At 41.9% G+C, this 115,343-nt stretch carries 92 protein-coding genes, 1 tRNA gene and 1 pseudogene (2 of these 94 only partly in view); 46 read left to right on the forward strand and 48 right to left on the reverse strand.

The annotated features are described in order from the left end of the window. From E0E36_RS07220 to E0E36_RS07280, 13 genes are all read right to left on the reverse strand, one after another. On the reverse strand, positions 1 to 104 hold the start of the coding sequence (locus E0E36_RS07220) for a RagB/SusD family nutrient uptake outer membrane protein (RefSeq protein WP_130855366.1). 1,492 nt of this gene lie to the left of the window's left edge; only the first 104 of its 1,596 coding nucleotides appear in the window; it begins with the start codon at positions 102 to 104; its stop codon lies beyond the left edge, outside the window. A gap of 34 nt (positions 105 to 138) precedes the next feature. Continuing rightward, complete coding sequence (locus tag E0E36_RS07225) at positions 139 to 3,216, reverse strand: SusC/RagA family TonB-linked outer membrane protein (RefSeq protein ID WP_130855367.1); 3,078 nt, start codon at positions 3,214 to 3,216, stop codon at positions 139 to 141. Positions 3,217 to 3,527: 311 nt separating this feature from the next. Continuing rightward, positions 3,528 to 3,752 (reverse strand): hypothetical protein, encoded by a 225-nt coding sequence (locus E0E36_RS07230; RefSeq protein ID WP_130855368.1) that lies wholly within the window; start codon positions 3,750 to 3,752, stop codon positions 3,528 to 3,530. Between the two features lie 430 nt (positions 3,753 to 4,182). Then, positions 4,183 to 4,256 (reverse strand) — tRNA-Pro (locus E0E36_RS07235). 133 nt (positions 4,257 to 4,389) lie between these two features. Next, positions 4,390 to 5,112, reverse strand: coding sequence for an SDR family NAD(P)-dependent oxidoreductase (locus E0E36_RS07240; RefSeq protein WP_013667496.1), 723 nt, complete (start codon positions 5,110 to 5,112; stop codon positions 4,390 to 4,392). Between the two features lie 57 nt (positions 5,113 to 5,169). Then, positions 5,170 to 6,897 carry a sensor histidine kinase gene (locus E0E36_RS07245; RefSeq protein WP_130855369.1) on the reverse strand — a complete coding sequence of 576 codons (1,728 nt, stop codon included), beginning with the start codon at positions 6,895 to 6,897 and terminating at the stop codon, positions 5,170 to 5,172. Between the two features lie 68 nt (positions 6,898 to 6,965). Further along, positions 6,966 to 8,090, reverse strand: a complete 1,125-nt coding sequence (locus E0E36_RS07250) for a sensor protein KdpD (protein WP_013667494.1) — start codon at positions 8,088 to 8,090, stop codon at positions 6,966 to 6,968. A 128-nt stretch (positions 8,091 to 8,218) separates the two neighbouring features. Beyond that, positions 8,219 to 9,298, reverse strand: a complete 1,080-nt coding sequence (locus tag E0E36_RS07255) for a porin (protein ID WP_130855370.1) — start codon at positions 9,296 to 9,298, stop codon at positions 8,219 to 8,221. Positions 9,299 to 9,314: 16 nt separating this feature from the next. Beyond that, the gene (locus E0E36_RS07260) at positions 9,315 to 9,875 is read right to left on the reverse strand and encodes a K(+)-transporting ATPase subunit C (protein WP_130855371.1); all 561 of its coding nucleotides are present in this window, start codon (positions 9,873 to 9,875) and stop codon (positions 9,315 to 9,317) included. 18 nt (positions 9,876 to 9,893) lie between these two features. Then, positions 9,894 to 11,975, reverse strand: a complete 2,082-nt coding sequence (gene kdpB, locus E0E36_RS07265; RefSeq protein WP_130855372.1) for a potassium-transporting ATPase subunit KdpB — start codon at positions 11,973 to 11,975, stop codon at positions 9,894 to 9,896. A 52-nt stretch (positions 11,976 to 12,027) separates the two neighbouring features. After that, positions 12,028 to 13,716 carry a potassium-transporting ATPase subunit KdpA gene (kdpA, locus tag E0E36_RS07270; protein ID WP_130855373.1) on the reverse strand — a complete coding sequence of 563 codons (1,689 nt, stop codon included), beginning with the start codon at positions 13,714 to 13,716 and terminating at the stop codon, positions 12,028 to 12,030. A gap of 47 nt (positions 13,717 to 13,763) precedes the next feature. Next, entirely contained in the window at positions 13,764 to 13,841 is a 78-nt protein-coding gene (locus E0E36_RS28330) for a potassium-transporting ATPase subunit F (RefSeq protein WP_354004802.1), read from the reverse strand. 241 nt (positions 13,842 to 14,082) lie between these two features. After that, positions 14,083 to 14,436 (reverse strand): DUF7674 family protein, encoded by a 354-nt coding sequence (locus E0E36_RS07280; RefSeq protein ID WP_130855374.1) that lies wholly within the window; start codon positions 14,434 to 14,436, stop codon positions 14,083 to 14,085. Between the two features lie 401 nt (positions 14,437 to 14,837). On the opposite strand from E0E36_RS07280, the gene E0E36_RS07285 reads away from it, so the two are divergent. The 8 genes from E0E36_RS07285 (at position 14,838) to E0E36_RS07320 (ending at position 31,789) form a co-directional block, all read left to right on the forward strand. Beyond that, on the forward strand, positions 14,838 to 15,446 hold the full coding sequence (locus E0E36_RS07285; RefSeq protein WP_130855375.1) for an RNA polymerase sigma factor: 609 nt from the start codon (positions 14,838 to 14,840) through the stop codon (positions 15,444 to 15,446). Between the two features lie 149 nt (positions 15,447 to 15,595). Continuing rightward, complete coding sequence (locus E0E36_RS07290) at positions 15,596 to 18,004, forward strand: heavy metal translocating P-type ATPase (protein ID WP_130855376.1); 2,409 nt, start codon at positions 15,596 to 15,598, stop codon at positions 18,002 to 18,004. Positions 18,005 to 18,328: 324 nt separating this feature from the next. Further along, positions 18,329 to 19,444, forward strand: a complete 1,116-nt coding sequence (locus tag E0E36_RS07295; protein ID WP_130855377.1) for a FecR family protein — start codon at positions 18,329 to 18,331, stop codon at positions 19,442 to 19,444. Between the two features lie 112 nt (positions 19,445 to 19,556). Next, positions 19,557 to 23,063 (forward strand): TonB-dependent receptor, encoded by a 3,507-nt coding sequence (locus tag E0E36_RS07300; protein WP_130855378.1) that lies wholly within the window; start codon positions 19,557 to 19,559, stop codon positions 23,061 to 23,063. Positions 23,064 to 23,079: 16 nt separating this feature from the next. After that, positions 23,080 to 24,855, forward strand: a complete 1,776-nt coding sequence (locus tag E0E36_RS07305) for a RagB/SusD family nutrient uptake outer membrane protein (RefSeq protein WP_130855379.1) — start codon at positions 23,080 to 23,082, stop codon at positions 24,853 to 24,855. A gap of 120 nt (positions 24,856 to 24,975) precedes the next feature. After that, positions 24,976 to 26,649, forward strand: a complete 1,674-nt coding sequence (locus E0E36_RS07310) for a DUF4091 domain-containing protein (RefSeq protein ID WP_130855380.1) — start codon at positions 24,976 to 24,978, stop codon at positions 26,647 to 26,649. A gap of 421 nt (positions 26,650 to 27,070) precedes the next feature. After that, positions 27,071 to 30,106: a SusC/RagA family TonB-linked outer membrane protein gene (locus E0E36_RS07315; protein ID WP_130855381.1), complete on the forward strand. Its 3,036-nt coding sequence runs from the start codon at positions 27,071 to 27,073 to the stop codon at positions 30,104 to 30,106. A 24-nt stretch (positions 30,107 to 30,130) separates the two neighbouring features. Then, entirely contained in the window at positions 30,131 to 31,789 is a 1,659-nt protein-coding gene (locus E0E36_RS07320; RefSeq protein WP_130855382.1) for a RagB/SusD family nutrient uptake outer membrane protein, read from the forward strand. Positions 31,790 to 31,895: 106 nt separating this feature from the next. Here the strand turns inward: E0E36_RS07320 and E0E36_RS07325 are convergent, their stop codons facing one another. After that, positions 31,896 to 34,235, reverse strand: a complete 2,340-nt coding sequence (locus E0E36_RS07325) for a GH92 family glycosyl hydrolase (protein ID WP_130855383.1) — start codon at positions 34,233 to 34,235, stop codon at positions 31,896 to 31,898. Between the two features lie 285 nt (positions 34,236 to 34,520). Continuing rightward, positions 34,521 to 35,252 carry a GntR family transcriptional regulator gene (locus E0E36_RS07330; RefSeq protein WP_130855384.1) on the reverse strand — a complete coding sequence of 244 codons (732 nt, stop codon included), beginning with the start codon at positions 35,250 to 35,252 and terminating at the stop codon, positions 34,521 to 34,523. Between the two features lie 110 nt (positions 35,253 to 35,362). On the opposite strand from E0E36_RS07330, the gene E0E36_RS07335 reads away from it, so the two are divergent. From E0E36_RS07335 to E0E36_RS07360, 6 genes are all read left to right on the forward strand, one after another. Next, positions 35,363 to 36,718: a sugar porter family MFS transporter gene (locus tag E0E36_RS07335; RefSeq protein WP_041387662.1), complete on the forward strand. Its 1,356-nt coding sequence runs from the start codon at positions 35,363 to 35,365 to the stop codon at positions 36,716 to 36,718. 43 nt (positions 36,719 to 36,761) lie between these two features. Further along, positions 36,762 to 39,833 (forward strand): SusC/RagA family TonB-linked outer membrane protein, encoded by a 3,072-nt coding sequence (locus tag E0E36_RS07340; protein WP_130855385.1) that lies wholly within the window; start codon positions 36,762 to 36,764, stop codon positions 39,831 to 39,833. A 43-nt stretch (positions 39,834 to 39,876) separates the two neighbouring features. Then, the gene (locus tag E0E36_RS07345) at positions 39,877 to 41,469 is read left to right on the forward strand and encodes a RagB/SusD family nutrient uptake outer membrane protein (protein ID WP_130855386.1); all 1,593 of its coding nucleotides are present in this window, start codon (positions 39,877 to 39,879) and stop codon (positions 41,467 to 41,469) included. Positions 41,470 to 41,548: 79 nt separating this feature from the next. Next, on the forward strand, positions 41,549 to 43,318 hold the full coding sequence (locus E0E36_RS07350) for a class I mannose-6-phosphate isomerase (RefSeq protein ID WP_130855387.1): 1,770 nt from the start codon (positions 41,549 to 41,551) through the stop codon (positions 43,316 to 43,318). 5 nt (positions 43,319 to 43,323) lie between these two features. Further along, positions 43,324 to 46,479: a GH92 family glycosyl hydrolase gene (locus tag E0E36_RS07355; RefSeq protein ID WP_242627158.1), complete on the forward strand. Its 3,156-nt coding sequence runs from the start codon at positions 43,324 to 43,326 to the stop codon at positions 46,477 to 46,479. 21 nt (positions 46,480 to 46,500) lie between these two features. After that, a complete protein-coding gene (locus E0E36_RS07360; RefSeq protein ID WP_130855388.1) occupies positions 46,501 to 47,808 on the forward strand; it encodes a glucosidase family protein in 1,308 nt (435 codons plus the stop codon). 89 nt (positions 47,809 to 47,897) lie between these two features. Here the strand turns inward: E0E36_RS07360 and E0E36_RS07365 are convergent, their stop codons facing one another. Further along, positions 47,898 to 48,590: a phosphonatase-like hydrolase gene (locus E0E36_RS07365; protein WP_207303733.1), complete on the reverse strand. Its 693-nt coding sequence runs from the start codon at positions 48,588 to 48,590 to the stop codon at positions 47,898 to 47,900. Positions 48,591 to 49,030: 440 nt separating this feature from the next. Here E0E36_RS07365 and E0E36_RS07370 point away from each other — a divergent pair, with 440 nt between their 5' ends. Continuing rightward, on the forward strand, positions 49,031 to 50,569 hold the full coding sequence (locus E0E36_RS07370; protein ID WP_130855389.1) for a sulfatase family protein: 1,539 nt from the start codon (positions 49,031 to 49,033) through the stop codon (positions 50,567 to 50,569). A 163-nt stretch (positions 50,570 to 50,732) separates the two neighbouring features. Beyond that, positions 50,733 to 50,987 (forward strand): hypothetical protein, encoded by a 255-nt coding sequence (locus E0E36_RS07375; RefSeq protein WP_130855390.1) that lies wholly within the window; start codon positions 50,733 to 50,735, stop codon positions 50,985 to 50,987. A gap of 72 nt (positions 50,988 to 51,059) precedes the next feature. Here the strand turns inward: E0E36_RS07375 and E0E36_RS07380 are convergent, their stop codons facing one another. After that, positions 51,060 to 52,595 carry a sulfatase gene (locus E0E36_RS07380; RefSeq protein WP_130855391.1) on the reverse strand — a complete coding sequence of 512 codons (1,536 nt, stop codon included), beginning with the start codon at positions 52,593 to 52,595 and terminating at the stop codon, positions 51,060 to 51,062. 567 nt (positions 52,596 to 53,162) lie between these two features. On the opposite strand from E0E36_RS07380, the gene E0E36_RS07385 reads away from it, so the two are divergent. After that, complete coding sequence (locus tag E0E36_RS07385) at positions 53,163 to 53,729, forward strand: hypothetical protein (RefSeq protein WP_130855392.1); 567 nt, start codon at positions 53,163 to 53,165, stop codon at positions 53,727 to 53,729. A gap of 445 nt (positions 53,730 to 54,174) precedes the next feature. After that, a complete protein-coding gene (locus E0E36_RS07390) occupies positions 54,175 to 55,470 on the forward strand; it encodes a paraquat-inducible protein A (RefSeq protein ID WP_130855393.1) in 1,296 nt (431 codons plus the stop codon). Between the two features lie 34 nt (positions 55,471 to 55,504). On the opposite strand, the gene E0E36_RS07395 is transcribed toward E0E36_RS07390, so the two are convergent. The 5 genes from E0E36_RS07395 to E0E36_RS07415 form a co-directional block, all read right to left on the reverse strand. Then, the gene (locus E0E36_RS07395) at positions 55,505 to 56,398 is read right to left on the reverse strand and encodes an EamA family transporter (RefSeq protein WP_013667474.1); all 894 of its coding nucleotides are present in this window, start codon (positions 56,396 to 56,398) and stop codon (positions 55,505 to 55,507) included. A gap of 285 nt (positions 56,399 to 56,683) precedes the next feature. Continuing rightward, the gene (locus tag E0E36_RS07400) at positions 56,684 to 58,573 is read right to left on the reverse strand and encodes a RagB/SusD family nutrient uptake outer membrane protein (protein WP_130855394.1); all 1,890 of its coding nucleotides are present in this window, start codon (positions 58,571 to 58,573) and stop codon (positions 56,684 to 56,686) included. Positions 58,574 to 58,599: 26 nt separating this feature from the next. Next, positions 58,600 to 62,055: a TonB-dependent receptor gene (locus E0E36_RS07405; RefSeq protein ID WP_242627159.1), complete on the reverse strand. Its 3,456-nt coding sequence runs from the start codon at positions 62,053 to 62,055 to the stop codon at positions 58,600 to 58,602. A gap of 187 nt (positions 62,056 to 62,242) precedes the next feature. Next, positions 62,243 to 63,436, reverse strand: coding sequence for a FecR family protein (locus tag E0E36_RS07410; protein WP_130855396.1), 1,194 nt, complete (start codon positions 63,434 to 63,436; stop codon positions 62,243 to 62,245). A gap of 87 nt (positions 63,437 to 63,523) precedes the next feature. Beyond that, positions 63,524 to 64,102, reverse strand: a complete 579-nt coding sequence (locus tag E0E36_RS07415; RefSeq protein WP_013667470.1) for an RNA polymerase sigma factor — start codon at positions 64,100 to 64,102, stop codon at positions 63,524 to 63,526. A gap of 288 nt (positions 64,103 to 64,390) precedes the next feature. On the opposite strand from E0E36_RS07415, the gene E0E36_RS07420 reads away from it, so the two are divergent. After that, positions 64,391 to 64,948: a Crp/Fnr family transcriptional regulator gene (locus tag E0E36_RS07420; RefSeq protein WP_013667469.1), complete on the forward strand. Its 558-nt coding sequence runs from the start codon at positions 64,391 to 64,393 to the stop codon at positions 64,946 to 64,948. A gap of 76 nt (positions 64,949 to 65,024) precedes the next feature. Continuing rightward, positions 65,025 to 65,615: an NAD(P)H-dependent oxidoreductase gene (locus E0E36_RS07425; RefSeq protein WP_013667468.1), complete on the forward strand. Its 591-nt coding sequence runs from the start codon at positions 65,025 to 65,027 to the stop codon at positions 65,613 to 65,615. A gap of 102 nt (positions 65,616 to 65,717) precedes the next feature. Here E0E36_RS07425 and E0E36_RS07430 read toward each other — a convergent pair whose 3' ends face one another. Both E0E36_RS07430 and E0E36_RS07435 read right to left on the reverse strand, forming a co-directional pair. Beyond that, positions 65,718 to 66,110, reverse strand: coding sequence for a RidA family protein (locus E0E36_RS07430; RefSeq protein WP_130855397.1), 393 nt, complete (start codon positions 66,108 to 66,110; stop codon positions 65,718 to 65,720). Between the two features lie 90 nt (positions 66,111 to 66,200). Then, the gene (locus E0E36_RS07435) at positions 66,201 to 66,770 is read right to left on the reverse strand and encodes a Crp/Fnr family transcriptional regulator (RefSeq protein WP_130855398.1); all 570 of its coding nucleotides are present in this window, start codon (positions 66,768 to 66,770) and stop codon (positions 66,201 to 66,203) included. Positions 66,771 to 66,902: 132 nt separating this feature from the next. Between E0E36_RS07435 and E0E36_RS07440 the strand changes: the two genes are divergently transcribed. Further along, positions 66,903 to 67,379, forward strand: coding sequence for a DUF4405 domain-containing protein (locus E0E36_RS07440; protein WP_130855399.1), 477 nt, complete (start codon positions 66,903 to 66,905; stop codon positions 67,377 to 67,379). A 224-nt stretch (positions 67,380 to 67,603) separates the two neighbouring features. Here the strand turns inward: E0E36_RS07440 and E0E36_RS07445 are convergent, their stop codons facing one another. Next, a complete protein-coding gene (locus E0E36_RS07445; protein ID WP_130855400.1) occupies positions 67,604 to 68,383 on the reverse strand; it encodes a CPBP family intramembrane glutamic endopeptidase in 780 nt (259 codons plus the stop codon). Between the two features lie 215 nt (positions 68,384 to 68,598). Between E0E36_RS07445 and E0E36_RS07450 the strand changes: the two genes are divergently transcribed. Both E0E36_RS07450 and E0E36_RS07455 read left to right on the forward strand, forming a co-directional pair. Next, positions 68,599 to 69,720 (forward strand): sensor histidine kinase, encoded by a 1,122-nt coding sequence (locus E0E36_RS07450; protein WP_130855401.1) that lies wholly within the window; start codon positions 68,599 to 68,601, stop codon positions 69,718 to 69,720. After that, positions 69,717 to 70,424 carry a LytR/AlgR family response regulator transcription factor gene (locus E0E36_RS07455; RefSeq protein ID WP_013667462.1) on the forward strand — a complete coding sequence of 236 codons (708 nt, stop codon included), beginning with the start codon at positions 69,717 to 69,719 and terminating at the stop codon, positions 70,422 to 70,424. Before E0E36_RS07450 ends, E0E36_RS07455 begins: the two co-directional genes overlap by 4 nt. Positions 70,425 to 70,691: 267 nt before the next feature. Here the strand turns inward: E0E36_RS07455 and arr are convergent. The 5 genes and pseudogenes from arr to E0E36_RS07480 all read right to left on the reverse strand — a co-directional run. Then, positions 70,692 to 71,072, reverse strand: a pseudogene (arr, locus tag E0E36_RS28335) (NAD(+)--rifampin ADP-ribosyltransferase); the annotation flags it as partial. Between the two features lie 691 nt (positions 71,073 to 71,763). Then, positions 71,764 to 72,183 carry a hypothetical protein gene (locus E0E36_RS07465; protein ID WP_130855403.1) on the reverse strand — a complete coding sequence of 140 codons (420 nt, stop codon included), beginning with the start codon at positions 72,181 to 72,183 and terminating at the stop codon, positions 71,764 to 71,766. After that, positions 72,180 to 72,554, reverse strand: a complete 375-nt coding sequence (locus tag E0E36_RS07470; RefSeq protein ID WP_130855404.1) for a PadR family transcriptional regulator — start codon at positions 72,552 to 72,554, stop codon at positions 72,180 to 72,182. The genes E0E36_RS07465 and E0E36_RS07470 overlap by 4 nt, the downstream gene beginning before the upstream one ends. 140 nt (positions 72,555 to 72,694) lie before the next feature. After that, positions 72,695 to 74,998: a monovalent cation:proton antiporter family protein gene (locus tag E0E36_RS07475; RefSeq protein ID WP_130855405.1), complete on the reverse strand. Its 2,304-nt coding sequence runs from the start codon at positions 74,996 to 74,998 to the stop codon at positions 72,695 to 72,697. 113 nt (positions 74,999 to 75,111) lie between these two features. Continuing rightward, complete coding sequence (locus E0E36_RS07480) at positions 75,112 to 76,143, reverse strand: LLM class flavin-dependent oxidoreductase (RefSeq protein WP_130855406.1); 1,032 nt, start codon at positions 76,141 to 76,143, stop codon at positions 75,112 to 75,114. A gap of 693 nt (positions 76,144 to 76,836) precedes the next feature. Between E0E36_RS07480 and E0E36_RS07485 the strand changes: the two genes are divergently transcribed. Then, positions 76,837 to 77,421 carry a Crp/Fnr family transcriptional regulator gene (locus E0E36_RS07485; protein ID WP_130855407.1) on the forward strand — a complete coding sequence of 195 codons (585 nt, stop codon included), beginning with the start codon at positions 76,837 to 76,839 and terminating at the stop codon, positions 77,419 to 77,421. A gap of 167 nt (positions 77,422 to 77,588) precedes the next feature. Here E0E36_RS07485 and E0E36_RS07490 read toward each other — a convergent pair whose 3' ends face one another. Both E0E36_RS07490 and E0E36_RS07495 read right to left on the reverse strand, forming a co-directional pair. Further along, the gene (locus E0E36_RS07490) at positions 77,589 to 77,888 is read right to left on the reverse strand and encodes a GNAT family N-acetyltransferase (protein ID WP_130855408.1); all 300 of its coding nucleotides are present in this window, start codon (positions 77,886 to 77,888) and stop codon (positions 77,589 to 77,591) included. After that, positions 77,888 to 78,121: a (4Fe-4S)-binding protein gene (locus tag E0E36_RS07495; protein ID WP_130855409.1), complete on the reverse strand. Its 234-nt coding sequence runs from the start codon at positions 78,119 to 78,121 to the stop codon at positions 77,888 to 77,890. Before E0E36_RS07495 ends, E0E36_RS07490 begins: the two co-directional genes overlap by 1 nt. A gap of 299 nt (positions 78,122 to 78,420) precedes the next feature. Between E0E36_RS07495 and E0E36_RS07500 the strand changes: the two genes are divergently transcribed. The 5 genes from E0E36_RS07500 to E0E36_RS07520 all read left to right on the forward strand — a co-directional run bounded on the left by E0E36_RS07500 (position 78,421) and on the right by E0E36_RS07520 (position 84,085). Next, complete coding sequence (locus E0E36_RS07500) at positions 78,421 to 78,921, forward strand: VOC family protein (protein ID WP_130855410.1); 501 nt, start codon at positions 78,421 to 78,423, stop codon at positions 78,919 to 78,921. A 224-nt stretch (positions 78,922 to 79,145) separates the two neighbouring features. After that, positions 79,146 to 80,657 carry a sulfatase gene (locus tag E0E36_RS07505; protein ID WP_130855411.1) on the forward strand — a complete coding sequence of 504 codons (1,512 nt, stop codon included), beginning with the start codon at positions 79,146 to 79,148 and terminating at the stop codon, positions 80,655 to 80,657. A 105-nt stretch (positions 80,658 to 80,762) separates the two neighbouring features. Next, a complete protein-coding gene (locus E0E36_RS07510; RefSeq protein ID WP_013667456.1) occupies positions 80,763 to 81,296 on the forward strand; it encodes a dihydrofolate reductase family protein in 534 nt (177 codons plus the stop codon). A 295-nt stretch (positions 81,297 to 81,591) separates the two neighbouring features. After that, complete coding sequence (locus E0E36_RS07515) at positions 81,592 to 83,397, forward strand: amidohydrolase (RefSeq protein WP_130855412.1); 1,806 nt, start codon at positions 81,592 to 81,594, stop codon at positions 83,395 to 83,397. Positions 83,398 to 83,515: 118 nt separating this feature from the next. Then, a complete protein-coding gene (locus E0E36_RS07520) occupies positions 83,516 to 84,085 on the forward strand; it encodes a YceI family protein (RefSeq protein WP_130855413.1) in 570 nt (189 codons plus the stop codon). A 108-nt stretch (positions 84,086 to 84,193) separates the two neighbouring features. On the opposite strand, the gene E0E36_RS07525 is transcribed toward E0E36_RS07520, so the two are convergent. The 3 genes from E0E36_RS07525 to E0E36_RS07535 form a co-directional block, all read right to left on the reverse strand. Then, positions 84,194 to 84,685 carry a GNAT family N-acetyltransferase gene (locus E0E36_RS07525; RefSeq protein ID WP_130855414.1) on the reverse strand — a complete coding sequence of 164 codons (492 nt, stop codon included), beginning with the start codon at positions 84,683 to 84,685 and terminating at the stop codon, positions 84,194 to 84,196. A 226-nt stretch (positions 84,686 to 84,911) separates the two neighbouring features. Further along, complete coding sequence (locus tag E0E36_RS07530) at positions 84,912 to 86,000, reverse strand: SGNH/GDSL hydrolase family protein (protein ID WP_130855415.1); 1,089 nt, start codon at positions 85,998 to 86,000, stop codon at positions 84,912 to 84,914. Positions 86,001 to 86,225: 225 nt separating this feature from the next. Further along, entirely contained in the window at positions 86,226 to 86,819 is a 594-nt protein-coding gene (locus E0E36_RS07535; RefSeq protein WP_130855416.1) for an outer membrane beta-barrel protein, read from the reverse strand. Positions 86,820 to 87,032: 213 nt separating this feature from the next. Between E0E36_RS07535 and E0E36_RS07540 the strand changes: the two genes are divergently transcribed. Next, positions 87,033 to 87,365 (forward strand): Rossmann-fold NAD(P)-binding domain-containing protein, encoded by a 333-nt coding sequence (locus E0E36_RS07540; protein WP_207303734.1) that lies wholly within the window; start codon positions 87,033 to 87,035, stop codon positions 87,363 to 87,365. Between the two features lie 468 nt (positions 87,366 to 87,833). Here the strand turns inward: E0E36_RS07540 and E0E36_RS07545 are convergent, their stop codons facing one another. Beyond that, complete coding sequence (locus E0E36_RS07545) at positions 87,834 to 88,583, reverse strand: SDR family NAD(P)-dependent oxidoreductase (protein WP_130855417.1); 750 nt, start codon at positions 88,581 to 88,583, stop codon at positions 87,834 to 87,836. A gap of 152 nt (positions 88,584 to 88,735) precedes the next feature. Next, positions 88,736 to 89,695, reverse strand: coding sequence for an NADP-dependent oxidoreductase (locus tag E0E36_RS07550; RefSeq protein WP_130855418.1), 960 nt, complete (start codon positions 89,693 to 89,695; stop codon positions 88,736 to 88,738). 162 nt (positions 89,696 to 89,857) lie between these two features. Between E0E36_RS07550 and E0E36_RS07555 the strand changes: the two genes are divergently transcribed. Together E0E36_RS07555 and E0E36_RS07560 are read left to right on the forward strand one after the other, a co-directional pair. Further along, entirely contained in the window at positions 89,858 to 90,205 is a 348-nt protein-coding gene (locus tag E0E36_RS07555; protein WP_130855419.1) for a winged helix-turn-helix transcriptional regulator, read from the forward strand. A gap of 336 nt (positions 90,206 to 90,541) precedes the next feature. Further along, entirely contained in the window at positions 90,542 to 91,336 is a 795-nt protein-coding gene (locus E0E36_RS07560) for an NIPSNAP family protein (RefSeq protein ID WP_130855420.1), read from the forward strand. A 259-nt stretch (positions 91,337 to 91,595) separates the two neighbouring features. On the opposite strand, the gene E0E36_RS07565 is transcribed toward E0E36_RS07560, so the two are convergent. After that, positions 91,596 to 91,910 (reverse strand): winged helix-turn-helix transcriptional regulator, encoded by a 315-nt coding sequence (locus E0E36_RS07565; RefSeq protein WP_130855421.1) that lies wholly within the window; start codon positions 91,908 to 91,910, stop codon positions 91,596 to 91,598. 108 nt (positions 91,911 to 92,018) lie between these two features. Here E0E36_RS07565 and E0E36_RS07570 point away from each other — a divergent pair, with 108 nt between their 5' ends. Next, positions 92,019 to 92,888: an SDR family oxidoreductase gene (locus E0E36_RS07570; protein WP_130855422.1), complete on the forward strand. Its 870-nt coding sequence runs from the start codon at positions 92,019 to 92,021 to the stop codon at positions 92,886 to 92,888. 193 nt (positions 92,889 to 93,081) lie between these two features. On the opposite strand, the gene E0E36_RS07575 is transcribed toward E0E36_RS07570, so the two are convergent. After that, a complete protein-coding gene (locus E0E36_RS07575; protein WP_130855423.1) occupies positions 93,082 to 93,525 on the reverse strand; it encodes a winged helix-turn-helix transcriptional regulator in 444 nt (147 codons plus the stop codon). 93 nt (positions 93,526 to 93,618) lie between these two features. Here E0E36_RS07575 and E0E36_RS07580 point away from each other — a divergent pair, with 93 nt between their 5' ends. The 6 genes from E0E36_RS07580 to E0E36_RS07605 all read left to right on the forward strand — a co-directional run bounded on the left by E0E36_RS07580 (position 93,619) and on the right by E0E36_RS07605 (position 100,490). Further along, entirely contained in the window at positions 93,619 to 94,362 is a 744-nt protein-coding gene (locus E0E36_RS07580; protein WP_130855424.1) for an SDR family oxidoreductase, read from the forward strand. A 654-nt stretch (positions 94,363 to 95,016) separates the two neighbouring features. Next, a complete protein-coding gene (locus E0E36_RS07585) occupies positions 95,017 to 95,292 on the forward strand; it encodes an ArsR/SmtB family transcription factor (protein ID WP_341273582.1) in 276 nt (91 codons plus the stop codon). 149 nt (positions 95,293 to 95,441) lie between these two features. Then, positions 95,442 to 95,948, forward strand: coding sequence for an SRPBCC family protein (locus tag E0E36_RS07590; RefSeq protein ID WP_130855425.1), 507 nt, complete (start codon positions 95,442 to 95,444; stop codon positions 95,946 to 95,948). A gap of 405 nt (positions 95,949 to 96,353) precedes the next feature. After that, positions 96,354 to 98,738, forward strand: coding sequence for an ABC transporter permease (locus E0E36_RS07595; RefSeq protein ID WP_130855426.1), 2,385 nt, complete (start codon positions 96,354 to 96,356; stop codon positions 98,736 to 98,738). A gap of 365 nt (positions 98,739 to 99,103) precedes the next feature. Next, a complete protein-coding gene (locus E0E36_RS07600; protein ID WP_130855427.1) occupies positions 99,104 to 99,466 on the forward strand; it encodes an MmcQ/YjbR family DNA-binding protein in 363 nt (120 codons plus the stop codon). Positions 99,467 to 99,536: 70 nt separating this feature from the next. Continuing rightward, positions 99,537 to 100,490, forward strand: coding sequence for a homocysteine S-methyltransferase family protein (locus E0E36_RS07605; RefSeq protein ID WP_130855428.1), 954 nt, complete (start codon positions 99,537 to 99,539; stop codon positions 100,488 to 100,490). Positions 100,491 to 100,533: 43 nt separating this feature from the next. On the opposite strand, the gene E0E36_RS07610 is transcribed toward E0E36_RS07605, so the two are convergent. Continuing rightward, entirely contained in the window at positions 100,534 to 101,460 is a 927-nt protein-coding gene (locus tag E0E36_RS07610) for a helix-turn-helix domain-containing protein (RefSeq protein ID WP_130855429.1), read from the reverse strand. 106 nt (positions 101,461 to 101,566) lie between these two features. Here E0E36_RS07610 and E0E36_RS07615 point away from each other — a divergent pair, with 106 nt between their 5' ends. From E0E36_RS07615 to E0E36_RS07625, 3 genes are all read left to right on the forward strand, one after another. Then, positions 101,567 to 102,772, forward strand: coding sequence for an alpha/beta hydrolase family protein (locus tag E0E36_RS07615; protein WP_130855430.1), 1,206 nt, complete (start codon positions 101,567 to 101,569; stop codon positions 102,770 to 102,772). Between the two features lie 313 nt (positions 102,773 to 103,085). Continuing rightward, positions 103,086 to 103,856, forward strand: a complete 771-nt coding sequence (locus tag E0E36_RS07620; protein ID WP_130855431.1) for an RpnC/YadD family protein — start codon at positions 103,086 to 103,088, stop codon at positions 103,854 to 103,856. A gap of 12 nt (positions 103,857 to 103,868) precedes the next feature. Then, the gene (locus tag E0E36_RS07625) at positions 103,869 to 104,090 is read left to right on the forward strand and encodes a hypothetical protein (protein ID WP_130855432.1); all 222 of its coding nucleotides are present in this window, start codon (positions 103,869 to 103,871) and stop codon (positions 104,088 to 104,090) included. A gap of 413 nt (positions 104,091 to 104,503) precedes the next feature. On the opposite strand, the gene E0E36_RS07630 is transcribed toward E0E36_RS07625, so the two are convergent. Beyond that, complete coding sequence (locus tag E0E36_RS07630) at positions 104,504 to 104,872, reverse strand: hypothetical protein (RefSeq protein ID WP_130855433.1); 369 nt, start codon at positions 104,870 to 104,872, stop codon at positions 104,504 to 104,506. A 283-nt stretch (positions 104,873 to 105,155) separates the two neighbouring features. On the opposite strand from E0E36_RS07630, the gene E0E36_RS07635 reads away from it, so the two are divergent. Further along, positions 105,156 to 105,695: a hypothetical protein gene (locus E0E36_RS07635; protein ID WP_130855434.1), complete on the forward strand. Its 540-nt coding sequence runs from the start codon at positions 105,156 to 105,158 to the stop codon at positions 105,693 to 105,695. Between the two features lie 54 nt (positions 105,696 to 105,749). Here the strand turns inward: E0E36_RS07635 and E0E36_RS07640 are convergent, their stop codons facing one another. Next, positions 105,750 to 106,346, reverse strand: a complete 597-nt coding sequence (locus E0E36_RS07640) for an alpha-ketoglutarate-dependent dioxygenase AlkB family protein (protein WP_130855435.1) — start codon at positions 106,344 to 106,346, stop codon at positions 105,750 to 105,752. A 153-nt stretch (positions 106,347 to 106,499) separates the two neighbouring features. Here E0E36_RS07640 and E0E36_RS07645 point away from each other — a divergent pair, with 153 nt between their 5' ends. Both E0E36_RS07645 and E0E36_RS07650 read left to right on the forward strand, forming a co-directional pair. Beyond that, the gene (locus tag E0E36_RS07645) at positions 106,500 to 107,333 is read left to right on the forward strand and encodes an RpnC/YadD family protein (protein ID WP_130855436.1); all 834 of its coding nucleotides are present in this window, start codon (positions 106,500 to 106,502) and stop codon (positions 107,331 to 107,333) included. Between the two features lie 230 nt (positions 107,334 to 107,563). Beyond that, on the forward strand, positions 107,564 to 107,818 hold the full coding sequence (locus E0E36_RS07650; RefSeq protein ID WP_341273583.1) for an ABC transporter permease: 255 nt from the start codon (positions 107,564 to 107,566) through the stop codon (positions 107,816 to 107,818). Here the strand turns inward: E0E36_RS07650 and E0E36_RS07655 are convergent. Further along, entirely contained in the window at positions 107,804 to 108,406 is a 603-nt protein-coding gene (locus E0E36_RS07655) for a Crp/Fnr family transcriptional regulator (protein ID WP_130855438.1), read from the reverse strand. The genes E0E36_RS07650 and E0E36_RS07655 overlap by 15 nt on opposite strands. 177 nt (positions 108,407 to 108,583) lie before the next feature. Between E0E36_RS07655 and E0E36_RS07660 the strand changes: the two genes are divergently transcribed. Continuing rightward, a complete protein-coding gene (locus E0E36_RS07660) occupies positions 108,584 to 109,567 on the forward strand; it encodes a quinone oxidoreductase family protein (RefSeq protein WP_130855439.1) in 984 nt (327 codons plus the stop codon). Between the two features lie 181 nt (positions 109,568 to 109,748). Here E0E36_RS07660 and E0E36_RS07665 read toward each other — a convergent pair whose 3' ends face one another. The 5 genes from E0E36_RS07665 to E0E36_RS07685 form a co-directional block, all read right to left on the reverse strand. Further along, positions 109,749 to 110,612, reverse strand: coding sequence for a pirin family protein (locus E0E36_RS07665; RefSeq protein WP_130855440.1), 864 nt, complete (start codon positions 110,610 to 110,612; stop codon positions 109,749 to 109,751). A gap of 111 nt (positions 110,613 to 110,723) precedes the next feature. Further along, on the reverse strand, positions 110,724 to 111,803 hold the full coding sequence (locus tag E0E36_RS07670) for an MBL fold metallo-hydrolase (RefSeq protein WP_130855441.1): 1,080 nt from the start codon (positions 111,801 to 111,803) through the stop codon (positions 110,724 to 110,726). A gap of 43 nt (positions 111,804 to 111,846) precedes the next feature. Beyond that, positions 111,847 to 112,416, reverse strand: coding sequence for a putative antibiotic biosynthesis monooxygenase (locus E0E36_RS07675; RefSeq protein WP_130855442.1), 570 nt, complete (start codon positions 112,414 to 112,416; stop codon positions 111,847 to 111,849). Next, on the reverse strand, positions 112,400 to 113,881 hold the full coding sequence (locus tag E0E36_RS07680; RefSeq protein ID WP_207303735.1) for an aldehyde dehydrogenase family protein: 1,482 nt from the start codon (positions 113,879 to 113,881) through the stop codon (positions 112,400 to 112,402). Before E0E36_RS07680 ends, E0E36_RS07675 begins: the two co-directional genes overlap by 17 nt. A 5-nt stretch (positions 113,882 to 113,886) precedes the next feature. After that, positions 113,887 to 115,343, reverse strand: the 3' portion of a protein-coding gene (locus E0E36_RS07685) for a GMC family oxidoreductase (RefSeq protein ID WP_130855443.1). It continues 139 nt past the right edge of the window; the window shows 1,457 of its 1,596 coding nt (coding positions 140-1,596); its start codon lies beyond the right edge, outside the window; it ends in the stop codon at positions 113,887 to 113,889.

The raw sequence follows: 115,343 nt of genomic DNA on the forward strand, positions 1-115,343 counted from the left end.
TGAATTTTGGATTCAGGTTTTACATCCAAAAATTTGTTGCAAGAGCTAAGAGGCAAAGACAGCGTTGCCAGTAATATACCGGTATATAATAAGTGCTTTTTCATAATGAGTTGTATTTAGATTTAAGTGGTCTAAGCATTAGAATGATAGATTAACGCCCAAAGTAAAACTGCGTGTTAATGGATAGCCTTCACCTGCTTCGGGATCGTACCCCTTGTATGGGGTGATGAGCAGGAGGTTGTTTCCAGAGGCATAAATACTCAGATTGCTTAGAGGACCTATTGATTTACCGGGAAAATTATATGTTAGGTTCAATGCCGCTAAACGTATAAAAGAGGCATCTAACATCGCCCAATCGGTAGAGCCGTATCCAAATCGATTAAATTTGTTTCCGCGATAGGCTCTAGGGACATCCGTATCCGTATTTTCAGGGGTCCAACGATTAAGTTGATCGATACTTGCAGGGGTAAAGCTGGCAGAACCGTCCATTAACGCATCCCATTGCCCATTAAACTTTTTTGCCCCGTAAGAATAGGTGAATACCGCGTTGAGGGACAGGTTTTTATAAGCAATGTTGGTGTTGAAGCCACCATAAAATTTAGGATCTGCTTTGCCGACGATTGCCATATCATTTTCGGCTGTGATTTTTCCGTCGCCGTCTAGGTCAGCTGGCAGAATATCTCCCGGCCGTACAATGTAACCGTTATAAAAGGTCATACCGTTAATGCGGTCCATATCCATTTGTTGAGCGATTTTTTCGGCCTTAAATGTATAGAAGGTGTTAAGCGACTGCCCAACAAATAAATTACCGTCTCGTGCCATAATGTTACCGCCGTTCCATAATACGTTGACACCATTGACCAACTTTTTAACGGTATTTTTATCGTGTGCAATATTACCTGAGATACGCCACTGAAAATCTTTGGAGTTGATAACTAAGGCATTAAAACTGAATTCCAAACCTTTGTTAGCTAGCTCTCCTACATTAGCAATTTGATAATCGTAACCGAACGACGGCCAAAGGGCCATACGCATTAGCAGATCCGTATTCCGCATATAAAACACATCACCGGTGAAGGATAGCCTATTGTTTAAAATGCTCAGGTCGAAACCTGCATTGTATTGTTTTTGTTTTTCCCATCTTAAGGCTGGATTACCGAATCGGTTATCTTCCGGAGCGAATCCGACAACGCCGTTCGAATAAGCAGGTTGGTAGATGGTCATATAAGTGTAGTTTGGTATATTTTGGTTTCCCAGCAAGCCAAAACCCGCTCGCAATTTCAATTGATCCAACCAGCTTGCATTTTTTAGAAAGCTTTCTTCTCGCATATTCCAACCGAGCGATAGGGAAGGAAAGGTGCCCCATTTGTTTCCATCTCCAAATCGCGAACTTCCATCGCGGCGCACTGTTGCAGTTAACAAGTATTTGCCATCATATGAGTAATTGATCCGAGCGATAATGGAAGCCAGGGTGTTGGTTACATAATCGGAGTTGATAGTATTACGTTCGCGGTCGCTGGCCAATCCCATACCTTTATAACCCAATATGTCAGTAGGGTAGTTATAACCGGTCATATCAATGGCATTGGTTCGCGTTTTTGACATACTTGTGCTAATTAATCCAAAAAGACGGTTCTTGCCAAAGGACTTATCGTAGCTGATCGAATTATCCCATTGCCAGTACTCCGTAACTCCACGCCATTGCCAACCCCTTCCATTGTAATTGTCGCGCATGGATTGACCGATATTGCTCGGAATATAACTGTTATCTTGTTTATTATAAATATCTGCGGATAAGGATGTGCGTACATTGAGCCCTTCCACGGGCTTGGCCTCTAAAAAATTGGTTGTTAAAATCCGGCTATGTATTTCCTCACTAAGCAAATCTTTCGTTAATATAGGATTGTAATTTCCCATCTGTGATACGCCTTGGAAAGCCATATACAACCGATCGGTATCAATCGTTTGCATAGGATTGGCCATTAAGGCGGTGGAATAAGCGTTTGCATCCAAGCGATTTTTATCTCCGCGCGAAATACTCGTATTGGTACCCACCTTTAACCACGACTTGATTTGTCGCTCATAATTGAAACGGCCACTAATCCGTTTGTAACGAGATACATCAAGCACACCCTTATTATCCGAATATGAAAATCCCAAAAAGTAGTTCGATTTATTATCGCCACCGGAAAAATTTAATGAGTGGTTCTGTTCCAGGCCGGTTCGTGTAATAGCATCGAGCCAATCACTGGTAATGTTGTTCTGGCCATTGTATAATTCTTCCGGAGAAAAGATTGCGCCTGCTATATCTGTTTTTGTTAAGAAATTATCAATATAAGCTTGGCGATCAGCATTCGGATTTTCATCCATATAGGCATTTGCGTAAGCGTCTATACGTAGATCATACATTTGACGGGCATCCAATAATTTGATGCGATTCTGATAGTTGCTTATGGTAGCAAAACCGCTGTAACTAACTTTTCCTTCCCCTTGCTGCCCCCTTTTTGTAGTTATGACAATGACACCATTTGATGCCTTTGATCCGTATAAAGCGGTAGACGAGGCATCTTTTAAAACTTCTATGGACGCAATGTCATCCGGATTGATCATTCGAATACCTTCTTCCGCTACAATACCATCAATTACATAAACGGGATTGGTACCGTAAGAGATTGAGTTGGTACCGCGCACTTTGATCGTTACATCTTCTCCCGGTGTGGCATTGGAACGGGCAATATATAAACCGGGCACTTTTCCTTGCATGGCAGTTGTAAGATCGGTTGTTGGAATTTCCTTTAGTTGTTTTTCACTGATCGATCCAATGGCTCCGGTAAGATCGCTCTTCTTTATTCGGGTTCCGACAACAACGACATCTTCCAGCTCAAACCCTTGCGGTTGAAGTAAGATGTCGGAAACCGCATTTGAAACACGTAATTCCTTAGGTTGATAACCAATATACGTAATTACGAGAATAGCATCTGGAGCTACAGTGATGGAATACTGCCCGTTCGCGTTTGATGCTGTGCCATTTGTACTGCCTTTTACCTTAATGGAAACACCCGGTAGGCTTTCGCGGGTTAGACTGTCCAAGATGCTTCCGGTCATTGTCATTTGTTGTGCCGAAGTTGCAGTTCCAAATAAAAGCAGCAAACTGAAAGCGAACGCTGCTTTTGTGCTTGCTATAGCACAATACCATCTTTTTAAAGTTAGAATCATGATTTTTAACAGGTTTTATAATTTGTAAATAGGGGTCCTTTACGCCCACTGCGACATTAGGTTCATTGTAGGTACATTACATCAGTATTATACTTTTATCATTGTATAGGTTAGCGTGTTCTATTCTGTACTAGTCTATACTAGTTATGCAAAAGTAAAAATAAAATGGAAAAAAAGAAATTATTTTAAAAGTTCGTGGTGTGTTTGTAGAGACATGGTCTTTTGAAAGAGGACTTCGCTCCGCTCGGTGATCCTGAAAAGGGGAGGATGACAGCTAAAAAGCTTCGCACTCCGTGCTTGGGCATTGTGGTTTATAGCTCACTCAAGCAGGCTTGGTTCGCTGCAGGATTACCTCGCTCCGCTCGGTGATCCTGAATTGGGGAGATGACAGCCAAAAAGCTTCGCACTCCGTGCTTGGGCTTTCGTTGTTTTACAGTGTGTTCGAGCAAGCCCGATTTAGGATTACCTCGCTCCGCTCGGTGATCCTGAGTTGGGGGGATGACAGCCAAAAAGCTTCGCACTCCGTGCTTTGGCATTGTGGTTTATAGCTCACTCAAGCAGGCTTGGTTCGCTGCAGGATTACCTCGCTCCGCTCGGTGATCCTGAGTTGGGGAGATGACAGCCAAAAAGCTTCGCACTCCGTGCTTGGGCATTGTGGTTTATAGCTCACTCAAGCAGGCTTGGTTCGCTGCAGGATTACCTCGCTCCGCTCGGTGATCCTGAATTGGGGAGATGACAGCCAAAAAGCTTCGCACTCCGTGCTTGGGCTTTCGTTGTTTTACAGTGTGTTCGAGCAAGCCCGATTTAGGATTACCTCGCTCCGCTCGGTGATCCTGAGTTGGGGGGATGACAGCCAAAAAGCTTCGCACTCCGTGCTTTGGCTTTCGTTGTTTATTTACTCACCCGAGTAAACTCGGTTCGTTATAAACAACGAAAGCCCTTGCTTTCGCAAGAGCTTTTTAGCTGTCGGGGTGGCAGGATTCGAACCTACGACCTCCACATCCCAAATGTGGCGCGATACCGGGCTACGCTACACCCCGATGTTGGTATCAACTTGAATGCGCTGCAAATATAGTCCTAAGTTTCAATTTGTCAAATGATATTTGCTGCGCAACCACTAAGTGACTGAAACCAAATACAATAATTTTAATTGGGTCTACTTAATATAGAAAATTACAAACGCTTATGTATAAAGTCGGGTAAATAACGGTATATCCATGCAATAATTTGCCATCGACGGGTTATGTACGCCGTGTTCTTCCTTCTGTCAATCGCTTGGACGATCTGCTTCGCTGCTTTTTCGACAGGGGCTACCCAAAATTTAACGGGCGATTTGGCCATAGGCGTGTCTACAAAGCCCGGGCAAATATCAGTAACAATAATCTCTTTTTGCAAATGAAAAGCTTTTTGGCGAAGACTTTCTAAGTACCGAATTTGGTAAGCTTTAGTAGCACTATAAGCGGGGGCCTGTCTGCTACCTCGTAAGCCTGCAAGGGAGGTGATGGCGACCAGATGCCCGTAACCTTGTTGAAGGAAATAATTGAAAGCCCAATCGGCCACACAGGTGAAGCCACACACATTAAGTGCTATCATTTCATTTTCCACAGAAAAATCAAGCGCCTCATTCACTTCTCCGTTTCCTGCACTTATAATTAACAGATCCAGGCCGCCCATCTGCTGCACTAATTCTTCGAGATACCCAGGGCAGGTGTGGGTTTCTTGAATGTCAAATGAAGAGACATAAATATTGCCCGGATACTTGTTTTTTAATTCATACAACAATGCACCACGTCTTCCGGTAATACCGAGAGCATTGCCCTTGGCCGCTAAAAGCGTTGCTAAAACGCTGCCAATGCCGGAACTTGCACCCACGATAACGATTCTCTTTCCTGTCATTGCATAGTAGTATTAAATGAACAGATTAGATAGGCCAATATAACGAATGTTACGCCACTAAACCGGAAAACTGAAATAAAAAGTGCTGCCAATACCAAGCGCACTTTCAACACCGATTTCACCTCCCTGTGCTTCTATAAACTCTTTGCTAATTGCTAAGCCTAAACCCGAGCCCGAGCGATTACTACCGGGAATTTGAAAATAGCGCTCAAAAATGCGTTGCGTATACCGCTCGTCAATGCCTCTGCCATTATCCTTTACACTGAAGCGTAACACCTTAGCCTCCAAACGGATTGAAATAATAATGGTGCCCTGTTCGGGCGAGTAACGAATGGCATTGCTTAAAAAATTTGTCAGGACCCACGCTGTTTTTTCGGGATCTACTTTCACGTTCGGTAATGGATCTTCTACTTGCAGATCGAAGTGGATCATTTTATGATCGGCGGCAGTTTGTACTGCTGACAATGCATAATGAAGAATCTCTTCAGGTTTGCTTTGCCGAAGGTTCAATTGTATATTTCCCGTTTCCACTTGCGACATATTTAAGAGCTCACCGGTTATCAGTAATAACCGATTACTATCTTCCGCAATTCCGGCTACCAACTGCTGTTGTTCGTTATTTAATGACCCGGTAAGTTTGTTGTTCAGCAGTTCTAAACTCATCTTGATTGATGAAATGGGCGTCTTCAATTCATGGGAAACTGTTGCAATAAAATTAGTTTTAGCCAAATCAAGTTCTCTAAACGGAGTGATATTCTTAAGCATAATCACATGGCCGATAAACTGCGGTCTAGTTTCGCCCGTAGGGACGATATTTATTGGGATATGTTCCTTTTCGAAGAAGCTCTCCTTGCCATCTGCAAAAATCTTGATGGGTTCTTTTTTGGTTGGCTTCGTCTCTTGAAGGTTTAAATCTTTTGCGAGTAGACGTAAGAGGTCGTTATACAACGCAAGCTCGATTATTTTTTTTCCTATAACTTCTTCTTTCTTAAAACCTACTATTTGTAAGGCCTCATTGTTTGTAAAGATCACTACCTGATTTTCATCCAAACCGATAACCGGATCGTGCATATTGTTAATCAACGTTTCTATCCGCTTCTTTTCCATTAGAAGTCGCGACAGGTTGCTCCCGGCGTATTCTTCTAACTTTTCTGCCATGATATTGAAGGAATGAGCCAGCTCCCCAAATTCGTTATTGCTTTCAAAATGCACCCGCTGATGGTAGTTATGGGCAGTAATTTCTCTAATGCTATTGGTGAGCTCCCGAATTGGATTGGCAATGTTGCCAGGTAAATTTATTAACAAGGTAAAAGCAATAATAAAACAAAGGGCGCCGGTAGTACCTATCCATATGTTGGCATTTTCAGCGGTTAGAGAAGCAGCATCGCTTTTGCGAGCGATGGCATTCATGTTGAGTCGCATGATCTCACCTATATCTTGTCTTATTAATTTATAATAGGCGTCGTTTTTTCCTGAGTCGCGAATAAGCTCGTTAAAATGCGCTTTTAGTTTGTTCGTCGCTTCTCTTTCTCCCGGTTCAGTGAGATTAGCCAGTTGTTTTTCAAGATTTGATCGAAAGGTATCCAATGAACCTGCACGTTCGGGAATATCGTCGAGTGCGATCAACATTTGTCTCGAATACGCCAAGGTTTTATAATTGGCAACTAAGATATTCTCTGTGTCCTTCTTTAATGCATTGACGTACCAAATGCTAATGACAGAAAGCAGTACGATCAACAAAAAGAGAAGTCCTACTCCCAAGGTAAGTTTAGTCTTCGTTTTCATTCGGTTTTTTTTAACATTCCTATATGCGACGTTCGTTAGACAAGTATACACGTTACAATTTAGTAGGATCAAGATAAAATAATAAGATCGATATCATTGTCAGATAATTTTCTTAATAATTGATTGAAGATACCCGTTGCTAAAATAATGCGAAACAGATTGAGACGCGGTTTGCCGATACAGACTGTGGTTACTTTGTACTTGATCGCTAATTCAGAGATAGCAAGCGGTACATTCTTATGTTGTATCTGCAATACCGTTCCGCCCAATTCTGTTGCGAGTTTCAAATTGTTAATGAGATAACGTTGTTTATCCAAAGGTATTTTTACGGTAGCCTCTTTGGGCGTTTGCACATAGAGCACATACCATTGTCCATTGTAATAGCTGGCTAACCTAGCCGTTTTACGGATGACCGTTTTCGCTTTTTGTTCATTGCTACTAATACAGGCCAGGAAGCGCTCGGATCGCAACGCCTCTAATGGTGGCACTACGGCATCAACTTTTCGTTCGACATGGCCCGCCACTTCCTTTAATGCGAGCTCCCGTAATTGAAGGATATGGTCATTCCTAAAAAAATTCTGTAAAGCGGTTTCTATCTTGTCTGCCGTATAAATCTTTCCTTCTTTTAAGCGATCGATTAGTTCGTCCGCTGTCAAATCAATGTTGACAACCTCATCGGCTAATGTGATAATTTTGTCAGGAATACGCTCTTTAACTTCAATTCCTGTAATTTTTCGTATGTCATCATTTAAGCTTTCAATATGCTGAATATTGACAGCGCTGATGACGTTGATGCCGGATTCAATAATTTCCAAAACATCTTGCCATCGTTTTTCATTCTTGCTTCCTTCTATATTGGTATGTGCCAATTCATCAATGATGACGACTTCCGGCCTTAAATTTAGTACGCCCTGAACATCTAATTCTTCTAGTTCCTTGCCTCGGTAAAATAGTTTGCGTCGTTGGATAATCGGTAAACCTGCCAACAAGGCTTGCGTTTCCGTACGGTTATGGGTTTCTACATAAGCGATCTTTACATCTATGCCGTTTCTAAGTAGCATATGTGCTTCCTGCAGCATTCTATAGGTTTTGCCTACGCCTGCGCTCATTCCTATATACACTTTGAACTTTCCCTGCCGTGATTTCTTTATCAGGTCGAGAAAATGTGCAGCTTGTTGGTTCTCTTCTTCCATTTGCTTGCTTTTGAAGAAATGATATGTCTACTTATAGAAGATAACGTATTCCTTTCACCAAAAATAGATGTAATTGACGTTATCTTCATGTGTTGATGCATTATATTATCGGAAGTGGCCAATAAGTATTAAAAGCTCAATGCAAGTGCTGTTGCAAGCGTCGTACTGTTAGAAGTGGCCGATTGGTTCCGTTTAATGAAAATCTCATCTTTACTTGCCAGCCGTCTGATTTCCGTTCTCCAGACTACATTTGGAAACAATTGATAATCGACATTCATGGAATAACCCCAAGTACTAAATCCTGCCGGGTTTTCGGTTGAAATTATTACACCCTCTTTATCTTGATAATATTCTCCACGAGCAGTAATAGAGAGATTTTGTGTAAGGCCATAGCGGGCGATGATGATGGGTGTATACCATGTATGATATTTGCTGCTGCCTTTTTCATCCTGTTCAACTCCGAAATCGAAGCCCGCAATAATACCGAGACGTTCATTCAGCTGGAATTGCGCATAAAAGTTATGAAAGTAACGCATCTGTCGTACGCTGTCTGCTTTGTCACTTCCTATAAAAGAACTACTATTTAAGGTAATGGCATCGTTGGCTTTGAAGGTAAGCTGATGACCAAATGCAGGCGTTGTGTTACCGTCTACCCGTTGGATACGCTGCCAACCATTAAGATAAAGTGCTGCTAGGTACCACTTGCCATCTGCACTGGTATAATTCAATTTTGTGCCTGTCTCAAAATAGGGCGAGTTATCTGCTAGTAGGCTTCTTGTTAAGGTCCAATTATCTTTTCCAATAGCACTTTCAAATCCAATATGAGAAGGCATAATCCCTGCATCAAGCCAAAGCTCATGACGCTTTGAAAGTTTTATACCTACATTGGCCTCATAGATGTTTTTAAGTACACCCGTTTCAGCAGCATAGTTGGCATTCATATAAGTGCCCGCTGCGAGCGCCACATTTGCGCGAAGCCTGTCGTTTGTATAATTCGCCTTTACAAAAGCTAGATTTACGTTAACCTCATCCGTACGATTGTGGCTGTACACAAAGCCTGGGCGTGTGTTGCTCAACGGACGATTGAAATCATGCAAGTAATAAATTTCAGCGTAGCCACTTATTGTCAACGGCGATTGATGATCGTTTTGCGCGAATATATGGAGTGTACTTAGTAAAAATGCCAGGGCACTAATAATTTGTTTCATCTTGATAATTAAATCGTTATTGTATATGATCTAAAGCTAAATTAAGTTTAAGGACATTGATTTTTTCGGGTCCTAACATGCCCAATACGGGTTTTTCCGTGTGATTCGCGATTAACGAAGCAATCTTTTCTGGAGCGATGCCACGGATACGGGCAATTCGTTGTATCTGCACCTGTGCAGCTTTAACGCTGATATTGGGATCCAAACCGCTACCGCTTGCAGTTACCAAATCAACCGGGATATCTGCTTTCCGAATTCCCGGATTATGCTTTAATAGTGTATCGATGCGCGCTTGAACAGTTGCTAAGTATTCCGGATTTGATGGCCCCTTATTACTGCCGGCAGAGCCAGCCGCATTATAGTCAACCGCTGATGGCCGAGAATAAAAGTACTTGTCTACCGTAAACGACTGGCCAATGTTCGTGTAGTATTTTTTTCCGTCTATTAAAACGATCTCGCCTTCTCCGCGATTCGGTGAAATTTGTGCAATGGCCCATACCACACTTGTATACACTCCGGAAAAGAGTATGATGGTTAAGACGGTTAATGTAATTGCTGAAAAAAGATTCTTCTTCATGATGATTTGTTCTAACTTCTATATAAACAGTGCTACCATAACATCGATCAACTTTATGCCGATAAAAGGTATGATGATGCCTCCCAATCCATAGATGAAAAGATTTCTCCTTAAAAGGGCACTGGCGCCGATCGGTTTATAGGCGACGCCTTTTAACGCTAATGGAATGAGGAAGGGGATAATAATTGCGTTGAAAATAACAGCAGAAAGTATAGCACTTTCCGGGCTGTGCAAGTCCATAATATTAAGTCCCTGCAAGGCGGGAATCGCGCTGATGAACAACGCAGGAATGATCGCAAAATATTTTGCCACGTCGTTAGCTATCGAAAACGTGGTTAGCGTACCTCGAGTCATAAGTAACTGTTTTCCAATCTCTACAATTTCAATCAGCTTGGTAGGGTCGTTATCCAAATCCACCATATTGCCAGCTTCTTTCGCCGCCTGCGTACCACTGTTCATGGCAACTCCTACGTCTGCTTGTGCAAGAGCGGGCGCATCATTTGTTCCGTCACCCATCATAGCTACCAGCCTACCGGAAGCTTGTTCCTTTCGGATATAGTTCATCTTATCTTCTGGTTTCGCTTCTGCAATAAAGTCATCCACTCCAGCCTTATTTGCGATAAATTTGGCAGTTAATGGATTGTCCCCGGTCACCATGACCGTTTTGATACCCATTTTTCGAAGCCGGGAGAAACGCTCCTGAATGCCTGGTTTAATAATATCTTGAAGTTCTATGACGCCTAGAACCTGTACATTTCCCGTGGCGTCCTCTTCAGAAACGACCAAGGGTGTTCCTCCGTTTGAAGAAATTTCCTCAACACGGCCGATTATTTCTTTCGGAAAGTTGTTTCCACTTTTTTCGACTAAGTTTCGTATTGCATCGGTCGCCCCTTTCCGTATTTTGGTCGCATCTTCGAGATCAACCCCTGAACATCTCGTTTCGGCAGTAAAGCCAATAAATTGCAGTTTGCTTCGATTTTTTGAAGCTTCACTCAATAGGGTAGTACCCATGGCAGCAAATTTGTGTTCAGGATTTATGGACAATTCAATGATCGATTTGCCCTCGGGAGTCTCATCCGCTAATGAACTCAGAACCGCAGCCCATATAAATCGTTTGTCATCCACGCCTTGGGCGGGGTAAAAGTGCGTTGCCTTTCGGTTGCCAATCGTTATGGTACCTGTTTTATCCAACAATAATACATCAATGTCGCCCGCGGTTTCTACGGCTTTACCGCTCTTCGTGATGACGTTGGCTCGCAAAGCACGGTCCATGCCCGCAATTCCGATGGCGCTTAGCAGTCCACCGATGGTCGTAGGTATTAAACATACGAACAAGGAGATAAACGCAGCAATGGTGATCGGTGTATTTGCATAGTCAGCAAATGGTTTTAGCGTAACACAAACAATAATAAATACCAAAGTGAAACCCGCAAGCAAAATAGTCAATGCAATTTCATTAGGCGTTTTTTGCCTACTAGCCCCTTCTACCAATGCAATCATCTTATCGAGGAAACTCTCTCCGGGTTCTGTTGTTACGCGTACGCGGATGCGATCAGACAAGACCTTCGTTCCGCCGGTTACACTGCTTTTATCGCCTCCTGCTTCGCGGATAACCGGAGCCGATTCACCGGTGATGGCACTTTCGTCAATTGTTGCTAAGCCTTCAATAATTTCGCCGTCGGTAGGTATGATATCCCCCGCCTCGCAAAAGAAAACATCTCCTTTTCGAAGGGAGGAAGACGCGATTTGCGTAACGCTGCCATCGGGTGCCAAACGTTTGGCTGGAGTCTCCTCCCGGGTCCTTCTCAATGAGTCGGCCTGGGCTTTACCTCGTGCTTCTGCTATAGCCTCTGCAAAATTGGCAAAAAGGAGGGTTATAAAAAGCACAAAGAAAATAGATAGGTTGTAGGCAATGCTCCCTTGCGATTTCTCGCCCATGAGTGTCCAAATGCATACACCGAACATGACAAAGGTCCCTATCTCCACCGTAAACATAACGGGATTGCGGAACATGATCCGGGGACTGAGTTTTATGAACGACTGTTTAAAAGCTTCACTAACGAGCTCTTGTTGAAACAGTGATTTTTTTTCTGATTTCATTTGTAAATAATTTTTTGTTCTGATTGCCTTCCACCAAGTAATAGACTGTCATTTATCTCATGGTAAAATATTCTGCAATAGGCCCTAATGCTAATGCGGGAAAGAAAGTAAGCGCGGCAATGATCACAATGACAGCAAATACCATCAAGCCAAAAGTTGCTGTATCCGTCTTTAATGTTCCCGCGCTTTCGGGTGTATACTTTTTGTTGGCAAGTAAGCCGGCGATAGCAACCGGACCAATAATGGGAATAAATCGTGAAAGAATTAATACAATACCTGTACTGATATTCCACCAGGGTGTGTTATCCCCAAGTCCTTCAAATCCACTGCCATTATTTGCGGATGAAGAAGTAAATTCGTAAAGCATTTCGCTGAAGCCATGAAAACCGGGATTATTTAACGTGCTTAGTGTAAGTTGAGGTAAGGCAACCGATAAGGCCGTACCGGCTAGTATTAGAAAGGGATGTACAAGCGCAATAATAATGGCTATTTTTACCTCTCGGGCTTCTACCTTTTTTCCCAAAAACTCGGGTGTGCGACCTACCATTAATCCACTAATAAAAACAGCGAGAATAATGAAGATATAAAAATTCAGTATGCCTGCACCCACACCTCCATAAAAGCTATTGGTAATCATCGCTAACAATTCGTTCATGCCGGATAACGGCATGGTACTGTCATGCATAGCATTCACGGAGCCGGTGGAAATGACAGTGGTGGCGATGCTCCAAAATCCCGAGGCCGCGGCTCCAAACCTAATTTCTTTACCCTCCATAGCGCCTAAGGCATTGTCAATTCCCATGCTTCCAATCGCAGGATTACCTCGCATCTCCATGAGTACGTTTGGAATAGCTAGAGCTAAGAACCCAGCCGTCATGGTGGCAAAAATCATATAGGAAAGCTTCTTCCGGTTTAAATAATAGCCCAATGCAAAAATCATGGCTAATGGGATAATCATTTGCGCGACCATTTCTACCATATTGGTCAGATAATTAGGGTTTTCAAAGGGATGTGCTGAATTTGCACCAAAGAAGCCTCCACCATTGGTTCCAACATGCTTAATAGCAATAAAACTGGCAGCGGGTCCTCTAGCAACCTGAACCGTATCTCCCTGCAACGAAATCATTGTATCTTTCCCTTCGAAAGTCATAGGTGTACCATTAAATACAAGTAGGATAGCCACGAGAAGTGAAATGGGAAGTAAAATACGTGTACAAGATTTCAGGAAATACACGTAAAAGTTTCCGAGCTTGTCTGTAGTTCGTTCCTTAAGTGCATTAAATAATACGGCTGCTGCAGCCATTCCGGTTCCCGCGCTTACAAATTGCAAAAACATCAGCCAAAGTTGTCCTAAATAACTCAGACCACTTTCTCCCGAATAGTGTTGTAAGTTGCAATTGACCACAAAGGAGATAACCGTGTTAAATGCTAAATGAGCAGACATGGCCGGATTAGTGTCCGGATTTAAGGGAAGCCAGTCTTGATTCATCAAAATAAACATACCGACAAGGAACCATATGGAATTTATAGTCAATAAAGCAACTAAATGTTGTTTCCAGCTCATTTCATGTTTTGAATCGATTTTGCCAAGTCGATAGATAGTGTTTTCTATATTGCCAAAAAGGAAGTCGAGCCAAGTGCGTTCGCCACTATATACCTTAGCTATATATTTTCCTAACGGAATCGCTAAGACGCAAGTCAGAAGGAACATGAAAACGACTCCAAATATTTCTGTGTTCATTTTTTTTTAACTAAATGTGGATGTACCTAAGTACTGAATATTGATTTTTAGAATTTTTCAGGTTTTAGCAAGACGTACAGAATGTATGCAAAAACACCAATTGAGATGATAAATAGCGCTGTCATGATTTTATATTTTTTCGAAATAATCCACCAGTTTGAAGAAAAGGGCAAAACAGAGAATGCCGATAAGTATTAGAAGAAGGGTGAGCATGATTTTTGTTTTCTTTTAATTGATCACACGGATAATGATACCGACGATAATGAAAATAATAAAGAGAGAAATAAGGATAGCAAATGGCCTATTCCATTGTGGTTTTATGACTTTTTTTCTCAATTTGCTTCGTAACTTTCTCATAGCGTTCAGTTAATACTGCTGCTTGGTATATACTGTTAATAGTTTTATGGGAATACGTTTCTCAATTAAGCCCCACTCATATTGACTGCATAATTTCCGCATGCCGTTGAACGAGCGTACAAATAGATTTTCTATCAGATATTTAACTCGTTCGTTCCCGCAATTGTATATCCAGCCTACAAGGGAGATGGAATAGATGACCTTCGCAATTTCATGTACGGTTATCCGGTCGCGAATATAGCTTACGACCACTTGAAGCGCCCCTGCGAGGTTTTCCCTTGATAATTCGCTTATTTCGCGTTTTATTTCCGGGATCTCGGCGGAGATAATATCCGGAATTTCGTCTTGATTGATTTTGTTCATTTTTAATATTGTTTTGACCGCAGGGTGCCAAAAGCATTCCAATCGTGTCTTGTTTTATTTAATTGCTTGTATTTTAGTTGTTTAATTCTTTTTGCCTTCTTAGGTCTTGCAAAAAAAACTATCATCTTGATAGGTCCTTTATCAAAATGATAGGATGATTGGCCGTTTATATTAGCGATTAATTCGGATGTTTTTCCAAGCGATGAATCGGAGCGTCAAAAAAATAATCCGCTATTTTACGCAAACGGTTGCGTTTGTAACTGGTTTGTTATACTCTTTTTTTTTCTCTAGCATTGTGAAAAGCTAACTGATCATACCTGTCTTAAAGACATTTTGGGAAAAGCAATGCGCTCGTATAAGCGATACTTTTATTTACACGGTTGGGTACAAATTTTTGAAAGATGAAGGCCTATTTTAATCCCGATGAATCTATCTTAATCAAGAAATTGGCGAATGGTAGCGAAAAAGCATTTTACACACTATATGGTAAATACTTTAAACGGGTTTATTCATTTGTTTTAGCTTATGTTAAATCATCGGATTTAACCGAAGATGTCTGTCAGGAGATATTTATTAAAATATGGCATAATCGAGCGAGTTTAGTGGAAATAAAATCTTTCAAGGCCTACCTTTTCACGATCACTCGAAATCACACCCTGAATATTTTAAGAAAGGCAAGCAATTCCCGTATTAAGATGGTAGAAGTACTGAGCTATTATCCAACCAATGAAAAAACGACAGAAAACGAAGTTCAATTGAAAGAATATCAACGTTATTTGCATGAAACGTTGGATGGTTTATCACCTACCGCTCGACGTATATTCAAGCTTTGCCGCGAAGAGCAAAAAACCTATGATCAAGTAGCTCGTGAGTTGGGTATAAGTCGAAATGCAATAAAAAAACATATGGTTCAAACGATGAAAACGCTCAAAGCCCTTATCGAGGGGCCATTAGAGGTACGTTGGTGCATTTTCTTTTGGATGAACATTGCCATCTCAGCTTTCATTTAATTTTTAGCATATCGATAACAATTTCAAATTAATGGTCAAAGCTGTTGGACAAGATATAAGTAAATCTTACAAATCAATCCTATAATTTCATAATAAAACATGGTGATATTGTTGCCAATTTTGTATTGCAAAAACAAAGCAATCAGCATATGGCGACTAAAGAAACAGTTTATATTCCATTAACCGATGTAGAAAGTGAACACTGCGCATTAATAGTCGAGAAAGGACTTGCACAGATAAGTGGAGTAGAAAGCCACCAAGTAGAACTGAATAACCACAGGGCAGCTATTAGGGTAACGGATAACGCCGTAATTGGGGAAGCTGTGAAGGTCATTAAAGATTTAGGTTACGGAGTTCCCACAGTCAAAAATTCATTTCCGGTATTAGGCATGACATGTGCTTCTTGTGCCGCGAGCGCTGAAAGCATTGTCAAGTACCAAGACGGGGTTGTCAGCGCCGCTGTAAACTTTGCAACCGGCAATCTTACGGTTGAGTACCTGCCAAATATGACCAATGCTGCCAAACTGCAAGAGGCTGTTCGAGGAGTAGGTTACGATTTACTGATTGAAGATGAAACCAAACAGCAGGAAACATTAGAAGCTATCCATGCAGATAAATTTAAGAAGCTAAAAAATAAAACGATATGGGCCGTATTACTATCGCTTCCTGTAGTGATTATTGGGATGTTCTTAATGGATATGCCTTTCGCCAATGAAATAATGTGGTTTTTCTCAACCCCTGTTGTTTTATGGTTAGGTAAAGACTTCTTTGTCAACGCGTGGAAACAGACGAAGCACCGTTCTGCCAATATGGATACATTGGTAGCACTAAGTACAGGTATAGCCTATCTGTTCAGCGTGTTTAATATGCTTTTCTTGGATTTCTGGCATCAAAGAGGATTACACGCACACGTTTACTTTGAGGCAGCGGCTGTCATTGTTGCATTCATACTGTTAGGCAAGTTATTAGAAGAGAAAGCAAAAGGTAATACCTCTTCCGCGATCAAAAAACTAATGGGCTTGCAGCCAAAAACAGTTATTGTAATTGAAACTAATGGTAATGAAAGACAAAAAGCGATTGAAGATGTGAATGAGGGTGATATAATTCTCGTAAAACCAGGAGAAAAAATCGCAGTGGACGGTTTGGTTATATCGGGAACATCTTATGTAGATGAAAGTATGTTGAGTGGTGAGCCTGTACCGGTATTAAAGAAGGAAGACGAAAAAGTATTTGCCGGTACCATTAACCAGAAAGGTAGCTTCCGGTTCAAAGCGGTAAAAGTGGGCAAGGAAACCATGCTTGCACAAATCATTAAAATGGTGCAGGACGCGCAGGGAAGCAAAGCACCTGTACAAAAGCTGGTAGATAAGATTGCTGGTATTTTTGTTCCTGTCGTGATTGCTATTGCTATTTTTACATTCCTTTTATGGTTTATTCTCGGAGGAGATAATGGAGTTGTACAAGGTTTATTGGCAGCCGTTACGGTATTGGTAATTGCCTGTCCCTGTGCTCTGGGCTTGGCGACACCGACGGCCATTATGGTAGGTGTGGGAAGAGGTGCTGAAAAAGGTATTTTGATTAAGGATGCAGAAAGTCTTGAATTAGCGAAAAAAGTAAATGCAATCGTATTAGATAAAACCGGAACAGTTACGGAAGGCAGACCGCAGGTAACCGGTATGCTGTGGTTGAATAATGATGATGCAGCCAAAGATATTCTACTGAGTATCGAAAAGCAGTCAGAGCATCCATTGGCAGAAGCCGTGGTAAAACATTTAGGAGGAATAGAAACCACCGCTTTATCACGGTTTGACAGCATCACAGGTAAAGGCGTAAAAGCCGACTATCATAACGAAACCTATTACGTCGGTAATAAAAAGCTGTTGGTGGAAAATAACATTACTATTGCAGAGCAGCTTTTACAGCAAGCTAGCCAATGGGGTGAGCAGTCTAAAACCGTTATTTGGTTTTCCAATAGCACACAAGCACTTTCTGTCATTGCGATTGCTGACCAAATTAAAGCTACTTCGATACAGGCCATCAAGGAAATACAAGATATGGGTATTGACCTATATATGCTTACCGGTGATAACAAAGCAACCGCTAAAGCGATTGCACAACAAACAGGCATTAAGCACTACAAGGCCGAGGTTTTGCCGCAGGACAAAGCCGATTTTATAAAAGAATTGCAAAGGCAAGGCAAATTAGTGGCGATGGTTGGTGATGGTATCAACGATAGCACCGCTCTTGCAACTGCCGATGTAAGTATAGCAATGGGAAAAGGAAGTGATATTGCAATGGATGTTGCGAAAATGACTATCATTTCCTCAGATTTGACTAAAATAGCGCAGGCTATCCGCTTGTCAAAGCAGACGGTGACTACCATTAAACAAAATTTGTTTTGGGCATTTATCTATAATGTTATCGGTATTCCGGTTGCCGCAGGTATACTCTACCCAATAAATGGTTTCTTGCTGAATCCCATGATTGCAGGTGCAGCGATGGCATTAAGTAGTGTAAGTGTAGTAAGCAATAGTTTGAGGTTGAAGTGGAAGAAGTAAGCAAGCATTTGTCCTGATTTTGATTTCCATTGATGCCTGCGGGAACTGTGCGGCGGAACGATAATCCAAACCAAGTTACGATACGCTAAAAAATTCGTCGAATAAGGTACGAACGGGAAAAAACAAGATGATTCAGTATTAATCATCTTGTTTTTTTAATTTTTTTTTAATGATTGCAGATAAATCAGTGAAAGCAAATCTACGCAACCCATGAAAAGCTAATTTACAATTCTCAGATTTTTAAAAAAGTTTTATTTCTTAGGTACCCTAAATGAGCGTTCGGGTGTCTTAAATTATGTAGTTCCGATAAACTGCATAAACGAGATGAACAAAGACGCTTTTTATAAAGAATTAATCCACAGATACCGCGCCGGCTCCGCTACAGAAGAGGAGTTGGAAGCGTTCTATCATCTTGTCCAATCGGGCGAAATAGATCATTATCTAAGCGAAATAATGGAGGACCATTTCTGTGGGGGGCGTCCGAAGAGCAGACTTTCGTTAAATTTCGGTTATGCAGCCGCTATCGTTATATGTTTCGTTTCCGGACTTGTTTTCTTTTACTATCAAAATCACCATCATAACCGTGCGATAATTCAACCACCCGAAGAGATAACAGCAGCTAAAGATCAGGCAATTCTAACGCTGGCAGATGGCACTAAAATCAAGCTGGATTCAACCCGAAGCGAAAGCGAAAATACAGATGGGTTTCAAGTGTTAAGTAAACTAAAAGCAGTTATAGGTTACAATAAGGATGCAACAAAGGAAGGCGAAGCTTTGGTATATCATGAGATTGCGATACCAAATGGTGGAAAGTACAAAGTGATATTGAGTGATGGAACCAAAGTATGGCTCAATGCCGGCAGCAAACTCAAATTTCCTGTTCGATTTAGTAAGGCCCGGCGGGAGGTTGAACTTGATGGTGAAGCCTATTTTGAAGTCGAGTCGAAGATTTCCAAACGAGAAAACCAACCATTTACGGTCCATACGCGATATCAAGATATTCAGGTGCTCGGTACAAGCTTTAATATAAAGGCTTATCAGGACGAGCCCAGCGAAACCTCGACACTTGTCACAGGTCGTGTAAACGTAATAAACAAGCGCACCCGGCAAATTTTACAGTTAAATCCCGGAAAAGAGTTGACCTTAAGTAAAGCAGCAGCTGTGACTTCGGTAAGTGATGCAGACATAGAAGAAGTTTTGGCTTGGAAGCATGGGGACTTTGTTTTCAATGAAACACCCATATACGAAATCATGAAGCAATTGGCTAGATGGTATGACGTGGAAGTGGATTTTGGAAGTGTTGCGAACAATATCTATAGTGGATATATACCCCGAGATGCCAATTTGAAACAAGTCTTAGACATGATGGAAAGAACCGGGGAATTAAAATTTGACATGAATAACAGAAAGATTTACGTAAAAACTAAGATGCCTATGTAAAAATCGTATATGAAAAAACCGGTAGCGATGCCGCGCTGCCGGTTTAAATTGGCGCAAGTCAATTTGCCTAAAAAGTTAAATAAACTAATCGACTAACTTAATTTACAAATGTATGAATTTAACTATTCAATACAAAGCACCCTATTGGCCTAAAAGTCACCGATCTTCTTGGACTTTTTTTGGTTTAAATGTATTAAAAATCAGTAAGTTAACAATTTTTATATTACTGCTTTCATTACTGCAGGTGTCGGGTAAAGTGTTCTCGCAGGAAATTAATCTCTCGGTAAAAAACGCACCCTTAGCCTCCATCTTGAAATCAATCAGCAAGCAAAGCGGCTACCGTCTTTTCTATAATAGTAAGCTGTTACAGCAGGCAAAGCCTGTTACGATTAACTTACAACATGCTTCTTTGGAAGAAAGTCTTGAAAAAGCCTTAGCCGGTCAGACACTGGCCTATAGTATAGAGGACAAATCGATTGTCATTCGTAACCAAGTCGAGCAGTCAACGCCCCCTATACAAAGTGTGGTACAACAGCTTAGAGTTGGTGGTTTAGTGAAAGACGAAGCCGGCTTGCCCTTAGCTGGCGTAAGCGTTCAAGAAAAGGGGGTGAAGAATGGTACCTTAACCGATTCACAAGGAAGGTTCAGTCTCAATCTAAGTAAAAATAATGCCATGTTGGTTTTCACGTACCTGGGTTATACCCCAAGAGAAATTGCTGTTACAGAAAACCTAATTGAAGTGATTTTGGAACAAGATCTAGCCAACTTAGATGAAGTGGTGGTAGTAGGTTATGGAACGCAGAACAAAGCGCTTGTAACCGGCGCGGTTTCGCAGATTAGCGGTGAAGTGTTACAAAATCGGCCCATATCGCGTGTGAGCCAGGCTTTGCAAGGGCAGATGCCAGGTCTCAATATTATCACCGGTAGCAGTGGCGGAGCACCTAATGCTACACAGAATATCAATGTCCGCGGATTTACGGGACTGGGAACGACTGGCGGACCACTGGTCGTTATCGATGGTGTACAAGGAGGAGATATCAATGCATTAAATCCGGATGATATCGAGAATATTTCTGTGCTGAAGGATGCAGCATCCGCGGCTATTTATGGATCAAGCGCTCCTTACGGTGTTATCTTAATTACAACAAAACAAGGTAAAAAAGGAAGTAAACCAGCTATTACTTACAATAATACCTTGGGATGGGCCGCGCCGATCAATTTGCCAACCATGCTGAATTCACTGGATTTTGCCAACTTGTATAATGAGGCAGCGACGAATGGAGGGCGAAGTGAAATATTTAGTCAGGAAACGATCGATCGTATCATTGCTTATCAAAACGGATCCTTTAAGGACGAAACGATCGCCAATCCGCAACCCGGTGCAAATGATTATTATACCTGGGGGAATGGAAACGCTAACAATGATTGGTTTAAAGTATACTTTAAAGATCTCGCATTCAGCCAACAACATAATGTAGGTGTTTCCGGTGGTTCCGAAAATACCACTTATTACGTCGGCTTGGGGTATAACGATAGGGCCGGTATGTACAATTATGGTGATGATTCGTATAAGCGCTTTAACGTTCGTACCAACATCACCACATCGGTAGCGAAGTGGTTAGACTTTAGCTACCGTGGAAGCTTTTCAAAAGAACTTAGCAACTCACCTAATACCTATTCAGGAAAAACAGGAGGGAACTATATGCATCAGATCGCTCGAAAGTGGCCAAGTGTTCCCCTTTTTAATCCTGATGGCAATTATTCAGATGCCAGCGATGTATTGCTTCACCAACAAGGTGGACGATCCAAATCAACGCTTGACAAAGCTTTATTGACCGGCGAGTTTATCTTCAAATTGGCGACCGGCTGGACGGCGACGGTTAATTATACATTTGATGGGACATTCCAAGATCAAAACGCTCACACCAAGACGCTCTATTCAGTACGTCCAGATGGTTCGCAATACCAGATAGGTGGTACTTATCCGAACGGATTTAGCCGATCGAACTACCGTATTCAGCATCACATCGTCAACGCATTTACCAAATATGAAAAGCAACTGGACGATCATTTCTTTAGTATAATGGGTGGTTTTGTTCGTGATTACACGGACTATCAGCGTTATGCGGCCAGCAATAGCCAACTCTATTCCGATAATATCCCCTCTTTATCCGGAACTTATGGACCGGCACCGTCTATCAGTGATTTTACTCGAAAACTGGCTTCCGATGGTTTTTTCGGACGTTTTAATTACAACTATAAGCAAAAATATTTATTCGAATTCAATGGGCGTTATGATGGTACATCACGCTTTCTCGGTCCGGTTCGTTGGAAGTTCTATCCGGGCGTTTCCGTAGGATGGAATGTCGATAAAGAAATCTTTTTTGAATCGATTAAAACAACAGTCAATAGCTTTAAATTGAGGGGCTCTTATGGATCACTGGGCGATCAGGCTTTTATTGATCCGGACCCGAGCAACCCGAATTGGTACCCATTCTATCCAAGTTTGGGTACTTCAAGTCCACCGAGTACTAATTGGCTTTTTGGGGGTAACCAACAAGCAGCTGTGTCACCACCGGGCTTGATCAATCCGGATTTAACCTGGGTGACGACCACCTCGTTGAACATCGGAACCGAAATCGGCTTATTGCAGGATCGTTTGAATGCCTCCTTCGATTGGTATATCCGTAAAGCGGACGATTTTGCCGGGCCCGCCCAGGCTTTACCTAGTGTCTTAGGTAATACGCCTCCTAGTGCAAATAACGCAGCCATGGAAACGCGGGGCTTCGAATTGAGTTTACAATGGCGCGATCGAATCGGAGAGGTTAACTACGGTCTACGCGCAGTATTGAGTGATTATCGAGGAAAGGTAACCCGTTATCCGAATCCAACAGGTTTAAATAGTACTTGGTATGCAGGCCAGCAAATGGGCGATATCTGGGGCTATACTACTTATGGCCTTTTCCAAAATCAGGCAGAAATTGATGCGGCTCCCTCGCAACAGCGTATATCTGGCCAGACATGGAAACCGGGAGATGTACGATATGTGGATCTGAACAACAACGGCATTATTGATTTTGGCGACAACACGATTTCCAATCCGGGAGACAGAAGTGTTATCGGTAATAATACGCCCCGTTTCGCTTACGGTTTCACGGGGGATCTCAGCTGGAAAAATATCGATTTTATGTTTTTTATCCAGGGAATCGCAAAGCGTGATGCATGGGTTGGGTCCAATTATTTTTGGGGTATTGTGGGCGACGAATGGCAAAGCTCACCTTTCAACGTGCACCAAGATCGTTGGAGTCCGGATAACCCCAATGGCTATTTTCCGAAGTTTTACTTAACTGGCGAGAATGGAAAGAATACGCAGACACAAACGCGTTATTTGCAGAACGCAGCTTATTTGAGATTGAAAAATATTCAGCTGGGCTATTCACTGCCCAAGTCTTGGTTGGAAAAAATAGGTTTCAGTAAAGTGCGATTCTATGTCAGTGTAGAAAATGTTTTCACGATTACGGATTTGATCAAAACAATGGATCCCGAGCTGTCGATTAGCGATGCCAAGATCTATCCCTTACAGCGGACCTATGCAGCGGGTGTGAATTTGTCTTTTTAAAGTTTATTCAAACGATATGAAATTACTACAAACAATAGCTTTGCTTATGCTTTGCTGCTTTTTCTCCAGCAGCTGCCAGAAGGATTTGTTAGAGCAAACTCCTGAAACCAATATCAGCGACGCAGATTATTGGAAAACGGCTAACGACTTGAAGCTTTACGCCAATAATTTTTATAATACGATGTTACCCAATTATAATGGTTGGGGATCGATCGGTATTTATGGCTTGGATGCGAATGGCAGCGATAATATGATCGCTACCAGCTATAATTCAGCCTTAAATGGCGAAAGAGTTGTTCCTGGAACTGACGGCGGCTACGGTGCTTATGGCGACTGGGCGGCGCTTCGGAATGTGAATTATTTTTTGGCTAATTATAACAAAGTAAACGAGTCCTTCGATGTAATCAAAGCATATGTGGGAGAGGCACTCTTTTTCAGGGCATATTTCTACTTTGATAAATTGAAAAGTTTTGGCGATCTACCTTGGATCAATGTTCCACTAAACACTTCGTCGGAAGAAGTTTATAATGAACGTTTGCCTAGAAATATTGTAGTCGACTCCCTGATGAATGATTTGGACAAAGCCATCGCATATTTGCCTACAAAAGGTTCGGCGGAAGCTTCGCGTATCAACAAGGAAATTGCCATGCTCTTTCAAGCCAGAATAGCACTTTTTGAGGGCACTTGGGAAAAATACCATGCCGGTACACCTTTTGGCGTTTCTGGATCGGATGGAAGCAAATTCTTAGAAAAGGCTGCCTCCGTGAGCTCCGCACTGTTGGACAATAGTGGAGGGTACGGTCTAGCGTCGTTTTCGACCGATGATGATTATTGGCGTCTCTTTAACCAGGTAACTTATAGCTCCAACAATGAGGTTATGCTCTGGCGCGCGTATAATTTGAGCCTAAACTTAGGGCATCGCTGGCACCGCTATACCCCAAGTGGTGGAGGGAGAGGTGTAACCAAAGATTTAGTAGATGCCTATTTGTGCATAGATGGAAAGCCTATCGGGTCAAGTGATCTCTACCAAGGTGATGCAACCTTGCACGATGTCGTTGCCAATAGAGACCCCCGTTTAAAACAAACAATCTATGTGCCGGATGGCAGCCATATCATCACAGATAACCGCCCAGGTGGACAACCCGTTGTTATCTTCGAATACCCCACGTTTGATGTTGCTAACGAAAACAAATCGTTAACCGGTTATCAAGTGTACAAAGGCCATAATCCAGATTATAATCAACAACAGGATTTGGGTACTACCGGACAAATCATTTTTCGTTTTGCTGAGGCCGTTCTTATCTATGCTGAAGCTAAGGCCGAACTCCGGCAATTTACACAGGCAGATGCTGATCGAAGTATTAATTTGCTGAGACGGCGTGTTGGTATGGTCGATTTATCCGTTGCCAACATTGAACGCGATCCTAATTGGGAATTCGATGACATCAGTCCGTTGCTCAACGAAATTCGCCGGGAAAGACGTGTAGAACTTGCCTGCGAAGGGTATCGCTCGGATGATTTATTCAGGTGGGCCGCTATTGACGAGAAAATCAGTGGCTGGAAGCCCAAAGGAGCCAAAAGAGCACAATGGGAAGTAGCAGGGGTGCCTGAAAATATCGCTACGGCTGTAAGGAGCTTTCCTGTAGACGCGGATGGATATATCGAATATTATCAGCAAGTAGGTGCCTTAAATGCGGGGTATCAGTTTAAGCTTGATAGAGATTATTTATCACCCATTCCGCTTGATCAGATCAGTTTAAATCCAAAAATTAAGCAGAATCCCGGGTGGTAATTTTGATTGGTTGGTGGCAAGCTGTTCGAGAGAACGGCTTGCTTTTTTCTTTACATTCCATATTTATCAGGTAGTGTTAGGTCAAGCTACCATCAATTGTCAAATACTAAAACAAAAAACATGCAACTAAGAGAATTGATTAAAAATGGCTTAGCAAGCGTTTTGTTAAGTTTTGGAATCGTTGTTTCCATGAAAAGTGCTAATGCTCAGCTTTCTGCGTCTATGGTAGATCCTTTGGAGAAAATATTTCCCGAGACGGTCCTCCCTTATGATAGCTTCCATGAGATTGATGTAGCTAAAGGCGAAGTGGCGAGTGCTCAGTTAGTCCTTCGCAGTGGCGAAAACTTGGATCAAGTGGAGCTATCTGTGGACGCACCTGGTTTACCGAATGAAGGAATATCCTGCGGTGCGATTGGCTTTGTACGAGCGGGGCGCCAATACACCGATCCGGCGGTGGACAGACTCGTTTCGAATACAGGTTTTTATCCCGATCCCATATTGGATGATAAACCATTGAGTCTTCAGGCAGGATTAGCCCAGGCTTTTTATATAAGCATACCGATTTCTGCGGAAACGAAAGCAGGGACATATCCGGTAAAAGTGGACATTAGAACAAAGGATATGCAAATACGAAAAGAGTTTGCTATTCATGTGCACAATGTTCGTTTGGCGAAACAAGAGTTATGGGTAACCAACTGGTATAGTTTAGCGCCCGAACGCTTGGCTCTATTGAATAAAGGGGAACAAGTAAAATCCTTTGGCCCGGTATACTGGCGTTTAATAGAAACTTTGGCAAATAAAATGGCTGCTTATGGACAAAATACAGCGCTTATTTCACCGCTGGATTTAGCTATTTACAAAATGGAAGGGGAACATTTAAGCATTGATTTTTCAAGATTTGACCAAACGGTAGATATTTTTCGCAAAGCGGGTGTCTTAGGGAGAATTGAGGGTGGCCATATTGGTCAACGGGCGGGCAATTGGAGTAGTCCCTTTATTGTAAGGGTTCCTGAGCCTCTGGCCGATTCTACTCGCTTCAGGCAGTTGCCAATCGAAGACCCAAGAGCGAAGAACTTCTATGCCCGGTTCTTTAAAGCACTTATCGCCCACTTAGAAGAAAAGGGATGGTTAAGCGATTATTATCAACACATTGCCGACGAACCTACCGGTGACAACAAGGAATCCTATATTGCCATAGCAAGCTATGTTAAATCCATCGCACCGCAAATCAAAATTATGGAGGCCTGTCATAGCAAAGATCTAGCAGAAACAATTGATTTATGGGTTCCTCAACTTGATTTTTTAAATAAAGATTTCACGTTCTATCAAGACCGTAAAAAGGCAGGCGATGAAGTGTGGTTCTATACCTGCCTGTCTCCTAGAGGCAATTATGCCAATCGGTTTATCGATCTTCCACTTATAAAAACCCGATTGATCCACTGGATAAATTATAAATATCAGATTGATGGTTATCTACATTGGGGTTTTAATTACTGGAACCAAGATCCTTATGAGGAAACAACCGGCATCAATAGCGAAGGAGGGAATATTTTGCCAACCGGAGATTCCTGGATCGTTTATCCGGGTTATCAAAAATTGTATAGTTCAATACGTTTAGAAGCCATGCGAGATGGTATTAACGATTACACACTCTTGCAAATGCTGACAAAGAAGAACCCTGATTTAGCGAAGAAGATCATTGATAATATGGTGTTTAGATTCGATTGGTATGATACGAGTATCAAAAATTTTAGAGCGAGCAGGAAGGCCATGTTAAAAGCCTTATCAGAATAAATTATGGCAATATAATAAGGGCTTGGCTACTTTCTATACTGCCAAGCTTTTATTTAAAGAAAAAAACTTACGAATTATCGCGAATCTCGTTTACCTAAAGCCTAAACAAAGACCTAGTGGAACAGTAGGCATCTCGTTCAGAATGCGATAGAATTGAAAGTAATAAGGTTCATTTGCTTTTTCCTAACTGCTTTAGTTAATTATTCTGTGTCCTTCAACACCTAAGTCGACTTCCAAGCTACAGTGGATTTTAGAATGCGAGCAAAGACGATTTATATGACATCTTTGTTATGTTAAAATGATACAATAAAATGCCAATTTTATATAGGTTAAATATTTGTTTAACACCTAACTTGCCCGCATTAAAGCTAACCGCAAGCAGGCAGTAAATGGCTTGCTTCTCTTATAAGATTAATAATTTATGATAAATTATCTTAGGATAGGAGTTATGTCCTCCTTTTTATGTGTATCCCGAAGTATGCTGGTTTGTTTGATACTGCTGCTGCTCATTTTTCAAGCAAGTGCGTTCGAGGTTAAAGGGAATCTTTTGCTGCAGCAGGCAAAGTTTACAGGTACGGTAAAAGATGCAAAAGGCACACCGATTGTTGGTGCAAGTGTGTCCGTTAAAGGTACAAAAGTTGGAACATCTACCGATACAGATGGTCGATTTGCTATCAGCCTGCCAGCTGGAGGTGACCTCATTCTGGTTATTAATCACCTGGGACATGTAACAAGAGAAATACCACTTAGCGCCGGTCAGTCTAGTATCCAAGTCACCTTGCAAGATAGTGAGAAAGCGTTGGACGAGGTGGTTGTAATAGGTTATGGCGAAGTTAAAAAGCGTGATTTAACCGGATCGGTGGTTTCCGTAAAGGGGGAAGACTTGACCAAGGTGCCTGTAACGAGCCCCGCGGAAGCCTTGCAAGGCCGCGTACCTGGGGCGGACATTACGCGCAACAACGGCTATGCCGGCCAAGGGGCATCGATTCAGTTGCGTGGTAACCGATCGATCGCAAACCCTGAAAGCTCTAACAATGTACTTTACATTGTTGATGGTATACAAGGTGTCGCAGCACAGGATGTTGATCCTAATGATATCCAGTCAATAGAAGTACTAAAAGATGCATCTTCAACGGCGATTTATGGGTCGAGGGGGGCAAATGGCGTAATCTTGATTACGACAAAGAGAGGAGCCAACGAAAAACCGAGACTAAATTACAATGCCTATGCCGGTGTCTCGAAAGTAGCGGGTTACGGTGAGTTTATGACCGGGCAGGAATATGTTGATTTCCGGCGTGAAGCTTACCGTGCTGTTGGAACGTGGAATTCGCCCGCGGATGACAATAAAATTTTGAATCCACTTCAATTGCAAGCTTTTCAAAACGGACAATTCACCAATTGGAGTGACCTTTTACTGCACAATGGTTTCCAACAAAATCATCAACTCAGTGTGAGTGGTGGAGGGAAAAATACCAAAGTGTATTTTTCCGGTGCTTATTTTCAGGAAAAGGGTTTGCTAAAAATGGACGAATATAAACGTTATTCCGGGAGATTGAATATCGATCAAACGATTAACAGCTGGATGAACGTCGGCTTGCAATCGCAATTTGCTTACATTGACAATGATATCCGTCGTGATCCGCTTAACCAGGCGTCCAAAATAGCACCGTTGGGACTTCCTTACGATGAAAATGGTGAATTCAACTTGTTCCCCTTGCAGGGAACGTTAATCAATCCTTTAGCAGATGAACAGCCTGACGCCTATAAACGGAACACCAAATCCAATCGAGCTACTGTTTCCGGTTACATTGAGTTGAAGCCGATTAAAGATTTGTCGATTAAGTCAACTTTTGGTGCGATCTTTTCCACCTCGGAAGCAGGTAATTTCTACTCAAAAAATACCATCGATGGAAAAGGTTCCCGTTCGCAAGCCTCCATTACCAATAACCAAGATCGAAACATTAGCTGGGAAAACGTTATTACCTACAATAAGCGATTCGCAGACCACTCTTTGCAATTAACAGGCGTAACAAGTTACCTTTCGTGGACTAATACCAATAGTTATGCAGGTGGTAATAACCAACTATTTCCTTCCCAATACTATTATAATATAGGTGGAGCAAACCAAAACCCTTTCTATGGAAGTGGTTATGTGGAAAGCAAACTATTATCATTTAGCGGTCGGATTAACTATAGTTATAAAGGAAAATATCTGTTAACGCTAACCGGGCGAAATGATGGATCATCCAAATTAGCAGCCGGTCACAAATGGGCTTTCTTTCCGTCGGCCGCTGCAGCATGGCGTATCGTGGATGAAGATTTTATGAAAAATCAGCAGGTATTCAGCGATTTGAAGCTTCGAGTTAGTTATGGTGTGTCAGGTAATGATGTAATCAGTCCTTATGCTACGCAGAATTCCGTGGTAGTGCAGAACTTTTCTTTTAACGATGCCAATGCTGCCAATGCCTATGTCATTAATGGACTTATCGGTAACAATACCTTAAAATGGGAACTAACAAAAACGATGAATATCGGGGTAGATTTTGGTCTTTTTAACAATATAGTGACAGGTAGTGTTGACTACTACCACGCGAAAACCGACGATTTGATCTTCCCTTACACCTTACCGCTTTCTACCGGCGTCACCACCGTGAATAGGAATATAGGAAAAACACAAAATAAAGGGATTGAATTAAGTCTCACTTCCCATAACATCCAAAAGAACTCATTCTCCTGGAATACTAACTTAACCTTTGCACGTAATAATGAAAAAATTGTTGCTTTACCGAACGGCAATGTGATTGCAGATGACTATCGCGAATCGCTGATCGTAGGTCAACCGGCTCAGATTTATTATGACTATAAAAAAATAGGCATTTGGCAATTAGGAGAAGAAGAACAGGCCGCCCAATATGGTGCCGAACCGGGTGATATCAAAATCGCGGACCTGAATAACGATGGGAAAATCGATGCCTTTGATCGTACGATTATAGGCCAGCGCGTTCCAAAATGGACAGCCGGCTTAAGTAATGATTTGCGATTTAAGGGATTTGATTTGAATATTCTGTTGGTAGCACGGGTTGGCCAATGGATCAGTTCCGATTACTATGCCAAGTATAAAAGAAATGGCTTAGAAAACGGCGCACGCATCGACTACTGGACACCTGAAAATCCAACGAATGAGTATCCAAGGCCGAATGCCAATAAAAACTCCAATTACGTAACTACGCTTACCGAGCGACAAGCATCTTATGTAAAAATCAGAAATATCACATTGGGTTATAATTTTCCCTCAGCCCTTATAAGCAAATGGAAGTTACAAAGCCTTCGGATATATGCTTCGGGTAAAAATTTGCACACTTTCAGTAGCTTGAAGGATTTTGACCCTGAAGGCGAGGGGGTTATAGATCAACCCTTAAATCGTCTGTTCGTTTTCGGTCTTAATGTTGGATTTTAATGAGCGCATTGCGCAACAAAAATTATGAAGAATTATCTTGAAATTGCAATCGGAAAACCTAAAGGCCTATGTGCCCTTTTTCTTTCCTTCTTATTGGGATCTTGCTCTCTGGATGAATATAATCCGGGCGGAGCTACCGTCGAAAGTTTATTCAATACACCGGAAGGGATTGAAGCAGCGGCCAATGGCACCTATACTTACAACCAAAAAATATATGGAAAAGAACAAGGTTATGCCTTGCTCGAAATGGGGACGGATATTTGGACAGGAGGGGCTAATAGTGGCAATTCCGGAACAAATGGTGTTTATCCCCAGCCTCCTTTAATGAACTATCAAGGCTTGATTTCCGACAATGTATGGGTGAAGTCCAACCTTTGGCAACCTTGTTATGCCGGTATCAATTTAGCCAATACCGCATTGAAATATCTTCCGGAAGCGGGGGTGGAAGCTGTTAAGGCTCCGGTCTTAGAAGCAGAGTTGCGTTTTATGCGCGCTTGGTATTATTGGCATTTGGTAGAATCATTTGGCGACATTCCCTTCACGTTGGAACCGACTGAAAGTATTGTTACGGTCGCCAATCGCACGCCGGTCGATCAGGTTTATGAGCAGATTTTTATAGATCTACAATTCGCGGTGGAGCATGCACCGCTAAGCAATACCGATTATGGGAAAATTACCAAGCCTATTGCTGAAGCGTTTATTGCGCGTGTTTATTTGACTAGAGGTCGTTATCAAGAAGCCTTAGATCATGCCCAACATGTGATTAACGACTATGGCTTTAGTCTGATGCCGAATTATGCTGACCTTTGGAAAATGGATAATGAGAAAAATCAGGAAGTTATCTGGGGGTTGAACTATTCAACCAATTTGGAGTTCAATGAAGGAAGTAATGTGGGACATTCGATGTATTTGATGGAATATGATACACAGCCGGGAATGCTACGAGATGTCAACAATGGTTATCCAAATGTGCGCTATATGCCCACCAAATTTTTGTTGAATTTATTTGATGAGCGTATAGATGCCCGTTACGAGGCGTCCTTTAAAACTACTTGGTTTTGCAATGAAACGGATGCCGGAAAGAGACCGCAAGGTATGAACCTCGGTGATACGGCTATTTTTTGCAGTAAATATGTGATTTCATCAGATGCTCCTGCAGGCAAAGCTTATAAAATTTATGATATCAACGATGTTTATCGGGAGAACGGTATACCGGCAGATCGCTTTCATTATATTTCCTTGAAAAAGTTTGAAGATCCTACCAGGGCGTCTGCGAACGAAACAGAAAGTGCCAGAGACGTTTTCATCATTAGACTGGCAGAAATGTATATGATTGCTGCCGAGGCCGAATTACAGTTGGGTAATCAGGCGGAGGCAGCGAACTATATAAATATTGTCAGACAACGTGCAGCGTTGAATAAACAAAACTCCCAAGAAATGATGGTAGTCGCGTCAGCAGTGACGCTCGACTTTATTTTAGATGAACGAGCGAGGGAGTTCGCGGGTGAACAGCTGCGTTGGTTTGATTTAAAACGAACTAATAAATTGGTCGAGCGGGTACAAGCCCACAATCCCGATGCGGCGCCCCATATTAGAGAGTTTCATAAAATACGGCCGATTCCACAAAGTGAGCTGGATGCAGTCACTAATAAAGATCAATTCAAGCAAAATCCCGGCTACTAAAGGAGCTTAGGCCTTGTACGAATAGAAAATAGGTTCATATAGAAACAGCTCTCCATTGGAGAGCTGTTTCTATCTAAATATAACGACAATGCATCGTTGTTAAATTTCACGATCGAGGTACCATATTCAATTCTAACGTGCCACCCTTAATAAGTGCTTCAAAAGGAAGTTGAAGGGCCTCCAAGACCTTTCCATTCAGCTTAGCAGACTTCGTATAGCAGGGTCCATTTTTACTTCGTTTAGTCTTTATCGTAAATTTCCTTGATCGTTCAGCAAGTGGCAGATTGATGACTACCTCATCAAATAAGGGCGTACCGATCTGTAAAGAGGGGTTGGGAGCTGTTAATCCGGCGACATCGAATAATCCCATACCGGCCAAAACATACCAAGCACCCAACTGCCCTTGATCTTCGTCTTGGCCATAACCATAACCATGTATACCGTCAGTACCATAAAATTCATCACAAATAGCATGCACCCACTTTTGCGTTAGGTCGGGCCGACCGGAAGCGTGAAAAAGCCAAGCGACATGAAGGTTAGGTTGGTTTCCATGGTTGTACAAACCCTGTATACCCGCAAAAGCATCGATTTCTTTACCGCCGCCAAAGACATTTTTTTGCGATTCACGGAAAATACTGTCTAAACGATCATTAAAGGTTTTTTCACCGATAAGATCCACCAGCCCTTTAGGGTTGTGAGGTACGTAAAAGGTGTACTGCCAGGCATTTCCCTCCTGAAAGCCCCGCCACGGAGCAAATGGGTCAAAATCCTGTAAGAAATTGCCCTCCTCATCCTTCGGTCTGATAAATTTTGTGCTTGGATCATACAGCGTTTCCCAGGCCTTAGCCAAATGCGAGAACCTTTTGAAATCCGCCTTTTTACCTAAAGATTTAGCGAATTGAGCTGCAGCAAAACTTGAAAAAGCATACTCAAGCGTATGAGAAGCACCAAAAGGTGAACCATGTAGATTCAATTCAGGCTTCCCGGTGTCATCCGCGATATAAGGAGAGAAGCCCTTTTCTACAAAGACGCCGACATCCAGCTTTCCGGCACCTGGGATCCGCTTTTCACTTTCCAACTCATTTTTCCGCACGGCCTCATAAGCAAGCGCTACATCGTAGTTCCGCAAACCAACGTTATAGGCAGCGGCAATAGCCAATCCGGTGAAATTAGTCCCTACACCTGAAACAAACTTGCTGGTGGCAATCCCGTCGCCCAGCCAACCGGCATCTTTATATACGAGCAACTGACTTTGAATCCAATCTTCGTAGTACTCGGGATAGGCAATTGACCATAGCTGTGTCAGATTCCAAAAAGCCCCCCATATCGCGTCGGTGTTATAATGTGCATGTATCGGCTTTCCTACCTCATCTAGCGGAATCCGGCCAACATTGCCGTCATTTTTAGGATAAGCCCCATTAACATCGCTTGCTAACCCCCTGCCCAAAAGCGCATGATACAGGCCGGTATAGAATTTTACCTTATCCGCCTCTTTGCCTCCATTTACGTGAATTCTGCCAAGGTACTGATTCCAACGTTGATATGCACGTTGTTTGGCATCCTCAAACGAAAGATTGGAAGCCTCAGCGATTAAATTCTCCCGGGCATTTTCCACGGAGGTGTAGGAAAGTCCTACTTTAATGTTGACTTGCTCGCCTTCCCGTGTGCCAAAGCGTAGGTAGGCACCCACGCCTTTACCCTCTGCTTTCTGCTGTCCTTGATAGCATAGGCTGTCGGTGAAAGTGCCGAAGGAAGTGGGCCTTTTATCCAGTTCAGCGTAGAAATAGAGGGTTACATTCGCGTTCGGCTGATACTTCTGCACGTAAGCCGGCTTCGTAACCACGTAACCTTTAACCACTTGACCTTCATAATGAACAGAGGCATCCACTACGGGCCCGCTTTCACCCATTTGATGACCAATATCGAAAATTATGTTCGCCGAATCTGTTGCGGGAAAGGTATAACGATGAAAACCAACCCGCTCGGTTGCCGTTAATTCTGCCGTAACTTTATAATCTTTTAAATAGACACGATAGTATCCCGCCGTAGCATATTCGTCTTTTTTGTCGAAACGCGATCGATAGCCGCTTTCAACCTCTTCTAATTTACCGGGGCGCGTTTGTAAAGTGCCTACTGTAGGTGCAAAAACAACACCGCCGATTTGAAACTCGTGAAAATTAGGAAAGCCCTCGATCGATTGATGCCGCTCGTCGTAACCAACTGCTTCCCAGCCCGATGGATTGCCATAACTTCCATTGGTGCTAGGAGCTAACTTGGCCATACCAAAAGGTACCGCGGCAGGTGTATAAAAGAAATAACGGCTGTGAGCAGTACCAATATTGGGATTAACGTATCGGGTAAGATCTTCTACCTCTTGGGCCTTTAAAATTGTAATCCAATTAAGGGAGATAATGAATAGATAGCATAGATTTTTTATATTCTTCATAATTAAGCTTAAATAGATCTAAGCGATTTTTTACGATCAACTTATTATTGTATAAATTATGTATGTGTGTACATACTATGCAAATATAGTAATATCTTCTTATGTATCAAGTGGCATGCAAATGAAGGGAGGCCTCAGCTTACCCTTTGTTTCCTTTAAAATCTAGCTTGTATGAGCAAACTTTTTTAAATCGAAGTCTTCATTAGTAAATCATGAGTGAGCGATGTACCTATGACAGAAGAATACTGTTTTTTAATTTAAAATAAAGGAAGACAGGGTTTTATATCAATCACGTCGACTTTCTACCGTGAAGGTAAAACTGTCGGCGCGGTAATAACCTAAATTGTATTCGATTGGGCGGCCCGCTCGGTCGAATACAAATCGTTTTCGGAATAAGATAGGATCGCCCTGATTAATCTCTAATTTGTCCGCAACAAATTTATTGGCCGCTTTTGCATTGATTTCTTCTTGCGATAGGTCCGCTACGATATGATAATCCTGCTCAAGTATTTCGTAGAGGGGGCGTTTAAAGTCCTCATCGCCCGTGAGTCCTACGCGCGGATGGAAATAAGAAATAAAGTAGACAAAAGGATCATCTTTTTTTCCCCGTAAACGCTCCAGTTTCAATACTTTTCGATCTTCTTTTAATTCAAAGAAATCGGCAACATGCGGTTCGGGTAATACCCAGCTCACGTGCAATTCAAAGTTCTTGACTTCAATGCCTCGGTTCTTCATCTCCTGGGAGAAGCTCAGCCAGTTTTTCGATTTTGAGCTGAATTTGGTAGAAGCCACTTTCGTACCGACACCCTTCTTGCGGATCAATAACTCTTCGTAGACTAGCTTATTAATGGCCAAACGTAAAGTTGTACGCGAAATGGCCAATCGTTTGGCCAATTCTACTTCGTTGGGCAGCAATTTGCCCTGCTGGTATTCCGGTGATTTAATCAGTTCTCGCAAGAGCATTTCGGCCTGTATATGCAAAGGAACCGCACTTTTATGATCTATCTGAAGTTTCATTTTCTCCATTTGGTAGGCTAAAATAAGATTATTTGCAGAATTAAAAAAATAGGCATATGTTTGTATGTGTGTACATATTAGATGTATGTACTCTCAAACCAAAAAGAATTATGAGGATATACCTGCTTTTTATTATTGTAGTTGTTTCACTTGGAGGCTTCCTGTTTGGTTTCGATATGGCCGTGGTTTCGGGCATTATCCCGCTGATTAAGACAGATTTTGCACTCAGCGCTTCTCAGGAGGGATTGTTTGTGTCATCTGCGCTAATCGGTTGTATTGTAGGTGTCGCCTTTGCCGGTAAATTGAGCGACCGTTACGGTAGGAAGTCGCTTTTGATCGCGGCGGCAGCACTTTTTTTTCTGTCGGCAATAGGGTGTAGTTTGAGCCCTGATTTCTTTACCTTGTTAGTAGCGCGGTGCTTGAGCGGTGTTGGCGTGGGAGTTGCTTCCATTGTGGTACCACTGTATATCGCTGAGGTGTCACCTGCTTCTTTGCGCGGTCGTATGGTTACTTGCTATCAGTTGGCGGTTACTATTGGCATTTTAATAGCTTATCTCAGTAATGCGGCAGTGCTCCAGTACAATTGGCAGTGGACTGATGGCTCGCACTGGCGCATGATGTTTCTTATGGGGGCTATACCGGCCCTGCTGTTCTGGTTTGGACTTTATCGTATTCCTGAAAGTCCGAGATGGTTGATGCAAAAGGGGAGGGACGACCGAGCGGCGGAGGTGATGCGACGTCTACAGTTAACTGAAGTGATCAGTACTGCATCATCGCCCGAGCGGATGATTAAGGTGTCTCTTTGGAAGCCTGTGTACCGTCAGGCCCTTCTGCTCGGCTTGTTATTACCCCTATTTTCACAATTGAGCGGTATTAATGCCATCATCTATTTCGGCCCGACGATCTTAGTGCAATCCGGGCTTTCCTTAAGCGGATCCTTGCAAACGCAAATCTATTTTGGTTTAGCTAATGTCATTTTTACAGGAATCGCTATTTGGAAAGTAGATAGCTGGGGGAGACGTCCACTTTATCTCGTCGGTTCTGCCGGTGCTACAATTTGCTTGCTATTAACAGCTTGGTTCTTAAATGTTAACATGGAAAACTATGGATGGTTGCTGGCACTTCCCATTCTTGGCTTTCTACTCTTTTTTGCGTTTTCCATCGGGCCACTCAAGTTCGTCGTAGCCTCCGAAATATTTCCAAGTGCTATCCGTGCAAAGGCGATGGCCTTAAGCGTGTTGGTGATGTGGATCGCAGACGCCATCGTTGGTCAATTAACACCCATTATGCTCGACAGTTGGGGAGCTGCTTGGACCTTCCGCTTTTTTGCGGTCTGCTGCGCAATCGCCTTTTTCGCGGTGTACTATCTTTTACCGGAAACCAAAGGAAAAACGCTGGAAACCATCGAAACCTATTGGCAGGAGAAATTCAATCAAAACAGACGCGGGGAAAATAACAATAAATAATAACGTCTACTTATAAACTAACCTTTATTAAAACTTAAATGAGATGAAAGAAACAAAAATGTACAAACGCTGGAAGTTTTACTTCCTGGGATTATTAATCCTGTTAGCAACTCAATCGAATGCCATTGCAAAGCAAGGCATTCCAATTTCCGGGCGCGTGTTCGAGGGCACGGGGACCGATATGGCTTTGGCCGGCGCCAGTGTCAGTGAAAAAGGAACGGCAAATGGTACCATTACTGATGCTCAAGGACGATTTCAACTAACGGTAGCAAGCGAACGAGCTGTGCTGGTATTCAGTTACATCGGTATGCAACCGCAAGAAATTACGGTGGGTAAGCAACGTACCTTTAACATGAATCTTCAATCGGATGATGAAGCCTTAGAGGAGGTCGTCGTTACGGGTTACGGTACCCAGCGTAAATCTGACCTCACGGGTTCTGTTGCTGTTGTCTCCTCAAAAGAATTACTAAATGTTCCTGCCAACAATATGCTACAAGGCTTAAAAGGTAAAGTATCAGGTGTAAATGTATTTCTAAACTCAGGTTCGCCGACGGGCAGTCCTCGGGTACTGATCAGAGGCTTAGGTACGATTAATTCTTCGTCGAACCCACTTTATGTGGTAGACGGCGTGGTAATGGAGAACATTCAATTCCTTAATCCAAATGACATTGAGCGCATGGAAGTCTTGAAAGATGCTTCATCAACTGCGATCTATGGTGCCCGGGGTGCTAATGGGGTCATTCTTGTGACCACCAAGCGTGGTGCACCAACCGAAGGTCTTGTCATTGGTTACGATGGCTTTGTAAGTATGGGGGTATTGCCTAAAAAATTGGAGGTGCTGAATTCGGCGGAATTTTTGGAGGTAATTGAGCGAGGTTTTCAAAATTATAGCAAATATAATCCGAGCGGTACACCACCTGTCTTTACTAAATCAGATCCACGGCTCTTCGATGCACAGGGAAATCCCCTGTATGATACCGATTGGCAAGAAGAGGCTACGCGAACTGCCGTATCGCATAACCATCAATTATCGGTACTGGGAAAATCAGAAAAATCTTCCTTCGGTGCTTTTATGAATTACAATAAAACGGAGGGCATTATGCTCAATAACTGGTTGGAACGTATTAACGGTAAACTTGCTTATGATGCCAATCCAAAGAAATGGTTGTCGTTGGGAACCAATATACTCGTGAATTATAACCGCGGGAATGAATTTGAAGAGGAGGGAGGCCACCAAATGCCCAGAAGGTCGATGTTGGAAATGCCTCCGATTTTTCCGGTGAAATTTCCTGACGGTACTTGGGCGCACAGTGGAATGATCAGTGATGCGTATTCGCTTGAAGCCATCCCTAATCCGGTACATGTGCTAACAACCCAAGATCGTTTTCGGAAGCGGACACAGATATTCGGAAACACCTACGCAACCTTTCACATCCTGCCTGGACTTGACTTACGCACACAATTTGGTTTCGATAAGCAAGATAACCTCATCCAGAATTACGATCCGACAGATTTAATCAACATTTCTGCACCGCTTGGTTATGCCTATATTGAGAATCAACATTCGTTCTACTGGCAGGAAGAAACCTATTTAAATTACAATAAAGAGCTTGGCGATCATCGTATCAACGGTGTCCTGGGACTGAGTTGGCAAGAACGAACTGCCGAAACCGATGCGATCTCAGCAAGAGGCTTTTCTGATAATTTCTTCCGTTTCAATAGCATCCAGGCCGCTAGTCAGCCCGGCGCACCAACCTCATCCTATGATCGTTGGTCAATGAATTCCTATTTTTTGCGCGGAAGCTACAGCTATAAAAGTAAATACCTGCTGACCTTTACAGGACGGGTCGACGGTTCCTCACGCTTCGGCGCCAACAATAAATACGGTATTTTCCCATCCGTGGGTTTGGGTTGGGTGTTATCTCAAGAACGTTTTTTAGCGGATTTGGAGGCTATCGATGAACTAAAATTGCGTTCGAGTTATGGTATAACAGGCAATACAGAGATTCCAACTTACCAATCCTTAGGTACCATATCTTCAGAAACAACATTGATCAATGGGACACGCGTTTCCCAGAGTTATATCAACCGTTTGCCGAATCCGAATTTGGAATGGGAGAAAACAAAACAGTTTGATATTGGGATGGATTTATCGCTATTTAATCGTCGCTTAAGTTTCGGTTTCGATTATTACCATAAGCTCACAACCGATCTATTGCTGGATCGCCCCGTTCCAACTTCTACCGGCTTTGCTGCCGTTCGGGATAATATTGGCTCTGTATCGAATAGAGGTGTTGAAGTGTTGATCAGCGGTAGCCCGGTGAAATCCACTGATTTCAGTTGGGAAACAACGCTTAACTTCAATTATAATAAAAATAAGATCGAAGCCTTAGGAGCGAATGATGAAGATATCTTCCCCGGGCCAAACTGGGTGTCGGGCAGCCAAACCATTCTCCGGGTTGGTGAAAGTCTGAGCTCTTTTTGGGGTTACCGACGACTGGGAACTTGGAGTACGGATGAAGCTGCTGAAGCCGCTAAAGTGGGCGCCATTCCCGGTGAAGCGAAGCGCAGCAGCGAGCGTACCATTATTGGTAAAGGATTACCTGATTGGACCGGTAGTTTTATCAACAACTTTCGCTATAAAAACTTTGATTTAAATGTTGATTTACAATTTGTAATGGGCGTAGATATCCTCCAACAGTTCTTCCACTCGATGGAAGATCGTACCGGTTATTCCAATGGCTTTAGATGGACATTGACGGAAAGCTGGACAGAGGAGAATCAAAATACCATGATTCAACAAATTCGTAACGGCCCATATTCCGGACAGAATAGTGAAGTTGACGATCATTGGGTGGCCAATGGCTCTTACCTTCGGGTTAACGCCATCAGTTTGGGTTACAATTTTGGCAACACACAATTGAGCAAAATTGGCCTGAAGAACTGGCGGATTTATGCAAGCGTCCAAAATGCCTTCTTAATCAAATCCGACAGCTTTAAAGGTTACGATCCGGAAGCTACTTCCTGGGGAACGAATCAATGGGGACAGAATATATACTTTCACCAGTATCCGCGCCCTCGGACGTTCACTTTAGGCACTAGTTTTCAATTTTAAGTAAGGCGATATGAATCCATTGAAAATCTTAAAAGTTGATCAAATGAAACCAATTATCATTATATATTTAATTGCAGTAGCTGTCATTTTCAGCTCATGTGAAAAGTTTCTGGAAGAGGAACCTAAAGATGAAATAGCCGGCAGTCAATATTTCACACAGCCGGAGCATGCCATCAATGCCGTTAACGGATTGTACAGAACGGGTGCGCCACAGCTTTACGATGGGTCGGGTACGCATTATTCCGGTGCGAAAATGTTCTTCGGCCCGTATTTAACCGGGTATATCGACAATGAATTCAAGGGGCAGGAGGTGCATGTACAGCATGCCCAAAACATGACCTTCAATGCAACCAATTTGTCTACCTATTTTCAGGATATTTGGAGCATCTTGTATAGGGGTATTGCCCGTGCCAATAATGCGATTAAATACATTCCTGCAACACCCGGTTTGTCAGATACGCAGCGTAATCAGCTGTTGGCAGAAGCGCGTTATTTTCGGGCGATGGGTTATTTTCAACTCGCTCGACTTTTTGGCGAAGTGCCGTTGATTACCGAACCTTATGAAAGCTTAGAGAATTTAAATGTTCCCAAGAGCCCTCTGGAAGAAGTGTACGCCTTGATTACCGCTGACTTGGAGTTTGCCGTGAATGAAGGAGAACTTGCGGAGACGATCATGCCAGACAACGGTGGAAGGATAACCAGGGGTACGGCTGCCACGCTTCTAGCAGATGTCTACCTTACGATGGGAGGTTACCCCCTACAAAAAGCGGAGTATGCGAAAAGTGCATCGGTTGCTAAGTCCGTTATCAGTAGTGGGGTTTACCAGCTAACTACGCACGATCGTAGCGCGGATGGTGCGGTTAATCTGAATAGTACGGCCTATAATAAACTGCGTTTGGTGGATAATAATAGTGCGGAATACATTTACTATTATGAGTTCGCGGTAGGTATTTCTACTTCCACTCACGTACACTGGGCTTTCCCGGCTACAGCGGCATCCTCTACGGTCTTTGCCATTACCAATAACGCTTATGGGCCTTCAACCAGATTTTTACAAGGTTATAACCGTACGGATGACCTCCGTATTCAGGAAAAACAATACTTCCATTCGTCATTAACCCGATCTAATGGTACAACCCTGAATTTTGTTACGGCTCCTTATATGTGGATGGATGATGTAGCGACCTTTGAAACAGCTAGTTCGGGAAAGGACTTGCCGATTTATACCTATTCGGATGTGCTATTGGTTGCTGCCGAGGCTATCGCCCTTTCGGAAGGTGTAACGGGTGAAGCTGTTGATTACCTCTTGCAGGTTAGGGCAAGAGCGCTGTGGAAATCTGATATCAATCAATTGAGACAAAGTTTAGCTGGCCTTTCGGTTGAGCAATTTGTTCAAGAGGTTTGGAAAGAGCGCTACCGCGAATTGGTATTTGAAGGCCGGCAATGGTTTGACATCCAACGCACGCGGATGTTTCCGGTACCAGTCGTAGATGGCGGCGGAGATATCCGTTTTGAACCGGTTATTGGCCATGCAAATGATAAAGGCGCAATTATACAAGAAAAGAATTTGTTATTACCAATCCCAACGGATGAACTGCAAAGGAATCCTAGTTTAACGCAAAACCCTGGCTACTAACATGAATAGGAAATAATGTGCTGATTACTTAAAATTCGACTAAGGATAAAAGAAGATACGAAAAAGAAAGATTAATATTATGGAACAACAACAAAAGGAAATGGAATTAGCCAATGGAAAAGTAAACCTGAATTATGAAATATGCCCGACTTATCCGGCGCAAGGCGAAATTTTTAAAGGCTTTGATGCGTTGGTTACCAATATTTTAGGCGATTTACCTCTTTGTTTACTTGATGGTTATATTGGTGTCGATTGGCATACCGTGGTGAGCAATTTGGAAGCATCGTTTAAAAGCCTTGGTAAAGAAGTACGATTCGTGTCGGTTGATCAAGCTTTATTGCCAACATCGAGCATTGAAACCATGGTACAGCCTTTTCTTGGAGGTGACGATCCGATCTTTGGAACGAAAACGTCTTTATCCTTAGTCGATTTTTTTGATGGAGGCCGACTTAAAAGTTTGATTTACAATGGCAGCGCACAGCAAATAGTAGTATATGGCTGCGGCGCTGCCCTTTGTAGTTCAACGGCACCGATAGTCTATATCGATCTTCCTAAAAACATCATCCAAAAGCGTATGCGCGCCGGTTTGGTACGCAATCTGGGTGCGCAACGACTGCAAGATAACAAACAAACCTACAAACGTTTTTATTTTGTTGATTGGGTTGTCCTGAATAAACATAAAAAGGCGCTACTGCCTCACATCAGTATCATGGCAGATCAGCAAGAATCGGATACAATCTCTTGGATGTATGGCGACGCCCTTCGGAAGACCCTTAAGCAGATGTCACAATCTTTTTTTAGGGTCAGACCTTGGTTCGAACCCGGTGTGTGGGGAGGACAATGGTTAAAAAATCATTTACCTGGTCTAGACCAGGAAGTTCCTAATTATGCTTGGTCTTTTGAGATGATTGTCCCTGAAAACGGCCTGGTGCTAACAGACGGAGGAAACCAGCTAGAGATTTCCTTCGATCAACTGATGTATCAGGAAAGCGAAAATGTATTAGGAAGAGCACATCGACGTTTTGGTGACGAGTTTCCTATTCGCTTCGACTTTCTGGATACCTATGAGGGGGGAAATCTATCCATTCAGTGCCATCCAAGAACCGCTTACATTCGAGAAAATTTTGGCGAAAGTTTTACACAAGATGAAACTTATTATATTGTTGATTGTGAGGTAGATGCGAAGGTTTATCTTGGCTTTCAGGACAACATCGAACCCAAACGTTTCAAACAGGCACTGGAGCAAAGTTTCGAGAAAAATGAAGCCTTGAATATTGAAGATTACGTGCAGAAATTTCCTGCTGAAAAGCATGGATTATACCTGATTCCGAACGGGACAGTCCATGCTTCCGGTAAGAATAACCTGGTGCTGGAAATCAGTGCGACACCTTATATTTTTACTTTCAAGATGTACGATTGGGTTCGTCCGGATTTAGAAGGAAATCCACGACCTTTAAATATTGATCGGGCTTTTGATAACTTAGATTTCTCACGAAAGGGGCAGGCTGTTATAGATACACTGATCTCAAAACCGGTACAACAGGTGCTCGATGAACAGAGCAGCGTGATTCACTTGCCAACACATCCTGAACATTTCTACACGGTTGACCGTTACGAATTTGACGATCGTGTTAATATCTTAACGCACGGGCAATGTCATGTATTGATGTTGGTAGAAGGAGAGTCGATTGAGTTGACAACTGCTAATGGATCGAAGCATGTGTTTAACTTCGTAGAAACGTTTGCAATCCCGGCAGCAGCTCATGGTTATAGCCTTCGAAACTTGGGACAAAAGAAAGCAAAAGTGGTGGTGGCCTTCGTGAAAGATGAAGCTTGTTTAAATCAATAAAAAGAATGATGCGAATAAAAAAATACACATGGGCCTTGCTTACCGTATTGGTTTCCCTGACCGCGCGTGCTAACGAGGATTTAAAAATCTTATGGGAAATTGGTAAGTCCGATCATAGCCCACAGGGGATGGCCTTGGCACCCAATGCATATCAGCAATTTATTGCACATGATTTCGGTTTTGAAGATCGTTTTTTTCTGATCGGTTATTCAGATCCTACTAAGGAGTGGCCTTATGTACTACCGGGGCCGGCAACGAAATGGGGAGGTACCGGACCAACTGCGGGTATACGTTCGCATGTCCTAAATATTGACTTTGAGTTAGCGCATCTGCATAAAGCTGACAAGTTTTATTTCGAAGCTAATATATTGCAGACTGATCCACTCCATGCGCCGGTATTGAAAGTTACCATCAACGGACAGGCTCATCATTTTCAACTAAAAAGCAGTAAAGGAAAGGCCGAACCCGTCGGTCCTTTTTCGAATACAGATGCACAACGGATTGAAATATCAATACCACCTAATTTGTTAAGAAATGGTTTCAATGAGATTCAATTGACAAGCCTTCAAGGTGGTTGGCTTGTTTTCGATAACCTCTTATTGAAAGGACCCTCCACAGTTTCCTTAAAATCGACAAATGATGCCTTAATCCGAAGTGTAGAAACCGCTGACTATGAAATAGAACAAGCAAGTAAGCGTTATCAACCCTTGTTGATCGATATTTCTTCCCTAAAAGGAAGCCCCGTTCTTGAAGTCAAATTGGAGGGACAATCTATTTTTAAGCGGCAGCTTGATTCAGGACGCTACATTTTCGAAGCGCCGATGCCGGCTGTTAAGCAATCCAAAAAAAGCAAATACGCGCTGTTTGTTAATGGACAGCTGAAGGAGAGCGGTGAGGTGCTCCGGTCGGCGCAAAGCGAAGCTAGCCCCGCGACTTATGTCAATACCATGATGGGGGCCGCCCATTCACGATGGATGATCGCTCCGGGTCCTTGGATGCCGTTTAGCATGGTGAAGTTGAGTCCGGATAATCAGAATAGCGGCTGGCAAGCTGGATATGACCCTACCATTGAGTCGATCGGGACTTTTAGCCATATCCATGAATGGACCATGACCGGTTTGGGGACTTTTCCGACGACAGGTCCTTTGCAGATTCGTATCGGTGACGAGCACCAGCCTGATAGTGGTTACCGATCCAGAATTGATAAGTCGACCGAAAAAGCCCCTTTAGGCTATTATCGGGTAGATTTGTCCGATTATGATATTACGGCAGAATTAACCGCGGGTACGCGTAGCAGCTTGCAACGTTATACGTACCATCGTGGAGACACTGGCCGCGTCATGGTCGATCTACAAATCCCAAGTGAATATCCTTATGAAATTGAAGAAGCAAGTTTGAAGCAAATTGCACCTAACCGCATTGTTGGATATAGTAAACAACTATCGAAAAGTGTCTGGTCAGGCGGTGTTGATCAGGCTTATACCGTATACTTTGTGATGGAGTTCGACCAGCCTATTCAACAACTGGGTTTTTGGAAGGACGATCAGGTGTTAAAACAGCCGGAACTATCCACTGGTCATGCAAAAAACGCCGGTATGTTTGTAGAGTTCGACCTAAGAAAGAAGCATACTGTACAAGTCAGAACCGGTATTTCCTTTGTCGGTTTAACGCAGGCGGAGCAGAATTTGATGGAGGAAATCAGTAAACCCTTTGGTTGGTCGTTCGATAAAGCAGTAGCCAATCAGCGAGAAGTTTGGAACGAATTATTAAATCGTGTGCATATAGAATCAGACGACTTTTTTCAAAAACAACGCTTCTATACCAATATGTATCGTTCCCTAGCGAGTAGGAATACCTTTAGTGACGTAGATGGAAGCTGGGTGTCTGCAGATGAAAAGGTACGCCGTTTTAGTGATACAAGCGATCGGGCCCTAGGGTGTGACGCTTTTTGGAATACCTTCTGGAACCTTAATCAGTTCTGGAACTTGATTACGCCCGAGTGGTCAAATAAATGGGTTCGATCACAATTGGCAATGTACGATGCCAATGGCTGGTTGGCCAAAGGACCGGCGGGTATGGAATATATTCCGGTGATGGTTGCTGAACATGAGATACCACTTATTGTAGGGGCTTATCAAATGGGAATCCGTAATTATGATGTAGAAAAGGCCTTTAAAGCAGCGTATAAAATGCAGACAACCTTATCCGGACCGGTAGAAGGAGGTTATGCCGGCAATCGCGATTTGGCGACTTATCTTAAGCATCATTATGTTCCTTTCGATGAAGGCCGCTTTTCCAATTCGCTGGAATATAGCTATGACGACTGGACTGTCGGTCAATTTGCCAAAGCCCTTGGTAAAGAAAAGGAATACCAAATTTTTGCCAACCGAGGGTCCTGGTGGAAAAATGCGATTGATACTACAACGGGTTATGCAAGGATGCGGGATAAGAATGGAAACTGGTTACCTGATTTTGATCCTTTCAAATCAGGAGCTAATAAACATTACGTAGAGGGAAATGCATGGCAATTGACCTATTTTGTGCCGCAGGACGTAACAGGTTTAGCACAAAAAATTGGTGAAGAAACTTTTGTCAAACGATTGGAATGGGGCTTTGGTGAAAGCTACCGCTGGCGTTTCAATGGTCCGAATGATCAATACTGGGATTATCCGGTGGTGCAGGGAAACCAACAATCCATGCACTTTGCCTTTCTATTCAACTGGGTTAAGCGGCCGTGGCTAACACAAAAATGGAGTCGTGCCATTATGGAGCGTTACTATGGGCATGGCGAAGCAAATGCATATTTGGGTGATGAAGATCAAGGGCAAATGAGCGCTTGGTTTGTCATGAATGCGTTAGGACTCTTCCAAACTGATGGAGGAACCCGCGTCAATCCAATTTATGAGATCGGCAGCCCCATTTTTAAGAAAGTGACAGTTAATCTCGGTGGGCGTTTTGGAAGAGGTCAAAGCTTTACCATTGAAGCAAAAAACACAAGTAAACGAAATATTTACATACAAAAAGCTTATCTGAACGGAAAAGTATGGAACGATTGCTGGTTACCGGCTGCAGAGGTGTTAAAAGGCGGTACACTAGTTCTGGAAATGGGATCCGAACCTAATCAAGCATGGGGTATCAGCGGTATTCCCCCGGCAGACTAACAAATGATAAATAGATAAAAAATGAAAAGAACTACAATAATCTCATTCCTTGTTTGCCTAGGCATTTACGCATGTAATAACCAAACGAGCAGGAATAAGGAACAGACATTAGCACAGATAATTGCAGCTGACAGTAATCTAAATATAGTGAAAGAGCGAGCCTTAAAGGTGGTAAGCACGGGCTTTAATGCAGGAGATGGATACCGTGAAGTTTGGATTCGCGATTATAACACTTTTATTAACCTTGCTGCAAAAGCTCACCCAAAAGACACCTTAAGGGATAACTTGGTTATCTTTTTCCAATTGCAAGGAACAGATGGTAATATTGTTGACGGTTTTGTTCCAAAATCTACTGTAAAACCGAGCAAAGGGGGTTATGACTATATCTATAACGATCTGGCACCCCATTACGCAGGACATAAAAACACCGTGGAAACTGATCAGGAGACCTCATTAATACAGGCCGTGCATAAATACCTGCAAGCAACGCAGGACACCACGTTTTTAAACCTTAAAGTAGGTGCAATCCCTGTACGCGATCGGATGGAGCAAGCCTTATCCTTTCTAATGAATAAGCGATATAACGAAAAATATGGACTGCTATGGGGGGCAACAACAGCTGATTGGGGCGATGTGCAACCCGAGCATGATTGGGGTGTTTATCTAACCGACGATTCCCACCTGGCGATCGATATTTATGATAACGCCATGTTTTTGATCGCCTTAGATAATTTTATGGAGATGGTACCTGAAAAAGCAGCAAAATGGAAGCCCATCCGCGAGCATATTGCGAAGAACACGATGGCACATCTCTGGGATGCTAAGCGCCAAAAATTTATCCCCCATCTTTACCTGAACGGCTCACCATTCGATAGCACTTTTGACGAAAATGCAATCTACTATCATGGGGGTACAGCAATAGCTATTGAGGCTGGCTTGTTAAATAAAGACGAGATTAAAGCTTCTTTGGACAAGATGATTGCCAACGTCAAGGAATCAGGAGCCGCAACCATTGGTTTAACACTTTACCCCACTTATCCCGAAGGTGCGTTCAAGAACAAAGGTATGTACCCTTACGGCTATCAAAATGGAGGAGATTGGACCTGGTTTGGCGGACGAATGATTCAGCAGTTAGTCAAGTATGGCTTTCAAAAAGAAGCTTATGAACAGCTAAAGCCGATGGTGGATCGTGTGATCAAGAATAACGGATTTTTCGAATGGTATACTCGCGATAATAAACCCGAAGGTTCCGGAACCTTTAGAGGGGAAGCGGGGGTATTATATGATGCCATTACTTGTTTGCAAGAACATATCGAGACAGAAGAATAAATGAATACGATAAGTGGTGCCTGAAAGTTTCTTTCTACACTTAAGACACCACTTATGTTGATTCTGTTTCTATATATGAACAACGAAATTTATGCAGTAACCTCGTCCAATAAAGATAATACATCAATCAAATCGCCGATAATTTTATCCGGATTTGCCGTTTCTAGTTGCTCAACAGTATGTGCACCGGTAGTAATACCGATATTTAAACCACAACCGGCATTTTGACCTTCCTTGATATCAATGGTTGAATCTCCTATTTTAGCGACTTGACTGCCATCAGTTATGTTAAAACGTTTCATGGCAAAATGGATCATATCGGGATAAGGCCTATTTTCCGGTACGTCGCTGGCGGTTACCAGCGCGTCTATTTGCTCACCCTCTTTCCATCGCAATTTATCGATAATCGACTGAGCGGTAATCCTATCGTAACCCGTATTGAGAACTACTAAAATATTCCGCTCTTTCAACGCTCTAAAAAGTTCTTCGGCATTCTTCTGAGGTACAATTTCCTCCCTTTCATAGGCTTGGTCGAGCTGCTGCCTGAAGCTCTCGTAAATCGAATCAACTAAACCCTCGTTCTCTATATTTTCATACCTGGCAAGTATGGAACGGATTGCCTGTTTCTTTTCCTTTCCGGCACCCTCCGCTAAAACTTGTTCTAAGCTAAAGTCAAATCCAGCTTCATTAATAGCTTTTTGCAATGTTTTGTAGACGATATTATCTTCATCTACTGTGGTGCCGGCCATATCAAAAACAACCATTTTTATTTCATTAGGCATAAAATTTAAATATTAAATCAATTTTCAAATATAAACAAAGTTTACTTATAATGAACTATTTCCAAAATTAAATTTATGTTAAGCTTTACAAGGAGGGTAGGCGCATGATTTTGTTTTAAATAGTACAATTTTAGCGCAGATGTTTATTTTGTCTAAACATATTTCTTGTCACTATATGTAAACGTCAACTTAATAAAGCATATCTAAGATGTCTTATCATTTGCGTTGACGGTGTCGTATTGGACAGCGGTGCGCTAAACTGTTTTTTCGCAATCGGTTGCGTTTAATCACTACTGGATAATGTGAACTAGAACTGTTAGTTTTATTGCTTATTGATGATTTAACGAATCGCTAACCGCACGAACGCGGCTTGTCGGTCTACAGGCTGTATGAGAAAAAAAGCAAGCTAATGAACGTAGTAGCGAATAAAAGATGCTAAAATGACACCAATAACAAACAACTTAAAACCATGGGTGGGCCTCATTTTATTGAGTATTGCCTTATTAAGTTCCCAATTCGGATACGGACAGCAAAAATCCGGGAAACCAAATATTATTTATATATACGCTGATGATTTGGGTTATGGCGACGTAAGTGCGTATGGCGCTACAAAAATACAGACACCCAACCTCGATCGTTTGGCTGCCAGCGGTATACGATTTACCAATGCACATACAACCTCTGCTACTTGTACCCCATCCCGTTTTGGTTTGATGACGGGTATTTATCCTTGGCGACAGCAGGGCACGGGCGTCCTTCCGGGCGATGCAAAGCTGATTATTCCCACCGATCGAGTAAGCTTGCCGAAAATTTTTAAAAAGGCGGGCTACCACACCGCCGTGGTTGGTAAATGGCATTTAGGTCTGGGGACACAGGTGAAGAAGAATTGGAATACAGATGTAAAGCCAGGCCCAAATGAGGTCGGTTTCGATTATTCGTTTATTTTTCCCGCAACAGCGGACCGTGTACCCACCGTATTTATGGAAAATCATCGCGTGTTAGGGCTTGATCAGAACGACCCGATAGAAGTAGATTACCAACAACCGGTAGGCAATGATCCCACAGGTAAAGAACATCCGGAGTTGCTGAAGATGCATTCATCACCCGGACAAGGGCATAATCAAACCATTGTAAACGGTATCGGACGTATTGGCTATATGAGCGGTGGCCATCGGGCAAGATGGGTCGATGAGGAAGTTTCTACCACATTTCTTTCGGTTGCGCAGGAATATATAAAACGGAATAAAGAGCGACCCTTTTTTCTTTATTTTGCGTTGACTGAACCCCACGTGCCCCGTATGCCCGCCACTATATTTAAGGGAAAAAGCAATCTAGGTTACCGAGGAGACGCTATTCTGCAATTGGACTGGACTGTTGGACAGATCATGGATCAAATAGAGTCACTCGGCTTGTCCGACAATACGCTGATTATCTTCTCGAGTGATAATGGACCGGTGTTGGATGATGGCTATCAAGATGGTGCAGTAAGCCAACGAAATGGGCATATGCCTGCCGGGCCCTTAAGAGGAGGCAAATACAGTATATTCGAGGGAGGTACACGCGTGCCCTTCATTGTCAGTGGGGCAGGAGCAGCTAAGGGTGTTACTTCAGATGCACTTCTTTGTCAGATCGATCTGCTCGCCTCCGTTGCCGATATGCTGGGGCAGGCGATACCGAAAGGAGAGGCCTTCGATAGTCAGGCTTTATGGGACACCTTTCTTGGAAAAGATAAAGAGGGAAGAAGTCACTTGATTGAACACGCCGGAAGTCTAGCTGTTATTAAAGGAAAATGGAAATACATTGAGCCGGGCAATGGACGGGCTTATGCCAAGTTAACCGACACAGAATTAGGAAATGCGCCACATCCGCAATTATATGATCTATCAAAAGATATGGGTGAAAAAAATAACGTGGCAGATACTCATCCGAAGATGGTGAAGGAGTTGGCTGCTATTTTAGCAGCCGAACGTAACAAATAAAGGAAATCTCCGTAGCCGATACAGTATTCGGGAAGGAAGACATCGGTTCATTCGGAAGATATTATGCTGAAATTTCTATAAAACGTACAAAAAAATAAAAAATTAATAATAAACAATCGTTTGTGTAATATAAGGGTGGTATATTAGAATAAAAATTATTGCCATGCATTTGAAACTACCTTTATTAAGTAAATTACTCAAATTAGAGATTACAACGATAGGAGATATTCGACTGATTTGGTTGAATGATACGTATGTGATTACCGAGAACCCGGTGACGCTGGACGTTGAAATAGATTGTTTGGATACTTACGAATCTCAATCACTTTCCGCTAATGAGTTAACCGATATTCTGACTTTCAAGAAAACAAAGTCCTTATCGGCGGGCCAACGAAAGATGAAAATAGCTAATTCGTAAGTGTCGTTGCCTTTTCACTTTATCAATTGACTTTTTGAATATCAGTCACATCAACAATAACCACATTGCTGTTTAGTCGTGCCTGTCGGGCATGGGGACAGGTTGGCCACTTGTCTTGTTTATTGGCATAGGTGCCCTCCATTTTCTTAATTTATCGCTTAACAATTGGCCGAGTTCTTTCACTTTATCCGAATAGTGAACAGCTAAATTATGTGATTCCCGAATATCATTTTTTAAGTTATATAGCTCAAAGCTTGTATCACGCATATTATAAATAAGCTTCCAATCCCCTTTCCGAATAGCGCTTTTATAGTTGATACCCGGGCCATCGTCCGTTGTCCATTTGTTTGGCGAGTGCCATATTAATGCACGTGTTGAGTCGCTCAAATTGGGATTTTTAAGGTAGGGAACAAAACTCTTGCCATCGATGCTTTGCAAAATTTCTGTTGATGGAACACTTGCCATTTCTAAAATGCTGGGAAAAAAATCTTCAATCATTACGTATTGGTTTACCACCGAACCGGCTTTTGCAACACCGGGCCATTTCACGAGCATGGGTTCGCGGATTCCGCCTTCATAAACTGAGCCTTTTCCGGCCCTTAAAGGTGAATTTTGGCTATGCGGTGATCCACCCCTTGGTGGCGATAAACTCAAACCTCCATTATCACTCATAAAAATGACGATGGTATTATCGGCTATTCCCTTTTCTTGTAGATAGTCCATCAGGTCGCCTAAGCTTTTATCCATACCTTCCAATAACGAGGCATACATCGCTTCAGATTCTCCTAAACCAGTATCGATGTATTTTTGATAAAAGCGTTTATCAGCCTGCAATGGGACATGTACGGCATAATGCGCCATATTCAAATAAAAAGGCTTCCCTTCTTTAATCGGCTGTTCCAGTGCCTTGATTGCCTCCAAAGTGAGTGCTTCCGTGAGAAAGGTATCCCTTCCATAATATTCTTCTAGATCAGGTACAGCCTGCCAACTTGCCTTGCCTGGAAGATTGCCATAATTTTCCTGCCCCAAATAATTCTGTGGATGTCCGGCGGCATGGCCCGAGATATTAACCATAAAACCCATATTATAAGGATTGGCCCCCGGCGTTCCGGCAGAGCCCCAATGAGCTTTCCCTACATGAACGGTAAAGTAGCCGGCATCTTTCAAAATTTTCGGAAAAGGGGTTGCATGAAAGGTATGCGGAATATTCGGCACCGGGCTCATACCATTATAATTCCAGGATGCTGCGCCAAACTGTTTATCAAGAGCATCGGTATTATTATTAGGAGCGGGAGAAGTCCAATTCGTCACACCATGATGAGCTGCTGTCATGCCCGACAGCATACTGACACGTGTAGGCGTGCATACGGGGTTTGCGTAGGCATTGGTGAATTTAGCGCCTTCTTTTGCCAAACGTTCCATATTGGGTGTATGGTATTTCCGATTTAAGGACGTAATCTCTGTCCAAAAGGGCTCTGAGCTATCTTGCCATCCCATATCATCAACCAAAAAAACAATGATATTGGGACGCTTTTTGGATTGTCCGAATGCAAAAGTTGATGTGGCTGATAGAAGGAATACAAGGCAAAAAATAATAAATTTCATCATCTACAGGTTAAAATAAACCATAACATACATTCTTTGAGATGTGTTTGGCCCATTGGTAACATGATCCGGTCTTTAAGCGGTGTATAGCAGTTAAGAATAATGTAAAAGCAATAGTAGTATAAAAAAGAAGGAAAACAAAATTGACAATAAACGCAATCGGTTGCATTAAATGGAGTACTTCTTTCGGTACGCCTATGATATATTAAGGGGTTATTCTTCTTCTTGTTACCTACCTATAACCATGTTGTGGGGTGTCTAAAGAAACGCTCCGAAATGGGGAGTAACGGAGCGTTCGCTAACCAATTATAAACCTAATTATGAGAAGGCGATTTTTTATAGGACAAAGATAATTTCGTTGCATTAATCGTGTGTTTAGCTTGTATTAATTTTTCTGTCCACTGATTTGCTTTAGCCTTCAAAAATTCGGCTTTACATAGTACGCCTAATGGAGAATTGCTTACCAGGCGGCGATGAAAATAAAATTCCGAATTTTCTTGTTTTACTTTGAAATACAAAGTACTTTTGAATAGAAATAACAAATAGATTATTCACTAAATTTTTCAAAGCATGAAAAAGCAAAGCAGCATTTATTCATCTATTATAGGTGTCGCATGTGTCACCCTGTTCCTATTGCTGATCCCTTTCGTAGCCATGCACTTTACCAACGAGGTAAACTGGAGCTCGCTTGATTTTATTATTATGGGAGCGCTTATATTCGGAACGGGGATTTCATTTACGTGGCTGGTTAGGCGATCGCCCAATCTCATGTATCGAATTGCCATCAGCATAACGGTCGTGGCCACCTTTTTAATGATCTGGGCCAACTTAGCAGTAGGCCTGATCGGCAGCGGCCCAAATATCGGCAACCTTATGTATATAGCAGTAGCCATCGTCGTGATCGTTGGCTCCTTGCTATCGCAGTTCAAAGCGGCCGGTATGGAACGTGCCATGTATGTCACCGTACTGACACTGGTAGTGCTTGCAACAATTGCCCTTCTTGCAGGTATGCAGCATCATGGCAGCTCGGTCATCGAAATATTGGGCGTTAATGGTTTCTTCGCCGGCCTGTTTCTAGTTTCGGCAGCATTATTTCATTATGCGGCTAAAAATGCATTAAATAGGACTTCGCTATGAAATGATCAGATCAGTGCGAAGGTAAACCGGCAATACATGTGAAATTTGATGAATCAGTTGCTAGAGTAGTAAAAAAAATGGCGGCCGAAGCCGCCTCCCATGTCACTTTCCCTTTGTTAATTCTTTAAGGCATGCACGTTTGTCGGTCATGCCGGTGCCGAAATACATTTGGTAATTCGCACCTAATGTTTTTCGATAGATAGGATGCTTGAGTGAAACAAAAGTGAGAAATATAGCGAAACGATGAAAGAGGTATAACACTATTTTTCATATAGGATTTTTCCTGTTTTTATGAAAAAGTGTTTAATATAATCTGTAACGATCACAGGTTGGTTGAATTAATGTGAAAATCATCCCGAAAATTTTTTAGATCTGTAAAACAATATAGGGAGGCATATCGTATGTAATATATCCTTAACTTATATGAAAGATTAAATACATATCTATGTTTTCAAAAACTAAACTTTTCCTCACTATAGGGCTGAGCTTGCTGTTGTTATTGATAGCCTTTTCGGGGTACCGTATCAATGCCCTATCACGGCAGCAAGTGCAGATTATGGAAGACTATAGTACCGTAAATAGCATTGCATTCGGCATTCTTTCTATTAATAAATGGGAAGAAAAGATAACTACAATAGTTGAAAAACAAATTCAGCAGTTCAGTTTTACGCCGGAGCAAAGGGTTGAGCTGCAGAAAGAAGTGGAAAAAATGCTTCATGCTATGATCGATAAAGCCATGAGTAATCTGACGAAAAAGCAAACGAGCATCAAAGGAAAAATACGGAAGGCAGCAGTCAATGTTTTTGTCGATGAAGATCAATTACACGATCAGGTTCCCGGTTTTGCAAAAACCATTGTCGATCAGGTAAACAAACCATCCACCAAGAAAACCTTGAAAAATCTGGCCGAAGATAAACTGGATGAAGTAAAAGAAACGACTTTCGACAGCTCTATGGTGGCGCAACGAAAAGTAACCAACGCCATTTTCAGTAAATACGGTGCGCGAAACAGTACCGGCTTCAAAAAGAAGACGGATAAACTATTTGCCGATATCCGCTACGAGAGCTATGCGTATACGCTTGTTGTTTTTGCCTGTATTTTACTGTTGTTGGCCTTGTGGAAATATTTCATCGATCATCAGGAATTGCAAAAATCATTATTTATTTTTTCACTTTTAGCCGCTGGCGTTGTGTTAATTGTAGGCGTTTCATCGGTCATGATTGAGGTGGAAGCAAGGTTGGAGAAGATAGACTTCCACTTAATGGGAGAACATCTCATTTTTGAAGACCAAGTTCTTTTCTTTCAGAGCAAGAGTATTATGGATGTGGTAGTAATTCTTTTGAAGAATGCCAAGATCGATTCCATCGTGGTAGGTCTGCTCATTTTAACATTCAGTGTATTCTTTCCGCTCGGTAAGCTCATTTCATCGGGCCTTTATCTCTTGCGCGAGTCGAGCAGAAAGAATAAATTCGTCCATTTTTTCGCTTTCAAGTCCGGTAAATGGAGCATGGCCGACGTCATGGTGGTGGCAATCATGTTGACCTATATTGGTATGAACAGTATGCTAACTTCTCAGTTAGCCGTTTTAAACATCAAGGAAGACAATATTACGAGTATTGCAACAAACAATACCTCTTTACAACCGGGCTATATGGTGTTTGTTCTATTTGTCGTATTTGCCTTAATCCTGTCGGAAATACTAAATAGAATCACCAAAAAGATAGCCGAAATTTCATCTTAAATCAGCTATATGAATAGTTGCCGGTTTATTTGACTTACTTTAATGCCATATTTCTCTTCCTTCCGTACAAATAGGCGATGTTGAAAATCACAACGGCCGTGAAAATCATCCCAAAGGCAATGAGCTGAACCGTATTGATCGGTTCTTTATAATAGAGAATGGCCAATAAGAAACTAATGATGGGATTTAAATATAATAAGGTGCCGACAATAGAAGAATCCAACCCTTTAAGAGCAAAAATATTGAGGAACAGGGGAATAATGGTGTAACCTACTGCAATAATTGCAACAAGGCCATAGAATGTCATTGTTTTAGGTACCGTAGTATCAATGACCGTTAAAATCGGGAGCAGCAAGAAGGTGCTCACGACAATATGAATGGTTAATGTGAAAAATTTATCCATCTGAAAGGTATTCTTTTGAAGCACTAAATAGATTGCATACGAAAGCGCGATCACCATGCTGTAAATCAAATCCATAAAATGGCCATATGCAAGGATAAGGCAACTAATCAAGCTTAACAGTACAGCAAACCATTGTCCTATATTCAGTTTTTCACGCAAAAAAAGGCTGGCTAGAACTGTCGTTAAGATCGGACAGATCAGGTATGCCAAAGACGTGGCGTTGACACTGACTGCATTCATCACATAAATAAACGAGAACCAATTCAACCCGAGCATAATGGCACTGAAGAACATATTTATCAGCAGTTTTACTCTTTCTTTTGGCGATATTGTTTTGACATAATGGATACTGGCAAAAGTTTGTTTTCTTCTGAACATAAAACAAACGAAAGCGATACTAATGGCAGCAAAGATGACGCGGTGAATAAGAATATCCAGCGCCGCATAAGCACTTAACGGTTTTAGTACTAGAGCAAAAGTGCCCCAAATAGCGAAGCCTAATACGGCAGATAGATAATGTTTCATTAAGATGTAAAGCTAACACTTGATATGACGGCATGCGGTTGGAAAAAACTGTCTTTGTTATGGGCTAATATACGTCATTTTCTTTAAACTCAGTCGTTTCATTCCGACCTATCAGCTTCAGCTAGGCTGGTGAGGAGGGGTAACGGATTTTACCTAACTTGGTTATAAGTAAATATGGTTGATGTCACCGAGTCAAGGTTTAAAACTCGTTTTAACGAGTTTTAAACCTTGTAAATTAATTATAGGTAAACCAAACAAAATCGTCGATACTCTATACCAAAGTGACTATTCAATGTATCCTGGATTTTGAACCAATAATGGGTTTTTCCTTATTTCGTCTCGCGAAAGGGGTAGAAAATATAGTTGGTTTTTCCAAACACGATTTTCTTTACTATTAAATTCCTGTGGAGTATAGCTGTAATTGTAAATAGATTCATCATATCTATAATTACCTGACAAGGTTTTTCCAGGCTTGAACGTTCCATCAATTTTAACTATTGTCACTTTCCTGCCAAGTGTTTCTTCAGCAATTAACCATCTCCTCGCATCAAAAAAACGCTGTTGTTCATAAGCCATTTCTATGCGGCGTTCATGGCGGTATATTTCTCTTAGCGTACTTTGATCCGTTGCTGTGATAGCGGGCATGCCCGCCCGGAAGCGAATTTTATTTAGCCAAGTTCTTGCCGTTTCCGTGTCGCCCAGTTCAATACAGGCTTCCACATAGTTAAATACAACTTCTGTAAACCTAAAATAGGGCCAGGGCACGAACTGCCTTGCTTGCGCATCAATAATATTCGGGTCCGGATCAATAAATTTTTGAATATAATAACCTGTCCAAGTCCCGTTATGTGCTTCCTTAGGTCCTTGTTTTGTGTCTAGTCCGGCAAATTTCGTCAGCTTGCCATCTACGATTAAATCATATGCGCCTGTTTGTATTTGATTGGCTGGGTCTAAAGGGTTATTTCTTGGTTTCCAATCTGCGCCATCGTACAATATGGAGGCATAAAAGCGCGGATCTCTGTTTTTATAAGGGGCCGCTTTATGAAGGGGATTGTTCCAATCGAATTTAGTTCCATCATTCATTTCATAGTCATCTACCAAAAGGCCTATAGGTTGGTTCCCACCCCAATTGTTATAACCATTCGGACCGTTATCTCTGGCATGCGTTGAACTTTGTTCGGTGATAAAATAGCGTGCATAAAGTATGTCAGATGCCGCCCCCTGATCAATACCTGCTGCTTTGCTACCGCCACCCATGGCGATACTTTTATAATTAATTCTCCCCTGTTCCGGTGCGACCGGTTCGGTTAGATTTAATTTATAACCCGTTCCCGCATCCAACACCGCCTTAGCGGCAGCCTGTGCCAAACGATACCGTTCTTCTTGGGAGCCGCTCGTATACGCTAATAAAGGTAATCTCTCCGAAAGATTATTTAGATCCGTGACCTTTGCAGTAAGCTTTACGGCGTCATGCAGATCGCTTGCTGCATAAATCAAAGTTCTGGATTTGAGCGCCAAAATAGTGAGCGAATTAATACGTCCTTTTTCAAGTACAGTATTCCCCAATCGCCGGTAGGCTTCATCGCAATCCTGTATAATTTGATTTACACAGGCCTCATACGTGCCGCGTTCTTTTTCATATATAATTGGATCTTCTGAGTATTCATAGCTGCTGGTAATAATCGGGACACCACCGTAGTACCTTAATAGTTGGTGATAACAATAGGCGCGAATAAAAAAAGCCTGAGCCAATAATTTATCTTTAGCTCCTTGATCACTGATACCATTTTTGGTGTCATCTATTAGTCTTTCGATCGCAATATTGCTGAATCTTATATACGTATACATGCGCTCCCACCACCTGGATGTCCCGCTCCAGCCTTCATTTGCCCCATTGATAGCACCTGTATTCAATAAGAGGAAAGCATCGGTATGGTTCCATAACGACTCATCAGTTGCCGAAGCTTGCATCTGTTCGGTGAAACCGGAGTTACCTGCTTCAAAAACATTGTAAATATCACTGACAAATTTTTCTGCTAATACCGGGTCTTGCCATATCGTCTCATCGGAGAACGCGTTACGGGGGGATACATCTAAAAAATCTGTACTACATGCTGTCGTAAACAATAGAACAGCCAACATATAAAAAATCCTGTTTTTCATTAATGTCTTCATTTCACCTTAGTTTATTTATAATTGGGTTAAAACACAGCCTTTACGCCAAAACTGATAATTTTAGATTGCGGATAAAATTGACCGGTACTGTTGTTAGCCTCAGGGTCCCATATTTTTATCTTGTCAATGGTTGCCAGGTTAATGCCATTGATATAAAAGCGAAGCGTACTCAAGCCTATTTTGTTAACCAATTGAGTTGGTAAAGTATATCCCAATTCAACATTTTTTAATCTTATATAATTGGTGCTGCGGATCCAATAAGTATTATCAGTAGTTGTATAATAGGTGTCCGAACGATTGGTAAGACGGGGATCTGTGTCACTCGGGTTATCAATAGACCAACGATGATTATAATTCCATTCGAGGTAGTTTCCTATTAATCCTGATTCCGTGGGCCCCATTCTTCGCATTCCACCGGTTGCTCCCTGTATCAATATATTAAAGTCAAAGCCCTTATATTGTCCTCCTAGTATTAAGCCTCCTGTAAAAGTGGGCGTGCTATTCTGGTTTAGTCGTACACGATCGTCGCTTGTAATTTTACCATCGCCATTATAATCTACATATTTCATATCCCCCGGCAATAATTTCCCGTTTTTTAATCCCAGAGCAGAATAATCGACGGTATTCGCATCAATAGCGGCTTGATCTTTGAAAACGCCGTCATACAAATACACCAGCCATGAATCCGTAACTTTTCCTATTTGTTGTTGATAAGGTAAAGTATTGGCTACATCACTGGAGTATTGCACATTATTCTTCGCGTAGCCGCCATTCACCCCTATATTATAAAACAGATCGCCAACTTTATCGGTGTAGGTTAATTTAAATTCGTAACCCTTATTAATGAGGTTACCGAGATTTGCAATAGGCAGATTGCCCGAAATACCTGAACTTATAGGTACTACACCGGGATTTTTTGTTAAAACATGGGTCCGTTTATTATAGAATAAGTCCAGCTCCAGAGCCAGCTTATCGTTCAAAAATGAGGCGTCCAAGCCAATATTGCTGTTGTTGGCCACTTCCCATGTGAAGTTTGGGTTTGGAATGGTACTTTCGTAAATGGTTTGATAGAGTAGGTCGCTGAATACACCCTGTCCGGTATTCATCAGTGATAAATATTTATATTCTTGAAGGCTGTTGTCATAATAAGCTTCTGCGCCCATCTGACCCCAAGAACCTCTTAGTTTTAAATTGTTGATGAAAGCAATATTGTTTTTAAAAAAGCTTTCTTCGGATAAACGCCAACCGGCCGATACCCCGGGAAAAAAGCCAAACCTTTTGTTTGGAGGAAAAATATACGATCCATCTACACGCCAATTAAACTCGAAAAGATACTTTTCCAGGTAATTATAGTTTACGCGACCATAGTAACTCAATCGTGCTCTATCATAGGTGTTTTCGTTGCCCAGGGTTTGACGCACACGGTCGCCAAAGTTCAATTGTTCTACTAGTATCGACGGAAAATCCATTCGGGCTGCAAAAAAACCGTTATTGGTCACGGTTTCACGGGTCAGCCCGGCTATTGCGGAAATGTTATGTACACCTTTGATCGTTTTATCATAGGAAACCAAGGCCGATACGTTGATCGCTAATTGATCTTCCGTAGCTTCCCGAAGTTGAGCTTTGGGTTCTATTCCTTTTGGTATATAGCCCGATAGTTTTGGTGTGACCCCATCGGCTTCAAAACTCACTTTATCCCAATCGTATAAGGTCCAAGGTGTTTCCCATCTTTTCGATCTGCCCCAGTATTTGTCGATCGAAGCCGTTCCCGTTAATTTTAAACCCTCTACTCCGGGGATTTTAATATCGATCGCTCCTGTGTTTTGCAAGTAGTCCCTTGTATTTCTATCATATCCGGTTGCACCGGTAGTAATTACAACCGGATTAGCACCATTCTCTAAATCGGGCCCGGGAAGTCCATTAGGCCATGTGGCAATATTGGTAGGAAGACCGCGCGCAAGAAATCTAAAAATATCGCCAGCTCCTCTAGTTGGGAAATTACGCGATTCTTCTCGACCGGTTATCGCTAACCTTGCGGTAACATATTTACCAAAATTGAATTCCAGGTTTGCACGCAAATCGTATTGCTTATAATATGTAGCCGAATTCTTATAAATAGCATCTTGGTTTAAGTACCCTAAGGATATCAAGTATTTTGTCGTTTCGGTACCCCCATTTATTTGTACGTTATGCCGTTGCTGTGGAGACCAATCTTTTAGCGTAGCGGCAAACCAATCCGTATTCGGATAACGTAAAAGGTCTGATCCATCGCTATATTTTTGTCTTTCTTCAGGACTATATTCCGGGTTGATGGCTCCCGAAGTTCCATTGTAGGTACCGGTACCTGTATTAAATGCTTGCCAGATTTCTGTCCACTTTGCGGGATCTTGCGGATATACACCCGTAACCTCGTTAATAATAGCTGTATATTGTTCCGAATTCGCCATTTTCGGTGTACGAGTGGGGCGCTGTATACCATAGGTAAAATCATAAGAAATTTGGGCTTTACCTATTTTGCCTTGTTTCGTCGTGACAAGGATAACGCCATTACCTGCCCGAGAGCCGTAAATGGCGGCCGACGCATCTTTTAATACGGATACGCTTTCGATATCATTCGGATTAATCCGATCCAAGCCACCTGCGCGTTGCGGTACCCCATCGATGACGATTAAGGGTTCACTGTTGCCGCCAGGTAGCGAATTAATACCGCGAATACGAAGCGTAGAGCCGTCGTAGCCAGGCTCTCCACTACTTTGCATGGCTGTTACTCCCGGTAGTCTACCGACAAATGAATTTGAAAGATTAGCCGCCGGAGATCTAGCAAGATCTTCCCCTTTTACGGTAGCTATTGCACCGGATACTACCGCTTTTTTCTGCGTACCGTAGCCTACTATTACCACTTCTGTTAAGGCCTCATTCAACGATTGCAGCTTAACGTCGACGGTAAGATCAGTCCCTATTAGTACTTCTTTTGGTTCATAACCTATATAGCTAAATTGCAACACTTGACCGGTGGATGCCGCGATGCTATACTTTCCGTCGTTATTCGTTATTTCGCCAATAGATTTCCCTTTCAGTTTGATGGTGACGCCCGGCAACGGGGTGCCATCGGAATCGGTCACTATACCTGTGATTCGTTGTTGGGGTTTCGTTGGAACCATTACAGCGCTAGTAACCTGCTTATCTTCTGTGCGTTTTCGAACAACAATGGATCGATCTCTCACCGTATACGTTAATTGGAGAGGAGACAGAATCATATTCAGTGCTTCAAACAATGGTTTATTATGCACCTCAACCTTTAGGTTGGAATTTGCTCTAATAATCTCTGCATTGCAGACAACCGTATATCCTGTTTGCTTCTTAATTTCCCTGAACAGGTCTACTATCTGCATCTTCGAATTTGAAATGCTGATGTTCTGTCCAAAAGTTTTGGCACGAACTTGACAGAGTGTAAGCAAAAGCAACACGGTTATCATTTTCATTATAATTAGGAATTTATATTTGGGGCATAAGAGGTCTACCCCCAATGATAAAATGTAATTTTTCATTACCTTTAATTGGTTTTAGTTTATAAAAAATACGATATCTCTTTTTAGAATTGGAACCTTTGGGCCGAAGAAGCACCACCTTCTTCGGTCTTTCGTTTTCCTTGATTTTCAGGCAGTAAGATTATTTCATGAGCGTCACCCTCCTTCCTTCTATTTTAAATTTTATGCGGCTGTCTACAAGTTGAATCAATTCAAGTACTTTGTCAAACTTGTCATATCTTGATATTGCCCCCCATATGGCTATCTCTCTTAATGGAGGCTCTACAATGATTTCAAGGTCATACCAACGCGCAATTTTATTCATAGCGCTCACTAAGTTTTCGCTATTAAACATAAACTCGCCGTTTTTCCATGCTACCGCTTCACTTGTGTTTACGGGCTGAACGTCTATTCGGTCCGTGCGTGTGATAGACTGTTGTCCGGGTTTTAAAATTTGGGAGATTTTATTAGGCAGCGATACGGTCACGCTTCCCTCTAAAAGAGAAACGATAGAAACCGGTTCATCCCGGTAAGTATTGACATTAAAGTGCGTACCCAACACCCGAACACTTTCATTTTTTGTCCGAACAACAAAAGGAGCTTTTTCGTTTCTTGCAACTTCAAAATATGCTTCTCCTTCTAGTTCGACTGTTCTGATGTCGCTTGCAAATTTCTGCGGATACCGGAGTACGGTAGCTGCGTTCAGCCACACCTTGGTTCCATCCGCTAAGGTTACCTGATACTGACCGCCCTTGGGGGTAGACAGGGTGAGTTGCGTATGTTCAATGGTATTCTGTCCGATATTCAGCTCGGTACCATCGTTGTAAGTAATATTCTTGTTAATGACAATGCCAAGATGGGCATCACTTAGTTCGAGTGTTTGTCCATTCGAAGAAGTTAATGTCGCCTGGTTGTGCCCGGGAACGAAATTTTCGCTTAACGACTGACCATTTTTTTCGTTTGGTTCGATCACAAAGTAATGTTTACGCAAAAAGAAGATTCCAACAACGAAAGCGATAAAAACTGCCGCAACAGAGCTGTACCGTATTATCTGTCGCCTAAGATGATATACTCGATTTCGCCCCCTTTTATCATTGATTTGCAAAAGAATATCAGTCAGCAACTGCTGTTCTTTGTTACTATTAATTTCATTGTACAGTATCTCATACTCCTGTAATGCACACTCCAGCTGACCGATATCCTTCAATTCATTCGACAATTCGTTAAGACTGGGATGATTTTTCAATAATTCCTGAAGCTCGGCAGACTCATCCACAGTCAGGTTGTCGCTCAAATATCCCTTTAATAATGTTACGATTCGATCTAGGTTTTGCATGGCTCTTGGTTACGTATCAACATAGAAACACAAGAATTTGAAAAACCTTACAGAAAGTTTTAAAAAAAATACATTTTCCGATTTGCGTTACTGAAAAAAGTAGAAAAATAAGATCGCAGCATATAATGAGTCTTTCGTCTTTATATGATCCCGCAAGGTTGCAAGCGCTCTTGATCTATTCGTATACACGGCGTTTGGTGACATACCCAAATGCAAACCAATCTCATCCATACTCATATCATCAATAAAAGTCATATGAAAAATCTTTCGTTGTTTTTCGGGGAGGCGTTGAACTTCATCCATAATACTTTTCAACAATTCGGCACGCACTATTTGGGTAAAGGCATCTGAATCTTCTGTTAGGAGTTGGCTGTAGTCCTCAATATTTTCGGCATCTTTAAATATCCGGTCTCCTCTTAATTTGTTAAGGCATATATTCTTTGCAGCAATATATAGAAACGCACGAAGTGCATTCATATTCGTAAAGTGTAGCCTCCTTTCCCAAACCTTGACAAATACATCTGCAACCACCTCTTCTGCTAATTGATGGTTTTTAAGGTATCGCTGCACAAAATAAAGCAATGGTTTGTTGTAAAGACGATATATGCCAATTAGGCCTGCGTCATTGTCATCATGCAGATAATTAATTAAAACGGAGTGGTCCATCAATTTAGCTATTTCTTTAATTCAATGAAATACTTTCTTATTAGGATATCGCTTCAAACGAAGTGTGGTTCACCTTTGTCTTCATCCGCGTTTTTCAAATATAGCTAGCCAAAAGTATAAAAACGATAAACAAGCCGATTGCAGATTTACAATATAGTTTGTCCAAATTAATCAACAATATCCAAGATGACAATATGGATGTAAAAAATGTGCCGGCTGCTTCACCTCTTCCGTTCTAGCGGCCTGTTTATTATATTTGTTTGAGGATATGCTTTATGCAATAGATAAATGAACAAAAGAACAATAGCGGCAACAAGCGAATGGTATAAATTCAACCACCTTTTTAAACGTTTGGAAATACCTGCTAAAACAATGCTTTTACGCGAGGGAGAAATTTCAAAAAATGCTTATCTTGTAGAAAAGGGTTGTTTGCGGACATGGTTTAACAACGACGGAATCGACATAACTACCCAGTTTTTCTTTGAGGGCGAGGGTGTTTCTTCTATTGAAAGCTTCAGAACAAATGGGCCAAGCCTTTATAGTATTGAAAGTATAGAGCCTAGCATTATACAATGTATTTCCAAGAAAGATTTTGAATTTGTACTGGACAGCTCTCCGAATATAAAAATGGAGATGGAGAATCATCTCTTCAATCGATTTGTTCACTGTCAAAAGCTTTTGCTTTCGCATATTAAAGATAGTCCCCAAGAACGTTATATACAGATCTTGCAGCAACGTCCAGATATCATAAAGCGTATTCCCCAACATTATATTGCATCGTATCTGGGAATAACCAAGGTTCATCTCAGCCGTATAAAAAGCAAGCTGGTCCGAAAGGGAGCGTAATATGGAATTTGATAACAAATGTTATCGTTGAGCGCCATTGAGCTGATTAGTTTTACTCCAAAATAAATAGAGTAAAATGAGAGTGGTCATCGTATTTAATCATCCCTATGAAGGAAGCTATGCAACCGCGATTTTAGCTGCGGTAACAAAAGGGCTGAAGACCGCAGGTCACGAAGTGGACCTTATGCATCTGGACAATGACGGTTTTAATCCGGTTATGTCAAGTGCAGACTTGAAAGGCTTTGTAGAGCACAAAGCCGTTGATCCACAGGTAATAGACTATAATAGGCGCTTAGCGGAAGCGAATCACTTGGTTTTTATATTCCCAATATGGTGGGATCTCATGCCTGCAACTACCAAAGGATTTATTGATAGGGTTCTTACCCCCGGGGTTGCTTATGACCATCATCCGAGAGGCTTCGGATTGATTCCTCTTTTAGAAAATTTAAAAGGGGTAACAATCATCACTACTATGAATAAACCGAAAATTATGTATTCCTTACTGATAGGAAATCTAATCAGCAAAGCAATGCTAAAAAGTGTTTTTAAAACAATGGGATATAAAAATCTTAGCTGGATCAGCTTTAATCGTGTCAAAACAGTGGGTCAGGAAAAACGGGTAAAATGGCTGGCCGGTCTTGAAAGCAGGTTTGCAAAAATGAAATAAAATCTTTCCTAACGTTCAAATATTGGCTTCGGAATAACATGTGTCGGGATAGGCAAAAAGTAAGCTTGGTTGATGCCTTATAAGGAGCACCAACCAAGTTTACTATTTTACAACAGTAGCTTCCAGCTCTACATTCAGTGTTTCATACAAGGCAACCACTTGCATCAGTGTAACCACTTGTTTCATGCCATGCTTTGCTACAAAACTACGGAATATGTCAAAACAGTTTTTGATAAACTCATCTGATGAAGTGGTATAAACTGTCAATCTAACAATGTTACGGCACTCGTAACCCGCTTCACTGACTACGGTTTCAAGGTTCTGTATTGCCAATTCCAGTTGGGTACGCATATCGGCGTTGCTCGATGTGCCATCGGCATGTACTGCTGCCTGTCCGGCACAGTATAAAGTTCCTGTTGCCTCCTTTACTTCTACGGCCTGTACGTAGCCGCGTTCTTCCTGCCAAGTCCAGGGATTAATCACTGTTTTTTTCATGATATTTTTTTGTTTTTCTGTACAGCAAAAATGAGAAAACTATACACGGGGTGTTGTGACTTGGATCACATTTGGCAAATTGTTGGCCGTTTAATTGTTGCGCCAAAGCCGGCTAAGGGTTTCACGAGATACACCCAAATAAGCGGCCAGAAGGGTCTTAGGTACCCGTTGCATCAATGCAGGCTGTTTGCGGAGTACCTGCTCATACCTTTCACGTGGGTTGGCTGTAAGGAATGACAGAATACGCTCCTGAGAAGCCATGTGTCCTCGGTTCGCCTTATGCAGGAAGAAATGCTCCATTTTTTGTAGCTTGGCGCAAATTGTCTGATAGCTATCCAGTGAAAGGCAGTATACTTCCGTATCCTCAATACACTGTAAGCTCAATGACGCCGGTTGCCGGGAGAACCAAGCGGGATAGTCGCTTTCCCACCAGTCTTCCATTGCAAAAGAAATAATATGTTCGCGGCCTGTTTTGTCATGATAGACCAGCTTAAGCAACCCGGATATGACTAGGTATACATAACGTACCGGTTCATTCTTATCGATAAGGAATCCGCCTTTCCTACAACGCTTTACACTGAAGTGCTGTCGCACAAAAGTGTACTCTTCGTCACTCAATGGTACTACTTGCTCTATATGCCGTCGAAGCATTTCTTCCATATGCGTAAAGATAGGAATTTAGGTAATATATGTAATTCAGCCAATAAATATCAGCCGTTACATTTGATAACAAATGTTATTGTACCCAAGATTTCTCCCTACATACATTTGTAGAAATAAACACGTGGACACATGAAGCTTAATAGAAAGTACATCACACCTTTTATCACCCTTGTTTTTCTCGTTGTAGCCCTATCTGGCCTGCTGATGCTTTTCCATCTATTTGATGGTTATACGGAAGTTATGCATGAAAGCCTGGGATTGGTTTTTGTCATTTTTGCCATCTTTCATATTCTTGTCAATTGGAAGAGCTTACAAACCCATTTTGGAAAAAAAGTTTTCTTACCCGCCGCCATCGCCGTCGCGGTGGTTTCAACTGCCTTTGTTATACATCAAAGAGGTAACCCAACCCTTGATACACTGATTGTCAAACGAATAGTCAAGGCTCCGATAATGAAAGCTTTTCAAGCCTTAAATATCGATTATGATCAGGCATTGCGAACACTTAAAAGTAATGGCATATTCATTGGTGATTCGAAAACAATCGAAGAGATCTGGCAGAAAAACGAAGTGTCGCCCCAAGAAGTGATTGATTTAATAGTCAACTAGTTTTAATAGCAAAGCGAGATAGCCAACGTTGTCATTGCGTGCTGTCTGGCAGATTCGTTTTCTTCAAAATAAATAGGTTCGCGTTTTAAAACAAGTATGCAATTTCAAAAGAAAAACTGGAAAAGCTTGTCATAACCAAGCTTTTCCAGACATCCCATGTCCATCGTAAGGCAAATATAGTTATCCCGCAAGTTTCGTTAAATCGAAAGAATTTTGCTTATTCTTCATGATTCACTCAGCTTGGTTCTATATTGCCAAAAAAGAATAAAAGCTAAACCGATGCAGATCAAATACGGTAGAACAACAGTAAAGAAGTTGTAATGATGCTGGCTTTGTGTAACGTGTATGATCCCATCAATTTCACCGGGGGAGGTGCGTGGAATCAAAGTCTGCGCAAAATTCCATCCGGTATGTAATCCAATTGGCAGAAACAATTTCTTGGTCTTTAGATAAAGAAGGCCAAAAAGGAGTGAACCAACACCCGTGGTGAGTAAGGTGAGCATAAAATCACCGAAAGGCATAGCTAGGTGAACATGCATTAATCCGAAGGGCACCATTACCACTAATTGCGCCGGCCATGCGCCGTAATGTCTATGTAAGCTTTGAAACGGATAGCCAAGAAAAACAAACTCCTGTGCAAAGGAGGAACAGAAGCAGTTTAAAAAGATAGTAATAATTGGCCCGGCGTTTATTCTATCGCTGAATACCCATTGATCGCCTGTTAAAAGGAAAGTAAGAGAAGCGGTAACAATAAGCATCAGCACGCCAATGCCCAGGCCAAGGAAAAGTTGAAGGTAGTTCATGCTGTTTTTAGGGATAAAGCCAATGGACGTTATATTTTTCCCTTCCCGCCTTAAAAAGATAAAACTGAGTACGAAGGAAAGACAAAAGAAGAACAGCGGACTGTTTAATGGCCGAATCAATCCGGCAATGATCATCGCTGCGCCGAGTAGGATAAAGTAAATCACTACGTTAACAAGTGGTATTAATTTTTTGCTCATCATTTGTAATTTATTTAATGTCAACACAAAATGACAAAGTAGAAATGAAGCAAAAAAATAAAGTCGACAGGGCCCACCCACTTATCGACAAATAGCTTTTGTACGGTAACCAAGTAAAAGGAAATCCTTCGTTGCCAAAAAAAGAGGCTTCGTAGGAAACCGAGTAGTCTTGGTCTATTTATTTTGGGGCGAGCTATTTAAACAGCTATATTTACCGTATGCAGCTTCAAACCACTGTGCTTCAAGCAACTGTTTACCGTATTTATCAGCAGAGGGCACTCAGGCTACTGTTACACCTTTGTTTTTGGCTATTTATGTTGGCGGTAAAAAACTACATGGCCTCCATAACCTTTAATGTCTATAATGGATTACCGACTACGACGCTGTTTAAAATAAATTTGTATAGTACCGCATTGTTGGCTGCTTTTTATTACACCCTGGTTTACGGGCTTTATCCCCATGCTATCAGGGCGAAAAGTATGGTGGGTAGCCTGTTTGGTTTAATCATGCTGTTTATTTTGTATACTGTCGCCGACGGCTACATCGAAGCAGCTTTATTGAGGAACTGCACCGATTGTATGGCGCTTATAGAACGGAATAATCCCAACTACCACAAATTTCTCCAACAGCAACTGAGCAATGTCGTGTTTAAGCGCTTTATGAGCTTAGGTTTGCCACTTGGTATTATTTTCATGCTGGGAATGCCGATAAGCATAAAGGTAGGTTTGGCCGCCTTGCGTAATGCTTATGCGAATGCAGAGCTTATCAAAGAAAAAGCAAAGTTGGAGCTTGATTTTCTTAAAGCACAGTTCAATCCACACTTTCTCTTCAATTCATTGAATAATATATATGGTTTGATTTTACGTGGGAATATCGCGCAATCCGCTTCGGTGATCGCTCATTTATCAGCGTTTTTGCGTTATACAACATATGAAGCCAATAACGAATGGATGCCTGTTGCAGAAGAAACGAAGTTGATCGCGAACTATATTGAATTAGAAAAAATACGGCTCAACCACACGAAAGTCAGCGTGGAGGTCACGATTGAAAATCCCTCAGTACAATTGCCATCCTTGCTATTGATGCCATTAGTCGAAAATGCGTTTAAGCATACGGAGGATGTTCCCGGCGCTTTTGTCCATTTTGTGATTCACGTAAGTGATAAACAACTGTATTTTATGGAAGAAAACACAATAGGTGATTCAGAAGAAAATAAATATGGCGGATTGGGTTTGCAGCATTTGCGTAAAAGGCTGGCTTTTTTTTATCCCAATAAACATCAATACGAATTGGACGAACAAGCAAATAGCTATCGAGTAACCTTAATCTGTAAATTATGAGTATCTCCTGTATAATTGTTGACGACGAACCCATTGCTCGTGACATTATAAAAGACCATCTTGAAAAGTTGCCGGATTTCGAAATAAAGGACTTGTGTATAAACGCCATGGAGGCTTATGAAGCACTATACACGCAGCAAATAGACGTCATGTTTTTGGACATACAGATGCCACGGATTGCGGGTACGGAATTTCTCCGCTCCTTGCGGAACCCTCCCTACGTAGTGTTTACCACTGCTTATCCACAATTTGCTGTTGAGGGATTCGACTTAAATTCAGTTGACTATCTGGTAAAGCCCATTACCTTCGACCGCTTTTTGCAAGCTGCCCAAAAGCTAAGGGAGCGCATGGCCACCCGTACTGTTAATTTAGAAACAGATAGCGAACGCACTTTTATATTTATCAAGCAAAACAACAAATTGATACGGGTAAACTTTGAAGAAATTGTTTATGTGGAGGCGCAGCGTGATTTCTCGATGGTACATTTAGCAAACGGAACTACTATGATGATGAGCATGAATATCGGGATGGTCGAAACACTACTGCCTCAAGCTATTTTTCTTAGAATTCATCGATCCTATATCGTACAACTTGTCAAAATTAAAGCGATCACAGGAAATCTTGCCAAAACTGATTTGATCGATCTTCCTATTGGACCTAATTATCGGGAAATACTCTTGCAGAAATTGAATATTTCATATTAGTTATTGGCCGACAAGAAGGGATGAACTGCTATGGAAATTCCATCCGTCCTTTCATGATAGATAAAGAAGGTCGATGGTAAGATCTAGGGGAAAGCTGAAAAACAAATAAAGCCTCTAATTAGAGGCTTTATTCTTTTACTTGAAAATGTACGCATTTATTTTTATCGACTATTTAATTAACGTTGAGAAGCGATCTTTATTGTGCTCATGAAAAATAAAACTTCTTGGGGATCTTTGTCACCTGACATTGGACAGTTCAATAGGATGCTAGTTGATAATTTCTCCTTTGAGATTCGCTATCTTTTGCTGCCACTGCTGTCGTTCTTCAGGCGTTAATCGTACCCAGTCTGTAATCTCCCCAACAATTTTCAATGGTTCTTGACTGCGATACGAACGGGTTGGATTGCCCGGAAATTTCTTGTCGGTAACATTTGGATCATTTTCAAAGCTACCCGTTGGCTCAACGATATAAATGCGGTCGGGCCCATCACCTTTCGCTAGGGCCGCTGCAAGTCCCGCTCCATTAATCAAAGCTGTAAAATATATATGATTCATTACAATCTCGGGTTTGTAGTTCGAGTTGTACCCTGCTGTTAACAAATCGCCAACCTGTAAATCCGCTTTCGTTCCGTGATAAAAAGGACCCTTGTCAGAACTCCGATCCCTGAATGAATCTGCTAGTTCATAATTCTTTTTCGCATTATCAAAGTCATGTAATTCCTCATAGCATTTTGCGATGCTCTCATATAGAGAAGGAAAAGCGCTCTTGACAGCATCATCATTTATCTCGGATGCAGAACGCAAAGCGGTGCCCAGCCATTTTAATTTGTCCGCGACATTCTTTTGGTGTCGAGCTACGTAATAGGCCGCGAGAAATCGTTCAAAATCGTTTGTTGCTTCATACGAGGCTTGAAGAAATAATTTACTTGCTTCTTCGGGTTGGTTATTATCCTCCATGCTCATGCCCTGAAGGCAGAGTTTAACGACCTTGTTGTTTGGGTTGAATTCCATTTCTTAATTATTTTCTCTGATCAATTGACTTCATATGAATGTTGTTGCTTTCCCAAATTGCCGAAGCGTACAAAGAGATTCGAATTGCATGAGAAATCAATATCCTAAGAGACTACCATGCTGTGTGAAATGTTACATTGGATGCATCTTTTCAATAAAACAAAAGTTGTCGTTCTATCGATACTGAATATGCTCCGGAATACGCCTTTAAAGATATTAATTTATATGTGCTTTGACAACCTAGGGCATCTGTTTTTACTGATACCTTGATGATGGCCTCCACCGGAAGGCGTAAGCCTGGCCTGAGATAGGCGGCAGGAGCTTCCGATTATTCAAAGAGGTCGGTTCTAGCGATCCCCTTTATGGCATTTCTACCTTTCAGCAGATATATACCAAAGTGTAACAAGAGTATAATTGACCAAATAAAGGTTCCAGTCTGAAAGCTCTTGAAACTTTCATTAATACTTGCAAGATCTAGTTTAAACCAGATGAATGAAATAAGAGTAAAAATTAGGAACGTATAGAGATGGAATCGAAAAGTAAGTGAGACAATTGACAGTGATTGATTTGCTTTTTTGCCAAAATGCCATCCTGCAAGAAACATGGAAATAAAGTATAAAGTTGCCAATACCCACGTTAACACATACTGTTGCTGAGTTAGAAAAAAGGACAATAAGTACCGGAATAAAATAGTTGTTCCCATTGCTACGGCTGCATAGCCAATCTGATAGGTTGTTAAGCTTTTCATAACGTTTCCTCCATTTTTAATAGTTTGGTTATTTTAGAGTTGAAAAATAACTGAATGTTCCGTTCAACAAATCTTGTGAACAATTCGTTGCCCAATGCCGTCAGGTAGTAATACTTACGTTCCGGACCCTTGTGGCCTTTTCCACTTTCGAAATCTACTGCTCCTATATGATGGAGTTTTCTGAGATTCCGATAAAGGCTTTGTTCTTCACACTGCATAGTGTATTTTGATTCAATTTCAATAAACAGCTTGATTTCGTCTACATATTTTTTGCCATCTTTCAATGCCATAAATATCCAAAGGGTAAGTTGGCCCTTTTTATACGTTTCCTCCCAGGCCGAAAGCAGCTCATCAACTAACTTATTCTTCATGTATTATTCAAGTTGTATAATACAAATGTATAGTGTTAAATTTTAATATCCAAATATTTGTGCTGTGCTGAGGTAGGGTGGAATAAAGGCTATGGCTGCAGGAGGAAGAATAACCTACGGATGCGGGACGAAATCCTGTTTTATACCTCCAAAAAGTTCCCCTGATGATTTTCTAAACAAGCTTTTATTCTACGTGTATCGCCCACGAGCCATACAACATCATTAATGAAGATCATTTCCGACGAACCTGGGTTTAGCATTCGGTTTCCGGTCCTTTCAATACCCACAACCTGGCTACGCAGATCTTTTCGGATACCGGAGGTTTTGATCGTTTTACCGGAATAGGGATTGGCTTCGGTAACCTGTACCTTAATAAGCTGTATATCATTGATGTCAATATCTTCTTCATTATCTGCTTGCTGGATTGTTTGGTCAAATAGTAGTTTTACCTGGGAAATCTGTTCGTCAGTTCCCAATATGCCCACTTTGTCGTAAGGCAATATCCGCTGTTTTCCGTTTGGCAGATGAATGATTCGGTCGTTTCTACGTATATACACAATATGTATCCCGTATTTCTCTTTCCAATTAAGTTCGTACAAAGTCATTCCTGCAAAAAAAATGGTGCCGACTGCTTCCAATTCGGTTACGTAAGCATTCCATTCCTGAAAGTGTTTTTTTGCTTCCTCATTTTTGTGTTGTAGTGCAATATTTCCTTTATTTTGAATGTATGCAAGCCGTTCTCTTTCGTTTAGATTGGATATAAACCGTTGCTCTATTCGCTGGTGAATCTTCTGAACCTTATCTGAGAAAAACCAGAGCAATGCTACAATCACCGGAACAGCGACCATCAGTGCGTATTTGGTTGTCGTGATCTGATCGATAAAGAAACCTATAAGAAATATTCCTAAAAGATATCGGACAGCATGAAGGGAGATAGCCGTCACCGAATAGTTCAGGTAATAGGAATTGACGGTTTCATTCCCGTCTTTTACAGTAATCTTTTTGTTGAGGATAGCCCATAGGAAAGGTGATGCCAGCAAGGTTGCTGCGCTTATCAACACCACATTTCGCCAAAGCACACTTTCTATTTGCGTAGTCAAAAACGGAATGAATGTGTATTTGAACAGCAAGGTAATCGCGACAAGTATAATGCTATTGGTGATCAGGATTCTATTATACTCCTGCAGCATTTTCTTCCAAAGCGGATTGTCTTTATTTTTCTGCGTTTCGGAAGTGTAGACATCCAACCGGGCTACCCATTTTACCGGAAGTATCTTTACAATTGTGCCGTATAATGGTTCCGAAAATTTAATCAGATAGGGTGTGGTAAACGTAGTGATTGCCGATACACCTACGGCAATAGGAAACAGAAATTCTGAAATAACGCCTAATGACAATCCCAAAGCGGCAACAATAAAAGCAAATTCACCAATCTGAGCCATACTGGAACCGATCTGTACAGCTTGTTTTAACGGTTGCCCGGAAATCAAGGCTCCTAACCCACTGAAGAAAAACTTTCCTACAATGGTGAGTGACGTAACGGCCAATATAGGGCCTGCATAGGTATACATCGCTTGTGGATCGATCATCATACCTACAGAGACAAAGAATATGGTGCCGAAAAATTGTTTAATCGGTTGGGTAAGGTGTTCGATCTTTTCTGCCAATACGGTTTCTGCTATTAAAGAACCCATAACAAATGCACCTAATTCGGCCGAAAACCCTACCTGCGTAGCCAACAATACCATGCCGAAACAAAGTCCTATTGCAAGAATGAGCACCGTTTCTTCGTCCATCCACTTTTTGGTCTTTTTTATAAATACCGGCAGTAGATAGATTCCTACTAAAAACCACAACACCAAAAAGAAGCCGAGCTTGAGTACGGTGAAAAGGATTTCTGAGCCGTGAAAAGTTTGTGTTACGGCAACGGTAGATAGCAATACCATCAACAGGATAACAATAATATCTTCTACCACCAGTACACCGAAAACTACTTTAGCAAACTGTTTGGGTTTTAAACCCAGTTCATCAAAAGCCCGCAGAATAATGGTAGTGGAGGAACTTGCCAACATACCCGCTAGGAAAAGACTATCCATTTGGCTCCAACCCAACAAATATCCGGTAAGATAGCCGCCCAAACCTACAAATACAATTTCGATAACGGCCGTAATGGATGCCGAACCACCTACTTTCACCAGTTTTTTAAAACTGAATTCCAATCCTAAACTGAACAACAGCATGATGACGCCAATCTCTGCAAAAGTCTCTACGTTTTCGTGATCAGCGATAGTGGGTAGGTAATTGAAATGTGGGCCAACTAAAAAGCCGGCAATGATATAGCCCAAAACCAGGGGCTGCTTAATTCGTTTAAAAAGAATGGTAACCAAAGCGCCTACCAAGAGAATCAGCGCCATATCTTGTATTAGTTCGGGTAAATGAGCCATCTATATTTTTGTATCCTTTGCTGTTGAGATGTTATTGAATTCTGTTGAAATATTGATAACGGACGAATTGATCAAGCAATAATTTCGCAAAACCTCTTCCTTTATAGCAGCATCTACTTCTGTCGATTATTCTGCCTGACTTGTGGAATCACGCTGGTGCCGATTAACTCAATAGTTCGCATTAACTGCTGATGAGTAAGGCCCGCCATATCCATCTGGAAGGCAAAACGGTCTACTCCACCTAGGGCTTCGCTATGGCGCAATAGCTTTTCAGCTACTGTATCCGGCCCACCGACCACAAGAACACCTTTCGGGGAGATCATATCGTCGAACTGGCTTTTAGTAACGGGCGGCCAGCCGCGCTCACGGCCTATTTTGGTCCATGATTCTTTGTATCCCGGATAATAATCAGCGATCGCCGACTGGTCCGTCTCGCCAACGTATCCCGGCGAGTGCAGTCCCACTTTCAATTCTTCCGGCTTAAAGCCCGCTTCCTCTCCAGATTTTCTGTAAAGATCTACCAGCGGCCGAAATCGCTCGGTCTCGCCACCGATGATGGCCACCATTAAGGGAAGACCCAGCATTCCGGCACGTACAAAAGATTGCGGCGTGCCGCCAGCACCTACCCAAACAGGTAACTTTTTCTGAAGCGGACGTGGATATACCGGCTGATTTTTCAATGCTGGTCTGAACTTACCCGACCAGGTGACAAATTCTTCGTCCCTGATCTGTATCAGCAACTTTAATTTCTCTTTGAACAGAGCGTCATAATCGTTCAGGTCATATCCGAATAATGGAAATGCTTCTGTCGCAGAACCTCTTCCAGCTACCATCTCAGCGCGACCTTTCGAAATAATATCCAATGTTGCGAATTGTTGGAATACACTCACGGGGTCAGAAGTACTTAAGACGGTCACGGCGCTTGTCAGCCGGATCTTTTTGGTGCGGGCTGCTGCAGCTGCGAGTATCATTGCGGGAACAGAGTCCAGGAATTCTTTTTTATGATGTTCGCCGATACCAAAAAAATCATGACCGGCCTCATCCGCCGCAACGATTCTTGCCAGCAACTGCTCCATGGCATCTTCACTGCCCAAATCGTTGCTTCCGTACATCGCTGAAGCAAAACTATCTATGCCTATTTCCATAATAAATGCTCTTGTTTTTTAATAATTTGCCGTATTCAGGTTCCTTAACCCGCACGGTGTGTTAACAATATGTTGGTTAAGGTTATCTCTCATCATGATAGCTGCTTGGTTGGTCATCTCTTGATCGTAGAAGTGATGGCGGTAATGGATAAACAAGGGAACGCCCTGAGATCATGCAGGATGTTGCTTTGTCAGCGACTTTGCTTATTGTGCCGAAACAGGCCTATTCAATAACTGCGACGATACTGTCTTCCGGACGCAGCAAGGCCTCAAGGCCTCTTTTTACATTTTTTGACATGATGTTCTTTTTTATGGTTAATTATTAAATAGAAATGTGCAACATAGGTAAGAGACACTGTTGGCAAGACGGATGGCCAGAAGGATTTTGCTACGAGGATGATAGAAAGAAAAGCATAGTCCGGATCTCATAATATCTTGTGTTTGTTAATGCAACAAAGTTCGTGATCAGGAGAAATCTCAAAGATGATATTTGTCAGAAAAACCCGTAGATATTTGTCTATTAATTTCTTCGCTCGTACACTTGGATTAAAAACAATGAAGGCATCACAATTCATAAGTATCTATTTATCAATCCATTATACAGTGTTATCTCCCGCTATGCTAGTAAGAGTCTGCATTTAATTTTATATTTGCCTGAACAATTTATAATATTTAAAGATACGCGAGACCGATATGTACGACGCTTTTTTTGACTACCTGAGTAAATTCAGCTCTGAGCCGCTTTCAGACGATGATAAGGCATTGATAAGGCGAACATTTATTCCATCGAAATTAAGAAAAAGACAATTTATGCTGCAGGCCGGAGACCAGTGTAAGTATTTTGCATTTATCGTAAAAGGTGCAATGCGAATGTATTCAGTGGATGATAAAGGCACCGAACACATTGTACGGCTAGGTGTAGAAAACTGGTGGATGGGTGATATGGAAAGTTTTGTGATGTTCCTACCAAGTCCCTATCATATTGAGGCGTGGGAGCACTGTGAGCTGCTTTATATTACCAGAGAAGGTGCTATCGACCTGCAGAAGAAGGTCTTGGCGTTTTGTGAAATGAAACAGCAACTTGACGAGCGCAATCATATGGCCAACAATAGGCGCCTGGCCTCTGCCATAAGCGCTCCCGCAGTTAAGCGTTATACTGATTTTATAGAATGCTATCCTGAACTTTACAAACGTTTCCCGCAGCATATCCTCGCTTCCTATCTTGGTATTAATAAGGATACGTTAAGTCGTGTCAAGCGCCAGCGCTACCAAAAATAACCCGAACGATAAAGAATGTCCGGTTTTGTCGCGCGTACATTCAGAAGAATTATACATGTAGAAAAAAGGTGTAAAAAACACATGCGTCGGATTTACGTCGCGCAACTCCTGATTTAACGTATTTATATCTAAGAGCGAAGAATCCGTTTATATGCCGCGGTATGACATCAATGCCAGTTCTTTTCCCATACATCTCCATATTCTCCGGGGTGGCGTCTGAATTGCATATTCACATAGGGGCAAAGCGGTATGATCTTCAAACTCTTCTCTTTTGCATAGTTTACCAGTTTTTCGAGCAACAACTTTGCGAAACCCCGTCCTTCAAACTCCGGAGCCACTTCGGTATGGAATACGGTCAATCTTCCATTCGTGATGGCAATGTCCATTTTACCGGCTTTGATCTCGTCAGTGAAGAGCTCTACCTCGCCGTAGGCACGACCCTTAAAAACTACTGTTGTCCTCTCCATTATGGTTTAGTTTCGTCTCCGGTAATGTTAGTTTGAATGCTCAATGCCCCCGAGGGGCAACTGGCAATCTGATCGATCAGTTCCTGAGTAGTCGCATTTTCCGGTCGTATCCAGGGTCTGGCTTTGAGATCATAAACCTGAGGGAGTGTCCGGACACAAAGGCCCGAATGAATACATACTTTTGGTTTCCAGAGGATGGTAATATCACCATTCAGATATTTTAGTGTTTCCATAGCGTACTTTTGAAACTTAAAGTTAAAACTTATAAAAGCGCACAGTTAGCAAGTCAAAACCGCCTTGTGTAACGACTGATATAAGTTGACACACAAATCTCTGTAATCAGGCTAAAACATAAAGATGACATTTATCGCAAAAAGTAGTAGATAAAAGCCTACATACCGTTCGGGCACGACTAACTTATCCTTATTTCATCGACAATTATCTACGTTGTTTTTCTACAAAAATCGTCTTTCCGATTCGCCAAAATTTCGAAATTTGTTAACGGCTGACATGAATGTTAATATCAAAACGAATGAAGGATTATAAAATACCCGCACAAACCCGCATCGGGCATGTGCATTTAAAAGTTAGCGATATTCAAAGATCACTGGCCTTCTACCGAGATCTATTAGGATTTGAGCTGGTTGCTATGTACGGCAATCAGGCTGCCTTTATTTCAGCAGGCGGCTACCATCACCATATCGGACTGAACACATGGCATAGCAAGGGCGCTAGTCCGGCACCGGAAAATGCACCGGGTTTATACCACACGGCAATTTTATATCCCGAGAGAAAGGATCTAGCTGCTATTTTACAAAGGTTGATCAATGAAGGGTATCCAATTACCGGTACAGCAGACCATGGGGTATCTGAAGCGATTTATTTAGACGATCCCGATGGCAATGGTGTAGAACTGTATTGGGACCGTCCGAGTGATAAATGGCCAACTGACGAGCAGGGCAAAGTGATCATGTATAACCGCCGGTTAGATATGGAAGGGCTGCTCAGCTTATTGAATCATGACCAAACTTAAAACCACTGATTCTTCCCACAATATAAAACGGTGTGAGATTATGATAGGAGATAAAGATATCCTGGAATATTGATTATAGAGAAGCAAAGATGAAAATTTGAGACAAATAGGCTATAAATTGATCAACCAGGTCGTTCACTTTTTTTTAGCTTTGAATAGTCGCCATAACATTACTAACCTTTACAGGTGGCGACATTTTCCGATTACGTCAATTATCGATCAAGATGATAAAAAAGAAAACCTGGAGTCTCTTTATATTACTTTTATGTATAGCCGTATGCCCACTATCAGGACAGGATATTAACGAGAATAGCAAACAAAAACGGCCCAATATACTGTTTATCCTGGTGGATGATTTAAAACCGGCCTTAGGCACCTATGGAGACCCCGTGGCCATTACGCCGAATATGGATAGGCTCGCGACAAAGGGAATGCGTTTCGATATGGCTTATGCTAATCAAGCAGTATGTGCACCTTCCCGTTTTAATTTAATGTTGGGAAGCCGTTCTTCGTCGTCGGGCATTTATGGATTTGGCCAAAATTTCCGCGACTATTATCCAAACGCTACAACATTGCCCCAGTTTTTTAAAGGACAGGGTTATCACACCGAGTCAATGGGTAAGGTGTTCCATATCGGGCATGGTACTTACAATGATGAACAATCGTGGAGCGTGCCCCATCATAAAGATTTGGTCATTGAATATGTCGATCCCACAAGTAAGCAGGAGGGCTTCACCCGAGAGGAGGCGTTGTTCTCAAATCAAAGTGCAAAAGGTTTACCACGAGGAGTGGCATGGGAGTCTCCGGAAGTTGCTGACGATGCATATGCGGATGGACGAACGGCTGCTCGGGCGATTAAGCGGCTAAAGGAGCTGAGTGAGAACAAGCAGGATGATCAACCTTTTTTTCTTGCAGTAGGTTTTGCCCGACCCCATCTTCCGTTTTCAGTGCCCAAAAAATATTGGGATCTTTACCAAAAGGAAAACCTTCCTTTGCCTACCTACGAGAAAGCACCGGAAGATGCTCCATCTTATGCAGTAAAGCGTGACACGGAAATTGATCAATATAAGCCGGTACGACCGTCTTCAGAGCAGGATCCATTTCCGCTCGAATTAAAACAGCAACTTATTCATGGCTATTATGCCGGAGTTAGCTATGTAGATGCGCAGATTGGTAAGGTGCTACAGGCCTTGGAAGACTCGGGGCTTGATGAAAACACCATTGTTGTGCTCTGGGGAGACCACGGTTACCACTTGGGTGAAATGGGAATATGGACCAAGCATGTCAATTACGAGCGCGCTAACAAAATTCCGCTGCTTATTGTTGCCCCTGGTGTTTCGCAACCCGCTACGGCAACTTCAGCGCTTGTTGAAACGGTAGATATTTATCCAACCCTCGTTGAGCTTGCCGGTTTTCCGCAGCCCAGAGTTGAACAGCCTTTTGATGGTGTTAGTTTGGTGCCGCTATTCCGCAATCCCAAAGCTAAGATCGGTGATCATGCCTACCATTGCTTTCCACGTGGCGGACGTTTGGGCCGAGCTATTCGTACAGATCGCTACCGTTTGGTGGAATGGAAGAAAATCGGGGAACCGGTCGAATCAGCAGAATATGAATTGTATGATTATCAGTACTCGGATGTAGAGATGAAAAACATCGCGAAGGATGAACCTTCCATTTTGGAGGAGATGAAGAAGATATTAGCCTCGCATCCCGAAGCTGTTCCATCCAAACCTTAATATTTATTACCTGACTAAATGTAATCGGTTTAATTTTGTCGCATTTTTCCAAAGTGCCAATAGTTATCTAAAACTATTTTTGTAGAAACATTAAAATAAAGGAAAATGCGAAAAATATCACTTTTCATTGCGATGAGTTTAGATGGTTACATTGCAAAACCTAATGACGACCTCAATTTTCTAAAACTTGTCGAAAAAGAGGGCGAAGATTATGGCTATACTTCGTTCACAGATACAGTCGACACATTAATTGTTGGTAGAAAAACCTATGATTATGTCCTCAAAGAAGTCGGTTCTTCTCATTATGACAACGGGCAGAGAGATGTTTATGTAATAACAAGAAATCAACGACCAAATGCAGGTAGAACAATTTTTTACACAGGAGATTTGGTGGAATTGGTAAAAAGACTAAAATCTGAAAACGGCAAGAACATTTATTGTGATGGGGGAGCAGAAATAATAAATGAGTTGTTAAAGCATGACTTAATAGACGAGTTTATAATTTCCGTTATACCGATTTTGTTAGGCGATGGAACAAGACTTTTTAAGGACGAAAGGCCTGAACAAATGCTTGAACTCCTAACCACAAAACCCTACGATACCGGATTGACACAATTGCATTATCGAAGAAAGCGGTGAAAGCTAAATAGAAACTGATAACGAGGCATATGGTCTTGACTTCGACTTAGTAATTTGCTTTTTTTATTTTTTCAACAGGCATAGTGCCAAACGCCGGACAACAACTTCACACTCCGGTTGGGTACCGTTCATTACCCAAAACAGCTGTTATTCCTGATACGTAGACATTTGCCGATTGAATTTTTAGGCAAATGTCATCTTCTAACATTTTGAGGAAAATTAATTTTGGATTAAATATCCGAGTGCCATTTAAAGAATTACAGGACAATCAAAAATTAATTTTTAATAGTAAACTATGAGAAGACTAATCGTTCTAGCAACAGCTATAATCAGCATTGTATACAGTAGAGCACAAACCACTGAACAATTGATCGGTGCCGATATGATCGTGTTTAATGCAAAGATCACTACCGGAAGCCTAACCAAACCCGAAGCTTCTGCACTCGCAGTAAAACGAGGTAAAATTTATGCTGTAGGCACAGATGTCGAGATATTGAAATTGAAAGACAATAGCACCAAGGTCATCAATGCAGGTGGTAAGCGGTTGATACCTGGTATCAATGATGCCCACATCCATATATTAAATGATAGGAGTTACAATTACAATGTCAGATGGGAAGGCGTGCCGACTTTGAAGCGTGCATTGGAAATGTTAAGTGAGCAGGCAGAACGAACTCCTGAGGGCCAATGGGTAAAAGTGATCGGGGGTTGGTCGCCATACCAGTTTAAAGAAAATCGATTGCCCACCATCGAAGAAATTCGAAAGGCAGTTCCGAACAGACCTGCGATTGTACAGTATGCTTACAACCGGGCATTTTTAAACGAAATGGCTATGAAAGCTTTTGGAGTAGGTACCGATCGTTTTCCGGCGTTGCCGGGTACGGTATTCGAAAAGGACAAGAAAGGAAATTATACAGGGGTCGTAGACGGGTATACATTTACGTTTATCTCACTGGAAGCGATGGTGCCACAGCCTTCAAGTGATGAGCAGCTTAGTTCAATTGCAAATGTAATAAATAGTCTGAACCGCTTTGGAGTTACTTCAGCTGTTGATGGAGCCGCTTTGATCGGCCATCCTCACGGACATACTCAAATACAACAACTGGCGAAGGAGAATCGTCTAAACATAAGGATGCCATTCATAGACCTTCAGTACGGTGATACGAACAGCGCTAGTTTGGTAGATGCAGAAATTAACGCGGTAATAAAGAAATCCCCTATCAGTCCGGGAGAGAATCTGCATCCGACTATGGCACATGGTCATGAATATGAAGGTGCCGGCGAATTGCTTAGAATGGAACTACATGACCATGAAAACTTCGACAGACCAGCTGTAATTATCGATAAGGAAGTAATGCGCCGTTACATTAGAGAAGACATTACCAAGCTCGTTGAGAAAGGAATCCCTTTTCGCATGCACATCAGCTACGACGAAAATATAACTCCGTTCCTCGACGAACTCGAAGCAATAAACAAAAAGACACCATTGGACGGTTTACGCTGGAGTATTGAACATGCCGAAACGATATCTCTTGAGAATGCTGCCAGAGTAAAAAAACTAGGGGGCGGTATCGCTTTAGATACAAAGCTGGCCATGCACGGCGAAGCTTTTGTAAAAACCTATGGAGCAGAGAAAGCATCACAAACCCCGAGATTACGTGATTTGTATGATAGCGGTGTTCCACTTACGATGACGACGGATGCATTTAGGGTCGCTTCCTTTAATCCATGGATAGGCATAAGTTGGATGACCACAGGGAAATCAGTGTCGGGTGCTGAAATATTGGCAAAAAATAATCGGTTAACAAGAGAAGAAGCCTTAAAATTGTTTACGGTAGCCCCAACCTGGTTTGAAGATCAAGAGCGTGAAATGGGAAAAATCATTCCGGGTCATTTCGCAGATTTCGTCTTGCTTAATAAAGATTATTTTACCATACCGGATGATGAAATAAAAACAATCTCCTCCTTATTGACCGTCGTAGACGGCAGGGTGGTTTTTGGCGCAGACGAGTATAAAAGCCTGTCCCCGAAATTACCTGAAACACTTCCCGTATGGTCGCCATTCAAATATTATGGCGGGTTTTATAATAACAAGGATTAAAGTTTATGATTTAACGACCTCTGTGTGTTTCTAAATAACGGATTACTCCCTTTTGCCAACTTTCGTGTAAGACAGTGCCAATTAAAACTGGCACTGTTTTACAAAACAAACTCAATTTATGAAAAGATTTAAATTAACTTTTTTTCTTGCGATTACAACGCTGTGTGCTTCGGCACAAAAGTGGAAAAGCGACCCGGAGCATTCAAGATTGGGTTTTAGGATAGAGCATATGCAGATTTCTGAGGTCAATGGCATTTTTAAAGACTTTGAAATAGAGGTTAAAGCCGCGAAGCCGGATTTCAGTGACGCCGTGATAGCATTAAGGGCTGAAATCAGCTCAATTGATACAGAAGTAGAAGCACGCGACAAGCATCTGAAAGATAAGGACTTCTTTGATGCGGAAAGCTATCCAACTATTCAGTTTAAAAGTAAATCTATATCCAGAATCGATGAAAATAGATATTCTGTTACCGGAATGTTGACGATGCATGATGTAACCAAACAGGTTACGATGGAGATGGTACACAATGGGACAATAAACAATACAGTAACGAAAAAAAGAACGGCGGGTTTTCAGGTTACCGGTACGATTAGTCGTTCTGATTTCGAAATAGGCAGCAAGTTTCCTGAAAAATTGGTAGGTGATAGCGTTTTTATTGTCGCAGATGCTGAGTTGCAGTTACAGTAAGATGATCTGAAATCAAAATGAATACAAACGCGATACACACTTTAAGAAATGAATACGTTTAGTTATTGATTATTTGCGCTGCTCTACTACAGGCTGGAATAAACGCTGTTAAAAATTATCCAGCCTGTAAATAACCTCTTCTATCTCCAGTTGTCGTGCATTAGCGTAGCCCCTGTCTGTACCGATTTTTACAAAGCCGCACTTCTCTAAAACTCTCCGAGAACCAAAATTATCAAACGCAACGCGTGCGAAAATAGGACGTGTAGTTTCGATGGCAAGAAAGTGCTTTAAAGCATAGGATGTAATGCCTTTTTTCCAATACTTCTTGCCTATCCAATAAGTAATTTCGGCATTTCCTTCCATAACAAATTTCGCTACGCTTCCCACGATGATCCCATCCACAACAATGGTAAAGTTGTTAACAGTAGGGTCATTTAACAACTTGGTGTATTTTTCCAAATATGCACTTTTATTAGTTGGATCTTTTGACGTAAATGCTGCCAGATAATTTGCATCCGGATCCAGTTGAAACCGAAATAAACTTTCCAGATCTGAAACTTTAGTCTTTCGAAGATGAATATTAAGCTTATCATTAAACATAGCGTAAATTATTATCACGATGTAATTTTGTCAAATCTACCACCCTGAGCCAAAAGGTAGGAATAGAATAATATTACAATGATAGGGCCTTTTCTACAAATGAACGAAATATTATGGTTTTTATAAGGTCCGATGTATTTGCCATAATGATTTAAAAGTACCCCGATTCAATAGCAAGCAATTAGCCACCTAGGTGTTCAGCTAATTGCTGTGGCTCTGTAATAGGTCAGATTCCATAAGGCTGGAGAATTTTTAAAATCATGGGGCGGATCTTCTGAAGCATCCGGTCGAACCCAAGATCGTTGGGGTGAATACCGTCTGTAGTCCCTTCCTGATCACCCCCTAATAGGCCCTCCGCATAGATAAGATACAAGTTCGGGTCGTGTTTTTGCAGCTTTTTGATCTCTGCCTCAAAATAGTTGTTTTTTAGCAGTACTTTGGTGGCAACTTCGGTGTCAAAATTTCCCTTTTCTCTTGCTATGCTTTGTATGGCGATGATGGGTATTTTAGGATGTTTTTTGCGAATGGTAGTAACGAAATCAGCTGTTCTTGTTAGCACTTCCTCCGGCGACGGATTGGGGACGCAATCAAGGATTAAAGCGTCCATCGACAGATCAGATATTAAATTCGCAACGTCAATTTCCATTTTTGCACTCCCACTGAAACCAAGATTAATAAAGTTTAGTCCTGTTTCCCGCGAGAGCCTTGCAGGATAAGATAAACCAGGTCGGCTTGCAGATGCTCCCTGTACAATGCTCGAACCATAAATCACAATATTTTTTTTAAATGGGTTACCGGCTGGGCTAATGGTTGCCCCGGAATCTACACCAATTTGAAGTGATATAGTCTCATCATAAGTAGGGAGGAAAAGCAGGCATGTTTTATTCCCGGCTGCCATATTCGCTACAATTTCAACCTCATTGCACTCATGGGATTTTGGGCGAGCGACACCTGCATATTGCCATCGGTCATTTCGTTTAATATAAAGGTCCATGCCCTCAACGGCCAGTCCTGTCATATTATCTGTTGGAACTCTAGAGTCTGTACACCATTTAGCCGCTATTTTGGAACTGGTGGTCTCAAAGGTAATGGCCAGACCAGCAGAATGTGTAGCTAAAGCTTTTACCGCTTTCGGAAGATTGGGAGTTGCAACTGTGTCCAAACGATGGTAGAACGGACCTTTATGACGCACCTTGCCCACTAATGTAAGCTCACGCGCATCTATAAAGACCGTTTTGGCCTCTTGGCCAAAGCTATCAAGTGCGAAAATTAGTGATAAGAAACTTAATGTTAGAACGGAAATATAGCTCATCATAAACTGTTTTAACGGACAAGATAATAATTTTATTTTTTCTGCGAAGCGGTGATTTTTCCTTGCCATACGCTGGGAACGAAGGTTGTTTTTTAAAGTTCAAATTCAAACGCAAATGGTACGGAAGTAATTGTAACTATTCCATTGGCACCATCATATACCGGTAATCATTGAGCTAGAAACAATGATGCTGGTATATTCTGAGCGCTTTTTCTTGTGATCCTAGCATTAAAGTTTATATGCCAACCCGAGATTAGCAAGTCCTTTATAACCATAACCGATGTTTAAAGAGACACTGAATGCTTTTCCGTAACTAACACCTATGGCATCTATCTGGTAAGCGAAATCGGTTGTTTTATCCTTTTCAACCCTTACATCGTCTTCAGCAGATGTACGAGCATGTGCAACACCGGCGCCAATACCAGAATGTAGCCTAAAATGCTGGTGGTTAATGTAATTATATTTAAGCTCTGCTAACACTGCATAAGTTTTAGTGGATATACTACTTGTACCCTCAGATTCCGTTAAAAGATCTTTACTGGCATTTTCATAAACAAATGTCCCACCAAACTCCAATTTCTCAATTATGTAGCTTCTATACCCTCCGAAAATTGCACCACTATATTTAGAATCAGTTACCCTGTATGAGCCTCCTGTAGCAGTTGTGATGACTATATCCGTAATGACGTCCTCTATAGAGTTAGCAGTCGCAATCCCATATCCCAGATACAAACTGCCACCACTCTGGGCAAAGCCCTTTTGCGTAACAGATATAAATAAACATAAAGCAGCCACAAATAAGTTGACGGAAAAATTCTTCATAATAATTGTTTTAGATGATATACTAGAGTTATAATAATATGTAAGAATCCTTTTTTTAATCGTTTTAGTAGTTTACTTTGGATACTTTAATCCGAAATGTTCCCTTTATTGTACCAAATATGTAGCAGAAAGTGCATCGTGTATTGCTAAGTAATCAATTTAGACATCAACCTTAGCGTTGCCATTGAAGGTAATAGAAAACAGATTCAAGATATGAACTTTTTACACATATACCCCCTCAGCTTACACGGAAAATATAGTTGGTTCCTTCCAAGGACAAAAGGGAGGGTGGCGCTGGTAGGGGATGCCGGCTATTGTGCTTCTCCTGCAGCAGGTATGGGCGGTTCGTTAGCCATTATAGGTGCAACAGCATTGGCAGATGCTTTTGAAAAACACCCTGGGAATTTTCAATCAGCCTTTAACAACTATAACAGTGAGCTTCGGCCTTTTATAGAAGAAGTGCAGGGCGCAGCAGTAGAAATGTTAGAGAAACTTTTACCGCGAACCGAAGAAGAAGTGAGATTGAGATTTCAGCATGGTCTATAGTTCAAGGATATTTATCCTATCGAATAATTTGGCTTTCTGTTGTAAAATTTTTCAAAAATAACCGATCGTCATAAAGGGTCCGTTATGAAAGATTTGTACACACTTTTCCGTTGTATATTCAGGTGTTTAAAGGCATCGACAAATGAAAAACATCATCCGTCGGTGATAATGATGACGCATCAAAAGTTATTAACCCCATTCAAATTTTTATTAGCGTGAGTTCAGGATAAGAAAAACATACAAATGGGAGCGAAGGGTATGGTTTCTTCCAGCAAAATGATTGGCAATATTGATTGACAAATACTAAATCCTGTGCTTAGAGATGAAACTACAGAAATTCTTGCAAACATTACCAAAAAAATATAAATCGGCTATAAGGCACCGAAGTAGGCGAAGTTTGTATGCTATAACCTTTTCTATCTTGCAAAGCCACCGCCACATGCGATGGTTTTGCAAAAAGACTTTCGCTTAGGCTGATATACCACCATCTACTTTGAAGCTGCTGCCGGTAATATAACCTGCTTCATCCCCTGCGAGGAAGCTGACCATTGCAGCGATTTCTTCCGGTTTACCAAACCGCTTTAAAGGTATGGCATTGATATACTGTTGGCGGGCATCGTCATCAGCCTTTTGCAGCATGTCGGTATCGATTGCTCCTGGTTCAACGCTGTTCACGGTAATTTTTCGCGGCGCAAGATCCCATGCCAGCCCACGTGTATAGGCTGAAACAGCTGCTTTTGTGGAAACATAATCTGATAAACCGGAGCCGCCGATTCTGATTCCACCAACAGAGGCGATATTGATTATACGACCGCCGTCGGGCATGTACTTTTGGACTGTTCTTACCGCTTCTGCTACAGAGCGTATGTTCACATCTATCTGGCGGTCATATTCATCTTCCCTCGTATCGGCCGATTCAATTGGTCCCGCTACAGAAACTGCCGCATTATTGACCAATATATCTATTTTAGTAAAAGCGGAAACTGCCTGTTCAATTGCATTTTTCACCGCCCCTTTCACAGCGCCATCTGCTTTTATCGCTAAGGCTTTTCCTCCCGCTCCATTAATTTCGTTTGCTATGAGCTGTGCTTTATCTTCTGAATTTACATAGGTAAATGCGACTGTTGCGCCTTCTCTAGCTAAACGTTTCACTATTGCTTCTCCCATGCCCCGCGTACCGCCGGTTACGAAAGCTACTTTTTCTTTTAACGTTGACATATTAATTTAATTAAAAATTTATTGTGCTGTGCACTTTTTTTTGTTATTTAAGTTTTCTTTTGCGATCTCCGATAAATCTGAAACTGAATATTCAGTAAAACCGATCGTAATTCTGTCGGTTTTGGATCGTTATGTGCTAAAAAGGAAGGCTCTCAGGTAGGGTTGACAATGATCTTGCCGGTCGTGTGGTTTTTTTCCATTTCAAGGTGCGCCAGCGGCATCTGTTCAAGCGTAAACTTCTTTGATACATGAGGAATAAGTCTGCGCATTTTTAAAAGCACTGCAATTTCCGATAAGTCCTTACCGCTCGACATCACTGCATTATAGAAGGCATGTATACCACCGGCCTTTGCCTGCTTCTCCCATTGTGTGCCGTCAATCTTTGACCACAGACTCAATAGATGCCCTCCCTTTTTAACAATCCGCAGTGTCTGTCCTACATGTTCATCACGCAGACCTTCTATCACATAATCTACAGGAGCAAGTACATTCACGAAATTGGTCCTTTGATAGTCGATAAACTCATCAGCACCGAGGCTGTTAACAAAATCCCGCTTAGCTCCAGAGGCGAGTGCAGTTACATGCGCACCAAAATACTTGGCTATTTGTACTGCAAAATGACCAACGCCACCGCCAGCTGCGGTGACAAATACCCGATCTCCAGGTTTAATTGGGTACTTTTTGATTGCCTGCCACGTCGTCAATGCGGCCAAAGGAACTGCCGACGCTTCATCGTGCGAAATATTATCCGGCTTTAAAGTAACGTCTTCCGGTCGCGCAAGTACATACTCAGCATACGCTTTTGCATGGCCTGGCGAAGTAAAAGTAGGGAAGTTTAATAAACCGAACACGGAGTCGCCGATGTGGAAATCTGTAACATTCTCGCCATGACCAACAACCACACCAGAGACATCCCAACCCAATATCTTGGGCTCTTCGTTATTGAAGATATAATTTAACGCTACATTTTGTCTGGCATAAATGTCTGTCGGGTTTATACCAATGGCGTAAACTTTGATTAACAGCTCATCTTTTGACGGAACCGGGATGGGAAGCTCAGCGACTGATAGCTGATCAACACCCCCTTGTTTTTTTAAAATAACTGCTTTCATATTAAAATTAATTTTTATTAGCCTATAGAACTGCGCTATTGTTTTAATAAGACGTCCTACCCTTTACGCTAATACTTTACAAAGTTATTCGCTATTTAGTATAACTTTGTAACTAGTATCACTGATGATACTGTGCATATATCTAAACACGAAAGGTATTGTATGGAAACTTGCGCAAAAACGGAAATCAACGAGAAGGATATAAAAGCTCTACAAGATACGATATACGTAATCGGAGGCAAATGGAAGTTACCCATAATCTACGCCATATGTAATGGGAACAAGCGGTTTAAAGCTATTAAAAACAGCATCCCAGGGATTACCACCCGAATGTTATCACGAAACCTGAAAGAACTGGAAGATAATAAGCTCATTACCCGTAAAGTATATACGGACTATCCGGTGACGGTTGAATACACTTTTACGGAGTATGCAAAAGAATACGGAACGTTGATCAACCAAATGATAGAATGGGGCAAAAAGCACCGAAAGGTACTTGTTGAAAGATGATTTTCAATTTCATTAGTCCAACCTGTAAATTATTACCACGATGTAATTTGTCAAATCCATACACTGAATCGAACCACAGGTAATGGAACAAAATTACAATGATAGAACCTTTCTATAAACGAATGAAATATTATGGTTTTTTAACTTCCGACGTATTTGCCATAACAATTTAAAAGTAATCCATTTTAACGCTATCAACTTTCCATTGTGCTAACTTTTGTTTCTTTACATACTGCATATATCATATTTAAATAATGCCTTACTGGATTGAAACTTGCAAATAGATCCAAAATCGTTATTCTTGTAAAATTTATCGCTGTTAAACTGATATTTAATATGAAAAGACGCGTTTTTTTTAAGACAACAATCGTAAGTAGTGCTGCCGCCGCAATACTACCGCAGATTGGTTTTGCTCAACTTAAACCCAGCAATAAGATGCAGATGTATTATGAACTTAGAACCTATACGTTAAAGGACGCTGACCAGCTGAGCCTGGTGGAAGATTATCTTGAAAGAGCAGCAATCCCCGCATTGAACAGGTTGGGCATTGAAAACATCGGCGTATTTACCGAACTTAAGCCTTCAGCACAATCAATAGTGATTGTGTTAATCCCTTACCAATCACTACACGAGTTTGAGACAATAAATGATAGGCTTGAACAGGATAAACTTTATCTTACAAAAGGTGCCTCATACCTGAATGCTCCGGCAACAAAACCGGCATATGAGCGTATACAAAGTTCCTTACTTAAAGCCTTTAAAAACATGCCCGGCATAGAGCTCCCGTCGAAGGATAAACGTATTTTCGAACTGCGTAGATATGAGCACGCGAGTGAGGCTGCAGGGACAAAGAAGCGCGAGATGTTCAATGACGCGGGGGAGATTGAAATTTTCAAACGGCTGGGTTTTAAACCGGTTTTCTTTGGAGAAACGATCATTGGAGAGGCCCGCCCGAACCTTATTTATATGGTTACCTTCGATGATATGGCTGCACGCGACCAACATTGGAAATCTTTTGGTGCTGATCCGGAATGGAAGAAAATCAGTGCGATTCCGGAATATGCAGACTCAAAGCTTGTATCTAAGATAACGAGCACATTTCTTCAGCCAGCGGAGTATTCACAGATTTAGCTAGGACGAAGGTATGGTAATCTATGTCTTGCGATGAAAAAGAGCAATAAACCGATCTCATGATACAGTATTTTGGCAATTGGCAATTGTTGATTCTGATTTTGTCCAAGAAGTCAGTGCTGATTTGGCTAAAAAGAAGAAGAATTAGGCATCCGGTATTTGCAGATATATTGAAGCCGTTTCTTGTTTTAAGAGGCGGCTTTTTTAGCGCTAATGTGCATTTAATCGGAGATTGTTATAGTATTTTAAGTTAATCATCCTAAACCCTTTCTTTTTTCCATGCTGCTATATAAGCTAACAACGGGCAAAGGCTTTTCCCATATTCCGTGAGCGCATACTCTACGCGAGGGGGAAACTCCCCGAACTGTTTCCTGCTAATTAAGCCATCCGCTTCAAGTTCTTTCAATTGTTCAGTTAAAACTTTTTTTGAAATAGCAGGTATCCGAACACTGATTTCTCCAAATCGTCTGGCATGCTTAGAAAGCACACGTAAAATAATTAATTTCCACCGTCCTCCGAACAAAGCTATAACTTCCGTAACAGGACAGTCAGCATAGTCGTTTTTATTCTTCATTAGTCACTTTTAGGTTACCACCTTTTATTGTTATTAACAACGGGCAAAGCCCTTTTGCAGTATCTTAGCCTAACAAAAGTAATCATCATTTATATTAAAACAAACACCATGATTTTAGTAACAGGTGCAACCGGTAATTTAGGCAAAGCCACCATTAATTCTTTATTGAACAAAGGCATATCCGCAAACAATATTGCAGCATTGGTAAGAGATGAATCCAAATCGGCAGAATTTAAATCAAAAGGCATTCAGGTGCGGATTGGCGACTATCAGAATTTTGAGTCTTTAAAAAGTGCGTTCCAAGACGTGGACAAGCTACTGCTGATATCTTCTTCATCGGAAATAGTTCACAGGTTTGAGCAGCATAAAAACGTAATTAATGCTGCCAAGGAAACTGGTGTCGGTCATATCATTTATACCAGTTTTGATATGGTAGATCTGCGTCGCAGTATAATGGGGGAAGATGTACAATCCCATGCAGACACAAGTGACTATCTAAAACAGATAGCTGTACCTTACACCTTGATGGATAATACACTGTATGCTGACATGATTCCCCTGTTGTCCGCAACTAATATATGGGATGGAGGTGTTTCCATCCCCGCCGGAAATGGTAAAACACCTTTTTTACCGATATCAGAAATGGCCGAAGCCCTAGCTGTTGTACTGACTACTCCCGGGCATGAAAACAAAGAATATGTCATCGCTGCAGACGCTGCTTTTTCTTTCGCTGAAATCGCTGATCTAATATCAGACATGTTGGGAAGAAGTGTGACTTATTACCAACCAGAGGTAGATTCATACATTGCGCAGCTTGTGCAGAACGGATTTTCTGAAGATGATTCAGCATATGTGGCAAGGTTCGGTGAGGCGATTGCCAGAGGAGAGTTCGACACCAATAAAAGTGATGTCAAACAATTACTAGGTAGAAGTCCGATATCGTTAAAAGATTTTTTAAGAAGCATATACGGTAAATAATTCAAAGAAGGTTAACCTTTTCTAAGAGTTAAAAATGACATACAAGGCAAAATTTCCGAAAACGGGGGAGTCAATTCAAAAAACGAAAGTAGAAATCTTCTAAAATTTGTGGCTATAAAAAGCAGTTAAAGCAAATTCGCATAAGCGACTTCCAGCTTTTGAAACGGAACGATGGCAAGTCGTATTGACTTCACTAAAAAGCGTTGATTCGGTTTTCTGTATAGGCATGCTGCTGGCTTCTTAATTTATCCTGGAGCTCCGTAATTGCTTTCTTTTTATTCTTTTTAATTCTTTCAAGCAATGATTTGGGACCACCGTCAGGGTTGTACTTGGAGCCCCAGTTAAGAAACTCCACCATGAACGGCACCAGTTCGATACCCTTCTCAGTTAGTAGATACAGGAATTTAGAAGCGTTTTTTGGGGAGGTTACTTTAGAAACAATCCCCTCATTTAAAAGTATATTGAGCTTTTCCGTCAGTACAGCTGAAGATATTTTCTCGTCCGATGCCCGAAACTCCAGAAAGGAATTTTTTCCATTAAACATTAAATCCCGTAAGAGCAACAGCATCCATTTGTCGCCGAAAATTTCCACCGAATAATTGATCGGGCATGTTGATCTTCTTTCAATTGTTTTCATTATGTCAAATTTAAAAGTAGTTTGTTTTTAAAACTACTTTTCTATACGTTTGTAGTTTACAAAACAAACTACAAAAATAGCTAAAATTTAATTATGGACTTTACAAATAAAAACGTCGTTATTACCGGTGGAACTTCAGGTATAGGCTTAGCAACAGCAAAAGCATTTATCGCCGCAGGGGCAAATGTTTGGATTACGGGAAGAAATGCCGAAAATCTACAAAAAGCAAATGCAGAAATAAACAATCCGAAATTATTTACAGTGATTTCAGACACTTCAAAGCTCGAAGGCATTTCGATTCTGGAAAAAGCAGTTGCAGAAAGTGGAAACAAATTAGATGTTCTCTTCCTGAATGCGGGAATTGGAACATTTGAGCCAATAGAAAAAGTAACCGAAGCAAATTTTGATGCACAATTTAACACCAATGTCAAGGGGCATTTCTTTACGTTGCAAAAATTACTTCCCCATCTTGCAGATGGAGCGGCAGTACTGTTCACATCTTCAACCGTTGCCACCGCGGCAAACGTGGGTGCCATCGTTTATTCTGCAACTAAAGGAGCATTGAATAAAATTGCCCAAATTGCGGCAAATGAACTGGCAGGAAGAAAAATCCGCGTCAACATTGTTAGTCCGGGACCTATAGATACGCCAGGCTTAGATACGGTATTACCTGCTGAAGCAAAAGAGTCAATAGCTGGCGCTACAGCGCTGCAAAGGCTTGGTCATCCTGATGAAATCGCGAAAACAGTGTTGTTTTTGGCTTCTGATGCCGCAAGTTTCATTACAGGAACTGAGATCGTTGCGGATGGCGGTTATCTTAATTACGCACTAAAATAATCGTTGATCATATCATCACTTTATCCAGTAACTGATTTTTCATCGTATCATGCTTGTCATATGATTTGTCAGGAAAAGGAGTTCCGCTTTCGAACTCCTTTTCTAGTTACGAAGTAAGATATGAAGAACGAAATTATCGTGCAGTACCAGCAGATCTGATTACAGACCCGTCAAAAGAGCTGAACCGGAACAAAATCGTGGTCCTCAAGCGCAGTTTGCCTCCCAATTTACATTTATTGCGGTGTTGACCTGTATTTGTATCATCGAAGGTGCTTTGCTTAGAAAGGCATTTACAAAAAGATCATTACAGCATCTAGGATACTGCGAGACGTTACTGAAGAAAATGGCGGCGGTCTGAACACCGGCTATTTTCAGCCTTTAAGTCATGCACAAATAAAGGCCGATCGGCAGTACATGCGAGATCTTCGCGAGTTAAGCGACCAGTATGGTGGCATGATTAACCGAACGCAAGAAAAGATAAAAAAAATTGCGAAACCGAAAAGTTGCATTTATATTTGCAACTGATTGGTTTCTTAATTTAATTTGAAAATAAAAAAGTTGAGCTTACTATTTTCCAATCTATCAAAGAAGTATTGCCGTTAACGTTAATAAAATCGCATTCAATGTGTTATTGAATTATAAATCCAACAAATAATGAGGCGAGATATTTTCCAAGCCGTAGCAGATCCTACAAGACGGGCAATTATTACACTCATTCCATTGCAGGCAATGATGCCCAATGCCATTGCCGAGCATTTTGATGCCACAAGACAAGCCATTTCAAAACATTTGCGGATTTTGACGGAGTGTGAACTGTTAAAACAAAAGCACAGAGGCAGGGAAATTTATTACCAACTTGAAATTGATAAGATGAAAGAAATAGATAAATGGCTGGGAGCAGTTCCGCAAAATTTGGGAAACCAAATTTAATCAATTGGATGATTTATTGGCTAAAATGCAACGGAAGTAATCATACCACAAAGGCACAGCTTGTCCCGATTATTCAGGAAAGCCACAAAAAAGAACTTATTGTCTTTGTGTCTTCGAGGCAAGAAAAATAAAACGTAAAAATCAAAAAAATGAACAGTAACCTATTATTCGATTTTACAGTCAGAAAAGAAACAAAAACCATTCACATAAAACGTGAATTTAATGCAGACCGTGAATTGGTTTGGGAGGCGTGGACAAATCCCGCACTTCTCGCCCAATGGTGGGCCCCGAAACCGTATCAAATCGAGACCAAAATTTTCGATTTAAAAGTAGGCGGAATGTGGCTGTATGCAATGGTTAGTCCCGAGAATGAAAAACATTGGAACAAAGCGGATTACAAGATTATTGAAACCAACAAGTTGCTGTCTTTTTTTGATGCTTTTTGTGATGAAAACGGAATTGAAAACACCTTTAAACCGCATTCACTTTGGATAAATAATTTTACAGAAGAAAACGGTATCACAACCGTAAATATTACGATGAAGCACGACAAATTGGAAGACATCGAAATGCTGATTGATACGGGTTTCAAAGAGGGCTTTACAATGGCAGTCGGCAATTTGGACGAATTATTATTAACTTTAAAAAACAAATAAAATGGCAAAACAAATTTCTATAATCTAGCAGTAAAACCCTTTCATCCCGCGGCGGTTCTTTTTTGGAAGCCCTTTCCTGGGCGTTAATTTGTTGCTGCGCCTCTAAAATATTCTTCTCTGTTGGGGCAATTTGAGGACTTCCTGTTTAAGAACATTCTTTTTTCCCGAATACCGAAAAAGTCTTTGACTTGGACAAGAATAAAAAATCCCTAGCACCAAAGCAACCCGAAGCTGATGCTTTTTCCCAATCCAGGTATGTCCGAATCCGCACAATAGGTGTCTGAAAACGAACGCCGTCAAATTGGCAACGGCTTGTTTTTGATAAACTGTAAGGCATTTGTCGTAGTGGCAGTTTTATTGTGCCGATGAGCAAGGAATTAATTCCCATGGACAAAATTAGAAGTCATGATTAAGAGCTATTTTACAATTGCTTGGCGTAATATGAAAAGGAACCAGGCGTTCGCGATCATCAATATTCTTGGACTTACCATCGGTGTGACCGTTTGTACGATGATCTTCCTTTTTGTCAGAAATGAATTTACTTTTGATAGATTCCACGAACAGGGAAAAAATATTTACCGTCTAGTCCGTAGCTTTGATGAAAATGGTTCTGAGAAACGGGTGCCCTGGTTATCTCCGCCTTTTGCTACGGCTTTGCCGATTGATTTTTCCGGCGAGGTTAAAAAAGCAACTCGGGTATGGCCGGGCAATGCATTGGTAGCTTTTGGATCGATTTCATTTAACGAAAAAAAAGTACTGAAAGCCGATAGTGATTTTTTTACTTTCTTTTCCTTTCCCCTGGTAGCCGGTAACCCTGCCACAGCCTTAAGTAATCCCGGAAGTATCGTCTTGACCGAATCGACTGCCCGAAAATATTTCGGTGATCAAGATCCACTGGGCAAGATTATCGAATTGGATAAAAACTTGCCGCTTACCGTCACCGGAATTGCTAAAGATATACCGGCAAATTCCCACCTGGATTTTGACCTTGTTGTCCCTTTATCAAATTATACTGTTACTGACGAATCCGAAAATTGGTTTTTTAACTGCTTATTTACCTATGTGTTACTCCGTGAGGGTACTGATCCATCCTCCCTGGAAAGCAAATTTCCCAGCTTTGTCCAAAAGCATATGGGCCAGCTACTAGAACGGATCGGGCTCAAGATAAACCTTTCGCTAACGCCTCTTTCCGATATATATTTTGAACCGGGCGGCCCTCCTGACCCAAGCAGACATGGGAATAAAACTTTAGCATACATTTTTATAGCAATTGCGCTATTGATTCTGCTTATTGCCTGTGTCAATTTTATAAATCTTTCTACCATCAAGGCTATTGAACGCTCAAAAGAAGTGGGACTGAGAAAAGTAATGGGTGCCATAAAGAGTCACCTGGCCGGACAGTTTATCAGTGAATCCGTTTTAACGGTGCTCATTTCATCTTTGGTTTCGTTAGGTCTTGTAAAGTTATTGAACCCTCTTTACGCCCGGTTGCTTGGATATCCCCTTGATATCCCTTGGAACACATGGCATTTATACGCTTTCTTTGCCGGAATCATATTGGTTGTTGGATTCTTGGCAGGTAGCTATCCTGCATTCTTTATTTCCGGTTTTTCGCCCGTTCAGACCCTCAAAGGTAAACTCCGGTTGGGTAAGGGTGGCTCCACGTTCCGGCAGGCTTTGGTAACCCTCCAATTCGGTATTTCGATTCTCCTGGTTATTGGAGTCGTGGTGATTTCCAGTCAACTGAAATATATGAAAACGAAGGAATTAGGCTACAATATGGAACATGTCGTGAGCATACGTGTGGATGGTAATAATGATATCTACAGGGGGAGGCGGCAATTTAAGGAAGACTTACAAAACAACACGGCAATAAAAGAGGTGTCGCTAATGTCGGGTGAACCGGGAGGATTCCACGACTCGCAAACATTTCAGGTTGAAGGTACTGACGATCGTATCTGGTCATTAAGAACACAGTTTGCCGATTTCGAATATATAGAAACTTTAGGCTTAAAGATGATCGCAGGAAGGGACTTTTCGACATCGTTTAAAACCGATACCACCAACTCGGTTCTGATTAACAGAACGGCGGCCGCCACGCTGGGATATACGCCGGATCAGGCAATCGGTAAGTGGATACAGAATACCATAAGGGATAACTCCAGACGCAGAATTATTGGAGTAGTGGAGGACTTTAACTTTCTTTCCCTCAAAGACAAAGTGGAGCCACTTGTTATTTCTCCGAATGAGGATAACCGAGTGGCATTGATTGCGCTGAAATCGGGAAATATCAAGGAGGGGATGAATGCTATCGAAAGGGAGTACCGAAAGTTGGCACCGGATTACCCTTTTGAATATAGCTTTCTTGATCAGCGTTTTGATGAGCTTTATAGGAAAGATATCCAGCAACAAACACTTATGACTATTTTTTCGGCACTCTCCATTTTTGTTGCCAGCCTTGGTCTTTACGGACTGGCGTCGTTTACGGCAGCTAAACGTACGAAGGAAATAGGTATACGCAAAGTACTAGGGGCGTCTATCAATGGCATTTTTCAATTGTTATCTAAAGATTTCATCAAGCCTGTTTTGTTTGCTTTTTGCATCGTTTCACCAATCGGTTGGTGGGTAATGAATCGCTGGCTAGCGAACTTTGCTTACCATATTGATATTGCATGGTGGATGTTTGCACTTTCCGGCTTTATTGCGGTATGCATTGCCTTGCTTACGGTAAGCTCGCAAGCTATTCGGGCGGCAGTGGAAAATCCTATAAACTCGCTTAGGGATGACTGATACCTCTTTTTGTTTTTTCGGTTAACGGGTAATGGAAGAGACGGCTTTTTCTATTAAGCACTATAAATTAAGTACGAAAGCTTCCTACCGTTTAGCTAACTTTTATTTCATCTCTGCGAACAGGAACCAACTGATAAAAGAAAGGTATAAAGTTGTCATCAACGTAATCTACTTTAATGCAGATGGCGTATATTTGGTTATATATTATGCAGTTCATCCTGGATGTGACGAAAGCAGAAAAGTGACGCAACCGTTCATATCTATGCTAATACCGTCGCTGCAAGAATAATCGGTAAACTGTGGCACAGATGCACGGCAAATTAACTGCATACAGTGAGGCTGGATAACTAAGAATAAACAAAATTATGCAAACAGATTACCCGTTTTTTCTCCACGTCATCCGCCGAGCAGTGTCCGCCCTACCGGAAGTACAGGAAAGACTCTGTCACGGGACACCGGCCTTTTACGCAGGCAACAAGATATTTGCCCGCATTCAGGATGATTACGAATCGATAGCCGTTTATACCAAAAAAAAGGATTTTTGGCTGAAAAAGGATCCCACCATTTATTTTACAACTTCACATTTCGATGGCTATGACTATGTACTGATTGCGCTGGCTTCCGCCGACCCCGACGAATTGAATAAGCTATTGCTGGAAGGCTGGCTTGCCCGCGCTACCAAACGAGCGGTGAATGAATATGAGCACCTGCGGCACGGGTCTGATTGAAGCTTGTTTGGCGCTTCCAAACACTCCTCCGTAAAGCCGTCGGTTGCCAAGCATATCAAAATTTTTATACATGGCTACTGTAAATACCGTATTACCAAATGGAACTTCCAATCTGTACTTAACCGACGGAGGCCTTGAAACGACATTGGTTTTCCTTCTGGGCCATGAGCTGCCTTGTTTTGCTGCTTTTGATCTCTTGAAAGATGAAAAGGGCTATCACGCACTTAGGGATTACTATAAGCGCTATTTGAACATCTCCAAGGATTTCGGAATGGGTTTTATCCTGGAAAGCCCTACTTGGCGGGCAAATCCGGATTGGATGGAAAGGGTAGGATATCCCGGATCGGCAATTGTAGACGTGAACGAAAAAGCAGTCCAGCTCCTTAACGATCTAAAAAAGGAGTTTGAAAACGACATCGACAATATTGTCCTTAGCGGATGCGTTGGCCCACGCGGTGACGGCTATGTACCGGAACATAAAATGACCGCTGAAGAAGCCCAGAAATATCATGCCAGGCAGATAGTTGTTTTTAGCCAAACCCCAGTCGATATGGTTTCTGCAATTACCATGAATTATGTGGAAGAAGCTATCGGCATTGCCCGCGCATCGGCCGCTGTTGGTCTTCCGACGGTAGTTTCCTTCACGGTGGAAACGGACGGTAAACTGCCAACCGGAATGAGCCTGAAGGAGGCTATTAATCAAGTTGATAAAAATGTATCCCAGCCTCCGCTTTACTTCATGATCAACTGTGCGCACCCGAGTCATTTTTTCAACGAATTGGAATCGGGTAGAAACGAATACTGGACAAAGCGTATCAGGGGCCTGCGGGCAAATGCTTCCTGCAAAAGCCATGCAGAATTGGATGAAGCGACGGAATTGGATAGAGGGAGTCCGCAAAACCTCGCCATCGAACATAAAAAGCTGAAAGCAGCTTTCAGTCAGCTAAACGTATTCGGCGGGTGCTGTGGCACCGACGAAGAGCATATTATAGCCATTGCGCGTGAGGTCAAAGCGTCCTCCTGAACGATCAAGTTCGATTATTTTATTGTATAGTGTATGTTATATTCTAGTTTAACATGCTGTAAGCCTTTGGTTTCATGCCAATATATCGCTCAAACATGCGTGTAAAATGGCTAAGATTTTCAAAACCTAACAAATAGCCGACTTCTGAGACAGAAATTTTTTGATTTTTCAGCATTTTTGCTGCTTCCAGCATTCGATTTTTCTGGAAATAGTCATAGATTCCCATACCAAATATCTGGATAAATAATTTTCTCATTTTGTTAATATTCATTCCTGCGATTTTGGACAGTTCCTCTATAGTAACTGGTTGTGATAAATCGTGAATCAATCTTTCTTTGACTTTATAAATAGAAATTATATCCCCTTCATTTAACTTTTGGAATTTAATTTGGTCACGTTTGCTAAGACTTTTGAATAAGCTAAAAATCAATTGCAAAGAAACAATACGGTAGTTGAAATCTGTTAATACTTCTTGTCGTTTGGAGTAGATGATTTCTGTAACAAGACGTACAATATCATCTGTCAGAATTTCTTCAATAAGAAAATGATGATAGTTGTTCAAAAGAAAATTAAAGTTTTCGGCTTCTGTTCCTAATAACGCCTGTAAATATGGAATACGGATAATCACGCAAAGCACCTGTACCTTTTCTCCTTTCTTAAAGTTGCTTATTCGTGTTGCCGAATAGGGAAAAATATGTACAACAGGTTTTTCCGTCTGGGTATTGGAAATCGTATCTGGTTCCTGTACAACATTTTTGAAATAAAAGCAGATTGCATTATCAAAGTAGCTCGGGGTAGTCGAGTTTCTTCGGAATGTTTTATGTACTATATATGACAGTGAAAACATTGCCATTTCAGGGAAAAAATCAAAAGTTTTATAATCTAGAACTTCTAAGTAATGAACAGTATCCGTACCATAATTGTATTGGATTTTTTTGAAAAAATTCAACAAACCTGAGGTATCTTTCATTTTACAATGACTTTTTTCGACTATTTTTAATGGTTATTGAGTTATTTTAATGATAAAGATAGTGATAATTTAGCAATATGATTTTTAATAAAAAAAACAAGATAGTATGAAATCGCAAAATGAGAGTTTAACAAATCAATCAGACAGAGGTGCCGATTATTCAACTCAAAGATTGACCCAACGTTACCGTTTTAATGACCCAAATATGGACCTTTTTTTTCTTGGAGCACTCAGCTGGGGCGCAGCAGGCGGTTTGTCGGTAGGTGAGGCTTTTTATGTTGCATCCCAGATAGAAGATGGCCATCCTGATTCGTGGGCTGATGCCTTTGAAAATCAAGCCGAAATATTGATAGAGCAAGGGAAGGGTTGGCTGGAAGAAGGAAATGTTAGAGCAGCCGGTGAAGTTCATTTGAAGACTTTTGCAGCCTATCGCTCTGCATGGCAATTTGTAGTTCCCGGGGAACGATTTGACTATTTGTTTCAAAGTAGCCAAGAATATTTTGATTTAGCAATGAAAGGACTTCAGCTGCCGGCTACCAAGTTTTCTGTTTATTATGGAGGAGGGGAATTGCCGGGACACTTTTATCAATCAGCAGATAGCAGTGCTCCTACAATTTTAATCATTGGGGGAGCGGATACGTGTCATGAAGACCGCTTTTTATCTCAAGGTCGTTATTATTTGGATAGAGGCTATTCTGTAGCTTTGGTAGATTTGCCTGGACAAGGTTTAGTTCCCAATCAGGGACTTTATTGGGAACAACAAACCGAAAATTCAATACATAAGGTAGTTGATACGCTCATTGAAAAATTTAATGTAAACACAAAAAAGCTGGTGCTTTTGGGAATGAGTTTGGGAGGCTATTTCGCTTGTCGTTCCGCTGCTTATGAACCGAGACTGGCAGCGGTTGTTGCTACACCGGCTCTTTATAACCCAGGGGAATTGTTTACAGGTGTTCGTGAACAATTGTCTTCGGGAATACCGGAATCTGCTGCCGGAGCTAACAACCTTCAAGTACTTTTATGGAAGGCCGGTGTTAAAGGCGTAACAGAACTGGTAGAAAAATGGGATAATAATGCTGTAGATCCGAAACGGGTGAAAATACCATTTATGTCTGTACTGGGAATGCAGGAAGGCGCTGTATGGAAAAAACAAACCAAAGAATGGTACGAAGCGATAGAAAACGATCAAAAAAAGCTAATCACTCTTGATGCTGAGACGGGTGCTGATGCACACTGTCAGGGAAATAACGCTTTGAGATTGGTACAAGAAGTGGAAACTTGGTTAAAAGTTGTATTGTCAAAATCAGCGTAAATCAGTACACTTCAATGTAGTATGGACATTTGTTCAACTTACATGAGGCTTGCTTCATAAAGCGCCATATCTAAAGAAACTCAAGCGATTTAAATGGGGCTCATTATGCTCAAGAATAATCTTCACGGGTGGCATGCTGTTTTTTTTCTTTTACGGATTGGATGTGGCTATATAAATCAGTTTACTTATGTTCATATGACATTGGTTTTGGGCAAAGGTAGGCCAATTGCTTTATGTGGGCACCAATATTTTCAGGTTTAGAATCTTCGTTCATAAGTGGAAACATCTTAGAACATTTTCGTTAAATTTGCATATGACCAATTATAAAAATCAAACCGAGAGAAAACCTAGAAAGAAAAACGATGAGCTTCTGAAAGGCGCGTTTGAAGAATGGTTTTCCGAGTTCTTACGGTTTCTTTATCCAAATGCAGATGATCTGTTTGATTTTAACCATAAGCTGGTATTAATGGATAAGGAATTATTGTCGATCATTCCCAACAGGGAGCGCAATAGTGATAAACGCATTGCCGATCTATTGGTGAAAATACACATGAAGAATGGAACAGAAAGCCATATTCTGATTAATACCGAATTGGAAGGGGGTAATGATCACGAATTTGCTAAACGGATCTATCAATATCATTACAGAATATGGGACCGATACAATATCTCGGTGGCAACAATAGCGATATTTACCGGAGATAAGAACCAAAAAAGACCGAGCGAATATTGGCGTCAGACACTCGATACTACAATGAGTTTCCGATATAGGACGTACCATATATTTGACAATGACGAAGAGGAACTACTGCTTATGGACAATCCGTTTTCACTTGTGGTGCTTGCTTGTCAAAAGTCACTCTTAGAGGGAAAAATACCTGATGAAGAACTGGGAAGTGAACGACTTACTATAGCCAAGGCATTGATAACTCATAATTATGATCGAGATCGTATATTGAGCTTTTTGGTATTCCTAAAGAATTTTCTTTACATTGAAAATGAAGAACCCGACGTGATTAAAATAATCGGTAAATATATTGCCACTGATTATTTTAACCATCAAAGGCTCCGTCCGGCAATTTAAGATCAAAGACAATTGGACGAAATTAATCGTATCTTTGATACAGAGGTTGAAAAGTTATCCAGAGGAACAATTGATATGGGAATAATAGAAACAGTAAAGCAGCAGGAAAGAAACAAGGGAAAACGTGAAGAAGCGGTTGCTATAGCGCGCGAGATGAAAAAGGATGGTTTGCCTAACAGCCAAATTGCCAAATTCACTAAACTTTCCCTTAAGGAAATTGAGAAATTGAAATAGTGGAGATATGCTAGCCCTAAAACTCCTTAGCTATTACAAAGATAGGTGATTAATTGATCAATGCAAAGTCTTTGTATATGATAACAATCTTTGAGACCTATTATTTATTCTAATGCTAACTCTTTTAAAGAGCGCTTGCAAGCGCTACATGCATGATCGGACCAATTATGATTGAAGCGTAATAAATGGTTGTTTTACTTTAAAGTAACTTGTAAAGTTCTCTTAATATAAATGCATAAATATTCACTTGCTTGATTTACTCCTTGCAATAGTTTTTATTAGCTTATAGTATTCTTCGGGTCTATCGCGTTTGCCCTCTATTTTATTAATTTCTCCAGGCTTCTCAATGATACCCAGAAGATCCTTTTTGAAACACGATCAGCAACTCTTCAACGCTTATAATAGTTAGTTATTTATGGCGATTTAATTAATTGAAATGTTCCTGTTGCCTGATTTGGAGAAGAAACAAGCCCGTTATAATACACCGTATCAAGTTTCATTCCTGGGCACTCTGATGGTAAGTCCGGCGACGCAACATAAATTAACGTGTCAATATCGGCTTCGGAAATTCGGAAATAGCAGGTGTCCCTATCCGTTCCGTGTGCATTAAAACTAAAATATTTGTGATCTTCTCCTTCTATACTTACTGGATAAGGTAAGGTGATTCCCCGCAATTGATAAATCTGCAAACTATCAGACTGGAAGGGTGCATCGGGAGAGAAAAATAGATCTGTCCCATTCTTGCTTACAATATTGAAATTGATTTTGATCGGAGGTATCATATTTGTACACTCTAGGGAATAAGGGTCGTTTTCAGAACATGAAACCAAGATACAGGAAAGGAATGAGAAGACTGATAAACTTTTTATGAATGCTTTATTCATGGCTTTATTGGTGAGTTAAATATTGAACGATTTAAGTTGCAGCTTTGCTACATAACATGAAATCTGCTATAATTGCCCTGACAGAGTCCCCCTCTACGAAAAATATGATAAAACTACAAATTCGTGTGACGAAACGGGTCGATTCCGTGACGAAAGCATAAGAAATAATGATATTTGTCCAATGATAAGACATAACGAAAAGTACCTGGATACTATTTACAAATATTATCCCAAGGATCTTGATCCGGGTGATCAGGAATATCAGGAAAGTGCCGAATACATCGCTTTTCTCAAACTGAAAGAACGTTGCGCTTCTGACAACAGCCTATTTGGCAACCTATGTAAGGTTATTGCAGAAGAGCGAAAGGTAAATGTTGCCGAGCGGATTAATTTCAGCTATATTGCTCAATTCTACTTGCCCGAAAGAATCGGTTACGCTAAATTGGATTCCTGTACCTTTATTATAAGCGGAATGGAAAAGGTGTATTCTGTTTATTTGCGTTCTGACCTAACAAAAGTAACGACCCTGGAGGGAATCCGATCCCAGGGTGAGCTTGATCTGATCAATGACATAATTAAACACATTAATCGCATCTATCCCGATTACGTGCCTTTTGATATGGACTTTTACCATACCCGGGTTCCGGGAATTATGTCATCCGGCCGTTATAATGATCAGTCTACATATTTTGAATGTCTGCTATCAAACACCATATACTAACTCTTCACTGAAGTTGGCGAAATTAACGCCGGTCGTTCAGTCGTTTTTCCTATCCTATAAAATAACCTTTCGGAACGTCAGGTTTATTCTCGGCCCTATGATCGCGTTCGATTTGGCTATCCTATGTTCCCAGTAAAGTTGCAGATCGCCTTTCATGAGCAGAAGGGAGCCGTGCTGGAGCTTGATGGAATAGCGACTGGCATGGTCGTCCTTCCTGCGGAAATCAAAGTTCCGTTCGGCTCCCAGGCTCAGGGAAGCTATTTCGGTTTTGCGGCCGGGCACCGTGTCCTTGTCGGCATGCCAAGCCACCGAATCATTTCCATCGCGGTAGAGGTTCAGCAGCACGCCCTGAAAGGCCATGCCGGTAAATGCCTCCACACGCTGCCTTATCACCTGCAGTTCCGGCAGCCAGGGTATCGGTTCACGCCGGTCATCCGCCCGTAGGGGGCGGTCTCCGTACCATGCCGTCAATCTAGGCGTTGGCACCTCCTTATCGTACATCTTAACCTTGGTCTGCTGCCAGGGCACATTGTGCAATAAAAAAGCGAGCAGCGTATCCGCTTCCGGCCGTTCCAGAAAGTCGGGCGTATAATCCATCAGTTCCCGTGGCAGTACCAATTGCCGGTTATCATCAAACAATTTCCCCTGCATCTCCAATCAATTAAAATTTACCTGAAATTCCGTCCTTTCGGAAACAGCTCCAGTTGAGCATCAAATATATATAAAAGAAAAACCTGAAATGTTTTTTTTTGCTAAAAAAATTAGATTTTTTTATATTTGTGTTATACCTGAATCGTAATCTAAATGAGCCAAAGTAAATCGCAAGCGAATCAATATGATAAGATTATAAAGGAGAACCTGGAGTTGACCTTGCCTGTTATTGTTCGGGAGGTGCTTGGATTGGACATTGTCGAAAGCGAGGAGCTTCCGGATGATATACAGCATACAAAGGAACGGAAGCCTGACGCATTGAAAAAGGTTACCGACTCAAAAGGGAATACTTATGTACTTCATGTTGAGTTTCAGGTGAAAAGCGAAAGGGACATTGTGTTTCGTATGATAGAATACTGCGCTATGCTGATGCGTAAATATAGAATCCCTGTAAGGCAATATGTCATTTACCTGGGAGATACACGGCCAAGAATGCCAACTGTCGTAGAAACTGAAACCTTGACATTTCGCTATGCCCTGATCTCGCTCTATGAAGCCAATTATAAGCTATTCTTAAAATCTGACAATCCAGAGGTGAAAATGTTAGGAATATTAGGTAACTTTGAACATAACGATAGTTATACCGTTGTTAAAGAAATCATTGAGGATATAAAATTTCAGACAAGGGGGGATTTCGCTGAAAGTCGATATTTCAAACAATTGCGTATATTTGTGCAATTGCGTAGTAATTTAGAAACACAATTTGAAAAAGCTATGGAAGCAGTAAGCAAATTTTTTAAAGAAGAAAGAGACTTTCTTTATCGCAAAGGTGAAGCGAAGGGTGAGGCTAGGAAAAGCTATGATGTGGTAGAGAACTTGCTTATAAAACTTGGTCTATCTGACGAAAAGGCTGCGGAAATTGCTGAAGTATCAATAGACTTCGTCCAAAAAGTCCGTGCCGATTTGGCTAAAAAGAAGAAGAATTAAGCATCAGGTATTTGTAGATATATTGAAGCCGTTTCTTGTTTAGAGGCGGCTTTTTCTATTAAGCACTATAAATTAAGTTCGAAAGCTTCCTACTTCTTAATCAACTTTTGCTTTAACTCCGATAACCGATATTTGAGCTCATTGTTTTCTTCTAGAAGCATATTGTGTTTTTCTAACAGCCCCGTGTATTTTTCCTGGATAATCTGAAGTTGTTTTTCTATTTTGCCTTATTGACTATTTTCATTTCCTGCATGGGGTTATCGGCACTTGCTGCTTATAGCACGCTCCAGCGTCAAAAGGAAATCGGCGTACGCAAGGTGCTGGGGGCAAGTGTAATGGGCATTGTCAAGCTAATATCGACCGACTTTATCAAGCTTGTTATGTTATCCTGTACCGTCGTTACACCTATCGCATGGTGGACGATGGATCGTTCATTTAAAGCCATCCTACAAGGAAAGATTGAGCATCGCTTATTTCTGCAATAGTTTTTTTCTAACCCGACTAAGTGTTTCGGCTGATATCCCCAGATAAGAGGCAACCATTGCCTGCGGGAATCGGCGTACTATTTCGGGATAAGTTTCTTCAAGACGTAGATAGCGCTGTTCGGCTTCTAAGCTGATGGTATCCTGTAGACGCTTTTGGGTGGCGATAGCACGTTTTTGATCGATTTTGCGAGTCATATGGGTAATAGCGGGAACTTGATCGTAGAGTTGGTCAAGATTGTCTTTTGTTACCAACAGCACTTCAGCGTCTTCGGTCAGCTCAATAGTATAGATTGACGGCGTCCCCAGCCTAAAGCTCTCTTCATCTCCAAGCCACCAGGATTCTATAGCAAAACGAATCGTGTGCTCCTGCCCATTTTTATTAATTGTATACATCCTACCTGCGCCTTTCACTACAAATGCCATGTACTTGCAAATATCACCTTCCTGCAAAAGATATTGTCGTTTTCTTAGGTTCTTTTGTTTAAATGCCTGTTTTATAAGCGCTCGATCATTATCATCGAGTAATAGAGACGATCTCGATTCAATATACGAAAAAAGCACTTCAAATGATGGTTCGTGTAAACTCATATACGCAGATGATTATTTAAGAGCAATCAAAAATAAGGAATTAACGGGCGGGATGCTAATCGTGAACCATGATATTCTTGACATATGTCAAGGATAATTTACTGCATATGTCATTTTCATACCACTTATAAAGTCTCAATTTTGAATAAACTAATGCTGAGCAATCAGCCTTACAATATGAAGAAAATATATAAAAGCGGTGTAGTCCGCATCGAATCACAGGGCCCTCCCGCGGTTTTACAATATTCCATCCAAGAGGTACAAGAACCTGGAGCGCACGAGATCTTGATCAGTCAGAAAGCAATTGCTATCAATTTCGTTGATATCATGTATAGAAACGGGACTTTCCCGATCATGTCTTTTCCGGCAACGATCGGCGGGGAAGCCGCAGGAATAGTAGAACATGTCGGTAGCGGTGTCACGTCTATTAAAGAAGGCGATCGGGTTGCTTATTACAATTCATTAGGTTCGTATGCCGAAAAGCGGCTGGTGAAGGTGGAAGACCTGGTCAAGTTACCCGACGACATCTCCTATGATCAAGCCGCATCGATCTTGGCCAAGGGACTTACTGCCCGTATGCTGATCAGGCAGATCTATGCCGTAAAACCGGGAGACATTATTCTCGTGCATGCCGCCGCAGGAGGTGTTGGTTCATTGTTGAGTAAATGGGCAAAAGCGCTTGGGGCCACCGTAATCGGTACAGTAGGAACCGAGGCAAAGAGAGCAATCGCGTCCGATAACGGGGTCGATCATGTGATTGTGATGGAAACACAGGATTTGGGGGCTAAAGTAAAGGAGCTGATTGGAAATCAGCGGATCGATGCGGTATTTGATGGTGTCGGCAAAGCGACCTTTGAAATCTCAGTTAAGTTATTAAAGAATGGTGGTACCGCGGTTCTTTTTGGTATGGCTTCCGGTAATCCGCATTTGGATATGAACTATTTATCGAAAAGACAAATTCGGCTAGTGCGGCCTGCTCTGCAACAGTATCTGCCGGATATGTATAGTAGGGAATTGGCCACTCGTGAACTATTTGATGCTTGGCGCGATGGATCATTAGGTACGATAACGCCAACTGTTTATGCACTGAAAGATGCTGCCGTTGCTCATCGTGATTTGGAAGAGGGTAAGACAACCGGATCTATCATTCTTCATCCTTGATGGAAAGGGGTAATCACCGATTGGTTTGATCGGTAAATAAATGGCATATCCGGATGATCCTCTTTAAAGGGTGGTCAACCGGACGACCATTTACAAATGGATTTGAAGGAAAGGGCGTTGGCTATGTAGGGTAAAAGAAAATAAAACCGTGAGCATAAAGCCAAGACGTTTTACCAACGGCTCAGCCATGGTAAACGACCTGACTTTCTGGAAGGTTTTTTAAATGAGGTATTCTACCCGCTTTAAAATCCTGAAAGAGCGGCTTAATTTCTTCTTCCCTGTCGACGACAAATGGGCCATAGCTGATAATGGGTACTCTTTGCGGTTCTCCGGCATACAGCACAAAGCTTCCACCCTCGGCGCCACCGATAAAATCAATCTTACTATCCCCTTCTTCCGTAGACCTGTCCAACCAGACAACCTGCTGTTTCTCTATAGGTGTCGCTTCTCCACCCGCTAGCATACTTCCCTCAAGCATATAAATAAAACCATTGAAGTTTGTTGGAAGCTGTTGCGTAACCTTATCATTTTTATCCAATTTGAACAGAACGATCGTGATAGGGGTTTCAGAGGTAATGGGAGATGTTAAACCAAATGCGCTTCCACTGTAAACGTAGATTTCAGACCGACCTGTTTTTTTGGATGGCACATTTTTGAAGGGAAGTTTTTGCCATTTGGGGGCTGTCCACCTTTTGGTTTTCGGCAGCACCAGCCACAATTGTAAAATCCTTAATTTTACTTTGGTTTTAATTTCTTCCGTATGTACGATGCCGCTTCCGGTCGTCAGCCATTCCAAGCTACCTGTTTCAAAATCAGTCTCCGGGCTTCCTTCCAGCACAAGTGTGGCAATTTCAAATCCGGCGTGAGGATGTGGCCCTCCAACAACACCATGCCCCGGTAAATCGAGCTGATCATCCATCATTACGATAAAGGGATCCGTTTGCTGAAAGTCACTGCCTTCAACAACCTGAATAGCCGTATGGCCCACGCCTAAAAAGCCCTGGTTTGCTTTTGGCTGTACTATTCTTACAATTTTGCGATTCATCTTTTGATCTGTTTATGTTTTAATAAAAACCCCTTTAATGGCTTTTCTTCTTCAGTATTTGGGAGCAGAGTTTCTCCCATTATCACAAGACAGGACACGTGTCTGAGAAAATTAAACAAAATAGTTAGTTCCTCCTGTACCCCTTTTCTGATAGCCCCAATGACTCCTTTCCGTTCTTGTAGATTCCACAATGGTGTATGCGTGATATTTGGTGTTAGTGGTTACACCTGCAAGGCGCTCCTCCCACTTTTGGCCATTCGAGGTAATCTTTGACAGCATTTTGTCCGTAACATAATTGACCATCGAGTTGATCCAGTTTTCCGTGCCCACGGAATATTGGTCAGCGGGAGAAGTTGAGAAGAAAACAGCTGCTCCAACGGGCGTGCAAAACTCTTTCAGTGCCTCTTGCGCAAAACCGAGCATATCTTGAAAGTATTCCAGTGATGTACGCACATCTTCGCGGGTTCCCCAGCGTGTGATATGTCCTCCCACTAAAAAATCAAAATCAAATTCCAAAATTTGCTCGTGCGCCTCAATCCAACCACTGATGTTCTCCGAGGCATCACAATGCATGAAAGTACAGGAGCCCGGACTCACAATGTCAATCTTGGTAAGCGCCTTTTGTTTCGGTGCATAAATAAAGATGTTACCGGGGCAATGGTTAGCACCTTTATAGCTAAGCTCGAGTTTTTCACCGCCAAGTTCCACCACATAACTGTCGCCAAATATCGTAGTTGGAATAGGTCGCAAGGGATCAGGAAAACGCGTAAGCAATTCTTTGGTGATTTCATGGGCTATGATCTCAACATCGGGGCCGTACATGGCTGCCGCACCAATATGATCGGAGTGCCAATGGCTGTAAATCACCTTTGTGATAGGTTTGTCCGTTGCAGCTTCTATAGCGGCCAGCATATTTTCACCGAGAATGGGCGGTGCGTCTATTGCAATGACGCCTTCATCCGTTACAAGAAAAGCAGCATCATAACCACCACTGGTTACCCAATAAAAGCCGTCCTTTAGCTCTTCACAGTGATAGCCATTTTTGATAAATTCAGGACTGCTCAGGTATGCTGGCTGGAACTGTTGAGGTGAGGGGGCATGCTGATGCCAATCTGCCTTTTCGAAACCATGCTTCGTGTGAAAAAAATCTCCATGTTTACCGTGTTTTTCTTCGATTTGTGAATGCTTCATAATAATTGAATGTATAATATAAGTGTTTAAAAAATTACCGTGTTTATCCTTTGGATTTGAATAACCATTTACTGAAGATCCTGGTAATAAAAGGCATCACCACATAAGTCATGAGCGTAACCATCATGATAATCCCGACCAAGGTGTTTATCATTTGAGGCATTCCAATTGGCCTCAATAATTGTCTAATAAAGGGCATAAGCGTATGTAAAAGTGTAAATATGATACAGACGGTGATAATCAGCATCTTCCATTTAGTGGGTTGCATTACTCCCTCTTGTTGTTTGTTTTCAAACCAGAATTCCAGACCGGTGAGTTTAACTTCCGGTGTCACCTCTGTAAATAAGTTTTTACTTAAAGCGATCTGCCGCGCTTTTTGCTCCGAATCATTCCAGGAGGTCAGATTGGCATAAGTGTCAAATCGTAGAATAATGGCAAATACAATGGATCCGCCAGCCGTCACCTTTTCAAAAATGTCCGCGGATTGATATCCATGGAAGCCTGCAGCGGCCAGGCTGATTGTCTGAATCGCTTCAAGGGCTTCTTCTTTGTAAGGAGCTTTGGGCGTTAGCTCTATGATCGTGATTACCGGTAAATCAGATGCCCGCATCATGGTAGATGTGTTTGAATTGAATAAATTCATGCATCGCCGCCAGGCCGTTTAAACGTCCCAGACCGCTCATTTTAAAGCCGCCTTCCTCTATCTCATCGTTGATCTTTGCCCAATCGTTTATCCACACCGTGCCCACATCCAGTTTTCGGCTTACCTTTAAAGGCAGATCCACATGGCTGCTCCAGACCGATGCCGCCAAACCATATGGATTATCGTTTGCTAACTTAATTGCCTCTTCGGCCGTATCAAAAATCTGTACAGTAGCTACCGGGCCAAAGGTTTCTTCCTGTACAATAGCCATTTTGTTATCGGTAACACGTAATAAAACAGGGCGATAAAAGGAGCCTGCTGCCAAGCTTCCGTCTAACACTTTACCGCCGCGAAGCAGCACTTCGGCACCTTCATTAATCGCCTGTTCCACACGATCATTCACACGCTTTAAACTGCCTTCATCAATCAATGGCCCCATATCACTTTCAGGATCAGCAGCCGGACCTACTTTAACACGCAGAAGTCTTTCGGTGAAATCTGTGATAAACCGCTCTGCAATGTTTTTCTGAACCAAAATTCTGCTGCCGGTCATGCAGAACTGTCCTGCAAAAATGGTAATGGCCTTTTCCAAGATGGGCAATGCCTTATCCAGATTGGCATCATCGAAAACAATCATCGGTGTTTTGCCTCCCAGTTCAAAGCCAAAACGTTTGAGGTGTGCTGCACCGTTTGCCATCATAATCTTCGCGGTTGCCGTACTGCCTGTATAGCTAATGGTAGGAACATCTGGAGAACTGATAATCAATGCTGCTCCTGTATGCCCACTTTCTGTAAACTGGTTAATGACCCCTTTCGGCAAGCTCTTTACCGATGCAAAAACTTCACATATCAGGGCATTGACCTGGGCTGTTTGCCCGGGCATTTTAATAATCGCTGTGCAGCCCGCGGCCAATGCCGGTGCCAGCGACCGGATCATGAGAATCACCGGTGAATTCCAGGGTGCTATAATTCCGGCCACGCCCATCGGTTCTTCCAGAACCATACTGAAAGCACCCGGACGAGATTCCAGTGCGCGTCCGCTATGGGTCAGAACCACTGCAGCATAGTACCGTAATTTTGATGGGACACCCGAAATCTCCATGGCAGCTTCCTTCGCTATTTTTCCATTTTCAAGAGAGAGCATCCTGATTAAACGTTCGGCATAAATCTCAAAGGCATGGGCAAGCTCGTTCAATACGCGGGATCGTAGATGGCGGTTTTCTTTCCATTCGCTTTTTTCGAAGGCAGATTTTGCGGCCCGGATACCTTGCGCGGCAATCGATTGGTTGCCATCGGCATAGCGACCGATTATTTCTCCGCTTGCCGGATTAACGCTGTTTCTATAAATTTTACTGTCCAGCCATTCTCCGTTAATCCAGTTCAGTTTTACCTGTTTCTCTTTGGTAGATACCATTTCTTTTGTTGAATTTTCCATCACTGTTAATACTTGTTTTTTGACACTACCTTTGCATTTGCTCCTGTTTCTTTCATCTCATCGGCAATTTTCTCAGCCATCATGATCACCGTTACGTTGGGCCCCGTAGATATAAAACCTGGTAAAATGGACGCATCCACCACCCGTAGGCCTTCGATACCATGAACTTTTCCGGAAAAATCCACAACAGCTTCAGCACTCCCTAACGGCCCCATGGGTGCCGAGCCCATGGGGTGATTATACGTTTGGAGCGTTGCTTTTATCGATGCCAAAAGAAGGTCATCATTATATGCTTCAGGGCCGGGATTCAGCTCGCCGACCGAAAGATTTTTCAGTGGTTCTGTTTGACCGATCTTTTGCGCAAGCCTGATTCCTTCAATGAGCCTTTTACGGTCTTCTTCTTCCGCCAGGAAATTCAGGTCTATGATCGGTGCATCTTCCGGGTTGTTGCCGACAATCTTTATAGTACCCCTTGATTTGGGATTGGTCAAGGCCACGCCGAAGACATAACCTGCTTTCGTGGGGCTCGTATCGGGATTAAATAAATGGCCTGCAGTGATGTGGATATCGAGCTCGTCCTTTGATGCATAAGAACTTCTTGTCCATAGATTGACACCTGTAACCGGAGAAAGGCGGCCAATCGTCTTCGGATCTGCTGCGTAGGTATTGAAGTAAAAGGGGTGATCTAAGATTTGCCTGCCTACAGGGAGATCGGCGACAACCGATATGTCTAAATCTTTCAGAACGGAAGCGGGACCAATGCCCGAACGCATCAGTATTCCTGCTGAGCCGTAGGTGCCACCGGATACGATGATCTCGCCGCCATGAAATACGCGTCCATCCGCAAGTTGTACAGCAACAGCCTTGTTATTTTCGAACAATACCCTGTCCACCAGCACATCACCTTCAATGCTTAGGTTACTCCGTTCTCTCACGGAAATATCCAGGTAGGTCATCCCTGTGTTCATCCGCACACCATTGATAATATTTACGGGGTAGGGGCCTATGCCGTATTGCTTTTCGCCGTTAAAATCGCTTACTTCTGGATAGTTGTTTGCTTTGGCCGCCTCTATGAAGGCCTGCTGCATCGGGGACAGATCGGACTTGCGTAGTTGATTGATTGGGAAGTAACCCGAATGCCCATGCCATTGGCTATCCTCAAGATTGGATTTTTCCAGTTTCTTAAAATAGGGTAGCACTTCCTCCCACGACCAATGGTCTATACCCATATCCGCCCAGCGGTTAAAATCGTTGGGAATACCCCTGACCGCTACGGCCCCGTTTACCGCGGAGCTGCCTCCCAGGATTTTACCGCGCGGTACGCCAATTTTATCGCCGCCCTTCTGACTATTGGCTGTGTAAGCCCAGTCGTACCGGGCATCACCACCAGCTCCGAGTATCTGGCTATTGGCGACCGATTCGGGATAAGAAAATTCGTCATAGATGGAGCCTGCCTCTAACA

Origin of the sequence: Olivibacter jilunii (assembly GCF_900607235.1) — a bacterium.
In the GTDB taxonomy this organism is placed as follows: Bacteria; Bacteroidota; Bacteroidia; order Sphingobacteriales; family Sphingobacteriaceae; genus Olivibacter; species Olivibacter oleidegradans.

Coding starts and splice junctions, on each gene's coding strand:
- E0E36_RS28330 (WP_354004802.1), bottom strand. CDS start 13,841: ATGACAGCGCTATTTATCATCTCAATTGGTGTTTTTGCATACATTCTG.
- E0E36_RS07325 (WP_130855383.1), bottom strand. CDS start 34,235: ATGAAGAATATAAAAAATCTATGCTATCTATTCATTATCTCCCTTAAT.
- E0E36_RS07575 (WP_130855423.1), bottom strand. CDS start 93,525: ATGAAAACAATTGAAAGAAGATCAACATGCCCGATCAATTATTCGGTG.
- E0E36_RS07435 (WP_130855398.1), bottom strand. CDS start 66,770: ATGGAAGAAATGCTTCGACGGCATATAGAGCAAGTAGTACCATTGAGT.
- kdpA (WP_130855373.1), bottom strand. CDS start 13,716: ATGAACACAGAAATATTTGGAGTCGTTTTCATGTTCCTTCTGACTTGC.
- E0E36_RS07635 (WP_130855434.1), top strand. CDS start 105,156: ATGATAAGACATAACGAAAAGTACCTGGATACTATTTACAAATATTAT.
- E0E36_RS07365 (WP_207303733.1), bottom strand. CDS start 48,590: ATGCCTAATGAAATAAAAATGGTTGTTTTTGATATGGCCGGCACCACA.
- E0E36_RS07350 (WP_130855387.1), top strand. CDS start 41,549: ATGGAACAACAACAAAAGGAAATGGAATTAGCCAATGGAAAAGTAAAC.
- E0E36_RS07445 (WP_130855400.1), bottom strand. CDS start 68,383: ATGATGAGCAAAAAATTAATACCACTTGTTAACGTAGTGATTTACTTT.
- E0E36_RS07610 (WP_130855429.1), bottom strand. CDS start 101,460: ATGAAAGATACCTCAGGTTTGTTGAATTTTTTCAAAAAAATCCAATAC.
- E0E36_RS07320 (WP_130855382.1), top strand. CDS start 30,131: ATGAAGAATTATCTTGAAATTGCAATCGGAAAACCTAAAGGCCTATGT.
- E0E36_RS07295 (WP_130855377.1), top strand. CDS start 18,329: ATGAACAAAGACGCTTTTTATAAAGAATTAATCCACAGATACCGCGCC.
- E0E36_RS07335 (WP_041387662.1), top strand. CDS start 35,363: ATGAGGATATACCTGCTTTTTATTATTGTAGTTGTTTCACTTGGAGGC.
- E0E36_RS07390 (WP_130855393.1), top strand. CDS start 54,175: ATGTTTTCAAAAACTAAACTTTTCCTCACTATAGGGCTGAGCTTGCTG.
- E0E36_RS07315 (WP_130855381.1), top strand. CDS start 27,071: ATGATAAATTATCTTAGGATAGGAGTTATGTCCTCCTTTTTATGTGTA.
- E0E36_RS07430 (WP_130855397.1), bottom strand. CDS start 66,110: ATGAAAAAAACAGTGATTAATCCCTGGACTTGGCAGGAAGAACGCGGC.
- E0E36_RS07550 (WP_130855418.1), bottom strand. CDS start 89,695: ATGAAAGCAGTTATTTTAAAAAAACAAGGGGGTGTTGATCAGCTATCA.
- E0E36_RS07385 (WP_130855392.1), top strand. CDS start 53,163: ATGAAAAAGCAAAGCAGCATTTATTCATCTATTATAGGTGTCGCATGT.
- E0E36_RS07290 (WP_130855376.1), top strand. CDS start 15,596: ATGGCGACTAAAGAAACAGTTTATATTCCATTAACCGATGTAGAAAGT.
- E0E36_RS07360 (WP_130855388.1), top strand. CDS start 46,501: ATGAAAAGAACTACAATAATCTCATTCCTTGTTTGCCTAGGCATTTAC.
- E0E36_RS07565 (WP_130855421.1), bottom strand. CDS start 91,910: ATGAAGAATAAAAACGACTATGCTGACTGTCCTGTTACGGAAGTTATA.
- E0E36_RS07305 (WP_130855379.1), top strand. CDS start 23,080: ATGAAATTACTACAAACAATAGCTTTGCTTATGCTTTGCTGCTTTTTC.
- E0E36_RS07570 (WP_130855422.1), top strand. CDS start 92,019: ATGATTTTAGTAACAGGTGCAACCGGTAATTTAGGCAAAGCCACCATT.
- E0E36_RS07285 (WP_130855375.1), top strand. CDS start 14,838: ATGAAGGCCTATTTTAATCCCGATGAATCTATCTTAATCAAGAAATTG.
- E0E36_RS07240 (WP_013667496.1), bottom strand. CDS start 5,112: ATGACAGGAAAGAGAATCGTTATCGTGGGTGCAAGTTCCGGCATTGGC.
- E0E36_RS07415 (WP_013667470.1), bottom strand. CDS start 64,102: ATGGACCACTCCGTTTTAATTAATTATCTGCATGATGACAATGACGCA.
- E0E36_RS07515 (WP_130855412.1), top strand. CDS start 81,592: ATGAGAAGACTAATCGTTCTAGCAACAGCTATAATCAGCATTGTATAC.
- kdpB (WP_130855372.1), bottom strand. CDS start 11,975: ATGAAATCAGAAAAAAAATCACTGTTTCAACAAGAGCTCGTTAGTGAA.
- E0E36_RS07490 (WP_130855408.1), bottom strand. CDS start 77,888: ATGGAGAGGACAACAGTAGTTTTTAAGGGTCGTGCCTACGGCGAGGTA.
- E0E36_RS07615 (WP_130855430.1), top strand. CDS start 101,567: ATGAAATCGCAAAATGAGAGTTTAACAAATCAATCAGACAGAGGTGCC.
- E0E36_RS07595 (WP_130855426.1), top strand. CDS start 96,354: ATGATTAAGAGCTATTTTACAATTGCTTGGCGTAATATGAAAAGGAAC.
- E0E36_RS07535 (WP_130855416.1), bottom strand. CDS start 86,819: ATGAAGAATTTTTCCGTCAACTTATTTGTGGCTGCTTTATGTTTATTT.
- E0E36_RS07230 (WP_130855368.1), bottom strand. CDS start 3,752: ATGCCAAAGCACGGAGTGCGAAGCTTTTTGGCTGTCATCCCCCCAACT.
- E0E36_RS07530 (WP_130855415.1), bottom strand. CDS start 86,000: ATGATGAGCTATATTTCCGTTCTAACATTAAGTTTCTTATCACTAATT.
- E0E36_RS07245 (WP_130855369.1), bottom strand. CDS start 6,897: ATGAAAACGAAGACTAAACTTACCTTGGGAGTAGGACTTCTCTTTTTG.
- E0E36_RS07560 (WP_130855420.1), top strand. CDS start 90,542: ATGAAAAGACGCGTTTTTTTTAAGACAACAATCGTAAGTAGTGCTGCC.
- E0E36_RS07345 (WP_130855386.1), top strand. CDS start 39,877: ATGAAACCAATTATCATTATATATTTAATTGCAGTAGCTGTCATTTTC.
- E0E36_RS07405 (WP_242627159.1), bottom strand. CDS start 62,055: ATGAAAATGATAACCGTGTTGCTTTTGCTTACACTCTGTCAAGTTCGT.
- E0E36_RS07540 (WP_207303734.1), top strand. CDS start 87,033: ATGAACTTTTTACACATATACCCCCTCAGCTTACACGGAAAATATAGT.
- E0E36_RS07300 (WP_130855378.1), top strand. CDS start 19,557: ATGAATTTAACTATTCAATACAAAGCACCCTATTGGCCTAAAAGTCAC.
- E0E36_RS07500 (WP_130855410.1), top strand. CDS start 78,421: ATGAAGGATTATAAAATACCCGCACAAACCCGCATCGGGCATGTGCAT.
- E0E36_RS07425 (WP_013667468.1), top strand. CDS start 65,025: ATGAGAGTGGTCATCGTATTTAATCATCCCTATGAAGGAAGCTATGCA.
- E0E36_RS07525 (WP_130855414.1), bottom strand. CDS start 84,685: ATGTTTAATGATAAGCTTAATATTCATCTTCGAAAGACTAAAGTTTCA.
- E0E36_RS07440 (WP_130855399.1), top strand. CDS start 66,903: ATGAAGCTTAATAGAAAGTACATCACACCTTTTATCACCCTTGTTTTT.
- E0E36_RS07225 (WP_130855367.1), bottom strand. CDS start 3,216: ATGATTCTAACTTTAAAAAGATGGTATTGTGCTATAGCAAGCACAAAA.
- E0E36_RS07680 (WP_207303735.1), bottom strand. CDS start 113,881: ATGGAAAATTCAACAAAAGAAATGGTATCTACCAAAGAGAAACAGGTA.
- E0E36_RS07545 (WP_130855417.1), bottom strand. CDS start 88,583: ATGTCAACGTTAAAAGAAAAAGTAGCTTTCGTAACCGGCGGTACGCGG.
- E0E36_RS07475 (WP_130855405.1), bottom strand. CDS start 74,998: ATGGCTCATTTACCCGAACTAATACAAGATATGGCGCTGATTCTCTTG.
- E0E36_RS07255 (WP_130855370.1), bottom strand. CDS start 9,298: ATGAAACAAATTATTAGTGCCCTGGCATTTTTACTAAGTACACTCCAT.
- E0E36_RS07410 (WP_130855396.1), bottom strand. CDS start 63,436: ATGCAAAACCTAGATCGAATCGTAACATTATTAAAGGGATATTTGAGC.
- E0E36_RS07665 (WP_130855440.1), bottom strand. CDS start 110,612: ATGAATCGCAAAATTGTAAGAATAGTACAGCCAAAAGCAAACCAGGGC.
- E0E36_RS07590 (WP_130855425.1), top strand. CDS start 95,442: ATGAACAGTAACCTATTATTCGATTTTACAGTCAGAAAAGAAACAAAA.
- E0E36_RS07630 (WP_130855433.1), bottom strand. CDS start 104,872: ATGATACCTCCGATCAAAATCAATTTCAATATTGTAAGCAAGAATGGG.
- E0E36_RS07660 (WP_130855439.1), top strand. CDS start 108,584: ATGAAGAAAATATATAAAAGCGGTGTAGTCCGCATCGAATCACAGGGC.
- E0E36_RS07655 (WP_130855438.1), bottom strand. CDS start 108,406: ATGAGTTTACACGAACCATCATTTGAAGTGCTTTTTTCGTATATTGAA.
- E0E36_RS07645 (WP_130855436.1), top strand. CDS start 106,500: ATGAGCCAAAGTAAATCGCAAGCGAATCAATATGATAAGATTATAAAG.
- E0E36_RS07380 (WP_130855391.1), bottom strand. CDS start 52,595: ATGATGAAATTTATTATTTTTTGCCTTGTATTCCTTCTATCAGCCACA.
- E0E36_RS07470 (WP_130855404.1), bottom strand. CDS start 72,554: ATGAAGAATAAGTTAGTTGATGAGCTGCTTTCGGCCTGGGAGGAAACG.
- E0E36_RS07395 (WP_013667474.1), bottom strand. CDS start 56,398: ATGAAACATTATCTATCTGCCGTATTAGGCTTCGCTATTTGGGGCACT.
- E0E36_RS07375 (WP_130855390.1), top strand. CDS start 50,733: ATGCATTTGAAACTACCTTTATTAAGTAAATTACTCAAATTAGAGATT.
- E0E36_RS07640 (WP_130855435.1), bottom strand. CDS start 106,346: ATGCAGGGGAAATTGTTTGATGATAACCGGCAATTGGTACTGCCACGG.
- E0E36_RS07420 (WP_013667469.1), top strand. CDS start 64,391: ATGAACAAAAGAACAATAGCGGCAACAAGCGAATGGTATAAATTCAAC.
- E0E36_RS07355 (WP_242627158.1), top strand. CDS start 43,324: ATGATGCGAATAAAAAAATACACATGGGCCTTGCTTACCGTATTGGTT.
- E0E36_RS07495 (WP_130855409.1), bottom strand. CDS start 78,121: ATGGAAACACTAAAATATCTGAATGGTGATATTACCATCCTCTGGAAA.
- E0E36_RS07675 (WP_130855442.1), bottom strand. CDS start 112,416: ATGATGCGGGCATCTGATTTACCGGTAATCACGATCATAGAGCTAACG.
- E0E36_RS07450 (WP_130855401.1), top strand. CDS start 68,599: ATGCAGCTTCAAACCACTGTGCTTCAAGCAACTGTTTACCGTATTTAT.
- E0E36_RS07310 (WP_130855380.1), top strand. CDS start 24,976: ATGCAACTAAGAGAATTGATTAAAAATGGCTTAGCAAGCGTTTTGTTA.
- E0E36_RS07510 (WP_013667456.1), top strand. CDS start 80,763: ATGCGAAAAATATCACTTTTCATTGCGATGAGTTTAGATGGTTACATT.
- E0E36_RS07250 (WP_013667494.1), bottom strand. CDS start 8,090: ATGGAAGAAGAGAACCAACAAGCTGCACATTTTCTCGACCTGATAAAG.
- E0E36_RS07400 (WP_130855394.1), bottom strand. CDS start 58,573: ATGAAGACATTAATGAAAAACAGGATTTTTTATATGTTGGCTGTTCTA.
- E0E36_RS07580 (WP_130855424.1), top strand. CDS start 93,619: ATGGACTTTACAAATAAAAACGTCGTTATTACCGGTGGAACTTCAGGT.
- E0E36_RS07455 (WP_013667462.1), top strand. CDS start 69,717: ATGAGTATCTCCTGTATAATTGTTGACGACGAACCCATTGCTCGTGAC.
- E0E36_RS07670 (WP_130855441.1), bottom strand. CDS start 111,803: ATGAAGCATTCACAAATCGAAGAAAAACACGGTAAACATGGAGATTTT.
- E0E36_RS07280 (WP_130855374.1), bottom strand. CDS start 14,436: ATGAACAAAATCAATCAAGACGAAATTCCGGATATTATCTCCGCCGAG.
- E0E36_RS07585 (WP_341273582.1), top strand. CDS start 95,017: ATGAGGCGAGATATTTTCCAAGCCGTAGCAGATCCTACAAGACGGGCA.
- E0E36_RS07480 (WP_130855406.1), bottom strand. CDS start 76,143: ATGGAAATAGGCATAGATAGTTTTGCTTCAGCGATGTACGGAAGCAAC.
- E0E36_RS07505 (WP_130855411.1), top strand. CDS start 79,146: ATGATAAAAAAGAAAACCTGGAGTCTCTTTATATTACTTTTATGTATA.
- E0E36_RS07620 (WP_130855431.1), top strand. CDS start 103,086: ATGACCAATTATAAAAATCAAACCGAGAGAAAACCTAGAAAGAAAAAC.
- E0E36_RS07485 (WP_130855407.1), top strand. CDS start 76,837: ATGTACGACGCTTTTTTTGACTACCTGAGTAAATTCAGCTCTGAGCCG.
- E0E36_RS07260 (WP_130855371.1), bottom strand. CDS start 9,875: ATGAAGAAGAATCTTTTTTCAGCAATTACATTAACCGTCTTAACCATC.
- E0E36_RS07370 (WP_130855389.1), top strand. CDS start 49,031: ATGACACCAATAACAAACAACTTAAAACCATGGGTGGGCCTCATTTTA.
- E0E36_RS07555 (WP_130855419.1), top strand. CDS start 89,858: ATGGAAACTTGCGCAAAAACGGAAATCAACGAGAAGGATATAAAAGCT.
- E0E36_RS07330 (WP_130855384.1), bottom strand. CDS start 35,252: ATGAAACTTCAGATAGATCATAAAAGTGCGGTTCCTTTGCATATACAG.
- E0E36_RS07465 (WP_130855403.1), bottom strand. CDS start 72,183: ATGAAAAGCTTAACAACCTATCAGATTGGCTATGCAGCCGTAGCAATG.
- E0E36_RS07600 (WP_130855427.1), top strand. CDS start 99,104: ATGCAAACAGATTACCCGTTTTTTCTCCACGTCATCCGCCGAGCAGTG.
- E0E36_RS07340 (WP_130855385.1), top strand. CDS start 36,762: ATGAAAGAAACAAAAATGTACAAACGCTGGAAGTTTTACTTCCTGGGA.
- E0E36_RS07520 (WP_130855413.1), top strand. CDS start 83,516: ATGAAAAGATTTAAATTAACTTTTTTTCTTGCGATTACAACGCTGTGT.
- E0E36_RS07605 (WP_130855428.1), top strand. CDS start 99,537: ATGGCTACTGTAAATACCGTATTACCAAATGGAACTTCCAATCTGTAC.